A 115,343-nucleotide genomic window follows, 5' to 3' on the forward strand; every position below is an offset into this window, starting at 1 on the left:
TTTTATCAGCAAATTAGCTCAATTGACCCTATTGGCCAGCTCCCCGAGTTTGTTAGCAACGCCTGTGTTCAAAAAAGCCGTTTGGGTAGATAAGCCTCATTTACCTAATTACCTTCAAGAATGTTACCCCTGCCTATTTAACGAGCATTTAGTTATTGCAGGTGCGCTAGAGCAAAGTACTCCCGAAAGTGCCACTATGGGTGCAATGGATGCTTCAAATTCGTGTTATTTATTTGACCTATGCAAACAAGCTTGGCGTTTAGGTCCACAGCTACCCGTTAAGCGTCACCACTTAGGGTTGTTGACAACATCACAAGGTATATTGGCAATAGGCGGTTTTTCAGCAAACAAATCAGACCCATGGCAAGTGAAAAAAGATACTTTCTTGCTGTCTGATTTGGATGATCATTGGCAAGCATCTGTCCCCTTACCCAACCCTCAGGCTGAAGCTGGATATGCAACTATAAATAATGACGCTCATGTGATTTCAGGTAGAGGGATCATATACGGTCGCTTAGCGGATGTTAACGATCACGTGTTTTTTGATGGCAAACAATGGCAACGAGCTGCACCTTTGCCATTAGCGAGAAACTCTGGAGCATGTGTTGCTATGGATAAGGGCTGCCTATTGATCGGCGGTCGGATTCAAGATAAGCGCCATCAAAATCAATCGCAGGTCGACTTTTATGACAAAAATGCTGACAAATGGTTTGAATTGGCACCCACTCCTTTTGCATCTTCAGGTATTGCGGCTGCAAAGCACAACAATAAAGTTTACGTATTTGGCGGTGAGCAATATAACTACAGCATAAATCGCGCAGGTATTACAATGATGCATAGCAAGACTTTCAAACACATTTGGCAGTATGATTTTGCCAGTGATAAATGGCAGACACTACCCATATCGATGACCTCAACTCGCCATGGCCTTGGTGCTATCAGCACTGAAGATGGTATTTACCTCGTCGGTGGAGCTCAGCGAGCTGGCGGCGAGTTGACCACCAATACCGTTGAGCTCTTAACATTCCAGAGCGACTACTGATTGCTGCGGGCCTGTTCTAATTCCGCTTCTAAGCGCTTGCTTTCATCACCCCTTGGCTTAGTAAAACGAGCAAGTCCCAAGTAGATAACTGGGGTAAGGAACAACGTATAAAGCACCGAGATCCCCAAACCTCCAAATACCACCCAGCCAATCGCATTGCGTGCCTCTGCGCCAGCACCAACAGACAAGATCAATGGTAACGACCCCAATAACGTCGAAAACAGCGTCATTGTTATAGGTCTCAATCTCACCATTGCTGCATGTAAAATCGCTTCTTTAACATCATAACCCTTATCACGGAGCTGATCTGCAAACTCCACCAGCAAAATAGCATTTTTCGCTAGCAAGCCAATCAACATAACCAGACCAATTTGCGAATAAATATTTAAGCTGGTTCCTGTGATTTTTAATGCAACAAAGGCTGAAGCAATACCAAAAGGCACTGTGATCATAACAACCATTGCACTATTTACGCTCTCAAACTGAGCTGCCAACACCAGCAAAACAATTAAAAAGGCAAGAATGTATGTCAACATCACCTCATAAGCAGTTTCTTGATAAGTTAAGGCCTCTCCTTTAAACGCTAAATCAATGCCTGCGGGAAGCGTCTCATGGGAAAATGCCCTGATGATTTCTACTGCCTCACTCATTGCCATGCCATTTGGTAGTTCCAAGTCGAGCTCTATGGCTCTGCGCTGCGCATACCGTTCTAATTCTGCGGCGACACCTTCTTCAGCTAAATTTGCTAAACTTGACAGCGGAACCAATTGACCATATTGACTTTTAACATACAAATTAGCGAGATCGGCTGGCGTTTTTATTTCGTAATTTTGCGCTTGCAATATAATGGGTATCGACTGGTCACCCACATTTAAATCTGCGACATCATCACCATTAATTGCCGCACGTAAAGTGATCGCAATATCGCTCAACTGCACACCCAAATCTTCAGCTCGACGACGATCAATATTAACACGCAACTGAGGCTGTGATGGCTGATAGGATATATCTGCTTTGCCAAATTGTGGATAAGCGCGTTCAAGCTGTGCACTAAACTCTTGAGCAGCATTAAAAATATTCAAATAATTATCACCAAGCAGCGCAAGCTCTATTCCCCCGCCTTGTCCTCTAAGATTTAAACTGTTTGCACCAAAGGCACGTGCAGGCGCACCCGGTATTTGACCTAACGGTTCCCTAATCTTGTTTATTATCTGCTGCTGTGAAAGCTCGCGTTCAGACCAATCCACTAGCGGGGCCGTAATAAAAACAATATTCGGGTCCCACTGGCCAACAACAGTGTATACCGACAAAATTTGTTGTTGGTCAACGTAAGGTGCAAGCACGCTCTCCATTGCCATTGCTTGCCTATCCATGAAATTTAATCCCACACCATCGGGACCTCGCGCAAAAATGCGAATATTTCCTCTGTCCTCTTGCGGTAACAATTCACTTTTTAACTGACCATACATAAGCCCTGATAAACCTGCGCACAACAAGCATATGAGTAACGTTAACCATGCATGTTTCAATACCCAAGCTATCATAACCCCATAGTAGGCAGCGCATTTGCGACCTATGTATCCAAATAATAACTTGTTGTTTGACTTTTTAGGCAGTCGTGAAGTTAATGCAGGCACCAGCGATAAAGCCACAAATGAGGAGATGATCACAGCCCCCGCTAGTACACCTCCAAACTCTCGAAATAGCCGCCCTGCGGTTGAGGGTAAAAAAGCAATAGGCACAAATACTGCAACCAGTACAGCAGTCGTTGCTACGACCGCAAAAAAAACTTCTCTTGTGCCCAGCACTGAGGCTGCGCGATTCGCTAGGCCTTGAGACTTCCTTCTTTGAATGTTTTCGCTAACAACAATGGCATCATCAACAATCAAACCGGTTGCTAATACAAGTGCAAGTAATGTCAGGATATTAATCGAAAAGCCAAGTAGCCAAATGATTGCAACCGACCCCATTAATGACATTGGAATTGCGATGGCAGGGACTATGGTTGCACGCCATGAACCTATGAATACCCATAGTGTGATGACGACCAGAACTATGGTGATCAACAACGATTGCAACACTTCATCAACCGAGCCTCGGATAAACTGGGCATCATCTTGTGTGACATGAATTGCTAACTCTGGAAAGCGCAGTTTTTGGCTTTCTACCAGTTTTAGTACTTCATCAGAAATTGCGATGGTGTTTGAACGTGCTTGCCTGATCACTTCCAGACTTATAACAGGTTGGCCATCTAAACGCACCATATTGCGCGCATCTGCGGGGCCAAAATATACCGCCGCCACATCACCAATTCGCGTTTGCCCGTCAATCGTGATGTCGCGAACTTGCGCTGCAGTTATCGATGTAGCATCAGCTCTTACAATGAGCTGCTGATCGGAAGATTTTAAACTTCCCGCAGGTACATCGAATGGCGCTTGCTCTAACACTTTTGCGACTTCAGCAACTGACAGACCAAAACTTGATAACTTCAACGGGTCAAACGCCACCCGTAGGACCCGCTCTCGATCGCCATTGAGTCGAACATCCGCCACACCAGGAATAGTTAAAAATTGCGGGGCCAAGTCTCTCTCAACTCTTGCAGTGAGGGATTCCATGTCTAATGAGTCACTGCTGACGGTTAGGCTAACCACGCCTTGGGCGTCATTATCTGCTTTTATAATGGACACCCGCTCAACTTCTTTTGGCAACTCCCTTTGTACTCGACTTACCGACTCTCGAGTTTCGTTTGCCGCATCTTCAATATCAGTACCGGGTCTAAACTCAACCACAATGCGACTGTTGTTCTCTTCACTTTGTGCACGTATTGATTTTACGCCTGATACGCGTGCAACAGCTCCTTCGAGCTTGCTTGTTACCTCAGTATCAACTGTCTCTGGCGATCCACCAGGAAATGACGCACTTACCGTAAGACGCGGTCTATCTACGTCAGGTAGCTCTCTCACTTCAACGCCGCCAAGCGCGGCAATACCAGCAATAATAATCAGTAAGTTTAAAACCACTATAAGCACAGGTCTGCGAATGGCCAACGACGGCAAGTCAGATAATGAGTTATTCAAAAATGGTTTGGACATTATTGGGCCTGCGCAAATTGTGACGTTATTTTCTGACCTTCACGTAATCGTTGAACGCCTTCAACCACAAGAATTTCTTGAGATTGAATATCACCTCTGACTAGCACGTTATTCTCTTGTCGCTGCACAACTTGAACTTCAACTTTTTTTGCTGCTCCTTGCTGTGATAGCCAAACATACGGACCGTTTGGCCCCCACATAAGCGCCGCTTCAGGTATGCTCGCGTAGCGTTTGCCAAGCTTGGTCAATATAACCTTAAAACTCATTCCGGGTAAGAACTGATCATTTTCATTGTTCAATAATGCGCGTACACGAATTGTGCGGGTTTTATCGTCAATTCGCGAGTCTATATCTGCAATACTAGCCAGCAAGGAAGAGTATTCATCATGCCAAGGTACTACATTAATTTTTCTTTGATTTTTTAGCATTGAGAGTGCATGCTCTGGCGCTTTAAAATCAACATAGAGCAATGAGCGGTCATCCAATGACACTAGTTTTATTTGATTTGTAACCCAATCTCCCACTTCAATGTCAGTGATCCCAACAACCCCTGAGAATGGCGCCACAACTCGATGGTCCTGAATATCATTGGTTGCTTGAGTCACCGCTACTTGAGCCAGCTCTACCAAAGTTTGCGCATCATCAAGCGCACTTTGTGTAGCAGCCCCTTTTTTAATGCTATCTTGTAATCTTGCTAACGCACGTTTTGCATTGTCTAACTGAATTTTTGCTTGCAATGCTTTTGCTTGTTCTTGTCTGTCGTCGAGCTGAAAGAGCAAATCTCCTTTGTTAACTCGGTCACCACTTTTAAACCCTATATGGGTTACACGGTCCGCGACAGCGGGATATAAAACAACTGAGCGCCAAGCGTCTGCAGTACCAACTGCTGTTACCTGCTCCTTGGAAGCGAGAAATTGAATTGGCTGAGTGATAACAATGGTCGCAGGTCGCTCTTCTTTACCAAATAGTGACGCCGACCAAACAAGCAAGATGAAAAACAAAATCAAATTAAGTAACTGCATGTGCTTCCCAAAAGTAGTAATGCCAAATGATTAATACGTATAACCATGCTAGGTTAGATCTATCAGTGCTTTATAGCTTAGTAAGCTATTAAAAACCAATCAGTTTTACATTACTTTACGAACACATTAACAGAGTAAATTTTCACAATGCAGGATTTAAGGTAGGCAATGAGGCGGCAAAAAACCCAATGACAAATGGGCCATTGGGTTTGGGTTATCTCTAAAAGAGTCGTTTAGGGAGTTGTTTCGAAAGCAACAGTCGTGTTTTGTGACACACTCTGACTTTTTAGTTGGTAGAGTGAAAAATCCACATCCTGCACTTCAACATCATCCAAGTGGCCCAAGCAACTGTACGCGATTTGATACGTTGCAGGTTCGATAAAGGCGATAGCAAATTCATTATTCTCTTCCAACGTTGCAGTTGCAATAGGTGAGTTGCTATCCACCGGGTCTGTTTCAAAAATATCACTCGGCTGTGCGGCTTGCTCATCGTACAAGTAAATCACATGTTTGAACTGACCCTGCTCAGGCGCAAGTTCACTGTTATCAGCAATACATGCCGATTTTAATTCCTCAGAGACTGAACCTGACACGGTGAAAGTCTGCGCTGTATTCTCCAAACGAATCGCCGTCGGTTTCAAGAACACAGTATTGCCACTTTGCGGTGCCACCAAAGAGCGATTAAGGTCAAACTCTAATACAAACGAGTTAGCCCCTTCATTAACAACAACATTGTTAATTTGGATTTCACCGACCCCATCACTCCCCTTACGCTTTACATCAAGCGGTACCTGCGAATCATCGTTATAGACAAGGTGTGACCCTAAAGAAAGGTTATCTACGCTGCTACCATTAACAATGTTTGCTCTTAGCCACTGATATTCGCCAGATTCAAGCTCCACAGAATCTAGCAATGGAAATATCTTATCTCCACTGTAGTCAAGTAGGTTAATGATGATCGGGTTACCATTTTCATCTTTTGTTTCATAGCTTGTCCGCGCATCATCTTTTTGTAGCACAACACCGTCGACCATAACATTGACAGCTTTAACGTTGCTCACTGGCGCATCTGATACTCCTAAAGACATTGTAGTTGTAACAACTGTTGGCGTTGTTTGTGCTGCTGAACTACTTGAATCAGATGAACCGCCACAACCGCCTAAAATGATTGCTGCTGTTATGGATAGTAAATTAGTTAACTTATTCATAAGTTACCCTTTCGATTATTGAGTTAATCACAATGCAATATACAATAATAAAGGACCAATATGAATGCGACTTGAATACGCCTTTAGTATCAACTTTGGCGACAATTGTATCTTTAAAGAATCTAACTCACGTACAAAAGACAGGGATTGGAAAACATCTATTATGATAGAAGCTGGATAAGTAACAAATATATTACATAAATGTTTAAAGCAAATTAATCTAACTGTTTAAAGTTTTGCGATATCTGGTACATTAAAGCAAAACTAACATTGCAAGTTTTTGTTAATGTTTTACATTTATATGATGTCGAGTGTTGGAGATGTGCCGTGAAGTTCAAACACAAAATTGTTATTGTATCCTCGTTAGTCTTGTTTCTTGCGCTCAGCGTTTTATCAATCAAACAATACTTTTCAATTAAACAAAATCTAGAATTACAAGTTAGTCATAGCGTTAATGAAATAATCCAAGGGATCAGTAATACCGTTACAGCACAAATGCAAGGCAGTATCGATTTAGCCACATTGGCGACTTCTTTGGTGTCGCAAACCGACTCTCTACAAAGCGCATATCCAATTTTATCGCAGCCAAAACTAACAGAACAATTTTTGTTAATTGGCTATGGCGAAGAAAGCACAGGCAAATATATAGCCAGCAACCCTTCTTGGAACCCTGGCCCTACTTGGGATCCTCGTAAAAGGCCATGGTACACTGACGCCAAGGATGCGGGAAAGCTAATAGTCACTGCACCTTATGCCGACTCTGTGAGTAAAGAAATTGTCGTATCTGTTGGTACACCTGTAACAAAGCAAGGTCGTTTTCACGGTGCGTTGTTTTATGATGTGAGTTTAGCCAAGCTTGGCGATATGATTAACTCTTTCAACTTGTTTGATGCTGGTTTTGCGTTCATGGTTAGTACTGATGGCACTATTATTTCTCACCCTAATGTCAGTCTTAACGGCGATAAAGCAAGTAAATTTTTGGGTAACACCGCATTTAGCCAAAACCTACAATACATCACGTTGAACAACACCGAGTATCTCATTGATTTCCAAAAAGTAGAAGGTTTTGACTGGTTAGTCGGTGTGGCATTGGAAAAAGACAAAGTATTTGAGGCTGTTACAGAAGTCACTCAGGACTCTATCTTATTTACTACGTTATTTGTGATCATCAGTATCGTGGTTTTATCTTTTGTTATTAACCTCTTACTCAAGCCGCTATCAGATATTAATGATGCAATGGCGAACATTGCTAAAGGGAATGCCGATTTAACGGTAAGACTTAATACTAATAGTGACCCTGAGTTTGCTTCGCTGGCTGAAAATTTCAACCTGTTTACTGCACGTTTGCAACAGCTTATCGCAGATATTCAAGTACTCGGACATGAAATTCTTGAAGACGCCAAACAAACGTCTTCTGGAGCAAACCAATCAAGCAATGCTATTTCAAGGCAGTTAGAATCTCTAACGTCTCTAACTGCAGCGACAGAGCATATGTCTGAAACAGAACAACGTGTCGCCAACTCTGCGCAGGAAGCTGCAGAGGCGATTCAAAATACAGATACAGCTGCAGTTGAAGGGCAAAAGATTGTTGCGCAAACCACTGATACGATAGCTCATTTGTCAGAGCAAATATCTACTGCTGTAGACGTTGTTAATGATTTAGAAGTATCAACCAGTGGTATTGAGCAAATATTGTCAGTTATTAACGGTATTGCGGAGCAAACAAACTTGCTGGCGCTAAATGCTGCGATAGAAGCTGCGCGCGCTGGTGAGTCAGGTCGTGGATTTGCTGTTGTTGCGGATGAAGTACGTACCCTTGCCCAGCGCACACAAGAAGCCACAACTGAAATTAAAAACATGATTGACCAATTGCAAGCTGGCGCGGTAAATGCTGTGCAAGTGATGAAGCAAAGCCAGAGTGTGGTTGAGAAAACAGTAGGCAAAGCAGATGAAACCAGTGATTCTTTGCAAGCGATTCGTACTGCAATTGAACACATCGTAAAGCTGAACCTGCAAATTGCAGATATGCTTAACGAGCAAAGACAAGTGGTCAGTGAAGTAAATACCAATGCAATGGAGATCAGAAATATCTCTGATATGGTCTTTAACGAAGCAAAAACCGTTGACCACACCATGAAGAGCCAAGTAGAAAAGATAGCAGAGCAAGAAAGCATGCTTGAGCAGTTTAAAGTTTAAGCAAGTTTGTTTGAGGTTTAGCTGCATCACAGTGGCTCAAAGTGCATGAACCCTGAGATATACCAATTCAGAGAAAATATTGAACAAGTTAATGGAATGTGAAGTAAGTTTTTAACAATACTATTTGATGAAAGAGCTTATGACTAAATTTTTTATATACGCAATGCTATTGTTTGCGATCTTGTATCTCAAAAGCTCTTTCGCCCAATCTCCTTTTTTAGTCAATGAGTATTCAGTAAAAAGGCTTACAGCAGAAGATGGTTTTGTTTCTTCTGAAATATATTCTATTATCCAGGATCATCAAGGGTTGCTTTGGTTTGGTACTGCTGAAAATGGGGTTATGCGTTTTGACGGACGCAAAGTCACTCTGTTTGAATTTGATAGTATGAGCAAAAATACGCTCTCTCATAATGATGCTGGCAACCTCATGCTAGATAATTATGGCAATATATGGATTGGTACCTGGGGAGGAGGCGCTAATCGATACGACCCCAAAACAGGAAAATTTGCAAACTTTCTTCATGACCCTAAACGAACAGATTCGATTTCCGCAAACAGGATCCAATCACTACATCATGATCAAGAGGGCATTATTTGGCTTGGCTCCTACGATCAAGGATTAAATCGTTATTTAGGTGACGGTAGATTCGGCCATCTTAAGCAAGATAATTCTGCTCTTACTCACAATCGAATTTGGGACATAGAAGATAATGATAAACACTCAATTTGGGTCGCGACTAGTTATGGTTTAAACCTCTACAATAAGCTGTCAAACACCTTCCTATACTATTTACCAGACCCTACAAACAATACACCTACAGGTGCCAACGAAATTAGGCATATTTTAAAAAGTAGTGATGGAACAATATATGTGGGCACCCAAAAAGGCTCATTTGTTTTTGATACCGACTCAACGAACTTTACACCTATTAGCGCACCTAATGGTGAGAGCTTAGGCCAAGTAAATTCGATGATAGAAGATAGCGAAGGTTTTATTTGGTTCGTAACCAGCAATGGTGTATTCAGGTACTCCAGTGCTGTTGATAAAATTGAACAGTTAGACCTTGCTCATAATAACGGCTTAAGAATTATTTTTGAAGACAGTGCCAAAACACTTTGGATCACAAACGAAGTACATGGTATATACAAACTTGTACGGCATAGAAAATTCAAGTCACTAAAACATCCTGAGCTAAGCGCTCCCAACGGAATTTTACCCGATAAAGACGGTGATATATTAATTGCGAACTCAAAGTCTGAAATTTTTAAGTGGCACTCGGGGGAGCAAAGACTAAGCAAATTATCAGGTGCTGTTTTTAATGAAAAAAATGGCTTCAACAATAACCGCCTATTAGAACGACCAGTTCTATTTTTAGCCGATAACAACCTATTATGGGTCGCTCAAGACGAAGGCTTAGCCAAGTTTGATCTTATTAAAAATAGCGTTCAGTTAGTGACATATCCCAAAGATGATCCGAAGCACCAAGAGTTTAGGGAAATTAAGGCATTGAGCCAAGACACAAATGGTCATATTTGGATAGGCACATATAAAAACGGGGTGTATTTATACAATCCACACCGTAACTCGTTCACCCACTTAAGTACTGCAGCTGGTTTGTCTCACCCTGAAGTTCTCGAAATATTTAAAGATCAAGACGGCAATATGTGGGTTGGCACTGGAGATGGCATTAATATTTGGCTACAAAATGAACAGCGCTTTTTACCTCTAAAAAGTAATCAATATCAATCTGACAGTCTTTTGGGCAGTATTGTGCAAGACATCCATCAAGTAAGTGATGGCAAAATATGGATTGCGACCCAAAAGGGACTCAACTTGTATCAACCCGAGTCACATAGCTTTCAACACTTTAACGAACAACATGGGTTACCTACCAATTTAATCAGAGCTATTTCGGATGACGATGAGGGCCACTTATGGCTAACCACAAATAAAGGCATTTCTAGATTTAATCCTTTCAATCAAACGGTTAAAAACTTTGATAGTCAAGATGGTTTATTGGGCATCAATTACTACCCTAGTAGCTTAGTAAAAGGTGCAAATACAACTTTATTTACAAGTAGTCCTAGAGGTGTAGAATACTTTAGCACCAACTCACTACGATCCGATGTTATTGACCCAAATATTGTTTTGACTGGCTTTAATATAATGGGCCAAGCTGTTTCCCTTGATCTCCCCTATTCCTATATCACTGACATTGAGATATCTCATTTAGACTATGTATTCTCTCTTGAGTTTTCAGTTCTTGACTTTATCTCCCCTCAAAAAAATCAATATGCTTATAAACTGGAGGGATACGATAAGCACTGGATAGAGATCGGTAATCGTAATATGGCTACTTTTACAAACCTTGATGGCGGAGATTATCGGTTTTTAGTTAAGGCTACTAATAGTAACGGCGAGTGGGGAAATAAATTACTCACCATAAACCTGCACGTTGCACCTCCATTTTGGCAAACTTGGTGGGCCTATATTTTCTATCTATTATTCATTAGCACTATTGTCTTTGTGGTTATTTATCTAAGAACTCGTTTGCAGCGATTGGAGATCAATAGACAAAAACAATTTGTAGCTCAGCTCGAAAAGCAAGTTTCAGAGAAAACAGCATCTTTAGCTGCACAAGCAAAGGATTTAGCTACTGCGTTGGTAAAAGCTGAAGAAGCAACCCAACTCAAGTCAGATTTTCTCGCAAACATGAGTCATGAAATTAGAACTCCGATGAATGGCGTCATTGGAATGTTAGAACTTCTAAAATCAGATTCACTTCGCCCTGAACAAAAACATGCGATAGATATTGCAAGTACGAGTGCAGGCTCTCTTCTAACGCTAATCAACGATATTTTAGACTTTTCTAAAATCGAAGCTGATAAGCTAGAACTAGAGTGCATTGAGTTTGATTTTGTGAAACTTTTAGAAACACTTACCGAATCAATGGCATTAACAGCGCAAAGTAAAGGCATTGAAATTGTGCTTAACTTGGTCGACATACACACTCCTATTTTGCGTTCAGATCCAAACCGCATAAGACAGATTCTAAGCAACATTATTAGTAACGCTATCAAATTTACCGAGCGAGGCGAAGTTACCATCGTAGCTAAGCTTATTCCGATAGTTCGTAATAACCGTTATATTTTGAGCTGCGAGATCTCTGATACAGGTATTGGAATCCCAAAAAACAAACTCGCTTCATTATTTGACTCTTTTAGCCAAGTAGATGCATCAACCACACGTAAATATGGCGGTACAGGACTTGGTTTAAGCATCACTAAACGGTTATGCCAGATGCTAAATGGCGATGTATCAGTGGTAAGCGATGAAGGGATCGGCAGCCGCTTTACGGTGACTTGCGAAGTTACTCTAGCAGGACCTAAAAGAATATATCAGTTTGATGAAGTGAAGCTACACGTACTCATTGCAACCTGTAACACAGCATCGCGTAAAGCAATTAAAAATCAACTTGAATGCTGGGGTGTGACTGTAACAGAGGCTGATCAGCTCGCCTCCCTTCTAAACATACTTGAACAACACAATCTCAGCCACCTAGAAAACTGCCAGCCTTTTGATATCGTTTTTTATGATAAGGGGTTATTAAATATCCAAAATAGATCTTTTGCGGATAAACTACAAAAAGATGTACGCTTTACACCTGTAAAATTTGTTGCGATGACCGAGTTTGAAGATTACTACCAACATAGTCAAGAACATAACTCTGACACTGAACAATATTTGTGTAAGCCGGTTACCCAAACATCTCTTTTGCATGTGTTATCAGCCTCGAATCGCAAAGCTAGGTCAATCGTTGAACAACAGAATAATTTGAATCAATTGATTAAGGATTCCTCCACTAATGTATGCGAATTTAATTGGGCTGACAATACTCGCGTATTGCTTGTGGAAGATAACAAAATAAACCAGCTTGTTGCACTAAAGGTGTTACAAAACATTGGCCTTGAAGTTCAAATTGCAGCAAACGGTATACAAGCGCTTGAAAAAATTCGTACCCAAGCTGATACAGAACCATTTAGTATAATTCTAATGGACTGCCAGATGCCACAAATGGATGGATATCAAGCAACGGAAAATATTCGAAATGGTAGCTGTGGCGAAGCGATGGTATCTATTCCTATTATTGCCATGACCGCAAATGCTATGCAGGGGGATAGACAAAAGTGCCTCGATGCTGGAATGGATGACTACCTCACTAAACCCATCGTCGCTCAAAAAGTAATTGAAAAACTCGCTCTGTGGCTTTCAAAGCCAGCGACTAAAAACTAGCAGGCACAAAATAATTGCTTGTTGAGAAACTCAGCAAAACGCCTGTGATGAGCAATACTTTGCTAATCAAGCCAACTTCTGGTTTTTAATGCCAATCGGCTTAACTAAGCAGCCTATTTTAAGGCAAGAAAATCTTGTCGCTAGCTAGGCAAAAATTTGTGCTTTAGTTGTGCAAAATGAGACTTTTTTAACGAGTGTTACTCCCTCTTAAAATAGTTACGGCCCGTTTTTGCACAATCGAGATTATTTCAACAGTGCTTGTTTGCTTTTCATCCTTTAATTTGCAAATTTAACTATTCTTTGTTGCAATCGCTTGCACCACAGCACCTAACCCTGTGTGAAAATCACCCTCAATAACTTCTCTTTCTAGCTCTACAAGATGGTTAAATTTTAGATTCGGTAGTTCTTGCGTTAATGTTGCCTTGGTTTGCATCGTATCGATACAGCTTCCACCTCCCGTTCCATATCTAGGCTGATCAGGGGTATAAGATTCGGTTAAAAACACACCACCATTCACCAACCCTTGCTCTACCTTTTGATAAACTAACTTTCGTATTGTCGACGGCAACGGGCAAAATATTGAAATAATGCCATGCCATTGATTTTCGCCAAACTCAAACTCGGCTAAATCTGTATGAATGCACTCAATATAGACATTATGACGCCTTGCAAGCTTTTGTGCCTTTGTCAAACCAACAGCGGAGCTATCAACAGCGATAACTTTATAGCCTAGTTTTGCAAGAAATACGGCATTACGCCCTTCGCCTTCCGCAATACTCAGTACTTTTCCTTTTGGTAAAAGTTGTACCATGTCTCTTAAGAAGTCGTTGGGTTGCTCACCGTACACGTACCGTTCTGAACTGTATCTTTGATCCCACATTGGTAATTCCTCTTGGTTACTCATTGTTATTTGTGCGACCATGCTACTACTTCAAGTCAACTTTAAGTCAAGGCCATTAGTTATGGATATTGGGGAAGCAGCAAAACGCTCAAACCTACCCGCATCTACGCTGCGTTACTACGAAGAAAAAGGATTAATAAAATCGATTGGTCGCAATGGTTTAAAAAGAGTATTTGCCAATGATATCGTTGAAAAACTCGCGTTTATTTCATTAGGGCGTATAGCAGGGTTATCCCTTGATGAGATTAAACAGATGCTATTGCATGGCAATATGAAGGTTAATAGAAGTTTGTTGCTTTCAAAAGCAGATGAGATAGAGGCTCAAATCAATCAACTTACGTTGATGCAAGATAGTCTTCGCCATGCAGCTAATTGCCCTTCTACCGACCATTTTGAGTGTCCGAAATTCATAAAGTTACTAAAACTAGCGACTGGGAGATGGAATAAATCTAGGCGCTAATACAGTTCTTTTTAAAAACTTGTACAGCTGCAAAGCTCGCCAGTCCGCAAATTTAATTCAAACGCGTCAAAATAAAATCAATACTCAATACAGAGCACGCAAGCAGCAAGGATAATCCGCTGAGCACCATCATGGGTTGATTAAATAAGCCCTGATACATCACAAAGCCCAAAACAGCACACCCAAGCTGCGATATAACAATATGTAATAAAGAGATATTTGGATATTTCAGTGCACTAACCGACATGACTAACAAAGACAACAGACCTAAAATAGCGAAAACAAGACTTAAAATAGCGCCCATACTTAAGTCTAAATCACGAATAAACACCCATACGCTCACTAAGCTTATCCCAAACCAAATAAAGGCTGCAGGCCAAATTAACACTCGTAATACAACCTTAATCACATTCGCTCTCATACTAACTAGACTGCTGTCATTCGGGAACAAAAGAACCCACTTTGGTAACGTATCCACTGACAATCACGTCCGTGATCTCACCTCGTTCGTGAACAAGCTCAACGTCGATTTCACTTGGTCTGTCAACAAAACGACCTTGCTTAATCGTTACCTTTTTATTGGTTGTTAAGCCATGTTCAAACAAATACACCGCAACAGGCCCTGCTGCACTGCCCGTGGCGATGTCCTCAACGGAGCCTCGGTTATCCCACGTTCGACCTTCAAAATTATTAATATCAACTAGATATAAAAATTTGGCTTGATACTTCTCGAGCATGGTTTCAAGCTCTGTGGTTTTAAATGCCACTTTACTCAAACCATGTTCAATGGGCACTACCAGATAAGGCAGCCCCGTTGTTATCACTTGAGCCGGATAATCATGGGGTTGTAAATGACCAATACCAAGCGCTTCGTAAAACGGCTCTGCTTGCGCTGAACTGAGGGTCGCAATAAACTCAGGGGCTCCTTGATGCATTGACGCTTTGAAGTGCTTGCCTTCCCATAAACTCGAAAGTTCGACCACAGTGTGATTTAGCGCAATAGACCAATTGCATTGCTGCTGTGGCGTAGCAATACTTTCATGCAGATGATAAGTCAGGCCTAATAGTGGATGCCCAGCAAAATCTAGTTCTTCTTCCATGGTAAAGATCCAAGCGCGGTAAGGATGTGCATTTGTGTTAATAAAAATCGACTCAAATTGGCGCATTTCCCGCGTCCAAGCCTGCATCTTGCGCTTGTCTAGTGGCTCATCAAAGTCATAGAAGATAGTTAAACCATTACCTTGCAGTTTGTGCTTACTAAACACATCGACGAGTTTGCAGTGCATACTTGCTAATTCCTAACGAAGTTATGTCCTAATCTACACAGTACCAAAGATCTTATCACCCGCATCACCAAGGCCAGGTACAATATAGCCGTGCTCATTTAAGTGGCTATCCAAGGCTGCTGTATAAATTTCAATATCAGGGTGCGCCTCTAATGTCGCTTTTACACCTTCAGGTGCTGCGACTAAAACAATGGCTTTAATATGCGTACACCCAGCGCTTTTGAGCATATCAATGGTAGCAATCATCGAGCCCCCCGTTGCGAGCATAGGGTCTATGACCAGACTTAAGCGCTGTTCAATTTTGCCAACCAGTTTTTCAAAATATGGCACCGGTTCAAGCGTTTCTTCGTTTCTTTGGAGCCCTACTACGCTCACTTTAGCTGACGGTATTAATTCCATTACACCGTCCATCATGCCCAGCCCTGCGCGTAAAATAGGCACAACCGTGATCTTTTTACCTTGCAGTTTATTTACCTCAATACTATCACCTTGCCAGCCTTTAATGAGGTTAGCTTGCAAAGGCAGGTCTTTGGTGGCTTCGTAGGTAAGTAACGTGCCAATTTCACTTACTAATTCCCGAAAGCTTTTGGTGCTGATCCCATATTCTCGTAGTAGCGCTAGTTTATGTTGTACTAATGGATGGTCAATAACATGCAGTGACATAGCAAAAACCCTTTAAAGCTCAGTAAAAAATGTGTCTGGAGTGTGTCGTACTGGTTTCGTACAATCCACAGTAGGCGTTCCCAAATATAGATAGCCAACTATTTCATCTTGCTCATTTAACCCTAGCAGAGATTTTACCGTTGGGCTTTGTGCAAAATAACCTGTTCTCCAAACACCAGACAAACGCTGTGCAAATGCCGCCTGCTGCATAGCAAATACACTGCAAGCCGCACTTTCAATTTGTTCAATACGGGGGACTTTTGGGTGCTCTTGATAAGGAGAAACTGCAATAATAATCATAGGCGCACGCTGAGGTAATGCTTTTGCACGACTAATTGTTCTTTCATCTTGCTCTTCTGCGACAGCTGCTTGGTAGTAAATTTCACCTAATTTATCGCGTGCATCATCTGCCACAATAATAAACCGCCAAGGCGTTAAACCACCATGATCTGGCACTTTGAGAGCCGCTTTTTTTATCACTTCAAGTTGCGCGGCAGATGGGCCAGGAAAAGACAAATTGCTATCTGATTGACGGGTCGTAAGGAGTTCGATGGCATCCATTTTTTTATTACCTTAAAATCTATTTTTATTGCCAAGAGGATACCATCGTACGCATTCGTCAGCTATCTATGACACGTTTTTTCTTTTATTTTCAAACCTATTGTCAAAGTGTCGCTTTAACCAATAGTCAATACTGAGAAAACGACCACCACTGCTAAACAATAAGCTGAGCAACATAGCAAAATAAATAGCCGAAAATTCTATTCCGTTGTTTAATATAACAACATTGCCTTTTTCATATAGGTAATCAGGATAACCATGGGTTTTAACTAAGGACTTGATCTTATCTAGTCGTTCAGCCACTTGCTCACTGTTATTCAAGCTCTCTTGGGCTGCAGAAAATCCAAGCCAGTTAAACACCTGTGCGGCACTCGTTTGTGGGTTGCTTGGCGCTACCGAAAACCAACCATTCTCCCAATGCACACTAGTCGCAGCAATAAACATAGTGAACAACAAAGGAATACTAACAAGCCGAGTCAATAAGCCAATAAGCAGTAACCAGCCCCCCAAAAACTCACTCCATCCAGCTAAAAAGGCTAAAACATCAGGAAAAGGCAACCCCAACCCCCACTGTTCATTACCAAACCATGAGATAACATTTTGATCGGCCAGTAAGTTATTAGGAAAACCGATGTTATCATTGGCAATGTTCAGTTTGTTATAACCTGCAATTATCATCACGGGTGCGACGATAAGCCTCATTATTAAAGCGGGTAAGCCGTCAAAAATACGTATTTTTGAAAAAAGTAAGTGGTAGGTTTTATAAAGGGTGTGGTGCATAAGCGGCCTATCTAATAATTGATGATATTAACTATTAGTCTAGACCGCTCTTTACGTTTGTTTATTACAAACTAAATGCAGTTAGCATATTTTAAATTAAACGAGCCGCTTGCAACGCCTCATAAATAGCACGTTTTGCATCAATTGCACTGGCTAGTTTAGCCCCACCGATAACATGGTGATTCGAAGGCAAACTTTCCTTATCGAATAGCTTATCGTTAGATACTTGGCCAATACAAGCAATGACGGTATCTACGTCTAGCCATTTTTCCTCGCCAGCCTGTTTAATTAACAAGCCTTTGTTTGAAAAAGCCAAGTATTCACACTCAGCCAATTGCTCTACTTCATGCTGCTTTGCAACTTGGCGGTGGATCCAACCTGTCGTTTTGCCAAGCTCACTGCCAAAGCGACCTGCACTGCGTTTAAGCATGTAAAGCTTTCGTGGGTCTTTAATTAGCTGTGGCTCACATTCGATGCCCCAGTGATGCTTAAACTCTTCGATAGATTGTTCTGGTTTTTCAGCTAAAAAGGCAACCATATCAAAGCCAATGCCACCAGCACCTAAAATTGCTATTTTGTCACCCAACTCGACGTCTTTGCGGATCACTTCATCATAAGCAAACACCCGTTTACCATCACTACATTCAATATTTGATAATCGAGGGCTCACGCCAGTGGCAAATACCACATCGTCATAGTCATTAGACATAGAGTCTTCATACGATGTATTAAGATCGATTTTAACCTCAAGGCGCGACAATTCTGATAGATAATAAGCCAATGTCTTTTTAAAGTCTTCTTTACCTGGGATCCGCATCGCTAAGTTAAACTGTCCACCTGGTTCAGCGTTTTTATCGATAATTCTGACCTTATGACCTTTGCTTGCTAAATAGTAACCTGCCGATAAACCTGCTGGGCCCGCACCAACCACTAGCACACGCTTCTTATTATCCGTTTTCTCAAGAGGGTAATCCAATTCATAACCCGCTTGTGGGTTGACCAAACACGTCGCACGCTTGTTTTTAAACACGTGGTCCAAGCACCCCTGATTACAACCAATGCAAATGTTGATTTGTTCACTGTGGTTAGCGGCATATTTATTAAAAAACTCAGGATCGGCCAATAACGGTCGGGCCATAGAGATCAGATCAGCTTCTTGGTTATTTAAAATATCATTCGCTATATCTGGTGTATTAATGCGGTTAACCGCTATAACGGGGATGTCGACCACATCTTTCAAGCGTTTTGATGCTTCTTTAAACGCCCCCGGAGGTACCATACTAGCAATTGTCGGTACTCTCGCTTCATGCCAGCCTATACCAGTATTTAAAATATCTACTCCAGCAGCTTCTAACGCTTTAGCTTGCAATGTCACTTCTTGTGGCGTTGAGCCATTTGGGATCAGGTCCATGACAGATAATCTAAAAATGATGAGAAACTTATCAGATACAACGGCACGTACCGCCCTAACTATCTCAATAGCTAAACGCATGCGATTTTCCAGCGTACCTCCGTACTCATCATTACGTTTATTGGTATGGTTAGCCATAAACTCGTTAATTAAATAGCCTTCTGAGCCCATAATTTCCACGCCGTCATAACCCGCCTTTTGCGCCAGCTTAGCTGAATGAGCAAAGTCTTGGATGGTACTTTTAATCATACCTTTTGACATTGCTTTGGGTTTATAAGGGTTGATAGGCGCTTTAATAGCACTAGGTGCTACGTTAAACGGATGATATGCATAGCGGCCTGCGTGCAATAATTGCAAACAAATTTTTGCGCCGTGCTTGTGAACAGCATTGGTATAAGCTTTATGCTTTATCACATCGTAAAAAGAGTTAAACGAAGACGAAATAGGTGTTAACTTACCACGTAGGTTTGGACTGTAACCGCCTGTGATTAATAACCCTGTACCGCCTTTGGCTCGGGCCTCATAAAACGCACTTAGCCTCTTGCGATTATGCCATCCTTCTTCTAATCCTGTATGCATCGAACCCATTACTAAACGGTTTCTAAGCGCTGTGTGTTTTAATTCTAATTGTTTTTCTAACATTATCTGCCCCAACTAACTGGTCTAACCTGTGCAACATTAACAATTTTTTTCAAATTAGCAAGCTCAACAGTCAGTAAATTAATTGTTTACAAAGACTACTCCCCTTTTAACCTTTTACTTTACAAGCTTTTTTGCTTGCTTTTTAGTCAAACAGGAAAGTTTAAATACTTCGTTACGTTTTTGTCCTAACACAGCAATACAAACTGAGTTATGATAATTCCATATAATAGTAGGCAGTTCTTTTATGAGGATATGTTTTGAATCTAATTGGTAAATTTTTTAAAGCCTTGTGGCACGGCCTGAACTTTTCACGCCGCCTAATATTGAACTTGATTTTTTTCGTGATAATAGTCGCTGCGTTAGTCGCTGCATTTAGTAGTGGTGAAAAGATCACTGTGTCAGACAACAGTGTATTGCGGCTCAATCTTAATGGTTTTTTAGTTGAAGAGCTTACCTATGTTGACCCTCTTGATGCTGCGCTAAACGACTTACGAGATTCTGGTGATCAACCAAACGAAATATTATTAGATGACGTTTTAAAAGTTATTCATAAAGCAACTGTCGACAACCGTATTCAAGTTTTATTACTAGATTTAGAAAACTTACATGGTGGACACCTAGATAAACTTGAAGTTATTAGCCAAGCAATAGACCAATTCAAAGCTGCTAACAAAAAAGTAATCGCACATGGCTCCTACTACTCTCAAGCACAATATTATTTGGCATCACATGCCGATAATATTTCACTGCACCCATACGGCGGCGTCAAAATAAAAGGTTTTTCATCTTACCCAATGTACTTCAAAGACGCATTAGACAAGTTGAAAGTCACACCACATATTTTCCGCGTTGGTACATACAAATCAGCCATAGAGCCCCTTATTCGTAACGATATGTCTGATGCCGCAAAAGAAGCGAACAGTTTATGGCTTGGGGAACTGTGGCAACAATATAAGAAAGAGATAAGTGAAGCACGTCAGTTTAATCAAGACACCTTTGATGAAACGTTAGATAGCTATCAAGCAAAAATGCAAGCAGTACAAGGCGACTTTGCTCAATATGCGCTTACAAACGGGTGGGTGGATGAGCTTAAGACTGATCAGCAACTACAAACAGAGCTAATTGACTTAGTGGGTGTTGATAAAAACGGTAAAACGTTTAAGCAGATTTCATTCTACAAATACTTAGATATGATTAAACCTCCTGTGAAGTTCGAAAATCCAGTATCTGAGAAAGTCGCTGTTATTGTAGCGCGTGGCTCAATTGAAGATGGTAAGCGAAAAGCAGGTACTATTGGCGGCGATTCAACCGCAGCACTTCTTAAAAAAGCGCGTTTAAATGACAAAGTTAAAGCCGTTGTTCTGCGTATAGACTCTGGTGGCGGAAGTATGTTCGCTTCAGAAACAATCCGTAATGAAATTATTGCAATCAAAGCTGCAGGTAAGCCTGTTGTAGCGTCAATGGGTTCTGTTGCTGCCTCTGGTGGCTATTGGATTGCAGCGTCAGCTAACGAAATTTGGGCTGCACCTAGCACCATCACAGGCTCTATTGGCGTGTTTGGCGCAATCTTGACCTTTGAAAATTCTTTAAAAGAGCTTGGCATTCACTCAGATGGCGTCTCTACTACTGAGCTTAATTCAATCTCTATTGCTCGCGGCGTTGACCCTCAAATTAAAGATATCTACCAACTAAGCGTAGAAAACTCGTATGACAAATTTATCTCCTTAGTTGCAAAAGAGCGCAATATGGACAAAGCCGCTGTGGATAAAATTGCGCAAGGTCGCGTTTGGACGGCAACACAAGCAAAAGAGTTCGGCTTAATTGATAACTTAGGTTATAAGGAAGATGCGATTAAAGCTGCCGCTAAACTAGCTAACTTAGATTTTTATGATGTGATCACGATTGAGCAAGAGCTATCAGAGAAAGAGCAGCTACTTCGTGAGATTTTCGGTTCAGCAACCGTGCAAGCTGCGCTTGCTGGGGTATCAACAAACTCTGCTATAAATGTTTTAACAAATGGATATTTAGCGCCAATTACGTCACAAGTGAAGCAAAACTTGTCGTTACTTAATGAGTTTAATGATCCAAACGGCACCTATGTTCGCTGCCTAGTCTGCGAAGTGACTTTCTAACTGCCAATGTGATGCTGCAGTTGGTATACTTAGCCCAGAATATATTCTGGGCTTTTTTATGAAAAGAAAAAAAATATACATCGCTTATACTGGCGGTACTATTGGTATGAAGCAGTCAAGTCGTGGCTATATCCCCGCTGAAGGCTACCTGACTGAAACAGTAAAAAATAATGCTGAGTTCACTCGTGAAGAAATGCCTTTATTCGATATTCATGAATATTGTCCCCTAATTGACTCATCCGATATGTCTCCTTTGCATTGGCAAATGATTGCCGATGACATTCAAAAAAAGTATGACCAATACGATGGCTTTGTAGTGCTACACGGTACCGACACCATGGCGTATACCGCATCTGCGCTGTCGTTTATGTTTGAAAACTTAACTAAGCCTGTGATTGTTACTGGCTCTCAAATCCCACTGTCTCAATTGCGCTCTGACGGTCAGGTTAACTTACTCAACGCCATGTATTTAGCAGCTAACTACCCTATTGCGGAAGTAAGCTTATTCTTCAATAACAAACTGTTTAGAGGCAACCGTGCCACTAAAGCCCACGCTGATGGTTTTGATGCTTTCGCTTCACCCAATCTGCAACCTCTTGCCCAATCCGGTATCAATATACAGTTGAAAGAAGGTAAGCTCAGTCCATATGTAGAACAAGCACTGCAAGTGACAAACATTGTGCACCAATCCATAGGGATTTTGTATTTGTATCCAGGGATCAGTGACGAAATCATCAACAGCGTTATCAACAGTGACATCAAGGCTTTAATTTTACTGAGTTTTGGTGTTGGTAATGCCCCTCAGCAGCCTAACTTTCTAGCCGCATTGAAAGCCGCCAGTGAGCGCGGAGTGGTGGTTATTAATTTAACTCAATGTATTCAAGGTCAAGTCAATATGGGTGGCTATGCAACTGGTAATGCACTGCTCAATAGCGGTGTATTGAGTGGCTTTGATATGACCATAGAGGCCTGTATTGCAAAATTACATTATTTATTTAGCCAAAAACTAGAGCTAGAAACAGTTAGACATCTTATGCAAGATAATCTGCGTGGCGAGCTGACAAGGTAAAATTGGTATTATCTTGTAGCAAAAAAATAGCCGACAATAAGTCGGCTGTTTTTTTGACCCATATTGTCGTTATGCAGATTAACGTACCTTAGCGTCTATCTCTACCAAGTCAGTCAAATGACAAGTCTCACCGCTGTGGGTTTTAATACCATGTTCACCAAAATAATCTCGCTGAGCTTGCACCAAATGTCCATTGCTTGGTGTACTCAATGTTGCTATATAGGTTTGCGTTGACGAAAGCACTGGGAATGCCAAACCGCTGGCAATCGCAAGCCCTGTCACTTTACGAAGTGACGACGCTTCTTTTTCCAGTGTATCGATAAACTCAACACCCTGTGCAATATCGTCAAGGTAGTCGGCTCTGATGATACAGCCAGCACGCCAAGTTTGTAGCGTTTTAGCTAAATCAACTTTCCATTGATGTGCACGAGATGCCCCTTTTATCAAAGCAAGACCTTGTCGATAGCAAAGTAAACTTGCCAAATAAAACGCTTCTTTGAGTTCATCTAAGTCAACATCAATGGCAACAGTATCTTTACTTGCATACGTCATTTCTTTAGCAGCATGAGTATCAATGGTATTCGTTAAATGCCTTGCTTGCACAGCAGCAACCAACGAAGGTACAGCTATACCAAGCTCCAGCGCATTTTGCGCCGTCCAAAGACCAGTCCCTTTTGCGCCAACTTTATTATCGATTAAATCGACCAATGGTTCAGTTCCTGTCGTCTCAAGACTAAGAATATGACTAGAAATAGATAGCAAATAGCTATTTAAAGTGCCCTGTGACCACTGTTCAAAAATTGCTGCAACTTCCTTCGGAGAGCGTCCAGTACCATGGCGCAATAGCTGATATGTTTCAGCGATCAATTGCATCAGCGCATATTCAATACCATTGTGCACCATTTTCACAAAGTGACCACTGGCTGATTGACCAACACGCGCGAAACACGAGTCACCATTATAACTGGCGGCAACTTTTTCAAACCATGGCTCGACACGCTCCCAGCCACCTTCTGAACCACTTGCCATCATTGCAGGACCATGACGAGCCCCTTCAGCACCGCCTGAAATGCCCATAGTGGCAAATTCGAATTTATTCTGATACTTCAATTTACGAGCGATACCGTCTTTGTAATTACTGTTACCACAGTCAACAATGATATCCTCTTTTGACACGCCCGCTTCAATTAAGTCAACACACACTCTATCAACTAATTCGCCAGCTGGAACCAATAGTAAAATTGAGCGTGGCGACTCTAGGCGTCGAACCATATCACCGAGATCTGAAACTATGTGTAAACGCTCGGCTAAGCCCAAAGATTGAGCACAGCTTAATAGCTCAGCGCCTGCGTCGGGGTTCGTGTCATAGGCAACTAGTGTTAACCCCTTTTCAATAAGATTCAGCGCGAGGTTTTTACCCATCACACCTAAACCAACTAATGCAACTTGCATTTAGTTTCCTCCTCGGTAACTACAATATTGTGAGTATATGTATTTCTCGGTCATTATACCCCAGCTAGGCTAAGATGCTAAATTATGCGCTTTGGCATGTATTAGTGACTTACAGATATAAACGTATAATTCATTATATTTTGTATTGAGCCCATTGCTGAGGCTTTGATAAAGAACAAAAAACACTCACAGGTAAACTTTTTTGCAACGGTTTCAGTGATTGACCTATACTGACACCGGTGTCATAATGACGTCATACAGATCATATAATTTAATCTAGTCGTTAAAAAGCCTTTTGAGTTAATTCTTTGCGAACTAGAGTAATTTGCAGCAAAAATGACTTAAAATTGTTTTATTTGCTACCAAATGATGTTGTAAAAGATTTAGTATAAATAACATAACCCTATGGATATAGGCCTACTGGAGATCCTGATGCTTAGACGCACGAAAATCGTAGCCACACTTGGTCCGGCAACTGATAGAGATAATAATTTAGAAAAAATCATCCAAGCTGGCGCTAATGTGGTCAGACTTAATTTCTCCCATGGTGTAGCTGAAGACCACAAAAACCGCGCACAAGCTGTACGTGATATTGCTCAAAAGCTAGGTAAGCATGTGGCCATCTTAGCTGATTTACAGGGTCCAAAGATCCGTGTTTCTACGTTTTTAGAGGGCAAAGTAACTTTGGAAGTTGGCGCTAAATTTACATTAGATGCCAAGATGGAAAAAGGCCAAGGTACAATCGAAGCCGTAGGCATTGATTACAAAGAATTGCCACAAGATGTCAGCAAGGGAGACCTTTTATTACTCAATGACGGTCTTATTCAGCTAACTGTTGACAGTGTTGAAGGTCACTTAGTTCACACAACAGTCACTGTGGGTGGTGTATTATCAAACAATAAAGGTATCAACCGCTTAGGGGGTGGGTTAACCGCGCCTGCATTCACCGAAAAAGACAAAGAAGATTTAATCACTGCATCAGAAATTGGCGTTGATTATATTGCAGTCTCATTTCCGCGCAGTGGTGATGACATGCGCTATGTTCGCTCATTAGCTGAAAAAGCAGGTTCTAATGCGCAACTACTCGCTAAAATTGAACGTGCAGAAGCCGTAGAAACGCAAGAAGCAGTTGATGATATTATTCTAGCTTCAGATGCGGTCATGGTTGCACGTGGTGATTTAGGTGTTGAAATTGGCGATGCTGCACTGGTTGGCAAGCAAAAGTTGATCATCAGACGCGCTCGTTCACTTAATCGTACCGTGGTGACTGCTACGCAGATGATGGAGTCGATGATAGATAATCCAATGCCAACTCGTGCTGAAGTAATGGACGTTGCAAACGCAGTATTAGATGGTACCGACGCTGTTATGCTATCTGCAGAAACTGCAGCTGGCGACTACCCAGAAGAAACTGTAGCAACGATGGCAAGAGTTTGCTTAGGTGCAGAGTCACAACCAGAGATACACGTATCAAAGCACCGTTTAGACAGTATGTTTTCTGATACCTCAGAAACATTGGCTTTATCTGCCATGTATGCAGCCAACCATTTAGATAGCGTAAAGGCAATTGTAGCGTTAACGGAGTCTGGTAAAACCGCAAAACTTATGTCACGTATTAGTTCTGGTTTACCAATCTACTCTCTATCTAGACATCAAAGTACGCTTGGACAAACTGCACTTTATCGCGGTGTTTATCCAGTCTATTTTGATTCAACACAATGTTCTGACAAAACAATGGTACGTGACGCGCTCAATACACTTGTTGAAGCAGGCTCACTCAAAGCTGGTGACACTGTAATATTGACTCATGGTGACGCCATGGAAACAATCGGTGCAACTAACACAATGAAAATTGTGACAATTTAAGCTAACTTGCTAGGCAGTTAATTGGCTGCCTAGCTTGCCAACGCCGCTTTTACTTTATCACGGTAGCTGCGACTAACCTTCAACTCTTGTCCGTTATCTAATACCAATAGATACTCACCACTACTTTGCGTAACCAATTTGCTGATTTGTTTAGTATTCACAATTGCAGAACGGTGAACACGTACAAATAAAGCGGGATCGAGTTCTTGCTCTAGCTCCTTCATCGTTTTACGCAAAATATGAGTTTGACCATCACTACAATGCAAGCACATGTAATCACCAGCAGCATCTACCCACTGAATGGTCGCTGTCGCAACACGAATGATCTCCCCCTGCTCTTTGACAGCTAATGACTCTGGGTATTTTTTATCTACCAACGTGTCGCCTGTAGCCAGCTTTTTCAGAATTTCTTCACAATTATTGCCTGTGATCCCAGCAACAAAGCTGGCTAGCTTTTTCTTGTGAATGTTATCTTGTTGTGTTTTTAAATAACTTTGCACTTTTTCCACCGCCTTTTCTAGTCTGTTGTCATCAACGGGTTTTAAAATGTAGTCCAATGCATGGATCTCAAACGCTTGCACTGCATACTGATCAAAAGCAGTTACGAATACGATTGCTGGTAGTGGCTTTACACTCTCACTCAATGCTCTTGCCACTTCAAAGCCGTTCATCCCTGGCATTTGGATATCTAAGAAAACTAAATCAATATCTTGGTTTTGACAGGCATCAATTGCTTGTTCTCCACCGGCGCATAACTCTACGACGTCTATTTGCGAAAACGATTTTAAACGCACAGCCAAGCCTTTTCTGGCCAGTGGCTCATCATCAACAATTAATGCTTTAATCTTGCTCATTACTTCTTAGCCTTCTCAAATGGAACGCGAATATTCACTTTTAAACCACTTGGTTCATTATGCGATAGCACAAGTGAATAATTATTTTCATATAGCGTTTTAAGTCTATCTATGGTGTTTGCAATACCAACGCCTTGGGCGTTTTGTAGCTGCCCATTTTTTAACTCTGCACCGGGCCCGTTGTCACCTACTTCCAACAACAACTCATTGGCGAAAACTTGTGCTTTTATTTCTAGCTTACCGCCTTCTGATAAATGGGCAATGGCATATTTAATAGAATTTTCAATCAGAGGCTGTAATATCAAACTGGGTACTAACGCTTGCTTCGCTTCATCACTCACATCTATATCAATTGATAGACGCTCATCAAAGCGCACCTTTTCAATTTCTAAGTAGAGCAACAGCGCATGTAACTCTTGTTCTAGAGCCACTTTTTTAATTGGATCTGTATTAAGGGTGTAACGTAAAAAGTCACTCAGCCTTGCCACCATTTGATTAGCATCTTTGTTTTCTTCAACCAAAATGAGTGTTGAAATGGCATTCAAAGTATTAAATAAAAAGTGTGGATTAAGTTGATACCGAAGCATCTTGAGTTGTGCTTCATGTGCCATTGTATTTGCTTTGAGTGCTTTTTGCCGTTCGCTCTGTAGTAGCTGATAGTACTTAATACCGAAATACAAACCACTCCAGCAGAGCACGATATACACGGAGTCAAGCCCTTGCTGGAGGTAGTAAAACCACTCCTCAGGGCGGTAACCATGGCGGTAGATTTCCCAGAGATTAAATTTCTGAACAACCGCCCACACAGTCCCCGTGACATAAGACGCACCAAATACCACCAAAATGAGGACCCAAGGCGAGGCGTTCCATATCTTTCTATACAAATATCTCAGGGGCACCGTCATCAAGCAGCCAGCATACGCATTAAGCACGATAACAAACACGTATATATCGCGCATCTCAAATACTTTCGAGCCAATATAGTTGACGAGTGCGTAGCCAAGCCACCCAGCTATCTGTAAAACCCAAAAAAATCGTTGTCGATTATCGACCAGTGCTTGCCATTTCAAAAGCTTATTAAACTCCTCGTAGTACACTTCGATTATATCCCAGTGCTCATGAATGAATCACTGTAAATGGTCCTAGTTTTTTTTCATTCCAGCGCAAATAAAAAAAGGCACCGAAGTGCCTTTTTTAACGCTTAATACTTTACGCGAGTTTATCCGACGCCACTTTATATTTAGGGTCTTCTATCACGTTAACTTCTACAAGATCTTTGGCCTTTTCCAAAAGGTCACGACAATCTTGGCTAAGGTGACGTAAGTGCAGTTTTTTTCCTGCTTTTGTGTATCGCTCAGCTAAGTTGTCAATAGCCTCTATCGCACTGTGATCCGCCACTCTGCTGTGCTTAAACTCGATAATGACATCACTAGGGTCGTTGTTTACATCAAACAAGTCAGCAAAGTTTTTCACTGAGCCAAAAAATAGTGGTCCATGAAGCTCATACACTTTTGAACCTTCATCATCGATATAGTTGTTTGTATAAATATGCTTAGCATGCTCCCATGCAAATACTAGTGCAGACACAATCACACCAACACATACAGCAATCGCAAGGTCACTGATAACCGTAACCCCTGATACTAATACAATTACAAATGCATCTGTTTTGGGTACACGCTTCATTAGTCTAAAGCTTGACCACTCAAATGTGCCTAATACAACCATAAACATAACACCAACCAAAGCTGCCAGCGGGATCATTTCAATTAAGCTTGCGGCAAATAAGATAAAACCGAGCAGCAATACCGCAGCAGTAATACCTGACAATCGGCTACGACCTCCAGAGTTTATGTTGATCATTGACTGGCCTATCATTGCACACCCACCCATAGCGCCAAATACGCCACAGGTCACGTTTGCAGCACCTTGACCGATACACTCACGATTACTATTACCACGAGTTTCGGTGATCTCATCAATTAAAGTTAGGGTAAGTAGAGACTCAATCAGTCCTATTGCAGCAAGCACAAGCGCATAAGGAAAAATGATAGTGAAGGTTTCCCAATTAAATGGTACAACCGGGATATGGAATTGTGGGAAACCACCAGCAATTGTTGCATTCGCGTCGCCCGACATATCTTTTAGATAATCCAATACCGTACGCGTATCTAAATCTAATCCTATAACTAAACCTGTAACCACTAAAATAGCCGCCAATGACGATGGTATCGCGGTAGTCACTTTGGGGAGGAAATGAATGATAAACATGGTCAGCGCAACTAAAGCTAACATGATATACATAGGAGTGCCTTGCATCCACTCAAGAGAGCCTTGACCATCTGATACTTTAAACTGGCCTAATTGCGCAAGAAAAATAACAATAGCTAAACCGTTCACAAAGCCTAGCATTACGGGGTGCGGAACCATGCGGATAAACTTACCAAGCTTAAACACCCCCGCTAAAACTTGCAGTATCCCCATCAACAGCACAGTCGCAAACAGGTACTCTACTCCGTGCTCAATAACTAAGCTAACCATCACCACGGCAAGTGCACCGGTAGCACCAGATATCATGCCTGGTCGTCCGCCGAAAATTGACGTAATTAAACCAACAATAAACGCAGCATATAAGCCGACTAAAGGATCTACTTGCGCTACAAACGCAAATGCAACCGCTTCTGGTACCAAGGCAAGAGCCACGGTCAAACCAGATAAGATGTCATTCTTAGCAGAGCTTGGCGCCTTGCTGATTAAATTAAACATTCACATCCTCTTGTTTTTACAACATACAGAAAAGCGCTGGATTTTAACAAAACACAGCGCTTTAAACAAATTAGATGTCAATATTATAGACTAAGGTGACTAGGGTCTGTTTATCTTTGCTGTTCACTTTTGCAGCTGCGAGTTGGGTGTTTATACAAGGCAGAGCCTGCGTAGCGTAGTTATTCTACGTGAGTCCGGCGATAACGCCGTAGAAATGACCAACTCGCGCTGCCCTGCGGGTTCATTTGAGCGCGCTTTGCTCTTTGTTGCTCTCCTTTCACTTAGATTACTAAGCTTCAAGTCGAGCGCCGCGATCAAAACACGCTCAAAGTGAACAAATTTCGAACTCGAAAGATAAACAGACCCTAGTACGGTCGTATTGTTTTTACAAAGGTAGTGCCGTCGTTCTTTTCACGCAGGTCATAGTCACGTTAGAGTGTACCTCTTGAACATACTCTAGGTTGAGTAAGTTGTCTCTGACAAACAGCTCATAACCTTCGATACCTCTAGAGATAATGCGTAACATAAAGTCCATTGTTCCAGCCATCGTGTAACATTCAGTGACTTCGTCATAACTCATTATCAGCTTCTCAAATTCTGCCAAGTTATTTCGACCGTGGTTTGACAAACGAACATGCGCATAGACCAACATATCAAAACCCAGTTGCTTTTCATCTAACAAAGCAACTTTGCCTTTAATATAACCGTCTTGTTCTAGTTTAGCGATACGACGCCAGCACGGTGATTGAGATAGCCCAACTTTGTCAGCTATTTCCGCAGTAGAAAGGCTTGCGTCTTGTTGTAATAGTGCCAATATTTGGCGATCAACCTGATTTAATGACATTGTTTTTTCTTTAAATTTTAGTCAGTGGAAAAAATTATACATGCAGACAACACATTTGTCCGCCCCTTTAGTTAACCAAATCGTCCACTCACAAATGGGTTATTTTGTTTTTCGTAACCAATTGTGGTGTTTTCACCATGCCCTGATAGCACCACCGTATCATCAGGAAGGGAAAATAGTTGCTCAAGTATAGACTGCTTCAGTTGCGACGCATCCCCTTTTGGAAAGTCTGTACGCCCAACCGAGCCTCTAAATAAGACATCACCCACTAAGACTTGCGATGATGCCTTATGGTAAAACACCACATGTCCAGGAGTGTGTCCAGGACAATGCAAAATATCTAACACCATATCCCCAAGATTAATTTGCTCTTTATCATCAAGCCAACGGTCTGGATAAAATGGCATTTTTGGTGCAAAGCCAAACATTTGTGACTGCATTGGCAAAGCATCAAACCAAAATTTTTCATCTTTATGTGGCCCAATGATATCTATGCCTAAGGCGCTTTTCAGCTCATCCGCAGCGCCCACATGGTCTAGGTGGCCATGTGTCAATAAGATAAATTCAATATTTAAATCTCGTTGCTTGATTTGCGCCAGTAACTTATCCGTATCACCACCTGGGTCGATAATTGCACTTTTTCCGCTGCTCTGACAGGTTATAAACCGCGCATTTTGCATAAACGGTGTTACTGGAACGGTAATGACTTGCACTCTACTTCTCCTTAAACAACATGAGGATCGGATATTTTAAATATGCCTGATCATAATATGGTGTTTGCGCATACAGCCATTCCATACGAGCACTTGGGTTATTTGCAAACGCTTTATCTTCGCGTATTTTACGATCAAACTCTAAGGCCATTGCCGGATTATCTTTTAACATAGAACGAGCAAATGGCTCCAGTGCATAATTTTCAACATACTCAGTTCGCTGAAAAATAGTGTTAAATTCCCCCCAGCTAAACAAAGAATCAGGGGCCTTCGGGTGTAATAAGTGAGTTGCTAATTCGCCATGTGCTTGCTGAGTTGACACAGCGTACCACCCAGTTAAATCTAATTGTCCTATCACATCATAACTAAAGGAGGCATCGACTCTAAAACGCCCTTCAAAAGGCTGCTGTGCAAAGTTGTATTGCTCAACCGAAGCCCTCTTTAAAGTACCTTGAATCTGCGGCTGTACGTTAAGTTGCTGGACCTCTATCCCATGTAATCGTAGTTTTTCGGCTACATCTGGGTAAGCAGGAGGAATGTAAAAAAATTGTGGAACATCAACTTTCAGAGCGACATCTTTTTGCCAGAAGATCGGCAACGCATCATACTGTATTGCTTCACCTAAATATTTTGCTTCAGCTTGTCCAGAAATCGCACTATCAAAGTGTTTATAGGCAACGCCTTTGAAGCTAATAAAGTCTGGTTTTTTAGCGTAATCTCTCTTTAGCACCAGTTGCTGAGGTACTTGTTCTTGCTCATAAGCAACCGCTTCGTCAAGCTCTGTATGATGCTCGGACAGCGCAGATATTAAACCGTCGTATAAAACGTAGGTACCCAAGACACGCTGCTTATAAGGCTTTAACGAGTGATTTTCTACCAAAATAGTCGGCACCCCAGCCAAGTCACCCCACCCGTTAGAAAACCTTGGACTTGCAACCCAGCCCGCTATGCCTTTTTTAAAATCTCTTTTATCCATGGCAAACACTAACGGTCCAGGAATATGGCCCTGACTTAGCAGCTTATCATCTATAACTGGCTTAATTTTAGTCTCTAGCACACGTGCAATTGATGGCGACTCACTGGCAAATTCTGGAGTAAAGCCATACGTAATATCATATTGATAATCTGCACCATCAGTAACGTGTACATCTAAGTAGAGTTGAGGTTCGTACTCATCAATCACTTTTAACACCGCTCTGACTTCTGGTGTATCCAGCTTGGTATAATCTCGATTCAAGTTAAGGTTGTTAGCATTGGTTCTAAAGCCCATCTCTCTGGGGCCACGCTGATTGATCCGATTATATTGACTACGTCTTTCATGACCATCAACATTAAGAATAGGAATAAACAAAATGTTAGCTTTGCTAAGCAAGTCCCGACGTTTACCCAATGCAATATCTCTGAGCATCATAAAAGCCGCATCTTTACCGTCAATTTCTCCTGCATGAATACCAGCTTGAATAAGTAAAGTTGGCTTATTATTATTTTTTAGCATAGAGGCAGAAAACTGACTTTGCTCAGAAGCAACAAGCATTTTAATCGCTCTGCCCGACTTACTGTAGCCAATATCAAATGCCTTAAATTGAGTCGGGTTGGCCGCAACTAAACGCTCTACAAACGCCATTGTTTGCTGATAATCTGGGGAATCTACTCCTTCACTCAACTCAAAATAAGTTGTCAGTGGGCCCTTAGTTTGCATCAACTGTTCACTTTTTCCTTGCCAAGGAATTAACGGAGGTAAATGCCCGTTTAATGACAAGCCTGCAGTTAACATAATCATGCTTGCGATCATTTTTCATTCTCAATTTTCAGCCTAGATAGCACAATTATATCAATATTTTAGTTTACATCTTACAATGTGCGGTGATTCAACAAAAATATGCAGCTAATAACATTAGGCTACTAATAAACAGGACAATACACAGTCAAAGAAGGCTTTTATGACAAAATCAATTCTTATTACAGGATGCTCAACAGGTATTGGATACTATTGTGCCCATGCTCTTAAAAGCGCAGGGTTCAATGTTATAGCATCTTGTCGAAAAGTGTCTGACGTAGGCCGACTCAGAAGTGAAGGCTTACAGTGCATTCAAATCGATTTGAGTGATGAAGTAAGCATTTTACAGGGGTTCAATGAAGCGTTGGCGTTGTGCGATGGAAAACTTGATGCTCTTTTTAACAATGGTGCTTATGGCCAGCCGGGCGCAGTAGAAGACCTCCCAACCGCAGCGTTGCGTCAGCAGTTTGAAGTTAATTTGTTCTCTTGGCATACGCTCACAACCCTTGCCATAAAGCATATGCGTCAACATGGCAGTGGCCGCATCATACATAACTCATCGGTACTTGGACTTGTCGCTCTGCCCTTTCGCGGCGCATACAACGCAAGTAAGTTTGCATTAGAAGGCTTAACTGACACAATGCGTATGGAGCTAAAAGACACCGACATTCAAATTAGTCTAATCGAACCGGGTCCAATCGCCTCTAAGTTTAGAGAAAACGCCAAACGAGCATTTGTTGATAATATTGATATTCAATCAAGTCCCTATGAACAAGATTACATTGCTCAACTAAACAGATTAGAGGCGCAAACAGCACCTCAACCGTTTACGCTCGGGCCAGAAGCTGTATATAAAAAGCTCTACCTTGCTTTAACAGCTAAAAAAGCGAAACCACGTTATTACGTCACTTTCCCGACTTATTTTATGGGATATCTAAAGCGACTTCTAAGTACTCGGTGGTTAGATAAGCTCCTGATAAATAGCCGTTGAATACATAGCTATAGCAATCATGAGATCAAAAAAAGGAGCCTTAGGCTCCTTTTTTGGGGATAAGCTTTAATGCTTATTAAGCAGCTAGACCATCTTTTGCTTTAGCAACTAATGCTGCGAAAGCTACTTGGTCGTATACTGCGATATCAGCTAGGATCTTACGATCGATTTCAACAGATGATTTTTTAAGACCATCGATGAAACGGCTGTAAGAAAGGCCGTTCTGACGTGCTGCAGCATTGATACGTGCAATCCATAATTGACGGAAAGTACGTTTCTTAGCGCGACGGTCACGGTATGCGTATTGACCTGCTTTAGTTACTGCTTGGAAAGCTACGCGGTAAACACGTGAACGTGCTCCATAGTAACCTTTAGCTTGCTTTAATACTTTTTTGTGACGTGCACGTGCGATAACACCGCGTTTAACTCTTGCCATTTCTGATATCCCCTATTAAGCAAATGGTAACATACGGTCGATAAGACCAATGTCGTTTTTGTGAACCATAGACTTAGCACGTAAGTGAAGTTTACGCTTAGAAGACTTTTTAGTCAGAATGTGACGTAAGTGCGACTGTTTACGCTTATAACCGCCTGAAGCAGTCTTTTTGAAACGCTTAGCTGCGCCTCTGTGTGATTTTAGCTTATAAGCCATTGCAATAACTCCAAATGTATTGCTTTAAACAATGTAAGTAGGCGGATGTTTCCATCACTTTGAAGGCCTAACTCACAACCAAATCCGGTGAAGGTACTACCCTTTCTTTAAAACCGGTTAATACAGGTGGCCAGCAAAGACACTTTAAACCTGTATTAAATTCGCGCGCATTATGCCGTGTTTATTACTTTTTAGCAATAGGTGACATCATCATCACCATCTGACGCCCTTCAACACGATTAGGGAAAGACTCAACAACTGCTAATTCTTCTAAGTCAGCTTTTACACGGTTAAGCAATTCAATACCAATTTCTTGGTGAGCCATTTCACGACCACGGAAACGAATAGTGATTTTAGCTTTGTCGCCCGCTTCTAAGAACTTTCTTAGGCTGCGTAGCTTAACTTGGTAGTCACCTTCATCAGTACCAGGACGGAACTTGATCTCTTTAATTTGGATCTGCTTTTGCTTTTTCTTTTGTTCTTTTTGTAATTTTGCTTTTTCAAAAAGGAACTTACCGTAGTCCATCACCTTACAGACAGGTGGTTCAGCGTTAGGACTAATCTCTACTAGATCCACTCCGGCTTCATCAGCAATCGCTTGAGCTTCTTTCAACGACATAATGGCCGCTTCCTGACCTTCTACGCCAGATAAGCGAACTTCTTTCGCAGTTATTTCTTCATTGATACGATTTTTTTGAGCTGTAGTTTGCCCTTTTTTTCCGCCTCTAATGGTACGTTCCTCCAAGAAAATCAAAATTGTTGCGTGTAGCAATCATAATTTTTATGCCACACGCAGGTTTATTATTGTCGATGCTTAATTTCTTCACTGACTTTAGCGATAAAATCTTCGACAGAGAACTTGCCAAGGTCTTCACCTTTGCGCGTTCTCACTGCTACTTCTTGTTGTTCAACTTCTTTATCACCAACAACAAGTAAGTAAGGTATACGTTTTAAAGTATGCTCCCGAATTTTAAAGCCAATCTTCTCATTTCTCAAGTCAGCACAGGCTCTAATTCCAAGTTTATTTAACTTTTGTACAATTTCATGCACGTAATCGGCTTGTTTGTCGGTGATATTCATGATCACCACCTGTTTTGGTGCCAACCAAGTTGGGAATAGACCAGCATATTCTTCGGTAAGTATACCGATAAAACGTTCAATTGAACCTAAAATTGCACGGTGGATCATTACCGGCGTCTTACGCTCGTTATTTTCTGCGACGTAAGTTGCACCTAAACGACCTGGCAATGCAAAATCTAGCTGTACTGTACCACACTGCCAAGCACGCTCTAAGCAATCATATAAAGTAAATTCAATTTTAGGGCCGTAGAAGGCACCTTCACCCGGTAAATATTCAAACTCAATGTTGTTGGCTTTCAGTGCTTCGGCTAGCGCCAGCTCAGCCTTATCCCACATTTCATCTTCACCGATGCGCTTTTCAGGGCGAGTAGAAAGTTTAACAACAATCTTTTCGAAGCCAAATGTCTCGTATGTATCGTAAACCATCTTGATACACGATGAAACCTCGTCCATGATCTGCTCTTCTGTACAGAACACGTGTGCATCATCTTGCGTAAAGCCACGCACACGCATCAAACCATGTAAAGCACCTGAAGGTTCATTTCGATGACAGCAACCAAACTCAGCCATACGCAATGGTAAATCACGGTAAGATTTCAGACCTTGATTAAAGATTTGTACGTGACCTGGGCAGTTCATTGGCTTAATTGCATATTCACGCTTTTCTGACTCAGTGGTGAACATCGCATCGGCATATTTGTCCCAGTGGCCAGACTTTTCCCAAAGTGCACGGTCCATCATCATTGGACCCTTTACTTCTTCGTAGCTATATTCGCGTAATTTTTCACGAACAAAATCTTCTAGTTCTCGGTAGATGCTCCAACCATCGTTGTGCCAAAACACCATGCCCGGCGCTTCTTCTTGCCAATGCCAAAGATCAAGTGCTTTACCAATCTTACGGTGGTCGCGTTTTTCAGCTTCTTCAAGACGTTTTAAGTAAGCCTTAAGCTGTTTCTTATCTGCCCATGCTGTACCATAGATACGCTGTAACATCTTGTTTTCTGAGTTACCACGCCAGTAGGCGCCCGCCACTTTCATAATTTTGAAATGCTGACAGAACTTCATGTTCGGCACATGTGGACCACGACACATATCGATATATTCTTCGTGATGATATAAGCCAGGTTTATCATCTTTAGCGATATTCTCGTCTAGAATCTCGATTTTATAGGTTTCGCCACGTGCTTCGAACGCGTCACGAGCCTCTTGCCAAGAAACGGTTTTCTTAACAACATCGTAGTTCGTCTTTGCAAGTTCTAGCATGCGCTTTTCGATGGCATCTAGGTCTTCTTGCGTTAAAGAATGCTCAAGGTCAACATCATAATAAAAGCCGTTGTCGATAGTTGGACCAATTGCCATTTTAACATCAGGAAACAACTGCTTAATTGCATGACCGATTAAGTGAGCACAAGAGTGGCGGATGATCTCTAAACCATCGTCATCTTTTGCAGTGATGATTTCTAAGTTCGCATCTTCTGTGATGATGTCACATGCATCAACACGTACACCATTTACACGGCCCGCAATGGTTGCTTTTGCAAGACCAGGACCGATATCTTGAGCTACTTGTAAAGTTGAAACTGGGTTTTCAAAGACACGCTGACTACCGTCAGGAAGCGTAATAATTGGCATGATAAATCCTATTTACAGTGGTGACACCTACGACGCATCACATGTACAAAAATAATTAAAATAATAATGAATGCCCAACAACGCTTTTACGAATAAGCATTGGCGCCGGCAGCGATTTAGCATACCGTGTGCTTGGGGACTTCCAAACCGAACAGTATTTTGACTGCGCACGTGACGAAATTCAAGGGAAAGACTAAAATTGATACATAAATTCTTTAATTTATACACCTTAATGCTTTATGTAAGGTTAAAACATGACTAAACACACTCGCTATTGCTTTGCGTCTTTAAATTTACTCAACTTCGCAGCGCCCCCCTTTTCTTTTTATCAACTGAAGGAGCACTATAGCGAGCCACAATGGCAGTCTAAAACGCAATTTATTACCGGTCTAATAGAGCATATCGATCCTACGGTGATTGCCTTTCAGGAAGTATTTAGCATTGATGAGCTAAAGTGCCTGTGCAAGAATTTAGGGCTAGACTATTTTGCAACTGTTGATACCCCACAGGTTGACCCAATTTACCCGAATGTATTGTTCAATCCTGTTGTTGCCATCGCCTCTAAAGTGCCTTTTAAGCAAGTTTCGGCTTTAGTTCCTTGCCCCGAACTACTTGAGTATTTAAACAATCAGCAGCAATTTAGATTTAATCGCACCCCGGTAAAGTGCCAAATCGAGCTTGAAGGTATTGGGGATATTACCTGTTATGCTGTGCATTTAAAGTCGCAAAGAGTACTCTCAATGGCACATATGTTTGCGGAGCAAGCCCCAGATGACCCTTTATTGTCTATGCTTCAGCAAACAGTGGGCATGATGCAATCGCAGATATCTCGTTCATTAGAAGCTTCTATCATCTACTACGATGCCCTTAAAGCCCAGCGAGAGCAAAATAGTGCCACACTCGTTATGGGAGATTTCAACGATAACATTCATAACCCCGCATTATCGTTTATGACTCAGGCCTTTCCTGTTCAAATCAATGAGCACTCTCATTTTGATAGTGTTGGCCTGTTCGATAGCTTTAATTTTTCAGATAATGCGCACACTTTTGAAAGCAAACCGGCAACACATTATTATCAAGGCAGTGGAAACATTCTCGATTACATCCTTACCTCAGAGCATTTTAATCCAAACAAAAACGCGCCTTTGGTCAAATCAGTTTTTTATCGCAATTTCGATGCACATTTAGACCCACAAAGGGATGAAGAAGACATTCGTTACTCAGATCACAGTGCAATCGCCATTGAGATTCTGGTGTAAGCTTTTGCTTTGAGTGTCAGGTTGCTATAATTCGCCGATAACACAATAAACTGGAATTAAATAATGAGAACATGTGGTGTTGAGATCACCGGCAGCGACGTGCTGCTGTGCTTGCTTACCAAAGAAGATGACGTTTTTGATATAAGAGATGTACGTCAAACCCGCTTCACACTAGCAAATGTAGGTCAAGATACTGAACAAATGCGCAAGTTTCAGTTCGACTTTGCAAAATTAATGGCTGATTATCAAGTTGACTCTGTAGCTATTCGCCAGCGTGCTCCAAAGGGAAAGTTTGCCGGTAGCGCAACAGGTTTTAAAATGGAAGCTGCCATTCAGTTAATTGAAGGCTTGGATGTTCGACTTCTTTCTAGCACTGAAGTAAAAGAGCAGTTAAAACGCAATCCACTGCCGATTGACTTTGAAGACACAGGCTTAAAGAAGTATCAAGAGAATGCCTTTGTTAACGCTTACGTCTACATCATGAAAAAAACTTACCGACCAGACGAGTAAAATAAGCCAACAAGCAATCCGACTTAGGTCGGATTTTTTGTGTAGTAATGATCAACCGCAAATGAATAGCACACTTTAACCAAAAATAGCCCAGCAACAAATTGATACCACCATGGTAAGCCTAAACTTGCAATCATAATTACCCCACCCAAAACCACCAGCAAAGCGATCGCCTTCTGCCAAGGATTACGAAACAACAAGTTCAAAAAACAGGCACAGATAATCACATAGGCCCATATATACAAGGCTTGTAACAGGGGTTGCTCAAATAATACCGCCACAGCAAGCAAATGAATATGAATCGCTATAAATACCCAACGTGATTTCGCACTTTTAGCATAATAGTGATTTGTACCTCGGGTAAAATTGGCTGCAGCCCCTGCAACAATATCTATGATGATCAACTCGCCCAAGGCGTATTGCCACCAAGCATATGAGTACTCTGGCGCTTGGTAATGCATCAAGGAAAAAATAACGATTGAGCCTAAGAGTGTAAAAGTCGCTATACTATATAGCGCTGATTTACTCTGTTGCTCTCCAAGTACATCATGTAGAGACTTTGGTATTTCCATATACGATTCTCCGTTGGCTTATGAGTGATTAATCAAATACTAGCAGAGCTTAGTATTTTTCCAATTCATATAGCCTATCAGTGAGCATTTCAAAATGTTGCTCTAGATGCGCTTTTGCGTCTTCAAGCGCCTGATTATAAATTTGCTTACCTATTTGCTCGATAAAAAAATCAACCATAAAGGCTGCATCAAACTGTGCTAACTCAAGTCCGAGGTTATCGGCACAATACGCTTGAGCTTGCACAATCAGCTCATCATGCTGCTGTGGAGTTAGCTTAATTTTAAGACTCATGTTTTGCTTCTAGTTGGTACAATTTATCTGACATAGCTTTCAAATCAACATCCTCTATGAAGCTATCACTCAAGCATAAAATGGCATTTAAATTATTGGTAAGCTTATCTTTTTGTAAATCACCTGGTTTAAGCGCAGTTTGCAATAAATGTAATGCCATATCTGCGAGTAACAAACGTTGCTTCTGCGGCCAATCAGCATCACTTTCACTCGCTGGGTGTTTAAGTACCGCTTGCTCCACATCATCATGAATACTCCAACTTAGGGTTAAAATGTCTTGTCTTTGTTGCTTGTCCATTTCCTTGCTCACCTATTGTTCATATGACGAATACTGTGAATAAAAATGTTATTCTGTGCAATAGCAAATAATTCAACTCATTTAAGCAATTAGTTATTTGTGATTAAGCACAATCTCCTTAGGGTTTTTTGGATAATAATGGGCCTTTTGTTGCTCACACAAGTTGAACTCTCGAGTGTTCTTATATGGCAACTTCATAAACCCAGCTACACCAACATCTTCAATGCTCATAGCATATTGCATAATGCGGTTCAGCAACTCTTTAAACTGCGCCTCTTTGCTTGCATCCAGAAGACGGTAGTAGTGGTGTATTTTCAAACGGTTTTCAAGCGACTCAAAAATAATACAGCCAGTATGATGAATTTGGTTGAGCTCAAAAACACACTTAATGATGCTCTTTGGCAACTGTAACTGCTCATCTGGGTCTTTGCCATCCTCAAAATAGCTATGTGGCCGAGTCAATTCGTTGCTCGATACGTCAACAACTGAAAAACATAGTTCAGGTAGTTTCTCAAAAATAAACGCGCCGGTTTCATCTCTTTCTAGTTGAATAGTTTGTCGTGCGTCGAATAAACAGCATTTAAATAGGCCTTTTTGAGAGATCCCCTGGGCCAACATAACAGTCGCATTGATGGCATCAATTAGCGCAGTTTGCAATTGACTGTCATGCAGGATCAAACTCGATTCGATGTACAAAGAGTGTTCTTTCCAATGGAAGCTTAGCCCACCTACAACAGGGTATTTTGCCAGTCGGCTAATCGATGCTAAAAAGGCTTTTTCGACATCACCCGTATCAAATAAAAATTCTTTATAATATCTATCAAGTTGCGCATCGTTTACGTCATGAAGTTGCTGATTGTGATCCGCTCTGCGCAAAAACTCTTTTCGAGAACTGTATACAACAGTATCTGGCTGCTCGTCGGTGTTGCTCACCCAAAAAGGAATGTTTGCCTTGCTCTCTTTACGTGGCAGACGAGGTATATATGCACGCGCTATCGCTGGCATATTACGCATAAAGTAATCGCCCGCTTGGTCTCGTGTTTGTTTGTCTTTACTCAACATGGCGTCGATCACAGAGGCAAATTCTTTCGGTAAACCTAGACTCTTCGCAGGAATAACATGTGAGCCAAAGCGGCAAGACTGGGCACTCGCCAGCGCGTAAATAGTTGACGCAACGCCTTGCTCATCAAATCGAGGCGACGATTGCGCACCAGACATTTGTTCATCACCAATAAAATACACATCACCCATTCTGGCGTTGGTACTGGATATGTCAGAAGACATAAGATCCATGATATTACTTGCTACAGGCTCGCCATGCTCATCAATTTGAGCATAAACTGAACTTCCCCAGTCTACCAGCGAAAAATTCTTGGTTTTTTCATCCCAGACAATATTCGATGGTTTAATATCACCATGTACAATGGGTTGAGGAGACATACCATTTCTGTGCGCCCGTAAGTCTCGCAATACGTTACGAAGCTTAAGTGCTAAAGCAACTAACTCATCAGGATAAAAGCGACCTCGCTTTAGAGAGATTTTTTCTAAATCTTCCCCAGGCGCTCGCGCCATCATTAAGATCCCTTGCTTTTTAACTCGTTCAAAAGCAAAAAATTTAGGCACCATTGGGTTGCGGATCTGCGATAGCATATAAGCTTCGTCTTCTAACCTATCACGAATGGCTTGAGACAAAGTAATACGAGAAAATTTAAATACCCATTGCTGTGCATCTGGGCTGACTCCCGCAAAAACGAAACCAAACGCCCCCGAGCCAATAATCTCTACATCGGTATAGCCAAGCATTGAAAGCTGCTTTTTACAAATATTAAGCCACTGGCGATGTTTTTTAGCGTCATGATGCGACAACAAATAAATTGATTGTTGCTCATTAATGTAGAAATTATGGATGGATTTAGCGCTTTGCTTAATGGAAGCCTGGTTTTTCATTCTTTTTGTCGCTAACGAAAAAGGCCGAATAATTCGGCCTTTTTATAGTTTTGTGCTTAAGCGTTCTCTATTTTTGCCCAAGAATCTCTCAAACCTACCGTTTGGTTAAATACCAACTCGCTAGCTTTGTTATCTCTACAATAATAGCCCATACGCTCAAACTGGAAGCCCTGCTCAGCACCCGCTTGTGCAAGTGATGGCTCTAGTTTTGCCGATTCAATGACCACTAGAGACTCTGAGTTGAGCGTTTGCGTAAAATCTTCAGCAGCAGCTGGATTTGGTACGTTAAACAGACGGTCGTACTGGCGAACTTGTGCTTCAACACAGTGTGTCGCGCTCACCCAATGAATAACGCCTTTCACTTTACGGCCATCGCTTGGATTTTTACCTAGTGTCTCTTCATCATACGAGCAGTAGATAGTTGTGATATTTCCATCTGCATCTTCATCAAAACGTTCAGCTTTAATAACATAGGCATTACGCAAGCGCACTTCTTTACCTAATACTAACCGTTTGAACTTCTTGTTTGCTTCAACGCGGAAGTCTTCACGCTCAATGTATAGCTCTTTAGTAAATGGCAGCTCGCGCGTACCCATCGATTCATCCGTTGGGTGATTTGGTGCGACAAGCTTCTCTACTTTCCCTTCATCAAAGTTTTCAATCACAACTTTTAGTGGGTCAAGTACTGCCATTGCGCGTGGTGCGCTTTCATTTAAATCATCACGGATACACGCTTCTAACATGCCCATTTCAACCATGTTATCTTGCTTTGTAATACCGATACGCTTACAGAATTCTCGAATTGACGCTGGCGTATAACCACGACGACGTAAACCAGCAATCGTAGGCATACGTGGGTCATCCCACCCTTCTACGTAACCATTAACAACCAAATCGTTAAGCTTACGCTTCGACATCACCGTATATTCTAAGTTAAGACGCGAAAACTCAATCTGTTGTGGATGACACTCGATACTAATATTATCTAACACCCAATCATATAAACGACGGTTGTCTTGGAACTCAAGCGTACACAGTGAGTGTGTGATACCTTCAAGCGCATCTGAAATACAGTGGGTAAAATCGTACATTGGATAAATACACCACTTGTCACCCGTTTGGTGATGATGCGCAAAACGAATACGATAAATGATCGGATCACGCAACACCATAAATGAACTAGCCATATCTATCTTGGCACGTAATACGCACTCACCTTCTTTAAACTCACCATTTCGCATTTTTGCAAATAGCGCTAAGTTCTCTTGCGCGGGTGTGTCTCTGTAAGGGCTATTTTTACCAGGTTCAGTCAATGTACCACGGTATTCGCGAGCCTGCTCTGGTGATAAGAAACAAACGTAGGCTAAACCCTTTTCAATTAACTCAACCGCATAATCGTGCAATTTATCAAAGTAGTTTGACGAGTAACAAATTTCACCGTCCCATTTGAAACCTAGCCAATTTACGTCTTCTTGGATTGATTTAACGTAATTGATATCTTCTTTTTCTGGGTTTGTATCATCAAAACGTAAATTACAAAGACCTTGGTAATCTTGTGCAATACCAAAATTTAGGCAGATTGATTTAGCATGGCCGATGTGTAAAAAACCATTTGGCTCAGGTGGAAAACGTGTATGCGTTTGCTGGTGCTTACCGCTAGCCAAATCAGCATCGATAATTGTTCTAATAAAATTTGTTGGGCGATTTTCTGTTTCCGCCATGGGCATGCATTCCTCTGAAATTAGCACTGAATAACTTCGGCATTATTACAAAATCCAGCTAGAACTTACAGCAAATCCTGCTCTACGAAGAATAATTCTTTAATTGCGACCAATATAAGGTGACTCACTTTAAAATTTCATGACACTTTTTGTTCTATCGCAATAAAAAAGCAACAAAACCGTTGTATAGTTGCGCACATAAAGTGATGTAATCCAAGGACAACAATATATGGCTTCTATGACACTCAATCGCGTGTACATTCCAACTAACGCGCGAAACAATCAGTATATCCTCGCAGAATTTAAACCAACTGAGCAGTTTTATGCTTGCTTTGATAACCTGCAAAGCTGTTACGAGCGCTTGTCTCGTCAGTTATTTGCACTATGTGACGAGTATGAACTTCACAATGTTCATATGATAGCTAATGATAAGCTGCCTATCGTACGTTTTCATGAGGAATCATACTGCTTACAAACCCCCAAGCAAATGCTGTTCTTTTACAATCCTAAATATCATGAAGCCCACAAATCATACTGGGATGAAGATGTTAAGGCACGTAAGATCTCATTACTATTTTTAGCCACAGGTAGTGATATTCGCGCTAACGCGGCAAACTTTCACTCTAAAGTTAAGCGCACGCTAGACGCACTACTTGAAACCAATAAAAATATTGCTGCCGATGACTTAAGAGTCAGAGATCATCAACACCTCACTTACGATATTTTTGCTAAAGCAAAAGGTAACAAAGAAAGCTACGGCTACAAATTAAGAAGTTTGTACCCTCGATATCAAGCTAGAAATTGCCAACTACCTGAAACACACTCGGAAATGACTTACGCTACCTTCAGTTTACCTGTGACTCGCGCTCTTAAAACAGAGTATCAGCACCTCATAAAACAAGGTGACTACAGCCTATTTTATCGAGCAATTGAAGATGCTTTTTTGTCTAGCTGTGCAGACAAACAGCTGTCGCTATGTGCGTTTGTTGCCGATGGTCGCTTGCCATTGGTCAGAAACAGCCAAATTGACAAAAACAGTGCCAATAGCGAACTGCAAAAACTAAGCTTCGATACTGAGAGTGATAAAGTGCAAACAGCGTCGATTTGGGAAAGTAACAAACTAGTGGATACCATGAATTTTGTTATCGTTGCACATGCATCAAACAAAAAAGACATGGGTTACGGACGTTTTATGAATAGCGTAGAGAGCGCTATTTATGCTTTTACTGATAAGTTACATATTAATCCGGAGAAACAAGACGTTAATGTTAGGTTTTTCCAACATATAAGTTACCAGTACTAACTTCAATAAGGTGTCAATCTTCTATTTCAGCAATCTGGATTGGCACCTTAATGTTAACTTCCATTCCCTCGCCAGGCTTAGAAAAGCAACGGATCTCGCCTTTTAAAAGCTGCGTCACTAAGTTGTAAACAATGTGCATCCCTAATCCACACCCCCCTTGGCTGCGCTTTGATGTAACAAATGGGTCGAAAATAGTCTTCAGCATTTCACCAGACATACCCACACCGTTATCTTGATAGTTGACGTACCAAAACTGCTCATCGTGCCGCAACGCAACAATCACAATACCCGAAGCTTGATTTTCAAAGCCATGGATAACAGAGTTATTAAGTAGGTTAGTTAATATTTGATAAATTGCGCCAGCATAGGTGGTCAGTTCAAAATCTTCACCACCCACAATTTGTAGGTCAATATTCTTGCCTTTAATTAACGGCTCCAGCGATGTGAAGATGTCTTTCACGTATGATTTCAAGTTGATTTTGCGGCAAACTTCACTGGATTGGTCAACGGCTACTTGTTTGAAATTGCCAATTAAGTTTTGCGCCCTGTCGAGATTTCTGAATATGAGCTGATAGCCCTGCGCTTGCTCTTCAAGTGACTTGTTTAAATCTTTTTGGCTTAGAGTTTTACTTTTTAATTTTTTCGCTACTTTTTGCATACTTTCTTCATTGTATGTCAAAGCGGTCAGTGCAACACCTAAAGGTGTATTGATCTCGTGTGCAATCCCTGCAACCAAACTGCCTAATGACGCCATTTTCTCGCTTTCTATCAATTCATCTTGAGTATGCTTGAGTTCCATCATGGCTTGCTCAAGCTTTTGATTTTTTTTATACAGTTCGTCAGTACGCATAGCGACCTTTATTTCAAGCTGCTCATTGAGCGTTTGTAATGCATTTTCATGTTCTTTGAGTTGCGCAATGTCTTTTAGCGCGCCCGCTATGCGTATTGCTTGCCCACCCTCATCTCTTTTTACCACTTTTCCTCTATCTAACACCCACGCCCAATTACCATCTAAGTCTTTTACACGAATGGCAATTTCATAACTTTGTGCATCTCCACTAATACATGTCTGAACTTTTTCTTTTAGATACATGCAGTCATTAGGGTGAACAAATCGTCCAATATCATCCAAAGTCATCCGGGTTTGTGTCATACCATAGTCGACACGTGGCGATACACTGTGGCGATAAATAGTACTTTGAGTGATGTGCCAATCCCACAGTTCGTCGCCACTGGCCCATAACGATAATTCGAGTCGCTGCTGTAAGTCTTGCATCTTTTTATTGGCACGAATGACCTGTTGATAGCGTTTTTGTCTAGCCCGCATAACCAACATTGCTATCAACAGAATAGTCAAAGCATAGAGTGCTTTTGAGTATAAATTCCACCACCACGGCGCACCAACACTAATAACAAACCGGTGGATTGGTGAACGAATATTAAAGCGATTTAGCGTGTACGCCTCAACTACATATTCGCCAGGTTCTAATCGCAACAAATTCACTTGCCTGACGCCAGAGGCAAGCTTTAACCACTTTTTACTCAAGCCAAGTACTCGATAATAAAACTGTTGTTGCTCTGAGCCATAGTCAAGGCTTGAATATTGCAACGACACGATATTTTCATCATGTGCGAGGTGCAGCTCGTGAGCCAGTTCAGGGGAAGTACGCAGGTGACCATCTGGGCTAGGCAATAAAGGTTTGCCTAACAACTCAATATGGCTGATAAGTAAAGCTTTTTCAGTTTTGTCTATATTCACTTTTTGTGGATAAAACTGATTAAACCCTTTAGCTCCTCCAACAAACACACGCCCATCAGGCGCTAACCATGCAGCATTATAATTAAACTCATTGTCTTGAATACCGTCAATTGGTGAGAAGTTATGGATTGTATAATTAGCAGTACTTACTTGGCTTAATCCACCACTGCTGCCCACCCACATATGGTCAAAGCCATCGTAAACGAGTGCCCAGATTGCAGTATTCGCCAAGCCGCTATCTTGGTTTATGGTACGCTCAACTTCAAATTCGCTGTTTACAATAGAGATACCTAGTTCGCTGGCAATCCATACTTTCTCATATTGATCTTGCTCGATCATAAACACGATATCTGAAATCAAGCCGTCTTGAGTGGTTATGTTACGAAGCCTGCCATCTTTAAACTGATATAAACCATTGCCAATAGAGCCAAACCACAATGAACCAGCTATACTCCTCATCGAAGAAACATGGCTAGGTGCTTGTATTGATGGATGAAAATATGGCTCCAAAGACTTCTTGTCAGCAACATACTTTAATAGCCCTGAGGTACGTGAGCTAATTAAAAGCTCTCCTTTAAACTTAAGCATGCTGTTAAACGTCAGCTCCGGGCCATTACCAAAATCAGGCCTAAGGTGATCTAACCGTGTGCTGACAAAATCATATTTTACGATACCGTTACCTCTTGTGGTTACCCATAGTTGCTCGTCTATAATCGCCACTTGAGTAATAAAGCTATTATCTAACAATTCTAATGATGGATATAGCTTGTACGCTGCCTCAAAGCCTTGACCGTCAAATATAAATAAGCCACTTGATGTACCAAACCAAAGGCGACTTTGTTTATCTATCGTAAAACTACGCACATCAGAACTAGATAATGGTGATTGGGGGTAATTATATTGACTAACGTGACCGAATGATTCGCTGAGTTGACTTAAAAAATGTAACCCTCGAGTCTCTGTACCAAGCCAAAGATCTTGGTTGGTATCCCGCATCACTGTAATTACGTTATTATCTAATAAACCATTGGCTTGCATGCTCCGCTTGTACCAGTGATTTATCAACTGCCCTTGCCTATCTAAAAGATACAAACCGTTGTTGGTTGCGACTAATACTTCATCAGCATTGACCACAGCATTATGTAACGTAATATTGGTATCACTGGTGAAGTTTCTAGACCACAGTACACGCTCATATAGGGTGTCATAATTAACTAATTGCTGCATTTTGCTAATAAGCACGATGCGTTGTACAGAGAAGCTCATTTTTTCATATTCGCCGCCAAGTAATAACACGGCTTCATCAGACTGCTTGACATACTTCATCAAACCTTGTTCGCTTATGTAGTAATAAGCATCACTACGCTCAATTACATTACGAATAAATCGGCCGGGCAATTTTATTTTGCTCGGTTGTAAAGATGTCTGATTCACTTGATAAACATGATTGTCTTCCAAAGACACAATGACATTCGGACCATTACAATCCAAAGAAATAACTCGGTCTGATTCAACCTCAGGGTATTGTTCAGATAAAAATGAAGTGAAGTGTCCATGCGTACTATGATAAACACTCAGGCCCGTACGTGTGCCTATCCAAACTTTATCAGCACTGATACATAAATCAGTCACAAAACCACCAGCAAGACTTTTATTATCTTGTTGTTTTGGCTTAAATTGCATGAATTCATGCCCGTCAAATCTATTCAAGCCAGCTTGAGTACCCACCCAAATATATCCATGTTGGTCTTGCGCCAATGCAGTTACGGTTACTTGGCTCAAGCCGCTGTTGTAATCATAGTGCCGCATTATTTGTGCAGTATCAGAAAACTGTGGAACCGCATAAGCTAGATTGACTACTAATGCAAAGTATAAACACCATTTAAATTGCATAGGCTACATAAGGCTGAGGACTTTAAATAAATATAGCAAAGAGTGCCAATGACAGTTTGTATTTTGAGCGAATTTTTGCTGTTATCAGTATAATTTAAAAATGAATACACTAGGGCGTGTTGATCTTTGAGGTATGATTTTTTCACATCAAAGGCTTTCAATACCAGAAATACGCTATGACACATAGTGATCTATGTTAGTAGCACATGACGCCGTAGTGGAAGCCTTTGGGCAACGTCATCCGGGTATTTTTCTACGTTATCGCCTGACTTACATAGAATAACTATGCAGCGCAGGCTCTGCCTTGCCAAAATCCCCGTATGACAGCTGCAAAAACACACAGCAAAGATCAACTCCCCTAATCAGTTTCTAGAGAGAACTCTTGTACCCTACCGTCATGGTGCAATAACTGATAACGTGAAAGCTTTGCATTTTCTAAGGTAATTAAACTAATCGCACTATCGGAGACCAAATATGGCTGTTTGTTGGCGTTACACTGCACAGGGTGTTTGTTCACTTCCATATGCCAGCGCTTAGTAAAGTAATTGAGGGGGCTCCACGGCGCATAAAATATTGAGTCTAATTTATCCAAGAAGCTTATTAGCTTTTTCGGAAACTCATTTTTGATACCTGAGGCAGTTAGCTGCCAGATCCGATTGTGATGTTTACCAAATCGGCTTTGCACTGAAAAACAAAATGAATAGTGTACATCCCCGGATAATATAATTGTTTCTTTTGGTGTATCTGGGCGTCTAAATATCTCCAGCAACTTACGTGCAGAGCCCTCATGTGCCATCCAGTTCTCAACATCCACCAGCAAAGGTTGACCACAAAAGTTAAAAATTGATTGAATAGCTTCTATTGACTTAACACCAAACACTGGCGCGGGAGACACTAAAATCACTTCTTTGTGATCCAACAAAGTGTCCTCTAACTCCATCAGCATTTCCCAATCTAATAAGCCGCTGGGCTCATTAAAGTTTTGCTCATTCCGCCAACGATGAGTACGGGTGTCCATCACCACCACTTTGGGTGTTGTTTCAAGACAATAATGCCAATTTGAAAAACGATTGAGTGCTTTATCCAGTGCCTTAAATTGCCAAACATCCACTTGCAAACTACGTTCAAACTCAGCACATAAACTACCGCTATGGTGCATAGCATCATTACCAAGCCCCTGAAACAACCAATAGCTGAGTAATCCGCTATTTATGATCCTACGACTACTATTATGGGCAGCAATAGCTTGCTCCCAACGAGCGGTAAGATTCCAGTCATCGGTCACGTCATGATCGTCAAACATCATCAACGTAGGAATATTCGCAAATAGCCGCTGCGCGTGAGGTAAATCCTTAACAAAATTATCAATTGCGTTTGATTGAGTTTCAAATGATTTAATAAATTTAGGATTTGTACCCTGATACACCATTTGCTCGCGATCAATTACCTGCCAGCACACTGCACTAAAATTAAGCAAGTAACAGGCTATAAACTCTTGAAAATAAATTAAGTGATTGCCGGCACTTAAGCTTGTAAAGTGCGCTTCGCCTCGTTTAAACCAATAGCTAAAACTGTATTTGGAACACTCTTGCCAAGGTGTTTTTGGCAAAAATTGGTGGCGATTAAACAATTGCAGTTGAATATCTTCTGGCAGCTGCGCAATATGAGCTTGCTCTTTATATAACCCCAATACCTCAATCAATTGTTCTATCGCTAACAACATAGGACCCGCCACATCATCTGCGTAGATTTGGTCCCCAGACATCAGCAATAAACTTGGCTCTAGCTCCCCTTCACTTTTACATTTTTCTAGCAATGCATCCGCGGCTACTAAGCTGTCACGACTAGCGTGATGCGGGTTTCGGCAAGAACCATGTAAAACCTGTTGTAATTGTTGCGGTATTACGCATTGAGCACTTGATTGTGATGGATATTTATAGTCTTTCAAATCAATCTCTTGACTGTCTGACAATAGATGATAGTTCAGTGCGGTATCGGCTGAAAATAGCCCTGAGACTGGTCGAACGAGCAAAAGATGAAAAAAGCAATGTGTTCCCAAACGGAAGGTTTTTTGCTCTGTTTTACAGTGATAGCCTTCTATCTCAATACAAAGACGACTGTGATAACTGGTAACCAGCTGCACACAAACTTGGCCCTGCTCCGCTCTGCGAAGCATTGGGCCAAGCAACAATTGAGGTAATGCGCTAGTTTGCTGCATCCGAGCGAGGGGCCAAGCTAAATAAGTTATAAAAATTATCAGTGGTCGCTGTTGCAAGCGCTTTGTAGCTTATGCCTTTTAAGTCAGCAATATAATAGGCTACGTCCTGAACGTAAGCAGGTTGATTTGTTTTTCCCCGATGAGGCACGGGCGCCAAATATGGTGAATCTGTTTCAATGAGTAACCTATCTAGAGGGATTTGTTTAACCACCTCTTTTAGTTCAACTGCGTTTTTGAACGTCACAATGCCAGAAATCGAAATGTAAAAGCCAAGGTCTAACGCTTGTTTTGCCATTGCCCAGTCTTCGGTGAAGCAATGCAATACGCCACCACAGTTTTGCGCATTATGTGATTTCATCAAATTAATGGTATCGGCCTTGGCATCACGAGTGTGAATAATGAGCGGTTTTTTTAATTCATTCGCTACGTCAATATGGCCCACAAAGCTGTCTTGCTGAACTTGATGCGTATCTTGTGAATAATAGTAATCCAATCCTGTTTCACCGATTGCAACGACCTTAGGATGGTTGGCCAGCTTGATCAGCCTCTCTTTGTCTAACACATCTTTTTGGTCCAGAGGATGTACGCCACACGATGCAGATACATCATCATACTGGCTAATCGCATCAAGCATACCTGGAAACTGGTCCAGCGTAACGCTGACACATAAAAAGTGCTCTACTTGTTTGGCTCGGGCTGCGGCTAATACTTCTGGTAACTGCTGGCCAAGCTTATCAAAATCAAGTCTATCTAAATGACAATGTGAATCTACAATCATAACTGCTCTTACATGGTGTAGGTGGGTTTATCAGAATTTAGGGCGGTACCTAATTGCTTAATAATTCGGTCGTTAACTTGATCTGGGTCTTCAACAAAACTCACCCCGGCCCCCGGTGGATTTGAGTTTTGCGCACCTTGTGGCGTTATCCAGACAACTTTACCAATAATTTGATGATCTTCAATCTCATCTGGCAAAGTGACGCGCAAAGTAACATTTTGCCCGAGTTCAAAACGCGCATTGCTTTTAACAAATAAACCGCCTTGCTTTAAGGTTGCCATGTAACAGCGATACAATTCATCTAAATCTTGTAGGTCTATTAGCAATTCTTGCACTGGATATCCTATTTGCTTGAACGTTTTAGAGTGTTAACCAACTTACTAAGCGCTAATGACTGATTCAAACCTAAAATTTGCTTACTGTCTGCCATAAACTGATTAAGTGCGTTTTGGGCCTCATTATATACTTGCAACGCAAGCCCATCTAACAAGCTAGCCTTGAGATATTGTTGAATAAACAGGCACAACACATCAACTAACTCTGGAGAATCATTAAGTATTCTCTGTACCGATTCGAAATTATGACTTGCTTTTACATCACATGCAAATTTATACAACATATCAATCTGTTCTAATTGATTATCTAAATACCACTGTTGAACTTTTAACGGTTGATCGATAAAACCAATGAGCCAAGGATAATTGATGTCGCTAGGTAACTGCTTTTTTATCCACTCGTTTGCTAAATTTCTATCGTTCACCACAACTTGTATCTTATTGCACCGACTCAAGATGGTTGCCGGCAACTGGCTAATGTCATCGCACGTCAACAATAAGTAGCGCCCGACATTCGGCTCTTCAAGCGTTTTCAGTAGAGCATTGGCAGCCGAGTGAGTCATTTTGTGTGCATTTACAATGATGGCAACCTTATTACCATTTTGCTGCGCAGAGTGATGAACAAAACTGGCTAACTCCCTTATTTCATCAACCGATATACTCTGGCCTTGTGGTGCTATCTTTATCAAATCAGGGTGGGTATTAGCTTTAAACAATGCACAGCTTTTACACTGACCACACGAAGTTAATAGTTCATGCTGCTCACACAACAAAGCTTCTGCCAGTTCAGTGGCAAGTACCTGTTTGCCAACGCCCACTAAGCCATGTAATAGCAGTGCATGATGAAATCGATGTTGCCGTTGACTCTGTGTCAGCTGTTGCCAAATAGCGTCATGCCAAGCAAACATTAGCTGCTAACCCGAAAATAAAACTGCTCAAGCGCAACTAAAATGTCTGCGTGAACTTTTTCTATCGGCTGATCTGCATTGATCACTACACAACATTCATCTTGTTGTGCCAACTGTAAATATCTTGCTCTAGTTCGCTCAAAAAAGCTTAATGTTTCTAACTCTATTCGGTCTAATTCACCACGCCCCTTCGCTCGTTCTAACCCTATTGCAGGAGGGATATCTAAGTAAAGAGTCAGATCAGGTCTAAGTCCATGCAGCACTATTTTCGATAACGCATTAAGTGTATCAGGTGCCAAACCTCTGCCACCACCTTGATATGCTTGTGAAGACATGTCGTGTCTATCACCGAGCACCCATTTACCCTGTTTTAGCGCTGGTCGAATAACGTTATGTAATAATTGTGCTCTTGCTGCATACATTAGCAATAGTTCAGTTTCACTAGCGACACGCTCTTCATGTTGCTGTTTGATTAAATTGCGTAACTGCTCGGCCAATGGCGTACCACCTGGCTCTCTGGTTTGTACAAAGTCAATGTGGTGCTGTTGCAAAAACTGCTTGCATATCGCCATCGCAGTCGACTTTCCGGCACCTTCTAAGCCTTCAATTACAATAAATTTAGCTGTCATTGTTTCTCTTTAAAATATACTTTTGAACCGCTTGATTATGTTCTCGCAAGCTCTTTGAAAAGTGATGCTGACCGTCACCTTTTGATACAAAATAATAATAAGGTGTTTGCGCAGGCTGCGTTGCCGCATAAATTGCATCTGCGGAGGGCATAGCAATCGGAGTTGGCGGTAAACCTTTAATTCTATATGTATTATAAGGCGTATATTGCCTTAAATCGCGACGCTTTATATCACCATCAAATTCTTGCCCTAGCCCATAAATAACCGTCGGATCAGTTTGCAGGCGCATATTCTTATTCAAGCGATTCACAAAAACTGACGCTATGGTCGCGCGCTCAGGCGCGTAGCCCGTTTCTTTTTCGATGATCGAGGCTAATATTAAGGCTTGATATGGTGTTTCTAAAGGTAAAGGAGCAGCTCGTTGCTGCCATGCTTGCTCTAATACCTGCTGCATTTTAATGTTGGCCCGCTTAAGCAATGCAGAAGCCTTGGTATACGCTTCGTAGTGATAAGTCTCTGGCAGCAACCACCCTTCAGGTTCGCTGTCTATTTGCAACTGTGCCAGTAATTGTTGTTTATCATTTGAAAAAACAATATAAGGACTGCTTTTAAGCTTGCTCAAAACATCGTTAAATGTCTCCCCGGCAATAATCGTGAAACTAAACTGCTTTTGCTCACCACGATGAATTTTTGATATCGCATCTAAAACACGCAAATTGCGTAGTTCATAAACACCTGCCTTTAAATGGAAAAGCTGCGGGACAAACTTAGCATAAACTTGATACTTAAAACATGAATGGATAAACCCTTGGCGCTGCCAATCGTTGCAAAGCCGGTTAAAACCGACTCCAGATTTTACTTCGTATAAATCAGAGTTTATTTTCAGAGTTTCTTTTTGTATGGCTGCAAACTGATAATATACCAAAGCACTTGTCACCATTAGCAACAAAACTAAAATCAGTGAAATTTTTTTAATCATAACATCCCTGACTCTAATTGAGTTTTGAGCCGTTGTGCAAGAGTTAGATTAAATTTGTGATCACCAATGCTATGGACAAACGCACATTCAAGTAAACTGTTGCAGACAAGCAAGGCATCAAAATCAGTGAGCATTTGTTTTGGAAAGGATATTTTTTCAATGCGGTTTAATGTCGACAAATGCTGTAAATAAACCCCTTCGATACCACAGCGGTCTAATTTGGGCGTAAATGCCTTACCATCTTTAATGGCAATAAGGTTTCCGACAGACGTTTCTATCACATGGTCATCTATATCACAGACTAACACATCGTCACAGTCGTATTTGCTCGCATCTTGCTTTATAAGCACCTGCTCTAAACGATTAAGGGTTTTTAAGCCAGCAAGCAAAGGCTGATGTCCAAGTTTTATAACACTGAACTGTAACTTTAACCCACGTTGTTGTAGTGCTTTATAGTGAGCAGGAAACTCAGATGTTTGAATGATAACACTTGGTTGCGCATCATTTGGCGGTAGGTAGCCTCTGCCACCTGTGCCACGCGTTACCATAATTTTTAAAACGCAGTGCGACATTGTATGACATGTTTTCTTACAGGTACTTTCCAGGCGCGACCAATTTAGCTCAGGAAAATGTAACCGCTGTTGGCAGTTTTTAAGGCGCTCTTTATGCAATTGCCAAAGCAAAATTTGCCCATCTTTAACCTGTGCTGTGGTAAAAAAGCCATCACCGTAGAGCAAACCTCGGTCTAAAATGGATATCGAATCCGCTTGAATAATTTCCATATGTCACCCACAAAAAAGCCCGGCAATGCCAGGCTCTTCATTTTATGCCTAAACAGCATTATACCTTTTTAAACAGCAACGAGCCATTAGTTCCACCAAACCCGAACGAATTACACAAGGCATATTCAAGTTTTGCGTCCCTTGCTGTATGAGGCACATAATCTAGATCACACCCTTCATCTGGATTATCTAGGTTTATGGTTGGTGTTACCTGCTGGTTTACCAACGAAAGCGCAGTGATAATAGATTCAACGGAACCTGCTGCTCCCAGTAAGTGTCCCATCATAGATTTAGACGAACTCACCATAACCTTGCCAGCTGCATCGCTAAAAATTGACTTTACTGCTTGCGTTTCCGCTTTATCACCTGCGTGAGTAGACGTTCCGTGCGCGTTAATGTAGCCGACCTGCTCTGCATTTATTCCCGCATCGTTCAATGCGTTCTTCATTGCTAACGCGGCACCGGCACCATTTTCTGGGGGAGATGTCATGTGATAAGCATCACCGCTCATACCAAAACCGACTAATTCAGCATAAATCTTAGCCCCGCGAGCTTTCGCATGTTCGTACTCTTCGAGTACCATCACACCTGCACCGTCAGCCAAAACAAAACCATCACGGTCTTTATCCCAAGGACGAGATGCAGCTTGCGGGTCATCATTACGCGACGACAAAGCACGAGCTGCGCAAAAACCGCCCATACCTATCGGTGTAGATGCTTTCTCAGCACCACCAGCAACCATAGCATCAGCATCGCCATAGGCAATCATACGCGCTGCATGACCAATATTATGCAAACCTGTTGTACAAGCCGTTACGATTGAAATGTTTGGACCACGTAGATTGTGCATAATCGACAAATGACCTGAGATCATATTGATGATCGTCGATGGCACATAAAAAGGAGATAGTTTTCGAGGTCCACTGTTTAATAGTTTGATGTGGTTTTCTTCAATCAAAGTTAAACCACCAATCCCAGAGCCAACAGCTACGCCAACTCGATGGGCATTTTCATCAGTCACTTCGAGACCTGAATCTTTAATTGCCTGTACACCAGCGGCGATACCATACTGGATAAATAAATCCATTTTTTTGGTTTCTTTTTTTTCCATGTACTGGGTGGCATCAAAGTCGTTGACTAGGCCTGCAAACTTGGTTGAAAAAGAAGATGTATCAAAGTGAGTGATGTTTTCGATGCCACTACGGCCATCTAATAAGCCCTGCCAGGTTGATGCTACATCATTACCCAGCGGCGTCAACATACCCAAGCCAGTTACTACGACTCGACGTTTAGCCACGGTTTCCTCCAAAAAGGGATTATTATTTTATGAGGGGATAAAAAAACTAAGGGCAGCGAGCGCTGCCCCGAGTGTCCGCTAATTACTCAGCGTGAGCAGTAACGTAATCGATCGCTGCTTGAACAGTAGTGATTTTCTCTGCTTCTTCGTCAGGGATCTCAGTATCGAACTCTTCTTCAAGAGCCATTACAAGTTCAACAGTATCAAGAGAGTCAGCACCTAAATCGTCTACGAAAGACGCTTCAGATTTTACTTCTTCTTCTTTAACACCTAGTTGCTCGATAATGATTTTTTTTACGCGTTCTTGAATATCGCTCATTCTTCTTTCCTTTATTAAAACGCATTTGCGTTATTTTCAGATTGCGGCGTAGTTTACGGCGCATAATACTGTGATTCAAGGATTTGCTCAGAAATTTTTATCTGGTCAAACCTCTTAGCTAATATTTTCTACTTTTATCGCTTATTTTCATAGCAATTTCAAGTAAGTTTGCAGCAAGATCACAAAAAATTAAAATGCTTGATTGTGATCTTTGCAACTTTATACCATGTACATCGCGCCATTTACGTGCAATGTCTCACCAGATACGTACGCAGCAGCGTCAGAAGCTAGATAACATACTGCCGCAGCAATCTCTTCAGGCTGCCCTAAACGTCCTGCAGGTACATTGGCTAGCGTAGCCGCTTTTTGCTCGTCTGTTAACTCATCGGTCATATCTGTTTGAATAAAACCAGGAGCTACAACATTAACTGTAATACCACGAGAGGCTACTTCACGTGCTAAAGACTTAGAAAAACCTATAACACCTGCTTTGGCAGCTGCATAATTAGCTTGACCCGCATTACCCATGGTACCTACAACTGAGCCAATATTAATAATGCGGCCACACTTTTTCTTCATCATAGGACGTAACACAGCCTTTGAAAGTCGATATATTGAACTCAAATTAGTATCAATAATATCGTCCCACTCACTGTCTTTCATGCGCATGAGTAAATTATCGCGGGTGATACCTGCATTGTTTACGAGTACATCGATATCACCTAGATCAGCCTTAATCGCGGCCAATGTATCTGTAATCGAGTCAACATCGGTAACATTTAAAGCGTAACCTTTACCCTTGCTTCCTAAGTATTCACTAATTTTTCCTGCACCAGATTCACTCGTAGCAGTACCAGCTACTTTTGCACCTTGTGCCACTAATGCATTTGCAACCGCTTTACCAATACCACGACTGGCGCCTGTTACTAAAACTACTTTACCTTCTAAAGAAAATAATTTACTCATCGTCCTAATTCTTCTCTTGTTATTTTGCTGTCGCTATAGATGCTGTGTCGTTGACCGCACTACAGGCAACAGATTTGTCAATACGCTTAACTAAACCAGTGATCACTTTCCCTGGTCCAAATTCATATGCTTGCTCAATACCTTGTTTCGCTAATGATTGCACTGTCTCAGTCCATCGCACTGGGCTATACAACTGACGAATTAGTGCATCTTTAATTTCTTGTTCTGAGTTAGCTACCGTAACATCGACATTATTAATAACATCACATGCTGCGGCATTAAAATTCAGATTTGCCAAATCCGCTGCAAGCTTGTCTGCTGCAGGTTTCATAAGAGCGCAATGCGAAGGAACACTTACTGCCAATGGTAATGCACGCTTTGCGCCTGCTGCTTTGCAAGCCTCAGAAGCACGCTCAACAGCTTCCTTATGACCAGCTATCACCACTTGACCTGGTGAATTATAGTTTACCGGAGAAACAACTTGGTCTCCCGCAGATTCTACGCATGCTTGTTCAATAGCTTGATCTTCAAGACCAATGATTGCAGCCATTGAGCCCACACCTGCAGGTACTGCTTCTTGCATATATAGACCACGTTTTTCAACCAAGATGACAGCATCGCTCAAAGACATAACACCAGCACAAACCAACGCTGAATATTCACCTAAACTGTGACCTGCCATGATAACGTCTTTACCTTGGTTGTTTTGCAACCAGTCTCTGTAAATAGCAACACTTGAAGTCAATAGCGCAGGCTGTGTACGGTGGGTTTGATTAAGCTCTTCTTCCGGTCCTGTCAAAACCAACGCAGCAAGATCGTACCCTAGTGCTGCTGATGCCTCCGAAAATGTTTGCTTTGCAACTTCGGATGTTTCTAATAGCTCTGACAACATGCCAACGGTTTGAGACCCTTGGCCTGGAAATAAAAGTGCAATTTTTTGTGACATATAGTGCTCTTCTAGTAATAGTTACGCCACGTATATTCTATACAACAAATTAACTATTTGCTGATTGACGATGGCGGATGTTCTGATTTTGATGCAATCTGCTCAAAAGTAGCTTGAATTTTCTCGGGAATGCGGCGTTCAACTTCTCGGGCGGCTTCCTCAATCGCTGCAAGAAATGCTTTACTTGAAGCATTTCCATGGCTCTTCACAACAATGCCCCGCAATCCTACCAAACTTGCGCCGTTATACTGGTCGGGGTTCACCCTTTTATATAGTTTTTTTATTATTGGCCGTAATACAAAGGCTATCAAACGGTAAAAAGCATGTTTTTTCAGCGCCTTTGTAAATTTATACATTATAAGTTTAGCTATTCCTTCACAGGTTTTGAGTGCAACATTACCAACGAACCCTTCACACACTATAACGTCAGCTTTGCCGGTAAACATGTCACTCCCCTCACAATACCCTTGATAATTGATATGCGGTGACGCTTTCATCATAACAGCCGCTTGTTTAATACCTTCATGTCCCTTGATATCTTCAGAGCCAATATTAAGCAAGCACACTTTGGGTTTTGCGATATCCAATGCTTGACCTGCAACGATTGAGCCCATAATGCCAAACTCAAACAGCGTTTGTGCATCACAGTGTACATTTGCGCCTAAGTCTAGTAGGTAAACGGGTTGTTTTTTTTCTGTCGGAACCGAAGAAATTAGCGCAGGTCTTTTTATACCCGGCAACATTTTTAATACATAATGTGCCATGAAGAATAATGCCCCTGTGTTTCCTGCACTAACACAAGCTTGGGCTTCACCTGATTTCACTAAATCCAATGCCACACGCATAGAAGATGCTTTTTTATTTCTTAAAGCAAGCGCAGGTTCACAGCTGTTAGTGACAACTTCTGTGCAATGTTTAATGATTAATCTAGGATGATTGAGAGAGTCTAATTTGCTTAACCCTTCGTTGATAACGGCTTCATTACCACAAAGGAGTAGCATTAAATTGGGATGCTTATTTACAGCAGCGATTGCTGCGGGGATAGATGAACGGGGGCCGTAATCGCCCCCCATCATATCTAACGCTATGGTTAGATGAGTCAGCATAAAGCAATCTCTTAGTTAGAAATTACTTTAACGCCTTTGTAGTAACCATCTGCAGTCACGTGGTGACGACGGTGAGTCTCACCTGAAACTTGATCTACAGTTAAAGCTGGTCCACTGATTGCATCGTGTGAACGACGCATGCCACGACGTGCGCGAGACTTTTTGCTTTTTTGTACTGCCATTAGCCTTCTCCTAAGAATCTTTCTTAAGTTGTTTTAAAATTTCAAATGGATTTGGTTTGTTCTCTTGCGACTCTATCTCTCCGAAGCTGGCAGGCTTCTCAGAATAAGTGCATGATGCTTCGTTGTGCGTTGGAACTATAGGAACCGCTAAAATCAGCTCGTCTTCAATAAGTTGACGAAGATTGATTTCACCTTCTTCATTTAGTTCTACCACATCGTAGCAATCGGGGAGATCATCTGACTCTGAACCTAATCCAACTGGAGAATAAGCAAAGTCTTGTACCAAATCCAACCCTAATTCATCATTACATCGCTGACAAATAACAGTAAGGTGTGCGCGAATAGTTCCGCTAACAACAACTAACCCTTGCTCATCATTTTTGCAATGAATGTTTACCGCTATTTCACCTGATTGATCTTGTACAACTTGCTCTAAACGAGAAAGCTCTTCAAGCTGAACAACACCGTCATAAGTTAGACAACGCTGAGCTGCTCTACAAGGATCAAGGGTGATGGGAATTTTCACCTTTTGCATAGGGGCTGCATCATATAGATAGTTAGTGGCTTAGTCAAAATAAAAATCAAACTTTCCTTTGTTTTTCGCGTTATTGCGCCCTATCCTTGCAACATATTTAATTCGACCTGCGAGTATCAATGGAAATCCCTCTTATTCTAGCCTCAAGTTCACCATATAGGCAGTCAATTTTAAAAAAATTTAACTTACCTTTTGAGAGTTTCTCTCCAGATATAGATGAAACCCCATTTACCAATGAATCAGCCGAGCAACTTGTTATGAGGTTGAGCGAAGCAAAAGCCAAAAGTGCAAAACAGCATTTTTCTAAAGGACTAGCGATAGGGTCTGATCAAGTGGCTTTGCACAACGGTAAAATACTGGGAAAGCCACATACTCGAGAGAATGCAATCAAACAATTAACCGCATTTAGTTCTGATAAAGTAACCTTTTTAACTGGGCTATGCGTATTCGATATTGAAAACAACACCGCAAACACAATTATTGAGCCATTCTCCGTATATTTTAAAACTCTGTCATTGCAACAAATTGAAGCCTATTGTGATAGTGAACAGCCTTATCAATGTGCAGGTAGCTTTAAAAGTGAAGGACTGGGAATTTGTTTGTTCGACAAGCTCGTAGGAGACGACCCTAACAGCTTGGTCGGCCTCCCTTTGATCAGACTTAACCAATTACTCGCAGAGCGCGGCTTCGACGTGCTGAGTTTGCAGCGTACGCTCTAGTTGTAGGTAGTTTTGACAAACGGCCAGTGCACAACTTTGTGTTAGTTGTTCAGCACTGGCAGCACCACAACTCATTGCAATTGCATCTATACCTGCATTTTCAGCCATTTTCATATCCAGCAATGAATCACCTATCATCACCGCATCATCAACAGCGATATTTAACTCGTCTAAAATTTGATGGATCATGTCTGGACTAGGTTTTGATTGCGCTTCATCGGCTGTGCGCGTCGTTATAAAGCAATCACCTAATTTAGTTTGCTCTAACATACGCGTAAGCCCAGCTCTTCCTTTTCCTGTCGCAACAGCAAGTAACACGCCTTTAGCCTTTAAATGGCGGATGTATTGCTCGGCATAATTAAACAACGGAGTTGCTGTGTTGTCACCGTGTATATATTGATGCTGATATGCGTCGATAAGTTCTGGCCAGTATTTTTTATCATTGGGGAATAAAGTTGCCACTGCAGTATCTAGAGATAACCCTATTATCGCCGCCGCCTTTTCGTCACAAGGAATAGCAACCCCAACACTTTCCGCCGCCAACTTTAATGTGTTTACTATTTTTGGCACTGAGTCCATCACCGTGCCGTCCCAATCAAAAATTACCAGCTTATAACGCATTCACTCTGCCCTTAATGTTTTTAAGCAATTTTCCAATGCTTTATCCAAAGGCGCTTCAACATGTAATGTGGTTTCGGTTTTTGGATGCAAAAAGCGTAAATCATGTGCATGTAAAAATAAACGGCCTAAACCTCGACTGCGCATTTTTGCGTCAAACACTTGATCTCCATACTTATCATCGCATGCTATGGGATGACCTTTACACTGAGTATGAACACGAATTTGATGCGTACGTCCTGTCACAGGTGATGCTTGTACTAAAGTACAATCGCTAAAACGCTCTAAAACTCTGAAACGTGTGTGAGAGGGTTTGCCTTGCTGTTCATCCACGCGCACCACTCGCTCACCCGATTGCAGTGTATTTTTTCGTAGTGGCTCGGTAACATTCTTTATTTTTGCAGCCCACTGTCCTGTAACCAACGCCCAGTAGTTCTTTTCCATAGTCTTTTCACGTAGTTGTTCATGAAGACCTTTTAGGATTGAGCGGCGCTTGGAAATAAGTAAACACCCTGATGTATCTCTATCTAGACGGTGCACTAACTCCAAGTTTTTCTCATCTGGTCTTAATACTCGCAACGCTTCAATAAGCCCATAACTTAAACCACTTCCGCCGTGCACCGCCATACCTGACGGCTTATTTATAACTATCAAGTAGTTATCTTCAAATATAATGGCATCTTCTAGGGCTGAAATTTTATCTAAATTGCGCGGAACAAACTCGTCTCTTTCAGCTACTTTGATGGGCGGAATACGAACAAGATCATTTGGCTGAAGGCGATAAACCGGTTTGACACGTTTTTTGTTTACGCGAACTTCTCCCTTTCGCAAAATTTTATATACCGCACTCTTTGGTACGCCTTTTAGATAGGTTACCAAGAAGTTATCTATACGTTGACCTTCTTGGTCTTCGGTAATAGTAACAAAGCTAACTTTTAAACCGGACTTTTCTGACATTGCCTAATCACTGATTTGAGTAATAATTTAGTTGCTATCACGAGGGTATTAATGGGATAATCGGCTCGAAATTTTGCGAAACCGCTTTTTAATCGCAAAATACTAATCGTGAAGCACATCTGGGTGTTAGATCATACAGATTGAAGCTAGGATTTCCAAAGCTTTTGTCACACCCGAACAAACACGTGCATTTAACACCTTACGATGAGCGTAATAGATCGTAAGTGATGTTAAGCACGATTAAACCTAAAAAAAGCAAGAAATAAAGATATTTGTCTGATAGTTAACAGTATCGTGCTATTTAGCCCGTGCGAAAAACCAAATGCAAAATGCATTGCCGACAAGAGTACTGTAGACGCAAGTTATGCGCTGTAAAACACTGCTCGCTAGGCAAGGTTAATGTGAATTGTTCCCGCTTTCCCCAGTCGTGAGACTGCATTAAAACCTATGGAACACTAAATCTGCCGATACTGCAGGCGGTCAGACTCGACTAAATTTGAAAGTAGAGTAACAATATGAAACGTATGCTAATCAATGCGACGCAGCAAGAAGAAATGCGCGTAGCACTGGTTGACGGCCAAAGATTATATGATTTAGATATCGAAAGTCCTGGTCACGAACAGAAAAAAGCCAATATATACAAGGGTAAAATTACCCGTATCGAACCCTCTTTAGAAGCCGCGTTTGTAGATTATGGTGCTGAGCGCCACGGTTTCCTTCCTCTTAAAGAAATTGCAAAAACATACTTCCCAAGTGGTTATACCTTCAACGGTCGTCCTAACATCAAAGACGTGATCAAAGAAGGTCAAGAAGTAATCGTGCAAGTTGATAAGGAAGAGCGTGGACAAAAAGGCGCTGCACTTACAACCTTTATCAGTGTTGCTGGTAGTTATTTGGTATTGATGCCGAATAACCCAAGAGCTGGTGGTATATCTCGTCGCATCGAGGGCGATGAACGTATCGAATTAAAAGAAGCCCTGAGTCGTTTAGATTTGCCTAAGGGTATGGGGTTAATCGTACGTACAGCTGGCGTCGGCAAATCTTACGAAGAACTTGAATATGACCTTAAAGCCCTGCTAGTACACTGGCAAGCAATCCAAGAAGCTGCTGATAGTGGTAAGGCACCTTTCTTAATCCACCAAGAAAGTAATGTTATTTTCCGCGCGATTCGCGATTATTTACGTCGTGATATCGGTGAAATCCTGATTGATAAAGCACGTGTGTTCGAAGAAGCAAAAGCCCATATCGAACGCTTCAGACCTGATTTTATGAGTCGCGTTAAACTTTATCAAAACGACGTACCATTATTCACGCATTATCAAATTGAAAGCCAGATTGAATCTGCTTTTCAACGTGAGGTCCGTTTACCATCAGGCGGTTCAATCGTTATTGACCCAACAGAAGCATTGACGTCTATCGACATCAACTCGTCAAAAGCAACTAAAGGCGGTGATATCGAAGAGACAGCATTAAACACAAACTTAGAAGCTGCAGACGAAATTGCTCGCCAATTGCGTTTACGTGACTTAGGTGGATTGATTGTTATCGACTTTATCGATATGACTCCTCCTCGTCACCAGCGAGAAGTTGAAAACCGTTTAAAAGATGCTGTCCGCCCTGACCGTGCACGCGTACAAATCGGCAAGATTTCACGATTTGGCCTATTAGAAATGTCTCGTCAGCGCTTACGTCCAAGCCTAGGTGAAGCAAGTCAGCACTCTTGCCCACGTTGTAGCGGCCAAGGAACGATTCGTTCTAATGAGTCTATTGCACTATCTATCCTTCGCTTAATTGAAGAAGAAGCGATTAAGGATAATACCGCACAAGTCAATGCACAGGTACCTGTTACCGTTGGCGCCTTCTTACTGAATGAGAAGCGTAAGTCAGTGCATAGAATTGAAAAACGTCACAACTGTGATGTGGTGATCATTCCAAACCAACATATGGAAACACCGCATTATGAGGTGCTTCGTTTACGCAAAGATGAAACTTCTCAAGCAGCAAGCTATGAGCAAATGACCGTGCCAGAGCCAGAGGTGCTTGAAGTATCTCGCGCTACGATTGTTACTAAAGAAGAGCCAGTGTTGAAAGGTGTGGTTATGCCTACAGCACCTGCTCCAGCACCTAGCGTTACTCCGAAAAAACCTACCAAGCCTGAAGTCGCGAAGAATGAGCCTAGCTTACTGACTCGCATTGGTAACTGGCTAAAAGGTTTGTTTGGCACGCAAAGCGAAAACAAAGAAACAGAGCAGAAAAAGCAGCCAGAGCACAAGCCTCGTAGAAATAATGACAATAGACGGAAAAACCAAAACCGTCGCCGTAATAATCCTAAAAAGCGTGATGAGCAGCCGCAAACAGCTAACACTGAGCAAGAAGCTAAAGCCGTTGACAACCGCAACAACAGTGAGAGTCGTGCTAAACCTGAAGGTAGAAACAAACGTCGCCGTCAGAACCCACGTAAACGCAACGATGAAGTGAAACCAGACGCAGTAAAAGAAGAGCAGTTAAACACTGAAGTCGAAGCAAACGACGTTAAGGTTAAGCCTCGTCGTCAACGCCGTAATCTACGCAAAAAAGTACGTGTTAGCGATCAAACTGAAGCAAATAATGATGTTGTTACAACTGAACAAGCTGTTGATGTAACTGAGCAATCAACAAAAGCTCAAAACTCTGAGCCAAAAAATGTTGAAATTAAGCAAGATGTAGAGCAACAAAAAGCAAAGTTAGATACAACAACTAAGTCTGACTCTAACACTTCACCTACACCAGAGAAATCACAAGCTTCTGAGCTTCCTCAAGAAACATCAGAGGGTTCAGTAAAAGATGAAGATGATGCGCCTAAAACACGCTCTCGCCGCTCTCCTCGACACTTACGAGCAGCAGGACAACGTCGACGTAAGCCTGAGGGAGATAAAGATGCTGTGCCTGCATTTATACCCGTTGCAGATCAAGCAGCAGCTGAGTATGAAGCGCAACTGAAAGCACAAAGTACTTCCGAGTCTGGTGCTGAAGCTGAAGTGAAAACTCAACTACCAGCAACTGAAGAAGTAGCAGAAGTTCAAGGCCAAACTCAGCCTGTAGCTGCACCTGAAGAAGCGACAGAAGCACAAACTGACGCTCAGCCAGAAGAAGCGGCAGAAGCGCAAGCTGAAATTCAGCCAGAAGCTACAACTGAAGAAGTAGTAGAAGCTCAAGCGGACGCCCAGCCAGAAGCTGCAACTGAAGTAGCAGAAGAAGTTCAAGCGGACGCTCAGCCAGAATCTGCAACTGAAGAAGTAGTAGAAGCTCAAGCGGACGCTCAGCCAGAAGCTGCAACTGAAGAAGTGGCAGAAGCTCAAGCGGACGCTCAGTCAGAAGCTGCAACTGAAGAAGTGGCAGAAGCTCAAGCGGACGCTCAGCCAGAAGCTACAACTGAAGAAGTGGCAGAAGTTCAAGCGGACGCTCAGCCAGAAGCTGCAACTGAAGAAGTGGCAGAAGTTCAAGCGGACGCTCAGCCAGAAGCTGCAACTGAAGAAGTGGCAGAAGTTCAAGCGGACGCTCAGCCAGAAGCTGCAACTGAAGAAGTGGCAGAAGCGCAAGCTCAACCAGAACCTACAACTGAAAAAACGGTTGAAGTTCAAAGCGCTGCTGGTTTAAATGGCACCCAGAGCAAGCCTCGCGTTCGTTGTACTAACAATGCTAGCTCGCCGATGACTAAAGCTAGCAGTGTAGATGAGCCTGATAACATGATCACACCATCTGCAATGCCTCATGAAGCAAGAGAAGTAGTTGCTAACTCGGGTTTATCTGCTGGTTCAAAAGCACCAACAGGTAAAGCGAGTGCAGCAATGGCATCAACGATGTCAACCACCTCTAGCGCTCAGTCAACTACGGAACCGAGCCATGCAGAGTAATTACTGCTGCTAAGTACTTTAAAAGGCCGCATTTGCGGCCTTTTTTATTCTCACTTATTTTCATTTAATATAACCAAAATAATTAAGGCTGAATTAAATTACTACTAGGTGAAAAAGTGAAGTTATCAAACACGGCATTGTAGCTAGAAGATTGCGTAGTCCCCCAAGTTTGTAACTCAAAGACATCTCCTGCGTTCACCTGAATATTTTCCGCGACGCCTGAAGCACTTCCAGCTGTTGATAATGGATAACTCACACCATTAATAACGTATCTAATATAGTCTCCATATTGACCCGCAGAGTTAACAGCGATATTCCAGTTAAAACTGATCACACCACTTTTTACTAACGTTGTCGATGCTGTTACACCTCCACCACCACTGACCACATTGGCGGTCAGTGCTGACGCGCTCATATTAGAAGCAGCAACACCAGATACAGTCCATTTATTTGGTGAAAAATCTCCCGTAAAACCAAGAGTGTCTGGTATAAAAATAAAATTATCAAACGTTGCGTTATAGCTAGAAGACTGCGTAGTCCCCCAAGTTACCAACTCAAAAACATCACCCGCCTTTACTTTAATGCCTTGCGCCAATCCTGAAGCACTGCCCGAAGTAGATAAGCTATGTACAACGCCATTAAGCACGTATTGAATATAATCCCCATATTGGCCAGATGAGTAAATTTGTATATTCCAATTAAAGCTGATTGTGCCATCAGCTGGTACTGATATCGCAGCGGTTACACCTCCCCCACCATTGGTTACATGTGCACTCAGTGCTGAGGAAGTCATTGTAGATGCGGCAACACCTGAAATATTCCAGTTTGCTGGGTCAAAGCTATTTACAAAGCCGTATATGGCGTTCTCATAATAACTACCACACTTATAGTGATAACGAATTGTATTGCTTGTAGGTCTTTCTAATCGAAGATAACTTAGTACACTCTCATTTGGGCAACTTACGTTTTGTCTATCTAAATAAACAGCATTACCACCACCATCTTCATCAGCATTTGTAAAATAGTCTTTTACATCAAACAACACCTTGTTGCCACACGTGTAGTGATATCGGATAGTGTTACTTGTAGGTCTTTCTAAGTGAAGATACTGAATACCTTTGCCTTCGCAGTTAACTGTGTGACGGTCTAAAAAAACCACATTACCACCACCATCGTCATTTGCTTGAGTGTACATCGTGTTACTTGATGAGTTAGCCATGTTTGTACAGCCATATTCATAAGCAATTTGTGTTGGCGTAGGCCTATAAAGGTGCATAGAATTTAATGCATCACTGCCACAGTTCAAATGATGCCTATCTAAAAATACCATATTACCTTGGCCATCATCGTTTGCTTGTGTTGTCATCGGGTAAGTTGATGCAGAAGCTAGCTGAGAAAATGATGCCACTAGTGTAATCAAAGCTATGCTGCATGTATTATTTATTGATTTGAGTCCGCGTTGCTTTCTTGGCAACAAGTGGAGCTGCTTTTGAGATTGAGTTTTCATGTGTTTGTCCTTTGGTATTGATTTTCAATATCAAAGTTAAGCAGGAGTAGCTATCATGTAAATTACGCGGCATTACGCGTAATTAGAATTACCACGCAGCTATTAACTATATTTTTTAATATAAACTTTCTTTTTCTAACACACGCTTTAAATAATGTTTAGTCTCATCATAAGGTAAACCACGCTCAAGGGCCTCTAGCACTCGCTCAGGTGTCATTGAGTTTATAATACGGCTGGCCCTTTTAATATTACGAGAATCATCACTATTAAACACCCTTGCCACATTACCAGCTCCAGTATTATATGCTGCGATCATGCAATATTTTCGGCTTAATGGGTCTGCAATGTGCTTTAAGTAACGCTTATCAAGTATATGTAAGTAGGCAGTGCCCGCTTCAATATTATTATCAGCATTAAATAGATATGGACCCGCCATCGGCTTATCTCGGTTATATAAAAAGCGATTTACATCTACGCCAGCGCTCGTCGGGACAACCTGCATTAGACCAAAAGCAGGAATTGCAGACTTTGCGAGTGGGTTAAAGTGGCTTTCAGTATGTATTACTGAAAAAACTAAACTCCCCTCGATGCCAAACCGCTCGCTATTGGCAGATACCAATGGCTCATATTCTTTTGCTCGTTTTGGCAATTTGATGTTTTTTGGTAACGTGATAGCAAACTCTGTGACTTTTGCAGCAGACTTGGGAGCTTGTGCTAGCGATTTAATACTATTTCTTAAGCGCTCCAAACGCTGCGTTTGTAATATTTCGAGCTTGCGCTGCTTGTCTTCTAGCAATTTTTTAGCCTTGAGCGCATCCACAGATTCAGTCAACTGGTCATCCATCTGATGTTCAGCGAGTTGCTGCTGCTGCAAAGTTTGATCTTTTATCTGTTTTTTTGCTCGAAGTAATGATTGCGCCTTGATGACATTACTTACCTCATATGTTGAGCTGGAAAGCTGCGTAACTGGCGGGAACTGTGGCTTTGAGTCTAAGTAAAAGCTTTCGAGCAATTTTGTATGTTCAGATAAAAACCGTTTAAAGATTGCGTGTGCTTCCTTGGCAGTGATCTCTGCTTGCTTTGAATGGTGCACGGCAATTGACAAAGTATTAGTTTCAAAATCAACAATTAAACGTGCATCGTTTTCATCATTATATGCCACATACTTTGCTTTATCGGATATTTCTGCCTCCCCCCACTGTGCAATTAGTGCATCCCTGTAAGCATCAAACTCTGCGAAGTGTTGCGCCACATAATCGTCAAATTCCTTAATCCGTTGCTGTTTAAATAGCTCAAACTCTTCCAATTCCTTATTGTGTTGGCTTTTGAGATCGCTATTTTCACTAAAGTTAGACCGCCATTGTTGCATCGCCTCATCAAGCTCACTGAACATAATGTCTTGCGATGCTTCGGTTGAAGTCCAAAAAAACGGCGAGATAAAAGCGAACATTATTACCTTTTTTTTCATTGCCGCTCTCCTAGCAGAACAATTTAAAGCTATTTTTTCGACGTATTTAGTGGATGACCCATCAGCTGATGACGTTCAGATGAATCATCAACACTGTCTAGTTAGTCAACTTAGCGATTTCTTTTTCTAAGTCTTGCTCAGCTTTAAATGCTTTAAACTCTTGATATAGAAACTGTTCATCTCTTGGATCAATTTTTGGTTTAGCTGACTTAATCAAATCTTTAAATAAGGTTTTTGTAAGCTCTGGAGATAATGTAGTTAACGCACAGAAATAATCTTTACCCGAAATATCAACCACATCAGCTTTCACAACTCGTGAACCATTCAGCGTTTGTTTAGTAAGTTGCTTTGATACTGAACTAAAGGTACTTCCTACTGACATCTCGTCATTTGCATCGGTTCTGTTAGCAAACGTTTTATCGAGCCCTTCTATGCGCACTTCAATTTGTTGTGCAAGCGCTAAACGCGCATTAGCGACAGCCATTTTTTGATCCACAGAAATATTGCCTGAATACTTAATACAATCTGCAGCGGCAATACCGTCTTCAATAACCGGGTTAAGTACCCAATCAGGAATATTTACCCGAGGACTTGAAGCATCGTCGTCTTTCGTTGAACTACAGGCTGTTAGCATCCCAGCAATTACAAGCGTAGTGATTAGTGGTTTAATTTTCATAGTCTTTCCTTTTGGCCCGAAGTAATTTATAACTCCCAATCTAGCAAACTATTTCGCCAGAGGAAGTAATAAATTGTAAAAACCATTTTTAACAATTTATTGCTTTAATAATATTTATAGTTTTATTACTTTGACCACATTGATAAGATAAATTTCGTCACCTCACGATTAAGCAAAGGACGCATCATTGAGTGCTAGTATAAAAAAATCTATTTCGTTATTAGTTGTTTTAATTAAACTTTGCTTACTCAGTGCCTGCAATATCACACCATTACAACAGCTTTCACCTGCTCAATTAGCACAACAAGGTCATTTTGCGAAAGCCAAACAAAACATTACACAAAATTACAGTAAAACAGGCAATGAGAGATTACTCTACCATTTAGAAATGGCAAGTCTATTGCAACTTGAGAAAAACTTTGAACAGAGTAATACGCATTTGAGTGAAGCGCTAAACCTAATAGAATCGTTCTATACGCAAAGCATTTCCGAACTTGCTATGGTTCAATTTAGTGGACCAACGTATACAACCTATAAAGGAAAGGCCTATTACGTGCCGCAAATTCATACTATGAAGGCTATTAATTACAATGCGTTAGCAAAGGAAAACCCTACGCAAGCACAAGCTTTCTGGGACGCAGCGCTCGTTGAAATGCGCCAACTCGATGTATTTTTAAGCGAACTTAAAGAAAAAACAGGTGGCTATTCTAGTGCGCAAACAAATGACTCAACTGCCAGTAAAATCAATAAAGTGCTAACACCCATTTTTGCACCAAAAGGGCTACTTGAAAACATAGACTACAAAGATGATGCATATGCACACTTTCTCAGCGGTGTTCTATTTGAACAAAGTGGTGAGTTAGACTCTGCTCGACTCCAATACGAGCGTGCGATGCAGATGTACGACAATGGTTTTGAGCAACAATATAAATTACCTGAACTTATTTCCCAACAAGTCTCTGCTGCGCTTATCCGTGTTATGCAAAAATCTGGAGGCTATCAAAATAAACTCCGCGAACTAAAAAACCGGTTAAAGGGCAAGCTAGAAAGTAGTGACAACAATGCCAATGTAACCATAGTGCAAGATATCGGTATCGCACCAAAAAGAAAGCAACTGAATTTATTGCTAAAAGCAGATGCTAAAGCTAAAGCGCTTGTTATGACCCCCATTGTATTTGGGACAACTAAAGAGCGAAAAGCACAAGTAAGATGGTTCCAAATGCTCCATGCAGACACCAGTTTATTCGACATGGTTCAAAATTACATGTTAGGTGATTTAGGTGATGTGGCTATGGGTACGGTTACAAAACGCCTCCCTCTGGGACCGCTTTGGGATGATGCCGTTAAGCTCGGTATTGTTGATGCACTCGAATTCGGAGCACGGATTTCTGTTACCTATTTAGAACCAATCGATACGCCAGTTAAAAGGAGCGAAGTTTGGCTTGCAGGTAAGCGCTATACACAACTACTTCCCTACCACTCAATTGGGCTTCTGACGCTTCAAGATGCACTTGCGCAATCAACCAATGAGATAAGAGCCGCGCTGACCAGAGAAATTACCAAAGCGCTTTCTGCAAAGAAGGTATTAAAAGAAGTTGGCGTCAAGCAAGATAATTTACTCGGCAGCTTGGCCAAGCTTTCTACATCGTTAGTCAATGCAATTACCGCGTCAGCAGATACACGACAGTGGCAAACACTCCCCTTAGAAATTCGTGTTGCGCAGTTTGCGCTTCCTGCCGGCGAGCAACAAATTACAATTAAAACCTATTTGAACTCTGGACATATCATTGAACAAAGTGAAACGCTTAATATCAATCGCAATATGGGCCTTTGGCACACACGCACTTTTTTGAATACTAAACGTGACCAGAGTTCTCACGCTCTCTCAACCTTAAATATGGAATAATGGCATGAAAAACAATCGCAAATTAATTAAGCTCATTCCTTTTGCGGTGCTCTCTACACTCGCATTAACTGCTTGTCAAAGCACTAAAGTACAGCGTATTGATGCGAATCAAGAAGTGGCTTTGTCAGATAAATGGAATGGTAAGGATTCACAACTGGTGGCTGAAGCGATGATAAGCGACATGCTCAGCTTTGCGTGGGTAAACGAGCACCTAAAAAAAGAGGGCAGTCGCCCAGCAATAATCATTCAAACTGTGCGTAATAAATCTCATCAACATATAGCGGTAGATACCTTCTTGAACGACCTGAAACGTGCAATTTTGCGTTCTGGACAAGCCGATTTTGTTGCAAATAAAGATGTTAGAAATGAAATTAGGGAAGAGCGTAAAGACCAAGAGCTGAATGCTACGTTGGAGTCGCAAAATGAAATGGGTCAAGAATATGGTGCCGATTATGCGCTATCAGGAACCATTAACTCTTTTGTTGACCAACAAGGTGGCACTCGCGTCACCTTTTATCAAGTAGACCTACGTCTGATCGATATGACGAGCAACAGAGAGGTATGGAATGGTCAGAAGAAAATTCAAAAACTACAAGAGCGCTCCGGTTATGGTTTCTAAACTCTCGGTGGCTCTATGCTTAAGCGTAATGCTAGCAACAGGCTGCCAAACAACTGAGCAAAAATCACCGTCTCCTACGACACCTGCGTGGATTACCTCCACGCCGCATTCTGACTATATGATTTATGGTGTGGGTGTTGCAGATAGTGTAGGCGATATGCAAACGGCTAGGCTTGCAGCTCAAGAGTCGGCACGGTTGGCACTCGCTAAGCAGTTAAATGTCACTATTTCTGCTACAACCAGCATAGCACAAAGTGCAAGCGAAAAATCTATGCAATACTATGTGGATGAAGTGATTAATTCACAAGTTCCCAGCATTTTGCTGCAAGGCGTTAAAATTGAAGAAGAGTTTCAAAAAGAGAACACAGCTTATGCGCTCGCTTCATTTAACCGTACAGAAGCGATTATGCAAACGGAGTTATCTATAAGTGGTATTGATGACACTATCCGCCAAGTTTCCTTAAACGCAGCTACTAAATCTCAAAAATTAAAACAAGCAATTAAAGTTCGCAGGCTAGTTATTGAGCGCAGCAAATTAAATGACTATTTGCAAATGCTACAATCAGCAAAACAGCCCTTACCTACTGAGGTGCGTGCTCAGTTATCCAGCAGTGAAGCAGTACTGAATAGCTTAAGTTTTAGTATCACAGCCGACTCCTATAAGCATAGCAATATAAAAGATGTCGTTGCGAGTGCTCTCACCGGAAATGGTATTCAAATCGTATCAAACAACGCTGATTTTGAGTTATCTTTTCGTGTAGATTGGCAGCATATTAAAAAGGCCGATACTTTTTATAGCATTGGCGAGAGCTTTTTAGTCGTTAAGGAAAACGGGCGCGAAAAAGCACATTTTAATGGCAAAGTTAAAGCCGCATCTTCATACTCACAAACAGCCAAAAGTAATGCAATGCAAAAGCTTGCCGGTAAGTTGTCTAAGCAGTTGGCCGAGTTTATCGCCTCTGGTGCCTGGTAGGAGCGTTGCCAACAAAAATGCCGCTTCAGCGGCATTTTTTAGAGAATTATAAAGTACTAGATTACGGCACTATTCGCCTTGTTCATAGAATCTTTGTAGTTGATCTTTCAAGTTTGGTGGAATCCCTTTTATAGTGAGTGTATCGCTTTGCGCATCGTAAATAACACGCTCACCCAAATGCTTACGTTCAAACCCAACGCTCACTCCACCACCGAGACCAGAAAACTTAACCATCGCACTCACCGTTTTCTTATCAACAGGAAAAGAGTCTGCCAAGTCGTAACCTTGCTCTTTATAAAAAGCGTCAAATGGCGCATCAGATGACTTTGATAATGTATCCGATAGAGCCTCCACATTAGCATCTTCGCCTGAAGCAACACAGTCATTACAATAGTCGAAAACTTCTTTACGCAAGGTGTCTTTTTCTTGTTTATCAAACTGCTGCTCGCTCAGATAATCTTCCACAGCATTGAGCATTACTTGTGACTGCTGTTTTGGGTCTATCCCCTCTTCACAGCCTAAAAAATCTAGGAAAAAGTCAGCAACTTTTCTGCCCGCCCGACCTTTTATGAATGAGATATATCGCGCATCCTCAGCTTGCGTATCCCACGCAGTCAGATCAACACGTGCGGCTAATTGCATACGTGAAATATCTAAATGTCGCGACGCGGATAAGTCAAGTTCAGAAGTGATAGAATAATGCTCTTTAATATTTATCAGCGCGATAAGAATGTAATCTGTTGCGACATATTGATAGTGACAAAAAATCAAATAGCCTGTTTCGTTAAAGGCATATTTGTTTAACTCTTCTTTTAACACTTCGGTCGCTTGCTGTGTCAAATGCCAAAAGCCCAATTCATTATTTCGATAGCTTTGCATTGCAGCAGATACTTGGCTGTTTTTTTCGCCACTGAAGGCACAGTATCCTTTACCTGGTTTTCCATTGTAAGCATGATGTAACTGTTCGATGAACACCTTAACTTTATCGTTAACTTGCATCTCATCTTCACGTAAGTGGATCTGTGTATCTTCGTCTTGCTTGTCGACATAATGTACAACTAGCTTATTCACCTCTATGCTCATCTTTGTTTTTCACGCCTCTGGTGTTAAAATGTAAAAATTATAACTCTTTAAAATTGAACCAACTGATGCCTATCCAATCTAAATATTCCAACAAACAAGTTGAACAAATTGTTGACCAACTAATTGATGTTCTGACCTCGCAGAAGGCACCAGTGGATTTGAGCCTCATGTGTTTGGGAAATTCTATCACGCATATTTTAAAAGAACATGTGCCAGAAGCGAAAAGACAATCAGTAGCTGAAAACTTTGCTAAAGCGCTCGTACAGTCGGTAAAATAACTGGATGAATCTAACCCCTCAAAGCCCGTTTTCTTCTAAAGCTAGCCAACTTTTAAGTTGGGGGCACTGGTTTACGTTTGCAAATATTGGCTTAGTACTGTTAATTAGCAGTAGCTACTTATTTGCAGATAAAGCGCCGTCAAGTGCTCTTGGCGGCTTTTATATGCTTATTACTTGGTTAAGTCATACGAGCTTTATCACCTTTTGTGCTTTTGTGCTCACCGTATTTCCATTGAGTCTCGTATTTCCATACCCTAGGCATATTAGAGGTATGGCCGCACTGCTCGCAACCTTTGGAATATCTGTTTTAAGTCTAGATGCATTTATATATTTTCAACTCGGCTATCACTTAAACCTCCAGTCAGGTCCTGAAATAATTTCATTACTTTGGAGTAAATTCAGTGGTTCGCCTATTATAGCTTGCATCTTGGTTATAAGCTTTGTAGTAATCGTGCTTGTTTTTGAATTACTTGCGGGAAATCGTGCGTGGCGTCACCTTGCTGAACTTAAAAGTTATAAATTCCCTAAATATGCATCTGCTATACTGGTGAGTTGTTTTGCAGCCAGCCATAGTATCCACATTTGGGCCGACGCAAATGCCTATTTTGATATTACCAAGCAAGACAACGTACTTCCGCTGTCTTATCCTACGACTGCCAAAACACTGCTAGCTAGGCATGACTTATTGGACATTAAACAGTACGAACAAGCGCATGATATCAGCTTGGCACAAACTCAAAACCTCTTCACATTGAGTAAACCAGTTCCATCGTGTGATGTACCAAATGATAAGTCGGTATCAATTGTGGTGTTTGAGCACGTAAACGCCTTGGATGTTTTCGTCAATCAGCAACAACTGACCCCGATAAGACAACTACTGCAACCGACAAACCATTCTGATGCGTTGTTTAATTTGGTTTATGGCCTGCCCGCTTTTTATAAAAACACAGTTTTAGAGCACTCGACACCTGCATGGAGTTCGCTTCAACCGCTATTAAATGTGGTTGGCTTTGATCGCTTTCACAATATTGAAAATGACAGTGCCCCTATCAACATCATCAGTGGCAACGCGCTTGAATCGGATAAAAAAATTGAAGGTACTATTATTGCATTTTCTTTAGCGCCTCAAAGCAGTGATGCGATTCATACTGGTATGCTTTATAGCAAGGGCTTTGATGTATCTGAAACGCTCATATTTAAGCAATTACAAGACATTACTTACACACTCGTTGCCTCTCATTTAAACTGTACAGAGCTTGCGAGCCACACTATGTTAGGTAGGGATCTTAAGCATGTCAGCAGCGTTGAGGGCGTTAACTATACCCAAGGTGTGCTGGTCGCTTTTAAAAAAGATAGGATTACGTTAGTTAGCCAAGATGGTAGTTATAAAAATCTATCTGGCACCGAAGGATTTACTATCGAACAAAAGCTGGATATTCCATTTTTAATCAACAGTATCAAGGTATTGAAAAAGTTTTCACCGGAACAAAACCCTCACTGATTTGCCATTTAGCCATGTTTGTCTATCTTTGAATGAGCAATATTTCAAAAGGAAGCTTTATGATACGGAGTTTTATATTCTTACTGTTTTTTAGTTCACTCTCTTGCCAAGCAAAAACCATAGTAAATTACTATAAATGCGTTACACAGCGTGGCACGGTATACAGCCAATTTCCGTGTGGTGGTAATGGTACACAGCATACACTGACCAATACCGACCCTAAAGCTGATACACCCAGCGAACAACACTTTAAAACGTTAAATAGATTAGAAAAAAAACAACTTGTTAGAAACTTAAAAAACCAACTGAGAGCCAAAAAGCATCAAGCGGCAATTTTAACAAGAGAAAGAGACAGGGAAACACGCGACCAGCAACAGCGTGTAAACCGCATTATGAGTGACAAAGAACGCTCAGACACACTAAAAGATATTAAGCAAAAACTAAAAGCAATTAACAAAACTTATCATCGGCAGTACCGTTCGCTAAATAAGCAAATAGTGCAGCTAGAAAAGCGTCTTAAACGTTATGAATAAGTGACAGGCCAGATAAAAACCGTTAACCTACAAACAGGTCATACCACTTAAGGTGATACGGTGCAGGCATTTTCAATTGCTAAGCTGATATTGGCGGGCTTTACACGGCACTATCAGCTTTTTCAAAAAATAACACAACAAGCTGGTCAAGCCTTTGCAGAGCAAGATTGGTCTTTGATACAAAAACTAAGCAAATCAAGAATTAGTCACTACGACTTACGTGTTGATGAAACCATAAACCGACTCAAAACCACTCTCCCTTGCACTAAGCTTAATGAGCCCCTTTGGTATCAAATAAAACAAGACTACATGGAGCTGCTTAGCTTTCATCCCCAAGCTGAGTTAGCAGAAACATTCTACAACAGTGTTTTTTGTCGCCTTTTCCACCGGCGTTACTTTAACAATGATTTTATTTTTGTTGAAACGACACTGAAAGACGCTCCAGCATTACCAGTTGAAGCCGAGTATAGAAGTTATTTTCCAGCTGTGAATGGTCTAAAACCTACCATTAAAGAAATCATAAACCATGTCGATTTTAAGATTTCGTTTCATAACTTAGATAGAGATATCAAACTACTTTTAAAGGCATTCATTCGCCAAGCACCTGATACGCATCACAAAAGCCATATGATGCGCTTTGATATATTACAAGCGCCTTTTTATCGTAATAAAGGCGCATACATTATTGGCCGCGTGGTTTCAAAAAGTGGTGTGCAACCTTTTATAATATCCGTGTTACACCACCAAAAAGGAGGCCTATATATTGATGCATTACTGACTAACTCATCGCAAATGCGAGTTATTTTTGGTTTTGCCAGAGCCTACTTCATGGTAGAAACGCATGCACCATCAGCTTTGATGCGCTTTTTAAATCAATTGATGCCTAACAAAACGCCTGCAGAGCTATACAATGCCATAGGCTTTCATAAGCAGGGAAAAACAGAATTCTACCGAGAGTTTCTCACTCATCTAAATAATGGTGATGATAAATTTACAATAGCTCCTGGGACACCCGGTATGGTGATGATGGTATTTACTTTGCCAAGTTTTCCTTATGTTTTTAAAGTCATAAAAGACAACTTTTCCGAAAGTAAACCATTTGGGCGAGATACGGTTTTAGCGCGCTACCAATTAGTCAAGAACCATGACAGAGTTGGACGAATGGCTGACACCATTGAATATTCTGACGTGGTTATTCCAAAAGACCGTATTGAACCTGCTTTGCTACAGCAGCTTTATAAGACTATAGCCGGTAGTATGCAAGACGAGGGAGATATGATAGTCATCAAGCACCTTTACATTGAGCGGCGTATGACGCCTTTAAATCTCTATTTGCAAAATGCCGACATTGAACAGACAAACTATGTGATGAACGATTACGGCCTTGCTATCAAAGAGATGTTACAAGCCAATATTTTCCCGGGTGATATGCTGCTGAAAAACTTTGGTGTGAGCAAACATTTAAGGGTGATTTTTTATGATTATGATGAAGTGCAGTATCTTACAGATATGAATTTTAGAGACATGCCAAAAATGGATCTATCAGATTTATACAGTGGAGTAGATGAACTTTCAGCTGCACCTCAAGATGTATTTCCACAGCAACTGTGTACTTTTGTCCTCACAAACCCTACACTCAGAAGCCTATTTGAAAAAGCTCATCCGGAGCTGCTAACAGCAAAGTTTTGGCAACAAGCACAGCGAGATATAAAAAATAAGGTTGTAAAACATATATATCCTTACCCACAAACGCAGCGCTTCGTCCACCTAGATAAAATAAAAAAGGAACGCCGTGAACATTAGTAAAATTGATTTAAACCTGCTTGTTTACTTGGACACTTTACTTCGCGAATGTAATGTTACTCGAGCTGCGAATCAGCTGAGTATTACACAACCGGCTATGAGCAACGGATTGAAAAGGTTAAGAAACCTTTTTAATGACCCAATTTTAGTGCGTACCAGTGAAGGAATGGTCCCAACTGAGCGTGCGCTCGAGTTACAGCCCGTTATCAGAGGGATATTGATGACCCTCGAGGAGACGTTAGCACCTAACCGAGAGTTCGTTGCAAGCCAAAGTAATCGAGTGTTTAGAATCATGGCCAGTGACTACGCGGCAAGCACCTTAGCACCAAAGCTGCTCAATAAATTACATGAAGAGGCGCCAGATACAACACTCGATATCCTCACCCCAAGTGATGTCACCTTCCATGATGTAGAAAACGGTAAGGTTGATATGGCCATCAACCGCTTTGAAAACTTACCGCAATCTTTTCACCATAAACAAATTTGGAAAGATAGTTTTTGCTGCTTGATTAAATCGGATAACCCAATCATCAATAATTTCAACTTAGATGCCTATTTAAAAGCCAGGCACATCTGGGTCAGTAAGACAGGTTTTGGTGTGGGTGTGGGGATGGACCCCGCCGATGTGCAAAAACTAGGCTGGGTTGACGAAGCATTAGCTAATTTTGGTAAGCATAGAAATATCGCTACTTTCACACGTAACTACCATGTGGCAATACATTTAGCTAAAGAGCAACATTTAGTCGCAACATTACCTTCAAAAGCAGCTAATATCTACAAAGATGACCCAGGGCTTGCTATTCTAGAGCCGCCATTCCCTATCCCTCCGTTTGAGTTGGATATGATTTGGAGCCCATTATTGCACCGAGATGCAAGCCACATTTGGTTAAGACAAAAAATTGCAGAAGTAGCACAAGAATTGAAGTGATTATTGTGGAAGGAGGCCAGAGCCTACGCAAAGCATAGGGTGGCCTTAGTTGGAGAAAGGAATCGTTGGTAGGATTAAAGAAGATGGAAAGCCACGCCAGCTCTGTGCTGGAATGGCATTAATTAACCTCAGTTTCGGATAAGTAAACTTGTCCAAACCTGAGGTTAATTATTTGAAAAAAGGACTTATATTTTTAGGTGTACAGGGCTTAAAGCTAAGCCAACTGCTCGCAAAGCAAATGAGAGCGAAAACCTTGATAGTTGATCTGGTGCTCTACTTCAGACACAAACCACTTACCTAGTATCTGCTCTACTTTGTTTTTTTCTGTGCTGGATTTATCAACCACATTGATCACTGCACCCGCTACAATTTGCGCATCGCCAATCATAGACAGTGCCAGTGTTTTGGTCGCTCGCTTTTGTCGGTTGTGTTTCGCTTTGGCAGCCCGCTTAGCAGTTGCTTCATCAGCATACACATAAGGTAATACCATTGCAGGGCTACCCTTGCCTTCCTTAACAGGTGTGCGTGTAGCCGTCTCTAAATCATAATAAAAAGCGGTTACTTCACCAATTTGGCGATAAGCGCCTTGCTCATACTGCCAATTAAGTATTTTAAAATTGCTCACTTCAACTTCAGTTAACGACTTACCAGAGAGTGACTTGCCCGTACCTCGCGCCATAAAAATAAGCTTGTCGTAGGCTATTTTTACAATGGCATCAAACTGCTCAGCCAGCATACTCAGCAATTGCGCATCACTCTCATTTTGCTCAATATGGGGCAGCTCTATGTTTTTAAAAGCATCACCTACTTTTGGATCTAAGCCATGCTCACCAGCAATATCAGACACCAGCTCACCTAGCTTTTTTGGCTTTTTGGGATCTTCAGGCCAAGAGCGTTGTTTCGGCGTTTTTAGCGTGGTATGCCAAAATAGCTTGTTACCAAATAACTCCATTGAGCGATGGGGACCTCGTAAACTGGTTTCCCCAACCTCAAAAATACCTAACGGTTGCAAAGTAGCCGTTTTATCCTCATTACCTTCCTTGTAACCCATGGCTATTTCAACGGTATCCGTTGGTTTTGATACTTGAATGGGCGCAGGCTCTAAGTTGTCAAAACGAACATAACAACTATCGCTCATCAATCCCGTTTTTAAGCACACTCGTACGTCAACAATACGGTCAACTAATCGCTTTGCGACTTCCTTACCGTTGGTTTTGATTGAAAACTGAGGTTGAATATTAGTCGTGCTACTGTCCATCGTTTATACCTCAATCCCAAATATTGATTACGTTTTGCGCAATTGGTTTTTCAATCACTTCGGGCAAGAATATTTCAATATTTTCTTTATAAATCGCGCCAAGTTCTGCCAAACCATGGTTGGCTTCTAATACCATTTCTACCATGTCGCTGCTGCGTCCATAATGACGCCAGCAGATATTGTCTAAACAGTCACCATCGCGGGTAATATAGGTAACACCATTCATCGTATTCACCTCGTTACTTTGTATTGCCGTCATAGCTCTCTAAAGTCATTTGAAATTGGATTTCTCTTGGAATACCGTCGTTTAAAAAAAGCTTACGTTCTTCGTTAATCGACTTGATGATCCATTTACCCATCACACGTCCTACCGATGGGCTCGATTTACCACTTTCTTCAACGTACCCTAAAGTCAAAGGCTTGCCTTTGGCAGCCTCCGCACGCATTTTGTCAACCTGCACAAGGCCACCTTCAACCAATTGTGGATAGATGGTCCCATCAAGATTTATACTTTGCCTGCCGACACCAATGAACTGCTGTACCGGGCTATTTTTTTCGGTTTGCGAGTCTTGGGCTTTCCAACGATATTCCGTTTCGTAACTTAATTTACTAAAAGCGGCACTGCTGACTGAGAATTTGTAATCACCCAGTTGCATCATGTGCGATGCGCTACTTACTTTTGCCATTAGGCTACCTCGTCAATATATCTTAGGCGCATATCGCGCTGTGCTTGTTGCTGCTTTTGCTCAAGCACTTGTTTGATTTGTTCAGCAATATCGACTGCCGACATCTCAGGCGTAGCATTAACCGTAATGTTGGCATTAACGGCTACACTGCTGTTTACATTCGGTTGCGAAGAAGATGATGTTTGATCCTTTTTGGTTATCTCATGCAATGCATTAGGGTCATTCTCAAGTTTGGGTGACAATAATGCTGCACCTTGAGACGCTGTGGCCAGCTGAGTATCCGCTTTAGCATTGGCTTGCTCTTTACCCAATACCTTCTCGCTAAACCACCCGCTAACCCCACCGGTCATCTTGCCTGCAACAGTACTACCAAAAAAGCTCAGTAACGGTGCTACAGCTGCAACTCTTGGGTTTTTAGATTTACCTAAAGAGCGTGAGATCAGTTCACCTGTTAACCAACTACCTCCCGTTTCACCAATCGACTGCGCTTTTTCTTTGGCAGATAAAGCATCATTGTTAGCCGTATTAAGGATACTAAGACCATTTACAACATGACCAAGGATCCCCGTTGCATTCGCCATTTTACTAACCACACTACCCGGCTTGTTAGCTTTTGGCTGCGTAGCCATAATAGTGCCTGTGATTGCCCCCACAGGACCGAGCACATTACCCGCTAAACTTAAAATATTGCCAAATATGCTTGAAGCATTCGTCGGTTGTGTTTGTTGCGAATTATTCGCTGTACTTTGAACTGAAGCACTTTGACTGGATGTGTTTTGCAGCTGCGAGCTACGTAAGTTATTGCTAGTCTCACTTGTTTTCTGTGTGTTGCTAGCAACTGACTTAACAAGAGCGTCATTCGCAGCAGGCCGGCCCAACGTTTGATCTACTTTGCCAATACTCAAAGGTTGTGCATTAGCTAATAATGCAGGCTGGCTCTGTGTGCTTGTTGATGTATTATCCGCAGTGTTACTTGCCTGTGATGATGTTGGTTTGTCATCTTCAAGTTTGCTACCAAACCAGTCACCTAAAAACCCACCTAGTGATTCACCACCAAACGAACCAATAGCACCGCCTATCGCACCACCGATCAGGGTACCAACACCCGGAATGATAGAGCCTATAGCTGCACCCGCTGCTGCGCCCGCCATGGCACCACCTATGCCACCCGCAGCAGTACCAATTTGCTGCGACTTTTCACGTTTGCTTAAACTATCATCGGCAAGCGTAGAAGCCATATCTGCTGCGCCCATAATGCTGCGCAATGGCCCAGTAAATCTACCGAGTGTTTTTGCTATTGGGCTACGCGCAAGGCCTTTAAATAAACCACCCGCTTTAAATTTTGGCTTATTCATTTTGCCAAAAATGGGGTCGTTCGCGGCCATACCCTTACCCAACTTCAGTTTACTGACTTGCTTAACCGACTGCTTAGGTGAAGACTTAGTTGGTTTGTTGGCTGTTTGCTTTTTAGGTTGCTCATTCAAGCCACCATCCAATACTTTTAACGCAGGCTTTGCTGATTTTGCCTTTGCTTTTGGTTTGGCTTGGGTAACATCACGACCTTCTTTAGCCCAAGGTTTGTTATTACTACGATATTGAGTGTGCTTACGTTGAGCACCACCGCGTTTACCTTTACGGTTTCGAGTACGTTTTTTACGCTGTTTTTTCTTAGGCGCTTGCTCCTCATCTCCCCCTAAACTAGAGAGAAACTCAGTGGCAGCATCTCCTACCGACGATAAATCGCCGTTTAAAATGCCTTTAAAGTCGAGCTTACCAATTGCAGCGCCATGTTTTTTAAGCACAGAGGCTGCATCGCCAAAACCAAAAGAGTTCAGTAAATCAGGTGCAGCCTTAAGCAAAGACTGCAAGTCGCCATCCATGATCCCTTTTATATCCAACTGCTTTAATGCTGGTAACGCGGTTTTTAAAGCCTTGGCAGGACCTTTAAAGTCGGCTGCTTCCATTAAACCCGGTGCGGCATCCAGTATTGAGGAGATATCGCCACTGGCGATACCTTGCATATCCAACTGCTTCAGCGCTGGTAACGCGGTTTTTAAAGCCTTGGCTGGACCTTTAAAGTTCGCCGCTTCCATTAAACCCGGTGCGGCATCCAGTATTGATGAAATATCGCCACTGGCGATACCTTGCATATCCAACTGCTTCAGCGCTGGTAACGCTGTTTTTAACGCCTTTGCAGGGCCTTTTAGGTTAGCCGCTTCCATTAAACCCGGTGCGGCATCCAGTATTGAGGAAATATCGCCGCTGGCAATACCTTGCATATCCAACTGCTTCAGCGCTGGTAACGCGGTTTTTAATGCCTTTGCAGGACCTTTTAGGTTTGCCGCTGCCATTAAATCTGGTGCGGTATCCAGTATTGAGGAAATATCGCCACTGGCGATACCTTGCATATCCAACTGCTTCAGCGCTGGTAACGCGGTTTTTAATGCTTTAGCTGGGCCTTTTAGGTTGGCCGCTTCTAAAACCTCAGGAGCTAAGTCAATTATGGATGATAGGTCCCCTTCAGTAAGGCTTTGTATATCCAGCTGATTAAGTGCATTGACTGGTGTTGCCGCTGGTTGCTTATATTTACTGACAGCGGTATTTTTAGTTTTGTTATGCTTTAACTTGGTTACCTTTAATGGCACTGGCTGCTTGTTGCGCCTTGCGCCCTTGCCATTTGTGCTCTGACGTTTCGCTTGCGGTTTTACCCGCTTTTTTGAAGTGTTTTTTGGCGCGAGCGCGCTGACCGATGGTGCAGCGTCTTGCAAAGTATCAGACAAGCCTATTTTATCTTTACTTGGCTGCGTCTGTTTGCCTTTTGGCTTGAGCGCCAATTGGTTATTTACCGTGATCTGCTGCTGTACAGACTTAACATTAACAACTTTTAAGCTCGCTACCGTATTAAGCAAGCCACGAATAGCATTACCAACGCCTTGCTCAAAACGCTTGGGTAAGTCTTTACCCAGTCCAAGTATGGCGTTTTCAACCGCACCAATCGACCAATTTAGTTGCGTAAAACTCTCATCCAATGATGAAACATCAATGGCATTAAGTAAGTTGGCTGTGCTGAACTGCACCGATGACAAGCTATCGCGCATCACACTTTGTGTAGCAAGTTGTCGTACAGCTGACTCTTGCGTATTGAGCAAACTACTCTCAATTTTTGCGCTGCTACCAGTTGCCCCCCCGGCGGATGTCGAAGTTGCCAATGCAAGATTATCACCTTTTGGTATAACACTCGTTTGCTCTACAAGCGTTGCATTAAGGTCAAGCAAGTAATTACGCAGCTGCGACACATGTTCGGCCAACAGTTCATCCACATTAAACTGCGATAACAAGCCTAGTAATGATTCAAGCGGCTTGCTATCAAACGCAAGTGCTTCATTTTGAAGCTGTGCTATTACCTGTCCAAGCAATGCAGCACTGGCGCTAATGTCTTCATATGGCTGAACGTTTGGCAGCTTATTTTTCACCTTATTTTGGGCAGTTCCCTGCGCAGTTGAAGCGCCCACAGCTTGAGGGCGAATTTGATCAGAAGCGTCCTGATTTTTCATAGCAATACCTAGGAAATACAAAGAAATGAGCGACGTGCCTGTGTTGGAAATGCATGTGTTGTTAAAAGCGTTTTAACTGGAGCAAACAGGCGTGATGTTGTTTAACCTTCGTAGAGGTCATTGAAGTTGGTTTTGTACTGCAAATAGCACTTCATTAATATTATTTGCAGTACAAAAAAAGGCAGGTTAAAGCTCAATACCGAATAGCTCCTGACCTTCGTCAGGATGACGGAAATCAGGGTCAGGATTGCGGAGTCATAGTTCGTCATCCTGAATTTGTTTCAGGATCATTTCAGAACCTAAACATGATCGGTACTAAGATAAAAACCTGCCTTTATAAACTGAGACAAACCTTAGTTTGACTCAGTTGATTGTTTATAATCTACGGCTGCCTCAAACCATTCACATAGTTCAGGTTCAGTCAGCGCGTTGAGCTCGCTTAAGCCCCACCCAGTATATTTAGCCAGGGCAATAACCATGGCTTTTAAACGCTTGGGCGGGATACGAGAAAAGCCTGTAGCTTCTCGCGTAATTTGACAAAGTCACTCCAGTCTAATTCTTCGATTACGTCTGGAGAAACTTCACACAGATTTGCAAAGTAGCGAATCTCACTCTCTGACTCACTCAAATCTGTTTTGTCCACCATTAAACGGTCACGTACTTTTGGTCGTCTCATTGTCAGTTGGGCATACTCATGCGCGTCGACCGTTACTGGGAAGTTTAGTTTAATGATATCTGTCATAATTTATTACGCTCCAATTGCAGCACGTAGTAGTGCCATTTGATCTTTACCGTTAATGATACGCGTGTCGTTGTATAGGTCGATGTCGTAGATAACATCTTGACCAATTTCAAGTTTGTACTTTTGAACCGCGTATTGAAGCGTTAGTTTTGCTTCTTCGCCATCTTTCCAGTTACCCATCTCAACTTCTTTGAAGAAGCCTTCAAGTGTTACTTTAACTGGTACAGGCTCTTCACCTTGTGCTTGAATTGCACCACGCGCTGTAAGTGGTGTTGTTTTACCACTCCAGTCACCTAGTAGCTTCATCATGTCAGCGTTGTACTCAAGTAAAGTTACTGAACCTTCAAGCTTTTCAAGCTGACCCACATCAAGCTCAATAGGTGCTTGGAAACCCGATGTTACTTCACGAGTTTTAACCGTTACTTTTGGTAAAGTGATTTCGTCAGCAATACCTAAGTAGCCCTTACCATCAACGAATAACTTGAATTTTTTTAAGATTTTAGGAGACATTGCCATTATACGATTTCCTCTAGGTAGTTGTTGGTTAGAATGCTCTTGAAGGTGATGTGCTCAGCCGGTGTTGGTGGTGTAAAATCAAAACTAAAGAACACTTTACCTGCTTGAATGTTTTCAGGGGTATTTAGGTCTTCATCCGCCCAAATTTGACCACCTAAAATCGCACCTTGTGCTTTTAATGAATCAAGGTAAGACTGCACGCTTTGCGTTACATCTTCGATGTAGGTTTTCGTGATGTTACGGTCAACCGCCCACATATGAGCACGTAGTAGTGAGTCGTTGATCATGTCCGCAGTACGAACGACTGATAGGAACGCCCATTTAGGGTCATCAGAACAGGTACGGTTACCCCACAGTTTAAAGCCGTTTTGACGGATAATCGTCGCCACTTCTTTTTCGTTTAGTAGGTTAGCGCGAGCGCTAGCATCGCCTAACTGGAAGTCAATTGGACGTGCTGTGCCAATAACACCATTCATGTTAGTGTTGCTTGGGCTCCACCAAAAACCACGGTCGTTGTCAGATTTTGCAATCATACCCGCTACACGCGCACTGGCAGGCTCAACAACTGAATTACCGTCTTTGAATACCTTAACGCCAGGGTCAACTACAAATACACGACGAGAGCCAAAGTCAGCACGGTACGCTTTAGCGTCATCATCATTTGTGTTAGGGCCGTCTGCGATAATTACGGCACGTAGACGTTCAGCAACGCCAATCATTTCTTTAACAACTGGATTTGCATTGCCCTCAGGACGTTGATGTGCATAACCTGGCGCTACTAAAATACGCGGTGTAACACCCAGTACTGACTCTGCACCTAAGAATGCCTGTACACCTTCGTAAGTACCATCTGCAGCAACGCCACCAACCATGTTAGACATAATTGCAGCTTCATCAGCACCTTCAACACGTACAACTACAACCACTGCACCAGCTTGGTCAAAAATACCATCCATTGCTGCTGGTAGTGTACCTTCTGTACCTAAAGGTGCGGCTTCAGCTCGTTTACCTGCAATTAATACAGGTGTATTAAGTGGAAATTTATCTGCATCTGCAGCTGGTGCTGTACCAATAACACCAATTACTGAGCTTTTTACTGTTTTGATTGGACGAGTGCCTGATTGCGCCTCGATCACCTCTACACCATGTAGAAATTGTGACATATGATTCTCCTTTAAGGGTATGTCAGTTAGAAACAAAAAAACCACGCAAAGCGTGGTTTAAGATTTAAAAAATAATTGGGAGGTTAAGCCCAGTTTGTTGTGTTTAAACTTGAATGCCTTCAATTAACACGGGCTCGCCGTTAATTAAGTAAAGACCATTAATATCAATTGATAATTTTCCGCTACCAGCAGGTTGTACTGCTACCGACTCTAGGCGAAAACGTGGCTCCCACTTTTCTAATCCTTCAGAAATGGCGAGTGTAATGTCCCCAACCAAAGAGGTAGAAAAGGGTCTGTCGAGCAAGTCGAATAAACCACAGCCATAGTCACGGCGCATTACTCGACTACCGAGCGGCGTGGTGACTATATCGCGTATACTTTGTTTTAAATGCTCAACCCCAGAAAGAGGTCGGCCTGTTTGTGCATTCATGCCAATCATGCTTGGCCCTCCTTACTAACCGCCAACGGTAAAGCTGCCCTCGCCTAACATCATTTTTCCACCGCAATTTGTTGGGTCGCCTATTCTTGCGACGGCTTTACCCGCGATTGAAAAACTGCCAGCACCTTGAGATATTTTTTTACCAATGTGCTTTTGTTTAGGGTCAGCTATCATGCTGTGTGTACTTATTGAGTCGCCTTCACGTAAAGCAGACTTGCCTGCTACTGTAAACTTACTTTGCGTGGCGCTGGCACTGCCAGGTAAAAAACCAACGTGCACATTAGTAATATGTCCATCCAATGAAATTGCTGGCATAAGTTACTCCTGCGCACTAATGTGGCTACCATTAAGCTTAAGTGTTGCCGCTGCTTTAACAGCCACGTTGCCACCTGTAGATTCAATATTGACCACATCACCTTTGAGGTTAAGTGCATCCGTTGCCGTCACAGAAATGCTCCCCGTATTAGTGGTTAAACTGGCGTCCCCGTTTTCAACAGTAATGGTGGCGTTTTCCGTTACCGTGACATTGGCGTTGTTTTTCACAATCACGTTTAGGTCGTTGTCTGCTTCTAAAATAATGTCTTTGGCTGACTTGAGTTTAATTACCGCGGTATCTTGCTTAACATCAATTAAGTATTGGTGCTTGTTGCGGTCATACTCGAGCATTGAACCATCTTGGTACTTGGTGCGCTGTACATTAATACGCTCTTCCTTGGCAACATCACTCACCACTTTGTCGATGTTATGCGCTTTTTGATACACACTGCCGAGTACCACACCTTGGGCTAAGTCGCCACAGGGAGCTAATACCATCACTTGTTCGCCCACTTCGGGCGCTTGCCAAGTCATATCGTTAAACGCTTGATTGGTTAGCCATGGCAACCAAGTGGTGAGCCAATCACCAATTTTGACCCGTACCTTGGCTGTTTCGTAATCCACCTCATTCACAGTGCCAAGCGATATCAGCTTTGCCAAACGGCTTTGCATATCAGCCTGTGCTAGATTACTTTGCAGCGAATTAGCCAACATTATCCACCTCCGCAATCACCACTTCACCTTCAGCATTGACGGTTGCCACATGATGATGCTCGCCCCCTTGTGGGCCTAAATACACGTCGGTAATGGTTGGCCCCGGCAACTCTTCTGGCGGCTCCACCTGATAGTAAAACTCCCAAACTAGCTTGGCTTTGCCTATCATTGAGTCGCTTTGCTTGGTAAAAGCAAATTCGCTGTCTTTGGCAACAAAATGCTGCCAAGGAACGGGCACACCGTCTGCCTGCATCAAGGCTTCACCCGTATCAATCACAGTGTCCAAACGCTTAAGTAGCGCGATGCTATCGGCATCTTCCGCTTCTATGTCTAGTTGCAGCTTTAGCACTCTTCTATCGAGTGGGTTTGGGCTGAGGTTCTTGTTAGACGTAGGCCCATAGGTAACGCCTGAAGCGCTACCGGTACTTTGCAACTCACTGGCTTGACGTTCTGATATCAGCGTGACACAAAGCTGCGCCACTTGCGTTAAATCTGGATACGGCAAGGTGTGTTTAATATGGCCAACTTGAGCCATACCTTGTAATCCAGACGTCAGGTACTCAAGCACCTTTTCAACTAGGGTACTGCGATGATTCATAGTGATTCTCTGATAAAATGCTCAGCGCTCAAAAAAGAGAGGCTGTAGGATTAACGGCGGACGATGTGCCCGAAGAGGGTTAAATAGCTGGCTTTTGTGGCCACACTACTTCGTCTGGGTTATCGAATGTTTGTGGTATATCGCGAAGTGCTTGGCGGTAAGCTACAAACTCTTCAGGTAAAGCCTCTCCCACTTCTTGATGTTTTACCACAACCCAGTCTGTTGCTTTTAAATGTGCATCGCGAATAGCTTTGACCGTTGCCCACTTACTTTCTGCTAACAATTGCTCTGCGGGCATTTGGTTTTCAAAATCGGATACTTGTGATTCCATGATTAGCTCTCCCAATGAGGTTTTTCTTGTGTAATGCGATTCGCTGACGGTTGTCCATTTAGAGATGTGTAATGTGTATCTACCGAGATTGCCCTAGTAGAGCCACAGTGTTGCCGCGTATCAACTTTAAGAGATACCCTTGCTATGCCATTATCATAACCTTGATTAATTGCTCTAAATAAAACTGGAATGGTCGTTCCTTCTAACTCATTTGTCAGTAGAATTTCCTTTTCAGGATTCTCTGGCTCAGAAATAAAAATTGACACAGACTTATCATTAGCAACCTTCTTAACTTCTAGCTGACCAGCCACAGAGTCATTAAAAGAGGTTCCTGTAAATATTAAATGGTCTGTATACCCATCAGAAGCAAACATTCCTCGGTGAGTCATCAAAAACTCAATTTTGAAAAAGTCGCCACCAGTCCCATATCCCGAATGAACAACCGAAGGTAGAAACTCCAACATGTTGATATAATAAGGTGGTTGTGGATTATTGCAGTATGGATAATCCGAGTCTGGACCATCCGCATCACCAGTCCAACCACCATTACCCAGTGTTGTTGCAAATGTAAAACGCTTTACATTTCCTTGTTTATAGACATTTATTCCATTAATGTTTTCGACTAGTGATTCTTTCCACGTATCGAAAGCATTTTCAGCCGAAGTAACTTTTGTATCTACTTCAACCATTTTCGCCGACACTGTACTATTAATCTCGCCGATTTTATCTTGTACTGTTTGGGTTAAGCCGTTGGCGGCGGTGACCACATCGGTCAACCGCTGCGTCATGGTTTTATCTTGTTCTGACATGGGTATTCCTTATGTAAAATAAGTATTTTGTTTGCCGGTTTGCAATGCAAAAACGTGTAATTAGGCTTAGAGATCCTGACCTGCGTCAGGATGACGACGGGTGCGCCATATTCGTCATCCTAAACAACGTCACCCTGAACTTGTTTCAGGGTCATTTTCAGCTTACTTCAAAGCTTTGGGTTAATCGTTCAGTGTATGTGTATCTTACTGAATTTTATGATTTAAAACAGGTCAACTCTGACCTCTAAAAAAGATTTAAAATCGGCCCTTTAAGCTTGCTCAAGCGCTACGATACGAAACTCTTGCTCAACTTGGCGCTGCATGGTGTTCAATTGCACCATTGCCATATCGGCCAATTCTCTGTCGACAATAATATTGAGGTTATCAACCCCCACTTTCACTTCAACACTGTTAGACGGTATTTGTGCCAGTGATAAGGTCAACCACTGCAATACTTTTACATCGGGTGTGCGGTAGCCAAGGGTGGTATCTGGTTGTGAATACACGCCCAGTAAAATAAGCTCTCCTGTGTCATCTGGTGACTCGATATAAACACCGATTTCACGAATCGCATATTCTAACGGCGCATCAAACTTAGCAGCAATTTTTAGCTCGCTGGTTTCACCATCACTGTAGTCAGTATCAACAATGGCAACACGCTCTTTTTCGCCTTTTAATGCGGTTTGTGTTTTGCTTGGTGTATAGGCTGCATCACCAAAAGCCATATGACTAATTTTGCCTTTAAAGCCTCGGTGAGTTGCGCTAAGTAGCGCATTTAAACCTGCTTGGGTAAATTGCAAGGTAAGTGCTGACATTAAGTCGCTCCTTGTAAAGTTAAATGATTAAATTGAATACGTGTAAGCAAAGCCGCAATACCTTGTGAGATTGCTGCAGGTTCTGGCTTTACCCCTAACCACGCAGCCTGATATTCGCAGTTTGCTATTGCGCTTTTACCTGCCAACGCACAGCCCAATGCAGCTGTTGAGCTTGCAGGCTTTATACCTTTAAACTGCGCATCGTTATCAATCGCTGCAATGCCTGCCTTAGCGCCAAAACCTGCCACTAAAAACCCGTTTGAACCGTTGGGTCTAACGCCCTCAAACTGAGCCTGTTTATCGCTTGCCCCAACGCCTTGTTTGGCCCCCAAAAAAGCCCCCGAGAATAACGCTCCATCATCGGGGTGTACGCCGTTAAATGCCCCATCCTTGCTGGCAAGTCCAATCCCTGCACCACTAAACAACCCGGTTCCAAATTGTTCTTTTAAAGAAATGCCCAGTTGCACTTCAACATGCACTGATGCGCGTTTGGCTGTCTCTACAATGCGTTTAACCTGCTGCAACATCGCTTTGGTAAGCAGGCCCTGCGCGTTGGTGTCTAGGTTTTGATTCACGAGCGCCTGTACCACCACCGTGCCACGCTGTGCGTCTTCGCTTTGCCACCACTCTTGAATGTCAGTTTCAATGCCCAAACTATCAAGGGCTTTTTCAAGTGCGTATGGCGTGGCTTTATAACGATGTACTTCAAATGCATCAGCAATCACTTGGCGTTTATTTTTTTCGCTCCATGCATCATGCCAATCATCCACCGACAGCGACCACGCCAGCCATGGTAATAACTGTGCCGGGCACTTTTGTGGATGCCAAATATCATGTAAAAGCTGAGTCTGATCTGGATAGGTTAATAACTGCGTGAGTGCTTGTTGTAATTTGCTGGCATTGCTGGGCAGTAACTTGGGTAAGTTAGCAAAGTTATCCATTTACTCCTCCACAGCCACTTGCGTATTGACTTTGATGCTGTTGCAAACAGCCACCTCATTCGCGGCCACCACAATATCCTCTGATGGGCTGATAATTTGGCCACTTTCAATACCCGGTTGATTAAGCGCTGCAAACAGTCCCATTTGGTTGATATCTCGACCTAACATGCTTTGCTGAGCCAAATACTGCGCAAGCGCGGCTCTGACGGTTTGCTCTACTACTGATGCAGCAGGTCCAGGTGCAATATTTATCGACACCTCTAAATCAAAGCTTTTTAGCTGTGGACCAGAAATCGTAACCCTATCACCCAGTGGGCGTACCTTTGACGCATCTTTTGCTAGGCTGCCATCACTTTTTAATCCAAAGTGTTTATACAAGGTATTGAGCAAATCATCTGACGGCACACCATCTTGCTCATGACTTAAAATGGTGAGGTGGATATCACAAGGCTCAGGGCTGGTTACATAAACGTCTTTTACCCGAGAGTCTGCCGATAAAGCATGAAATTGATAGGCTTGTTTACTACCTGCGGTATTGAGCCCTTCAAACACCATTTGAACACGGCGGCGAAAGCGCTCATCTGATTCATCTGCTTGTCTATCTAAATTGTACCTTGCAGCAATCGCTTCTAAATCATTACCAGTAGCGCTTGCTAACATATTGCCTTTAATGGCGTTATTTAATTTGCTATCGAACAGCGTTTGTTGATACGCCATCATTTCAAGCAACACCAGTATAGGCTCCGACTCTAAAGTAAGGGCATCTTTATACTGTGGGTATTGCTCAACTAACTTTTGTTTAAGCTGTGATAGCTTTTGCTCAAAATCCAGCTCAGTAATGGTGTCAGGTAATGGCACCTTAGACATATCTAATAAATTAAAAACGCGCATATGCACCTCTGACGGCCAATAAAAAAGCCCACTTGAATCAAGCGGGCTAATTGGTTGGATAATGGAACTGTTATAGTAAATGCTCGTGTTTAAGCATTTAGTTAATCATTCAGTATATGTGTATCTTACTGAATTTTATGATTTAAAACAGGTCAATGCTGACCTGAGAAAAAGAATTAAAACTCACTATCATCATTCTGACGCAGGTCAGAATCTCATTAGTTTTAACAACCAGTGCTGGGTGCTAGAAGATCCTGAAACCAGTTCAGGAAGACAAAACAACCAAGTACAGGGTAACAAACACCCCGTCATTCTGACGCAGGTCAGAATCTCATTAGTTTTAGCAACCAGTGCTGGGTGCTAGAAGATCCTGAAACCAATTCTGGATGACAAACAACCAAGTTCAGGAAGACAAAACAACCAAGTACAGGGTAACAAACACCCCGTCATTCTGACGCAGGTCAGAATCTCGTTAGTTTTAGCAACCAGTGCTGGGGGCTAGAAGATCCTGAAACCAGTTCAGGATGACAAACCACCAAGTTCAGGATGACAAAACAACCAAATTCAGGGTTACAAACCCCCGTCATTCTGACGCAGGTCAGAATCTCGTTAGTTTTAACAACCAGTGCTGGGTGCTAGAAGATCCTGAAACCAATTCGGGATGACAAACAACCAAGTTCAGGAAGACAAAACAACCAAGTTCAGGGTAACAAACACCCCATCATTCTGACTCAGGTCAGAATCTCGTTAGTTTTTACAACCAGTGCTGAGTGCTAGAAGATCCTGAAACCAGTTCAGGATGACAAACAACCAAGTTCAGGAAGGCTATAGTCGTTTTGAAACTCGATACCCCAAATAAAAAAGGCCTACCCAAGTAGGTAGGCCAAGAACTCAAAGATGGGAATACAACTGTGTTAACTCGGTTGAGAAACTCGGTTGAGAAACTCGGTTGAGAAACTCGGTTGAGAAACTCGGTTGAGAAACTCGGTTGAGAAGCTCGGTTGAGAAGCTCAACTGAGTTAATTAATCAGCTTATGTGTATCTTACTGATTTATAGCGTTTAAAACAGGTCAATACTGACCTGAAGTTAATATTTAAAACACACCTCCGTCATTCTGACGTAGGTCAGAATCTAACATCAGGCAACTGTTTGCGCCTGCCTTATTACATAAAAGGTAATATTGCTGGCACTAAAGCGTGGCTGTGTAAACTCTTCATTGAGCAGTGTTGAAGACACTTCGAAACGACCCGATGTCGGGAAATTAAACGTCGCACTAAACTGACCATTTTGTACTTCAATAGGAAAATACACACGGCGGCCATCATCACGAAGTACAGGCACCAAGAATGACTCATCGGCAATATCCAACAGCCCTGTTAAAGTGACATTCTGCCCTTCAGCCACAGTCACTTTAATCGCATCCAACGACTCGAAATTGCTTGGTATTTTTAACGCACCTTCAACAGCTTGCAACGTAACCGTTTTAAGCTCAGGCGTGGCTCGTTGCGCAAGCTCTTCTTCGCGCGCTTGTTCTTGAGCCTCATATTCCATATACCAAAGCTGCGCTTGTTGTTTTGATTCCCAACGTTCACCCGATTCAGGGTGCGTCAGTAAATACGTGCCATGCAAATAGATGGCGTGTTTTGTGTTGCTCCAATTAAACATAAAGGCTCCTTAAGCAAAGTAAACGCGGCAAGCTTGTTGTGTAAACGCACTACCTGTCGGAGTGAGAAATCTAAAATATTGACTAACTAACAAAGCATTATGAATAGGTGAATACCCAACAATATAAGGATTACCATGACCATGATATACCGAATTATTAGAGTTATAATCATTGGATGGTGCCACAGACTCTAAAGTAGCCTTTATTGGTAAATTCATGGCAGGCAACAGAACTCTACTTTTAAAGCTCTTCGTATATGGGTAACTATTCGTGGCATGAGTAAGTATCGATTGATTATACTTTACTAACTTTTGCTCACCAACCAATGGGATTTGTGAGTAACGTCCTTGGTGCAATGCTACTTCCAATTGAATCTGAGGACGTTTTACAAGCAAACAGTCATGAGCGTGGCCGAAACCTCGTAAATCATTACTGATTTGTTCCGAACTCGCCTTTGGTAATATTGTTTGCTCATGCAGTGGTAATAACTGATGAGTAATCGCCCAGCTTTCGAACTGACTTTCGTTACTAAAAACATGCTCTGTTTTTTGTACCCAACGAGTCCCATCAAATTCATGTAAAATACCAGCATCAACAGTAAATAACGATTTAGATGCTTTGTCTTGATAAATTTTGAAATAATCAGTTTCTTGCACTGATTCCACAGTAAAGCTATTTGCCTTATATATAGTTAACTCTTTAGTGCTAGGAGCAAACGTAAATAACGCCGTATGATTACTTGGCAAGACCAGTATACCAAGTCTGTCTGCACCATTTAAAGAACTAATAGAAGAGGGTTGAACAGCTTTCGAAACCGTTCCATCGGCTTCAATTAACACTATCGTTGCAGGATTTGCTGCTTTTGTTTGACTTCCGGCGTCATAGTAACCACAGAAAGTACTCTCATCATAGTTGACCAAGTTAATCGAGTTATATACCCCGTAGCCGTCACTCGATTTAAAAATACTTGAGGTAGTATTATCATAATAATCCAATCTAAACTCGGGCTCACCCAACTTATAAGTTGGATCAATGAGCTGTTTAGGCAGATCAGCTAAGGTGTTAGCAACATTGGTCACTAAGCTTGATGTGATTTCATTAAACTTAGTCTCAAGCTCCGGTAGCAACCCTAAGTTATCACTTTGCTCAAGTAATTTAGCTTGTAACTCTTTAACAATATCACTGGCGCTGGTTAGGTGACCTGTCGCCTCATCCAAATGCTCTTCTGCCACAGCGACTAATGCGGCTTCTAAATTGGCGCTACTTGAGAGCTTTTGAATGGCGTTGCTAACTAGGGTTTGCTCTTCTGCCGTTAGCTTTTCATTGCTACGCATTTTGTCGACCAGATGGTCGACCATTTCCTGAATGGCGTTATTTATCGTTGCCATAATGTCCTCTTAAAGTGGGTAGATGGTTTCACCTAAAAGGTGATTGAGTTTTTGCTTGCGGTGGTGCTCGTGGTGAGCAGCTTGTTGCTGATTTAAAAGGGCTTTAAGCTCGGCCAAATTGGCATCGCCACTTTTTCCTTGTTGCTCAAGCATGGTTTGTAACTGGGTTAACCCTTGTTGCTGATTATCAACATCCACATCAATTTGCGTAAGCGCTTGAATTAGCCTTAGTACATCTTGTTCAAGTAAATTGCTTTGATGAGGAAGAGGGTAGTCACGATGGGGGGTGTTTATTTCAACACTCATGCTGACTCCTTAGGTTGAGAATGCCCGTAAGTTTTTCACTCTTGGGCGGTTGGCTTCAGTGCCACGTAATACCAATTTCAGTCGTACTCGCTTTAACAAGCTTTCATCTGGCGTATTGGTGCCTTCGCTAAAAGTGTGCACATAGTCAAATTGCTGCCAACCTCCTTCGCTGACCGAAGATTTACTCAGGGGGAGCAAAATAGGCTCGGGCTGTTCATCATCTAACAAGTACACTTCAACCGCTGCGGCACCTTCAAGTACTGCATCAAAACTCACGGTAAATTGTCCGCCACTGTGACAACTTATCTCCCGGGTGATGTAGTCAGCGCTTTGCTCAACATCACCCAATGCACACTGGCTGCCTGCAAATAATACCGGGCTGAGTAACTCGCTGCCCGATAGGTTAGCCGTTACATTCAATTGCTTGTTAATAAGCTTTTGCTTAAGCTGACGTGGTGACCACTCTTGCACTTTTGCCAAAATCTCATTGCTACCAGCCACTTTAAAGGTAAAGTCCACATCCGTTTGCGAACTTGGTCGCTGCACTACCGCTAATGCCATTAGGTCGCTAACGCTTTGAGCATTAACGCTACCTAGGTTCACGCTGTGTGTTTGCTCGGTAAACTTGGCAGCTTTTAATCTAAAGGTTAGGTCTTTGCTTTGATGCGGTGTCCAGGTGCTGGCATTGCTTGATGACAATAAAACCCCAACTTGATACGGCTGGCTGGTTACCCAACCATATTGCTGGTCAAATTGACCAAGCTCAGCAATTGCAACCTCATGCTCGGCACCATCGGTCAGCACCACGATGGCGTATTCCTGTCCCGCTTGTAAAAATACAGGGGTAAAGGCAAATAACGTGGCTGCGTCTAAAGAAATGTCATCACTGCCAACTCGGCTTTGCGCCAGTACAGTTTGTGTGGGTATACCTTGTACTACCTCACGTATTTGTACTTGCACCGACTGCTCACCCTTGGCTGTAAAATACAATTCAACTGCCGCAATAAAGCGGCTTTGTTGCAAAGTAAATGTTTGTGCTAGCGGGTCAAAACGTTGCGTGGTAATGGTTGTTACTTGTGCCAAAGTTTCGGTACGAATTTGCCCACTGCCGGTATACGTTGCAAACCCTTGTGAACCATTTTCACCCTTGCCTTGAAACACCACGGTTTTTTCACCAGCAGGGATCGTTTGTGCGGGAATAGTAAATCGACCCGATAACTCCCCTCTTTCATTTGCTTTAATCATCAAGCTTCCTCCGGCGTTAATTCAATGCCATCAAACAACACCCTGTCTAGTTCCTCATATTTTCCAAACCCTGTGATCGTAAAATGCACGGTTCTTTGGCGTAAAAACTCTGCTTGTTGGGTTTGTACTCCCACGCGCTGTGTATCCACCCGTGTCACAATGCGCCGAACCAAACCGCCACCCCGTATAAAGCGGCGTGTGATAGGGCTACTCCAACGTTGGCGGGTCACTGTCCAGTGATCAACATTCGGTGTTAATGTCACTTGTGCAGGAACAGGTTCAAATGCTTGATAAGGATTGACCTTCATTGAGCCCGTGCGTTTAGGCTGAGTAAGTACATCCTCTAGTTCATAAGGCAGTAATTGCGTTTGCTGCGCATCAAGCGCCTCAACTTTAGGCGTAATTGGCAACGTAAGCTCACCATCAATAATGGCCGCATTTTGCTCAAGCCCTTGGTCACGTAAGTCGTCGTCTAAAAATGGGTCAACAAACACACCATATTTGCTTGCTGATTCTTGCGAATTGGCATCGTTTCGCAAACGCTCAATAGCAAGCAGTTGATATAAATCGCGAATTTGATGCTGCATATTTTGCAAGTCCAGCATGCTAAGCGCTTGAATAGCCACCGACTCAATCCGCGGAGCCGTGCCATCCCATACTTGATACACATATGCCAAAGGTAAGTGCTGCTCTGGCGCTGCTGGCGGCTGGGGGTATTCAAGTGAAGATGCACCTTTAATTCGCTCAACAACGCCTTGCTTGGTCATTACAAATAAATCAATCCGAGGGTTAAACCTCTGATAATCCATTTCAATTTCTTCAGTAAGAATCGTTTCGTCAGCGCCTATATCCGATGTATCAATTCTAAAGCTATTTAAGGTTTGCTCTTTGGTATTAACAACTCGAGAATACACATAGGTCACTTGATAGCTACTGCCCGCTGGCGGTCGCTCTTTTGGACCATCTAGCAACCAAACAATGTGATTGTCTTCTTGCTTGAAGTCTTGGCCTTCAATATATTCAATCTCGTTATACTCAACTTTTTCAATATGAGTGACGCCTGTATTGTGAAAGCTTTTATCACGAAGTTGCCCTGCCTCTCTGGTTAAGCTACTTGTGGTGCGAATATCTATACTTGCGCGGTTGACTTGTTTTAGAGGCGGAAAATCAACTTTAGCCCAAAGCTCTTCGCGGCCTTCTACAACAACTGGTACAAGGCTTGTTTTTTCAGCACCAATCACCTGCACATCAGGGTTTGCTGGTAGCGTCACTGGCAAAGCCATTGCGTAACTTAGTTCAAACCCAGCAATATGCGCTTTGCCTGATTGTAAGCTGAAGTGTTGTTGGCCATTATCGGTTTTAATGTAGTGTAGGCCCAAACCTTCTACGACGTAGTTACCACCATTAGACTCTCTATCATAACGCGCTAATGCGCTCGAAATAGAATCTACCTGTGGAGGCGCTTCTTTTATTTCCAACACCCCCTGATTGATTTGATACACAGGGTAAAACTCTGTGCTGACAGTGTGTGCACCTTCTAACAGGCTCCAGCGGCCAGTTACTTGTAAACGCGCCGCGCCTGCTTCGTTGAAGTTATGATGCACTGTTGGCGAGCCTTCGCCTGCCGGGTCTCGCAAGTCAACATCGTGTTCTTCAGTGATAACGGTACTTTCTAACAATACGCCTATCACTGCATCTTTACTGATATCTAACTCAAGCGTCTTCTCAGGGATTGGCCTTACCGCACCGCGAATATATACTGAAGCGGCAGCAAGTTTGGCGCGTGCGCCATTATTATCTTGCTCAACTTTAACACCACCACCTGAGACAATATTGCCATCTTTAAGCAAGGCATCTGCAACACCTTTAACTTGGTGGTTCAATTGCTGTTGTACATCGTTGAGTTCTCTGCTTTGCAAGCCTTTCCCGGCACGAAACAAAATTTGTTCGTACTGCTTGTTGGCATCAAACTTTTGGTAATAATCAGGATGCTCTGCCCTGATTTGATCATAAATATGTGGTTGCATAATGCTCCCTTAGAAGCTTATTACAAATTCAAAAGATTCACGTACCCCTTGGTCGCGATAAATCGCGGGCCGATGCTCAAGTAGCATCAAGGTGCCAATTTGCGACACTTCACTGGGGAGTAAATACGGTTTGCCATTTGGCACATCGGCATTAGGCTTTGTGCCTACCATTAAACCCAACTCTCGAACGGTTTTTGATAAGCCATCTTCAAAGTCGTAGTTAAATTGGCAATACAAGTGCGGGGTTGGATAGTCGACAATTTTATAACGCCCATTGGGGACTTGAATTTCGCCGTTTTCTTGATCTACCTCGCAATACAACACCCGAGTTGCTTTGCGATAACCTAAAGTTGAGGTCAGCTGTGTGCTAGCACTTTGCTCTGGCGGAAGTTGGTTATCCCACTCAATTGCACCTTGCCCCCACGCCAGATAAATATCTTCTTGCTTAATGGACTTAGCCAGTGCAATGCGCCCTGCACGAGTCAATATGGCCACTGTGTACTCCTTAAAATAAATAATGTTGGCAAATAACGCGCACAAAAAAGCCCGCCTCTGCGTTGTGCGAGTCGTTAAAAGGTCTTGAGATCCTGAAACAAGTTCAGGATAACGAACAATCCGTCATTCTGACGAAGGTCTGAATCTCGCTGACGTTCAGCATTGGACGCTGAGAGAAAGAAGATCCTGAAACAAGTTCAGGATGACAAACAATCCGTCATTCTGACGAAGGTCAGAATCTCGCTTACATTCAGCATTGGGCGCTGAGAGCAAGAAGATCCTGAAACAAGTTCAGGATGACGAACGACTCTAGTTGCGCAGTAGCGGGCTTAAATCTGCATTAATAGTGAATTATTGGCTAACCCACAATGCGGTTTGTTGCGCTGATGCAAATTTACAGGCCTCAAACAACTGCGCTTTACTCACTTGCGCCACGTCATTGTTTGCCAATACCCATGATGTACTCTCATCGTTTTGCATGACCACCAGCGCGCGCGCCATACGTTGTTGGCTTAACTCATCTGCATCAAACTCCATCCCGTCAACTTCTACGGTCAGTTTGGCAAGCTCTTGCATACGTGTTTGCTTAAAACGTTCACGCTTAACTTGTGCGATTTGCGCTTCACTGTGTGCGTGCGTTGCTGGGTAGATATAAGCGACCAAAGCTTCGTCGTCATATTCAGTACGCGCGGGGGTTGCTTCGGTGGTTAATGCAAGGTCAACCTCAACATACTCTGTGCGATAACACTGGCGACGTAGCGATAAATCTAGTTGTGGTTGAGCTGGTAATTCAGGGACTTCCATCAACTCATCGCTATCAGCATCTAGGTTGGCATTGTGAGCCAGCGCAGCTTGACGCTCCGCCTCCACTTCGACCACTTCAAGTTCCCACGCTTGATATGCAGCAACATGGGCGGCTTGCTCTTGCTCAATAGCCGTTTTTAACGCTTGCTCGATTTGCTCTTGTGGGTGACGGAGTGCCATTTTTGTTAGCACATCGTCATAACTGATGCTTGGCTGCTCAAACAATTGCTGCGCACTGTCAGTGCTTGCTTGTTCATTAATCGCTTGTGTTTCAGGCACAGTTGAGTCGACCGCTGACGCAGTCTCATTATTTGTTTGTTCCATAATTTGTCCTTAGTGGCTGGCAATACCCAGCGGCAGTTGTGTGTGGTGGCAAAACACTTTCACCGTGTTGCCGTTTAAATCTGTTTTGGTGTTTTCACCGTTAATGATTGGGATGGTTTGGTCGTCGCCCCATGATGCAGGGTCGATAGGAATTAAATATTCAAGTCTGTCTGGTGCATGATGAACACCCACAGTCCCATTGGCTAAAATCACCCAGTTTGATGCGTTCCAGTTAACATTAGACGATGTTTTACAATACCAATATCGCCCATCCATTGCGGTTGTACCTGCGTCGGGGTGCACATAGTAAAGAGTTCCCGCAATCATATTTGCGCCTAAGTTCGTATCTCTTATCTGTGTAAACTCAGGTGTACTGTACATCAACTCCGCTCCGTTAAACTGCAGATACAAAAGACCATTTTTTTCTATTACCGTGCTCAATGTTTTAACCGCACTAGATGGCTCGGTTTGGCTATCTAAATTCAGCGGCGCGTGTTTGGGTTCATCCCCTAGAGATTGTGTCCACGTCAATTGACCCGTTGGTGCATATCTACTGAGTTTATTAACCGCCACTTCTTCATGTATCAACGCTCCATTTGAACGTGTACCCACCTTACCTATTAAGCTTGGCTGTAAACGGTTGCCATAGGCAGTTTGGTTTGCTTGCGTAACGTAAATGTTACTTACATCGCCTAGTATGCCGAGTTGGCTGGATGCTTCAGTAAACTGTGCAGGCGTTTTATAACTTAACAACGCGACGATATCCGGGTTCCAGCTGCCTGAACTGGTGTTTTTGATTTGATCAAAACCTACGTTAGAGTTTGTCCATGTTTGACCTAAGTCTCTCGTATAACTTGCATTTAACACACCATCAGCCATTTTACGGTTTAACGGATAACCAGAAGAGTTATCTGGTAGCTTTGGCAACCATTGACCAATCACACCATCAGGGAATGTTGCTGCGATACGTTCAGGGTGGCCGATAATATCAGTCCAAGGAAGCGAGTCGAATTCGCTGGATAATGGAACCCCTTTAATTACATAAATATCATCTCCAACTTGCCAATCTAAAAGCGTGCTTGAAGTAATTTTCTGAAAACTATTGTCAAGCAGTGTTCCATGCTTGTCAGAGGTGTAAATATTGCCACTGGGCTCTACATATGCAGCGTAAAGAAGGGTGCCGCGAGTGCTGTTATACAAATAGCTGAACTTCCTACATTCAGGCTCTATTTCATAGCCGTTTTGTTGGTCAACGGTACCAAATAGATTGATATAGTATTTACCTGCATAAGTATTTGCTATTGCTAACTTTTTAGCTTTTACATTAGTAAACACTAGCTTGTTTTTACCACGCAACGTCCCTGCCACGGCTTTACGTATGGTGTCTTCGCGTAGTTGATTTACATCTAGCTTATTGGCGTTTAAGCGCAAGTCTTCTACTTGGCCTGCGTAGATGGCATCGTGATATTTATATTGGTCAGGGCGGCCTGAGTTATTGCCAATTGTCCCTAGACCATTGGGGGCCGAAGTTCTTTTCACAAATGCATCCAACGTAGATGTAGCATACATCCCCCAAGATTCATGCGTTCCAGCCGCAGACCATGGGTAACGATATGCAAGCTCATCACCGCCTTCAGAATTTCTCCCTCCCCACTGAGCAGTACCCATCGGATTGTAAACAGGATGATATGCCCCTTGGTTTAAGCGTTGAACTAATGCGATTGGGATCGCAAAACACTGACTTTTGTATGCGCATGTTCTATTTTGATTGTTTCTTGGCTGCCAGTGTGAACTATCTTTATCTGGAAAAAGGTCATAAGGTGATTTGCATACATACCCATTTACATAATCCCCCGATGTAACATTAGATACATCTAAGTTGGTGTCTAGTTGTCCTCTTGTTATTATACGGCTATTCGCTGCATTATCTGAGCCAAGATAGTGAAAATAACTTACCGTTTGCGGCGCAAGGAACCTATTGTTGTTCCAATTATCACCCAACCCTTCAACCACTCTCACACGATACCGCACTTGAATATACGCTTTGGCTTCTGGGTCGTAGTAAATATTATGTTCGGGATTTTTTAAAAACTTAACGCGGTTAGCGGCGGAAAGTGTTGACCATTTAACCCCGTACCCTTTGGTATTGGTGTCCCATTCACCGAAGGCAGAATACCCTTGTGCCACTAGGTTATTGGCAAGACCGATACCCTCGTAATTGCTCGCGCCAAATTGCACATTGCCCAGTGGGTACACCACATCTTTATCGGCAATTTTTTCATGCCATGATTCAAGAAATACTAGATCTTTACGAGAGGTGATCACTTGTTCTGTAGCTGGTCGCAAGCATATTGAACTTATAGATACCTTTTGTTGCGCATTGTTGTTTTGCACAATGATCCGTGCTTCACCTGAGGCTGGTGCTTTAAATTTAATTTTATGCGTACCCACAGAGTCGATATCTAAGCGCCCCCATGGGTTGGTGAATGATGCTTCGTTATTGACAGCGACTGAGATATTGCCCGAGTCAATACTGCTAACTGTAACCTCTAAAACATATTCATTATCGTTAACTAAAGGTTCGTTACTTAGACTTACTGGCTTGTAATACTGCCCCCCCGTGCCATCATAAGACAACAGGTTATTGCCAATCTTCCAACCTTCAGGCAATACCCACCCTTCGCCAGAGTCAAAACTGCCACTTTTAATCAACCCAGTAAACGCCTCGACAGCACTGGCATATTGGGTTACTTTTCCCGTTGCAGAATCATAAGTTTTAGTGCCATCAGGAGCGGAGGGAAATTTTAAGGTTGTTTGTGTTGAACCATGAGCTACACCAAATACATGCTGCAAAGTGCCATCAATAACTACCTTTGGGTAAATGGATTTAGAAGCCCCATCTATGATATTTGTGGACACTTCCCCCATTATTAAGCCATTTTTAAAGCTCGGACTGAGCCACTGCCACATACCTTCATTGACTTTTTGGTTTGAAGAGGCTCGATTATGCTTCCCCCACTCCACAAACCCTGACCCTGCATATTGCTGCTTGCGCATCTCACGCAGCGCATCGAACTGGGCTTTGGTCATGACATCTGGGTGTGGGTTGATTTTTTGTGTGTCGTTAATTAAATCCGACAGGCTGTCTACTTGATAACTTTGACCGTTTAAATCTTTAAGCGACACTTTGCCGGTTTTGGTTTGCCAATCGTTAATGGCTTGGTGGTTTGCTTTGATCAAATCATGAGTGCCGTGCATATCGGCTTTTACTTGATCAATTTCATTAATACTATCGGTTACATCGGTTGCCAGTTTAACACTGGCATCGGTTTGCTCTGTCACCGCTTTTTGTAACAGAGCCAATTGTGCTTCTATGGTCATTTTCCTTTCCTTTACCTGCATTTAGGGCGCACTTTATTACCCAAGATACGGGTAACGTGCATGTATAAATGAAGGTCCAACGAGTAAATAGAAGGCTGAGTTTGGCTTCCAACAGACCAAACTCAGCCCTTGAACAACACGCGAGCGCGTGCCGTGTATTTTTGTGGTGATTGCACACTTGGGTGCTTTTTCCACAATACGCATACTGTAACCAGATTAAGGGCAAAATATCGGTCAACTTTGCCCTATTAGCGCTCGGTTTACCCCAACGCCTGAATTACAGTCTTGTTTACTCGTTGTTTTAAAAGAAAGTACTTAGAAGCAATGGTTACCCGTTATTGACTGGCAATACCCAATGGCAACTGAGTGTGATGGCAAAAGACTTTCACCGTATTGCCGTTGAGGTCGGTTTTTATGTCTTCGCCATTCACGATTGGGATAGTCTGGTCGTCACCCCAGTCTGTTCTATTGTGTTTTAGTTCTGCACCGTGGAATTGTAGGTAATACAAACCATTTTTCACTGTGAGAGTAGGTAACACTTTGACAGCAGGGGAATTGTTTACCGCATTAAGTTCTATAGGCGCATGGCGCCAGTTTTGGTAAATGGCACCAAATGATTCATCACGAGGCTCTGATGATTCATTAAAGGAGTATGAAGTCGTTACAAGGTTATGTACCGCGTTATTTGTATTATTAATACCAATTTGTGACGTTAAACTTGGCTGTAAACGGTTACCCAAATGTGTTTCTGAGCTGTTTGTAATGTAACAGTTACCCACATTCCCTATAACCTTCACCAGAGCATTCGCTTCTGTACATATTGAAGGTGATTCGTAGTGCATTAACTGAACGCGATTAACTTCACAACCATTTGTAAAGTCGTTACTGACACTATGAAATGTCGATAACGTAACTCCCCATGATGCACCGTTATCTAACGTGAATACGCCAAACTGCCTGCCAGCGGCCTTTCGATTCGCCGTAAACCGTTCTATTTCTCCAGTTGGTAATTTTGGTATCCACTGCCCAACCACACCATCAGGGAACGTGGCCGCAATACGCTCTGGGTGGCCGATGATATCAACCCAAGGGAGTGAGTCGAATCCAGCAGATAACTTTTTAACTTCTGCAAAGTAGCACACATCACTCATGTTAATGCCCAACGTTGTGGGGATAACATGACCACCTTTTCCTAAATTACTGGGGTTACCTGTTAACATCATATGGCTGTTTGCTGTTGAAACTTGACCGTATAACGTCGTATTGGTCGACGGTTGCCACATCATAATGGGCGTGCCGCTTGGGAAGCCATTCGCGTACAAATCAAGAGATGTACCGTTATTTGGGGAATCTTTAAAAATCGCATTCTGCAAGTTTGAACCAGTGAGATAACCTTTATGTAGCGCCTTAAATTGTGTAAATAACGGGCCCTCTTTACCCCGCAACGTCCCCGCCACTGCTTTACGCATGGTGTCTTCACGTAGCTGGTTTACATCTAGCTTATTGGCGTTTAAGCGTAAGTCTTCCACTTGCCCTGCGTAGATGGCGTCGTAATATTTGTATTGATCAGAACGACCACAATACACCGAACCATTCTCAATATATGAAAAACCATGTTCTCCTTTATTCCCTCCACCATTATTCGCCTGACTATCGAAACAATCATACACCGAACGGATCTCAGTAAGCTGGTCGTGAGTTTGATACCACGTATAATAGTACCCGCCGCTGATCCTTCTTCTACCAGTACCCATCGGGTTATAACTTGGATGATAAGCCCCTTGATTTAAGCGTTGGACTAAAGCTATCGGGATTGCAAAGCATTGGCCTTGGTGAGCAAAATCAGTGCGACTTCCTACCGAACCATCTTTTGAAGCCGCATATAAACCTAACTGAGGCTCGATGTTCATCTGAGCATGATATCTATATGGTAAATAGTTTCCTTGTTCAGAGTAATTCATATAGTTTTTAGGACTAATTAAACTAGCACCTTGGGGCGGAACTTGGAAACGAGTATTTACATTGTCATATCTACCTCCAAGACCTCTTGTATCTGCATTATTAGATACAAAACTCCCATGTCCGTCACCCAACCCTTCAACCACTCTCACTCGATACCGCACTTGGATATACGCTTTGGCTTCTGGGTCGTAGTAAATATTATGCTCGGGATTTTTTAAAAATTTCACGCGGTTGGCGGCTGATAGCGTGGACCATTTAACCCCGTACCCTTTAGTATTGGTGTCCCATTCACCGAAGGCTGAGTAACCTTGGCCGACTAAGTTATTAGCAAGGCCAATGCCCTCGTAAGTGCTTGCACCGAATTGCACATTCCCTAAGGGGTACACCACATCTTTATCGGCAATTTTTTCATGCCACGACTCTAGAAATACTAGATCTTTACGAGAGGTGATCACCTGCTCAGTCGACTTCTGAATCGACACCTGATTATATCGCGCCAAGCCATTATCACCCGCATATAAAATTATGTAATACGCGCCACCCTCAGGCCCAGTTGTAAACTCAAGTTCAAAGTAACCTGAATCACCGTTGGTGTGTGCAACAAAGCTAAACCTCTCAGTGCCCGCATTATTTACGATAAAGTTAATACCGTCGACGCCACCTGAGCGTTGATACTCAGCTAAATAATATGTCGCTTTGTATGTTGTGTTTGGCTCTAAAGTAAAGTTTTGTTTTGCATAATTAACTCGCTCTTCTCCCCCTGTTCCATCATCAATTATCGTCAATTGTTTATTCAAGATAGAAGCGCTACCTCGTGATGGGTTTGCAAACATATGCCAAGGTTTTTCAGGCTCTGGGTAAACCGGCAAATCATAATCTACACTGAAGGCAGCCTGTTTGATTACGCCGCCAAAAGCAGGCTCAGCATTGCCATGCTCGGTTACCTTGCCCGTTGCAGAGTCATAAGTTTTAGTGCCATCGGGGGCTGGGGGGAATTTACAGCTTACGATACCGTATGGATAATCCACCGACTGAAGCTCATGAGATACGCCATCAACCACCACTTTTGAAAATGGGCTAGATGACTTATCTTCACCAACCCAACCACTTGTTTTACCTGAACGTCCCAAATTCAATTTGTTCTGATATGCCCACATACCATTATTGACTGCATTATTAGTCAAATCTCCGTAACCCCACTCCACAAACCCACTTCCTGCATATTGTTGCTTACGCATTTGGCGTAGCGCATCAAACTGGGCTTTGGTCATCACCTCTGGATGAGGATTGATTTTTTGTGTTTCATTGATAAGCGTTGCAAGCGTATCAACTTGGTATTCTGCATCGTTTAGGTCTTTAAACGTGACTTTGCCGGTTTTGGTTTGCCAATTGCGGGCGGCTTGGTGGTTTTGCTTGGCAAGCGCGTGTACTTTGTCTATTTCTTGCCAAGAGTCTTCAATGGCGGTTTTTAGGTTTGATACTTCGTTGGTTTGCTCAGTAACAATGGCATTAATTTCAGTTAGTTTTAAATCTATACTCATGGTGATTCCTTACAATCCGGCGTTTCTTAACCGTTTGTTCAGTAAAAAGTTTTGGTGAATTTGCTTGGTCAAGTTTTTACTTTGCAAGACTTGCGCGTAAGTCATGGTGAGCAGTTCTTCGGTTAAAAACACATTGGCGTTGTTAACCCCAACCGTACAGGTAATGTTGTCGTTCGGCAGTGCCGATACGCTGAGGTTAAACACCTCGAGCCACGCGGCATCAGCTGATTTATAGTTCAACTGCTTATTGGGCACACTGTATACAGCCACTAAGGTTTGCTCAGTTGACCAAATACCAATTTCTTTTACTGGGTATTCTTGTGGGCCATCAAATAAGGCACTAAAGCGCAGCTGTTTGCCAAACTGGTCGTCGTCAATAATTTCAGCACCACCAATGGGGACTATTTGTAGCTGGTTGCGAAGTGCGGTTTGTGTGTTGCTAGGAGCATAGGCTTGATCTCCCGCCGACACATGGGTGATCGCCATACTAATGCCCTGCTGAGAGGCGCTAAGCAGTTTGCTCAAGCCTTGCTCAGTCCACACGATAGGCGTAAATGTGCTTGGGTCGCTCATGTTGGTTTCCAATGGATATTACAATGTGAAAAGGTAAGAAGGCGCGAACGCGCCAAAGGTTAATCGCCTGCGAATGTAGCCGAATGGCTTAGCGCTACTCGTTTGGCACTTTAGCTGTTAGGTTTAACGTGCCGTAGTTCATTCGTCCGGTGCTTGCGCCCGAGAAGCTTAATGGTGCCACATTAGTGATGCGCTTATAGTTCATTTGCACGCTACATAATTGCTGTGATTGCCAATTGGCGTTTTGCCAACGGTCATGCCATGGACCTAACCACACCCGTTGTGCAAGGGTACGTTGTTGACTAAATAAACGACTCCGCACAATGATGTTAGGCAGATGCGATGGCTGGTTGGTGGTTAAGCAGTAGCGACCGGTCTCTTGAACATCTAAATGCTCACTTATTTGACTGCGTTTGCGCTGGTGAGCAAAGCTAATTTGCTCAACGCTTGCATCCACAAAGTGTTTTTGAGTTCGGCCAAAACTGGCTTTAACCAAGCCTTTGCCTTGATGCTTAAACATCACACCAGAGTAATCACTAAGCACATGACCAAACGCACACCCTTGGCTTGATAACGTTTGCTTGCGAATATCATAGCCATGATATACCCGCGTCAGTTCGCTGCTCACCGGCGCCGATAGCTGCGCTAAATTAACTACTTTGGTTAAGCGCTCATCACCGGGCACCGTGCCTGCATCAAGTTGATAGGTATAGTAATGCAGCCCCGGCGGGGTATTTTCTATTTGCGCGTTATTGAGTTCGAGCCAACCAAGGGCGGTGGTTAAACTTTTTGGTGTACCACGTATACGTTGCCATGCAAGCCCGTCTTTTAGGGTTTTGCGCACGTCTTGGCTATAAGGCAAAATGCTTTCTAAACCATACTCCCACACCAGCCACATAAGTTGCGCGTCGTGCGGATTGGCTTTCATATTGGTTAGGTTAGCAATTGCGCCATCAAACAATGTTGCTTGATCCTGACTTTGCAAGCCTTTGAGCTGCAGCGGGCTATGATTAGGGGGTAAAAGTTGTTGCATTGTTACCTCACGCACAGTGTGAGTTTAATATCGCCCGGTACGGCACATTGCTCTGGCGTGATGTTAATTAACCCATCCGGCTTTTTAATTTCGACCTGACTTATCCCGCTTTTGTGCAGTTGTGCGCTTATCCAGCTCGGAGCTAAGTCCCAATCAAGCTTTGCCTCATTGCGCCATGCATCACGTAACAGCTGCTCTAGCTCGTTAAACACCTCTGCAGAAGTATTAGGCTGTAAATATATGTCAGCCTCAATATCAACCATTTTCATATCAGCAGGCTGCACAGTAACCGAATCGGTGAGCATTTTAACGCCATCGTCCAATACTTTGTCTTTAACACGTTCAACCGTGGTTTTGCTTGGTGGTGCATCTTGCGGTTGTGGCGTCTCACCAAGGGTTGTATCATCCAGCGCTTGTTTGGCGAGCACAGTAACAATCACTTTACCGCCTTCTTTGCTTATTACCGACACATCGGCAATCTCACTAGGTGCGGCATTAATGGCATGATTACGATAGTGCTCGGCACTGCCTGCGGTGCTTGATGCAATGGTATTGTTGCGAATGCGCTGACGATAGTCATCATCTTGCTCATTGGTTACGCGCTCAACACCATAGAAGGCACCAAGGTGTTCTAAATCAGCCCCTTTAGCAAAGGCCAATAAATTGGATTGCGCCGCTTGGTTTATGCGCTGGCGCAGTAGTAGTTCTTGATAGCTTTCTACCTGAAGCCACACAGTTAACGGGTCGCTCTCAAGTTCAAGCGCCTGCGCATAGTCTGGCGCAAGCTCTATAAAGCGCGCCTTACGCGCTTTATAGATGGCTTCAAATGAGAGTGATTCGATAATGTTGGGATCAGGGAGTTTGCTTAAATCGATATAACTGGTCATCGATTTGACTCCTTGAAAAGGTAATCGAGACTTAAACAACTAAGTCTTAGAGGACGTTTTGATACTTAGATTAACTAAATAACTGAAAAGCGATATTCGCCCATCTCAAAAGGCATATCAGGAAAGTCAGTGTTAAACAGTTCTTGGTTAACTATCCAAATACCGTTTGTTTCAAACTTCAATGGCATGGTTAATTGACCGTTTACCACTTGAGCTGGCATTAACTGAATACGCCCCGTATCGATGCGCTTGAACGGCACCTTAAATTTACGGTCAGGTATAGCCAGTTGCCCCGTTGCTATTACATCGTTTGATTGTTGGGGCACAGTAAATTCATTGTCATGGTTCACATAGCCATCTAACTGACCTGATACATTATCAATAACCACGCATTTCAATGCGTTTTCGTCATTGCGTTGCGTTAAAAATATATCAACATCAAAATCACTAACCAGTTGCTTATTACCTACGTAATCAGCAAATAAATAGGATTGTTCATCGATAGAAACAATTTCTTGCTGCTTAAACTGGACAGGGTCGTCCTGTAATTGCTCTTCAATACTGCCGCTATTAACTTTTATTAATACGCGCATTTAAACTCCTAATCTCGCACCTGAAAACGCATAAATACAATCACTCGCCCAACACTCAAGCGCGCTTCTTGTAAAATAGATTCTGCGATTATCGGTAACACTCCAAATTGAATAACGTTTTTTACTACCAATAGACATAAACAAATCTTTGGATATTTGAACCAGCGGACCTGAAAAAGAGTTAAACGACAGGTTGTGAGTTGTACGAACTATACATTTGCTAGATTCACCATTCGTAGTATTAAAATTACGATTTACTGAGAAAGGGATGCTACAAACATCATATGAGAATCGCGCATCGCCCCCTGAACTTCCTACAAAAGAAGGCCCAAGCGTGACTGAACCGTTAAATAATGACACACCCTCTAAGTATACTGGACTGTTGTTATTTCTGCTGTGCGATAATGGCCCTATATAATTAGTATATAGACGAGACTGAAATTTCATCGTATCAAAATCGATACTATATGTTGCAAATTCATGTGTACAGAACAGCGTATTATTTTCCAATATACCCAATGAAATTTGCACGACTGACAGTGTATCGCTACTCAGCACATACGTTCGATCATTCAAATTTACGCGGAGCAACCTGAAATGACTATTGCCATTTTCATGTAATGCCGTGATCAAATATGATACGCCATTTTTATTGTAAATCAGGTTAGGGAATTTAAAATCATCTAAATCTGTATAATAGAAACGATAGCTAGACAAATAATCTCGCACATTCCATGTCCATTGCGCAATATTATCACTGTTAAAGTACGTTATGTTTGTCGCGCTGATAACTAGATAACCACCATTTAGATCATGCTCGTTCGGTATCGCCATATCTAGCGCTACATCTAGACTACTGAGTGGGTTTCTAAATGTTGATTCAGGCCATGGAAGCAACTGAGAAGCTGCATTTGGAAATTCACCGTTTACAAAATTGTTTGATGCTATTTTATCTGTCAGTACAGTCATAAAATCTCCCATTTCGCATTAGTAAAAATGGCGACGCGCTCAGTGAAAATCGAGGTGTGATATTCTGTTCCCACTTCGCTATCTTTGATTAGCCCATTTGTCGCCAAAATCTGTGCTTTGTTGTTGTCATCTACAGTTGAGCTACTAAGTACGCAAAACTCAATACGCGAACCCTCGGCAGCTGTTGCGGGTAAGTGTAATTTGCACGGAGCTTTGAACGCATATTTACACCCGACAATTGCGTTTGTATCTGTTGTGATAATGTGAGTACGAGCCATTTCAACAGGCACACCACCTAAAGTTTGCCCGTCACCAATAAACAACTGCTCAGCCTCTGGGGACCAACCCGGCTCGCCGTTGGCAAGCACGGTTTGTAGCCGTTCTGCCTCGGGGCCGCGTCTAAATTGAATCTTTCGACCCATTAAAATGTGCCTCCGTCAATGTCGCCGCCTTCAACCGCTAAGCCCAATGAATTAACCCAATCTTTTACCCATGCGGTGTTGGCAATATGAGTGCTATCGTCAGACAACGCGCGAGTGGGTGCTTTTGGGTTGCCTGTAAAGTTTGGTGAGGTAAATAACTGTGCTTTAGATTCATTAGTGACGTTGCTTAGACCAACATCGCTTTTATTAATTGTTACCGCACCCGTTTTGCCATTTACAGCTAAAACGTTATCGGTTGGGGTTCTGAGCAAAATCCAGTTTGAGAGCACGTTGGCAGGTGTGGCTTTTAGCACATATGACTTGTTTTCATCTGTACGAATTGCCAAGTCGCCCGGCTGCGCCGTTAGAGCAAGCATCGCCGCTTGGTTTGCTACTTCAAACGGTTGACCAATGGCTAAGCTTGGCAGCACGCCTTCTGGAATTTTACCGCTGCCATCAAGGGTCAATACCTGATTTACACCTGTGCCAGCATCTTTATAAATGGCGCTGCCAAGGGTGTCAAAAATATCAATACCACCAGGGGTTTGACCATCACCTACAAACAGCTTTTTGCTATCGGTAAGCCAAATGGGTTCACCACTTGCGGGGGTTACATTGGTTCTGTTGGCTGCAGGGCCGCGTCTAAATTGTAATTTGTTTGCCATTATAAAGTGCCTCCATCTAGGCTAGTTGCATTAGGATAAGAATCTGAAAAAGCACCACCATCAAGCGACAATAGGCCCATAAATTTGTTGATTTCGTTGCTAACGTGCTCTTGCGTGGCATACACCATAGATGGGTCAACTTTTAAATTAACCGCATTTGCCTGTACCACATCGATCACCGCTTTTATGCCAAGCTCGGCGCTGGCGTTGTCGGCAATATTGGGTTTGTATGTTTCTGGATATTTAACAATGGCAAATGCCACATCATCTTCAGTATAAAAGGCGGCTTCACGAACATAAAAGCCCCCTTCGGTTGAGGGTACTACCCCCACAATTTCGAGCATCGAAGGGCTTTCATCAAGGGTTTTAGAGCTATTGATTAGCCCCCTAAAGCGTTCATTCGTAAGCCCTTGTGCATCTGGCTGGATTAGGCCGTCGCCTACGGCAAATTTGGTTAAATTGATTTTTTGGCCTGTGCCAATGGCGTTGGCAATTTTAGCTCGACCTGCTGGGGTCAGCATGGTCCAGTATTGAGGCTGAGACATAACTACTCCGAGGATATACTTTGATTTGATTAAAAGATTGGTTAACAAGTGCAATACACAATGACGACTCACTGGTGATTTCACTGGCGTAGTATGGATAAACTGTGGCGGTGATACCTGATGTAGCAGCACTGGCAATCGTCAACTCAGACTCGCTAAGCAAACTCACCGATAAATCAAACTGCACACTTTCACGTTTGGTATTGGTGATGGTGTCATAGATCTGTTCTATCACCTCTTGATCTATGCCTTTGTCGGTCACCGACACATCAACTGAAAAGGTCCCCGCTTCACCCTGCGGTGTTTTTTCAAACCACTCTTTTAGGTCCGTTTTATAACCAAATGGGGTAAGGCCATTGATA

The 115,343-nt window shown here is 42.4% G+C and carries 102 protein-coding genes (2 of these 102 cut by a window edge); 21 read left to right on the forward strand and 81 right to left on the reverse strand.

The annotated features are described in order from the left end of the window. Window positions 1–1,042: the 3' portion of a Kelch repeat-containing protein gene (locus HG263_RS02460; protein WP_171624488.1), read on the forward strand. Its footprint begins 14 nt before the window's first position; the window shows 1,042 of its 1,056 coding nt (coding positions 15–1,056); its start codon lies beyond the left edge, outside the window; its stop codon occupies window positions 1,040–1,042. Here HG263_RS02460 and HG263_RS02465 read toward each other — a convergent pair. From HG263_RS02465 to HG263_RS02475, 3 genes are all read right to left on the reverse strand, one after another. After that, window positions 1,036–4,134, reverse strand: coding sequence for an efflux RND transporter permease subunit (locus HG263_RS02465; protein WP_171624489.1), 3,099 nt, complete (start codon window positions 4,132–4,134; stop codon window positions 1,036–1,038). The two genes, HG263_RS02460 and HG263_RS02465, sit on opposite strands and share 7 nt — an antisense overlap. Beyond that, entirely contained in the window at window positions 4,134–5,156 is a 1,023-nt protein-coding gene (locus tag HG263_RS02470; protein WP_171624490.1) for an efflux RND transporter periplasmic adaptor subunit, read from the reverse strand. Before HG263_RS02470 ends, HG263_RS02465 begins: the two co-directional genes overlap by 1 nt. A gap of 233 nt (window positions 5,157–5,389) precedes the next feature. Beyond that, the gene (locus HG263_RS02475) at window positions 5,390–6,364 is read right to left on the reverse strand and encodes a DUF4382 domain-containing protein (RefSeq protein WP_171624491.1); all 975 of its coding nucleotides are present in this window, start codon (window positions 6,362–6,364) and stop codon (window positions 5,390–5,392) included. Between the two features lie 327 nt (window positions 6,365–6,691). Here HG263_RS02475 and HG263_RS02480 point away from each other — a divergent pair, with 327 nt between their 5' ends. After that, window positions 6,692–8,560 carry a methyl-accepting chemotaxis protein gene (locus HG263_RS02480; protein WP_171624492.1) on the forward strand — a complete coding sequence of 623 codons (1,869 nt, stop codon included), beginning with the start codon at window positions 6,692–6,694 and terminating at the stop codon, window positions 8,558–8,560. A gap of 139 nt (window positions 8,561–8,699) precedes the next feature. Next, on the forward strand, window positions 8,700–12,854 hold the full coding sequence (locus HG263_RS02485; RefSeq protein ID WP_246239853.1) for a hybrid sensor histidine kinase/response regulator: 4,155 nt from the start codon (window positions 8,700–8,702) through the stop codon (window positions 12,852–12,854). A 289-nt stretch (window positions 12,855–13,143) separates the two neighbouring features. Here the strand turns inward: HG263_RS02485 and HG263_RS02490 are convergent, their stop codons facing one another. Beyond that, a complete protein-coding gene (locus HG263_RS02490; protein ID WP_246239854.1) occupies window positions 13,144–13,776 on the reverse strand; it encodes a class I SAM-dependent methyltransferase in 633 nt (210 codons plus the stop codon). Between the two features lie 40 nt (window positions 13,777–13,816). Between HG263_RS02490 and HG263_RS02495 the strand changes: the two genes are divergently transcribed. Then, window positions 13,817–14,215: a helix-turn-helix domain-containing protein gene (locus HG263_RS02495; RefSeq protein WP_171624494.1), complete on the forward strand. Its 399-nt coding sequence runs from the start codon at window positions 13,817–13,819 to the stop codon at window positions 14,213–14,215. A 52-nt stretch (window positions 14,216–14,267) separates the two neighbouring features. Here HG263_RS02495 and HG263_RS02500 read toward each other — a convergent pair whose 3' ends face one another. The 6 genes from HG263_RS02500 to HG263_RS02525 form a co-directional block, all read right to left on the reverse strand. After that, window positions 14,268–14,624 carry a hypothetical protein gene (locus HG263_RS02500; protein WP_171624495.1) on the reverse strand — a complete coding sequence of 119 codons (357 nt, stop codon included), beginning with the start codon at window positions 14,622–14,624 and terminating at the stop codon, window positions 14,268–14,270. A gap of 28 nt (window positions 14,625–14,652) precedes the next feature. After that, a complete protein-coding gene (locus HG263_RS02505; RefSeq protein WP_171624496.1) occupies window positions 14,653–15,501 on the reverse strand; it encodes a PhzF family phenazine biosynthesis protein in 849 nt (282 codons plus the stop codon). Window positions 15,502–15,534: 33 nt separating this feature from the next. Beyond that, window positions 15,535–16,164: a uracil phosphoribosyltransferase gene (upp, locus tag HG263_RS02510; protein ID WP_171624497.1), complete on the reverse strand. Its 630-nt coding sequence runs from the start codon at window positions 16,162–16,164 to the stop codon at window positions 15,535–15,537. Between the two features lie 12 nt (window positions 16,165–16,176). Continuing rightward, window positions 16,177–16,725 (reverse strand): NAD(P)H nitroreductase, encoded by a 549-nt coding sequence (locus HG263_RS02515; RefSeq protein WP_171624498.1) that lies wholly within the window; start codon window positions 16,723–16,725, stop codon window positions 16,177–16,179. A 66-nt stretch (window positions 16,726–16,791) separates the two neighbouring features. After that, window positions 16,792–17,505 carry an HvfX family Cu-binding RiPP maturation protein gene (locus tag HG263_RS02520; RefSeq protein WP_171624499.1) on the reverse strand — a complete coding sequence of 238 codons (714 nt, stop codon included), beginning with the start codon at window positions 17,503–17,505 and terminating at the stop codon, window positions 16,792–16,794. A 91-nt stretch (window positions 17,506–17,596) separates the two neighbouring features. Then, complete coding sequence (locus tag HG263_RS02525; RefSeq protein WP_171624500.1) at window positions 17,597–19,558, reverse strand: FAD-dependent oxidoreductase; 1,962 nt, start codon at window positions 19,556–19,558, stop codon at window positions 17,597–17,599. A gap of 257 nt (window positions 19,559–19,815) precedes the next feature. Between HG263_RS02525 and sppA the strand changes: the two genes are divergently transcribed. Continuing rightward, window positions 19,816–21,690: a signal peptide peptidase SppA gene (sppA, locus tag HG263_RS02530; RefSeq protein ID WP_171624501.1), complete on the forward strand. Its 1,875-nt coding sequence runs from the start codon at window positions 19,816–19,818 to the stop codon at window positions 21,688–21,690. A 58-nt stretch (window positions 21,691–21,748) separates the two neighbouring features. Beyond that, window positions 21,749–22,759 carry an asparaginase gene (ansA, locus tag HG263_RS02535; protein ID WP_171624502.1) on the forward strand — a complete coding sequence of 337 codons (1,011 nt, stop codon included), beginning with the start codon at window positions 21,749–21,751 and terminating at the stop codon, window positions 22,757–22,759. A gap of 78 nt (window positions 22,760–22,837) precedes the next feature. On the opposite strand, the gene gnd is transcribed toward ansA, so the two are convergent. Continuing rightward, window positions 22,838–24,211 (reverse strand): NADP-dependent phosphogluconate dehydrogenase, encoded by a 1,374-nt coding sequence (gnd, locus tag HG263_RS02540; RefSeq protein WP_171624503.1) that lies wholly within the window; start codon window positions 24,209–24,211, stop codon window positions 22,838–22,840. A 432-nt stretch (window positions 24,212–24,643) separates the two neighbouring features. Between gnd and pyk the strand changes: the two genes are divergently transcribed. Continuing rightward, complete coding sequence (gene pyk / locus HG263_RS02545) at window positions 24,644–26,077, forward strand: pyruvate kinase (RefSeq protein WP_171624504.1); 1,434 nt, start codon at window positions 24,644–24,646, stop codon at window positions 26,075–26,077. A gap of 29 nt (window positions 26,078–26,106) precedes the next feature. Here the strand turns inward: pyk and HG263_RS02550 are convergent, their stop codons facing one another. The 6 genes from HG263_RS02550 to HG263_RS02575 all read right to left on the reverse strand — a co-directional run bounded on the left by HG263_RS02550 (window position 26,107) and on the right by HG263_RS02575 (window position 33,046). Further along, on the reverse strand, window positions 26,107–26,931 hold the full coding sequence (locus HG263_RS02550; RefSeq protein ID WP_171624505.1) for a LytR/AlgR family response regulator transcription factor: 825 nt from the start codon (window positions 26,929–26,931) through the stop codon (window positions 26,107–26,109). Then, window positions 26,931–28,001 (reverse strand): sensor histidine kinase, encoded by a 1,071-nt coding sequence (locus HG263_RS02555; protein ID WP_171624506.1) that lies wholly within the window; start codon window positions 27,999–28,001, stop codon window positions 26,931–26,933. Before HG263_RS02555 ends, HG263_RS02550 begins: the two co-directional genes overlap by 1 nt. Window positions 28,002–28,140: 139 nt before the next feature. Continuing rightward, the gene (locus tag HG263_RS02560; protein WP_171624507.1) at window positions 28,141–29,697 is read right to left on the reverse strand and encodes a SulP family inorganic anion transporter; all 1,557 of its coding nucleotides are present in this window, start codon (window positions 29,695–29,697) and stop codon (window positions 28,141–28,143) included. 385 nt (window positions 29,698–30,082) lie between these two features. Continuing rightward, entirely contained in the window at window positions 30,083–30,541 is a 459-nt protein-coding gene (locus HG263_RS02565; RefSeq protein WP_070985187.1) for an Lrp/AsnC family transcriptional regulator, read from the reverse strand. 71 nt (window positions 30,542–30,612) lie between these two features. After that, entirely contained in the window at window positions 30,613–31,254 is a 642-nt protein-coding gene (locus tag HG263_RS02570) for an MBL fold metallo-hydrolase (RefSeq protein WP_171624508.1), read from the reverse strand. Window position 31,255: 1 nt separating this feature from the next. Continuing rightward, window positions 31,256–33,046, reverse strand: a complete 1,791-nt coding sequence (locus HG263_RS02575) for a M14 family metallopeptidase (RefSeq protein WP_171624509.1) — start codon at window positions 33,044–33,046, stop codon at window positions 31,256–31,258. Window positions 33,047–33,194: 148 nt separating this feature from the next. Here HG263_RS02575 and HG263_RS02580 point away from each other — a divergent pair, with 148 nt between their 5' ends. Continuing rightward, complete coding sequence (locus HG263_RS02580) at window positions 33,195–34,022, forward strand: SDR family oxidoreductase (RefSeq protein WP_171624510.1); 828 nt, start codon at window positions 33,195–33,197, stop codon at window positions 34,020–34,022. A 76-nt stretch (window positions 34,023–34,098) separates the two neighbouring features. On the opposite strand, the gene rplT is transcribed toward HG263_RS02580, so the two are convergent. The 4 genes from rplT to thrS all read right to left on the reverse strand — a co-directional run bounded on the left by rplT (window position 34,099) and on the right by thrS (window position 37,386). Next, a complete protein-coding gene (gene rplT / locus HG263_RS02585) occupies window positions 34,099–34,458 on the reverse strand; it encodes a 50S ribosomal protein L20 (protein WP_152086179.1) in 360 nt (119 codons plus the stop codon). 15 nt (window positions 34,459–34,473) lie between these two features. Next, window positions 34,474–34,674, reverse strand: a complete 201-nt coding sequence (rpmI, locus tag HG263_RS02590; RefSeq protein WP_070985175.1) for a 50S ribosomal protein L35 — start codon at window positions 34,672–34,674, stop codon at window positions 34,474–34,476. Between the two features lie 184 nt (window positions 34,675–34,858). Continuing rightward, window positions 34,859–35,419 (reverse strand): translation initiation factor IF-3, encoded by a 561-nt coding sequence (infC, locus tag HG263_RS02595; protein ID WP_171624902.1) that lies wholly within the window; start codon window positions 35,417–35,419, stop codon window positions 34,859–34,861. 56 nt (window positions 35,420–35,475) lie between these two features. After that, window positions 35,476–37,386 (reverse strand): threonine--tRNA ligase, encoded by a 1,911-nt coding sequence (gene thrS / locus HG263_RS02600; protein ID WP_171624511.1) that lies wholly within the window; start codon window positions 37,384–37,386, stop codon window positions 35,476–35,478. A gap of 254 nt (window positions 37,387–37,640) precedes the next feature. Here thrS and HG263_RS02605 point away from each other — a divergent pair, with 254 nt between their 5' ends. Continuing rightward, window positions 37,641–38,645 carry an endonuclease/exonuclease/phosphatase family protein gene (locus HG263_RS02605; protein WP_171624512.1) on the forward strand — a complete coding sequence of 335 codons (1,005 nt, stop codon included), beginning with the start codon at window positions 37,641–37,643 and terminating at the stop codon, window positions 38,643–38,645. A 63-nt stretch (window positions 38,646–38,708) separates the two neighbouring features. After that, the gene (locus HG263_RS02610) at window positions 38,709–39,155 is read left to right on the forward strand and encodes a DUF3010 family protein (RefSeq protein ID WP_171624513.1); all 447 of its coding nucleotides are present in this window, start codon (window positions 38,709–38,711) and stop codon (window positions 39,153–39,155) included. Between the two features lie 23 nt (window positions 39,156–39,178). Here the strand turns inward: HG263_RS02610 and HG263_RS02615 are convergent, their stop codons facing one another. From HG263_RS02615 to glnS, 5 genes are all read right to left on the reverse strand, one after another. Then, window positions 39,179–39,727, reverse strand: a complete 549-nt coding sequence (locus tag HG263_RS02615) for a hypothetical protein (RefSeq protein ID WP_171624514.1) — start codon at window positions 39,725–39,727, stop codon at window positions 39,179–39,181. 49 nt (window positions 39,728–39,776) lie between these two features. Next, window positions 39,777–40,019, reverse strand: a complete 243-nt coding sequence (locus HG263_RS02620) for a DUF2164 domain-containing protein (RefSeq protein WP_171624515.1) — start codon at window positions 40,017–40,019, stop codon at window positions 39,777–39,779. Continuing rightward, a complete protein-coding gene (locus HG263_RS02625) occupies window positions 40,009–40,317 on the reverse strand; it encodes a hypothetical protein (RefSeq protein WP_171624516.1) in 309 nt (102 codons plus the stop codon). The genes HG263_RS02620 and HG263_RS02625 overlap by 11 nt, the downstream gene beginning before the upstream one ends. A gap of 93 nt (window positions 40,318–40,410) precedes the next feature. Next, window positions 40,411–42,264: a protein kinase domain-containing protein gene (locus HG263_RS02630; RefSeq protein ID WP_171624517.1), complete on the reverse strand. Its 1,854-nt coding sequence runs from the start codon at window positions 42,262–42,264 to the stop codon at window positions 40,411–40,413. 56 nt (window positions 42,265–42,320) lie between these two features. Continuing rightward, window positions 42,321–43,985 (reverse strand): glutamine--tRNA ligase, encoded by a 1,665-nt coding sequence (gene glnS / locus HG263_RS02635; protein WP_171624518.1) that lies wholly within the window; start codon window positions 43,983–43,985, stop codon window positions 42,321–42,323. A gap of 229 nt (window positions 43,986–44,214) precedes the next feature. Here glnS and HG263_RS02640 point away from each other — a divergent pair, with 229 nt between their 5' ends. Then, window positions 44,215–45,288, forward strand: coding sequence for a DUF3083 family protein (locus tag HG263_RS02640; RefSeq protein ID WP_171624519.1), 1,074 nt, complete (start codon window positions 44,215–44,217; stop codon window positions 45,286–45,288). 13 nt (window positions 45,289–45,301) lie between these two features. On the opposite strand, the gene HG263_RS02645 is transcribed toward HG263_RS02640, so the two are convergent. The 15 genes from HG263_RS02645 to yceD form a co-directional block, all read right to left on the reverse strand. Continuing rightward, window positions 45,302–48,940, reverse strand: a complete 3,639-nt coding sequence (locus HG263_RS02645; protein WP_171624520.1) for a sensor histidine kinase — start codon at window positions 48,938–48,940, stop codon at window positions 45,302–45,304. 358 nt (window positions 48,941–49,298) lie between these two features. Beyond that, entirely contained in the window at window positions 49,299–51,158 is a 1,860-nt protein-coding gene (locus HG263_RS02650) for a metallophosphoesterase family protein (protein ID WP_171624521.1), read from the reverse strand. Then, window positions 51,145–51,936: a TatD family hydrolase gene (locus HG263_RS02655; protein ID WP_171624522.1), complete on the reverse strand. Its 792-nt coding sequence runs from the start codon at window positions 51,934–51,936 to the stop codon at window positions 51,145–51,147. Before HG263_RS02655 ends, HG263_RS02650 begins: the two co-directional genes overlap by 14 nt. Window positions 51,937–51,944: 8 nt before the next feature. Continuing rightward, complete coding sequence (locus HG263_RS02660; protein ID WP_171624523.1) at window positions 51,945–52,271, reverse strand: PilZ domain-containing protein; 327 nt, start codon at window positions 52,269–52,271, stop codon at window positions 51,945–51,947. 8 nt (window positions 52,272–52,279) lie between these two features. After that, the gene (holB, locus tag HG263_RS02665) at window positions 52,280–53,179 is read right to left on the reverse strand and encodes a DNA polymerase III subunit delta' (RefSeq protein WP_171624524.1); all 900 of its coding nucleotides are present in this window, start codon (window positions 53,177–53,179) and stop codon (window positions 52,280–52,282) included. Beyond that, the gene (gene tmk, locus HG263_RS02670) at window positions 53,179–53,808 is read right to left on the reverse strand and encodes a dTMP kinase (protein WP_171624525.1); all 630 of its coding nucleotides are present in this window, start codon (window positions 53,806–53,808) and stop codon (window positions 53,179–53,181) included. The genes holB and tmk overlap by 1 nt, the downstream gene beginning before the upstream one ends. Continuing rightward, window positions 53,798–54,784, reverse strand: a complete 987-nt coding sequence (mltG, locus tag HG263_RS02675) for an endolytic transglycosylase MltG (protein ID WP_171624903.1) — start codon at window positions 54,782–54,784, stop codon at window positions 53,798–53,800. Before mltG ends, tmk begins: the two co-directional genes overlap by 11 nt. Then, window positions 54,784–55,569 (reverse strand): aminodeoxychorismate lyase, encoded by a 786-nt coding sequence (gene pabC / locus HG263_RS02680; protein WP_171624526.1) that lies wholly within the window; start codon window positions 55,567–55,569, stop codon window positions 54,784–54,786. Before pabC ends, mltG begins: the two co-directional genes overlap by 1 nt. Before the next feature lie 58 nt (window positions 55,570–55,627). Continuing rightward, the gene (fabF, locus tag HG263_RS02685; protein ID WP_171624527.1) at window positions 55,628–56,866 is read right to left on the reverse strand and encodes a beta-ketoacyl-ACP synthase II; all 1,239 of its coding nucleotides are present in this window, start codon (window positions 56,864–56,866) and stop codon (window positions 55,628–55,630) included. An 82-nt stretch (window positions 56,867–56,948) separates the two neighbouring features. Beyond that, the gene (gene acpP, locus HG263_RS02690) at window positions 56,949–57,185 is read right to left on the reverse strand and encodes an acyl carrier protein (protein WP_070985135.1); all 237 of its coding nucleotides are present in this window, start codon (window positions 57,183–57,185) and stop codon (window positions 56,949–56,951) included. Window positions 57,186–57,404: 219 nt separating this feature from the next. Beyond that, on the reverse strand, window positions 57,405–58,151 hold the full coding sequence (gene fabG, locus HG263_RS02695) for a 3-oxoacyl-ACP reductase FabG (protein WP_171624528.1): 747 nt from the start codon (window positions 58,149–58,151) through the stop codon (window positions 57,405–57,407). A gap of 19 nt (window positions 58,152–58,170) precedes the next feature. Beyond that, on the reverse strand, window positions 58,171–59,097 hold the full coding sequence (gene fabD, locus HG263_RS02700; RefSeq protein ID WP_171624529.1) for an ACP S-malonyltransferase: 927 nt from the start codon (window positions 59,095–59,097) through the stop codon (window positions 58,171–58,173). Window positions 59,098–59,150: 53 nt separating this feature from the next. Then, window positions 59,151–60,203 (reverse strand): phosphate acyltransferase PlsX, encoded by a 1,053-nt coding sequence (gene plsX, locus HG263_RS02705; RefSeq protein ID WP_171624530.1) that lies wholly within the window; start codon window positions 60,201–60,203, stop codon window positions 59,151–59,153. An 11-nt stretch (window positions 60,204–60,214) separates the two neighbouring features. Then, a complete protein-coding gene (gene rpmF / locus HG263_RS02710; protein WP_070985127.1) occupies window positions 60,215–60,385 on the reverse strand; it encodes a 50S ribosomal protein L32 in 171 nt (56 codons plus the stop codon). A 10-nt stretch (window positions 60,386–60,395) separates the two neighbouring features. After that, window positions 60,396–60,920, reverse strand: a complete 525-nt coding sequence (yceD, locus tag HG263_RS02715; RefSeq protein ID WP_171624531.1) for a 23S rRNA accumulation protein YceD — start codon at window positions 60,918–60,920, stop codon at window positions 60,396–60,398. A 119-nt stretch (window positions 60,921–61,039) separates the two neighbouring features. Between yceD and HG263_RS02720 the strand changes: the two genes are divergently transcribed. Then, the gene (locus HG263_RS02720; RefSeq protein ID WP_171624532.1) at window positions 61,040–61,639 is read left to right on the forward strand and encodes a Maf family protein; all 600 of its coding nucleotides are present in this window, start codon (window positions 61,040–61,042) and stop codon (window positions 61,637–61,639) included. On the opposite strand, the gene HG263_RS02725 is transcribed toward HG263_RS02720, so the two are convergent. Both HG263_RS02725 and rluC read right to left on the reverse strand, forming a co-directional pair. Beyond that, window positions 61,589–62,260: an HAD-IA family hydrolase gene (locus HG263_RS02725; RefSeq protein WP_171624533.1), complete on the reverse strand. Its 672-nt coding sequence runs from the start codon at window positions 62,258–62,260 to the stop codon at window positions 61,589–61,591. The two genes, HG263_RS02720 and HG263_RS02725, sit on opposite strands and share 51 nt — an antisense overlap. Next, complete coding sequence (gene rluC / locus HG263_RS02730; RefSeq protein WP_171624534.1) at window positions 62,261–63,214, reverse strand: 23S rRNA pseudouridine(955/2504/2580) synthase RluC; 954 nt, start codon at window positions 63,212–63,214, stop codon at window positions 62,261–62,263. It lies immediately after the preceding gene. Window positions 63,215–63,729: 515 nt separating this feature from the next. On the opposite strand from rluC, the gene rne reads away from it, so the two are divergent. Continuing rightward, complete coding sequence (gene rne / locus HG263_RS02735; protein ID WP_171624535.1) at window positions 63,730–67,107, forward strand: ribonuclease E; 3,378 nt, start codon at window positions 63,730–63,732, stop codon at window positions 67,105–67,107. A gap of 82 nt (window positions 67,108–67,189) precedes the next feature. Here rne and HG263_RS02740 read toward each other — a convergent pair whose 3' ends face one another. The 3 genes from HG263_RS02740 to HG263_RS02750 all read right to left on the reverse strand — a co-directional run bounded on the left by HG263_RS02740 (window position 67,190) and on the right by HG263_RS02750 (window position 70,758). Continuing rightward, window positions 67,190–68,614 (reverse strand): hypothetical protein, encoded by a 1,425-nt coding sequence (locus HG263_RS02740; protein ID WP_171624536.1) that lies wholly within the window; start codon window positions 68,612–68,614, stop codon window positions 67,190–67,192. A gap of 115 nt (window positions 68,615–68,729) precedes the next feature. Next, window positions 68,730–70,082: a transglycosylase SLT domain-containing protein gene (locus HG263_RS02745; protein ID WP_171624537.1), complete on the reverse strand. Its 1,353-nt coding sequence runs from the start codon at window positions 70,080–70,082 to the stop codon at window positions 68,730–68,732. Window positions 70,083–70,179: 97 nt separating this feature from the next. Continuing rightward, on the reverse strand, window positions 70,180–70,758 hold the full coding sequence (locus tag HG263_RS02750) for an LPP20 family lipoprotein (RefSeq protein WP_171624538.1): 579 nt from the start codon (window positions 70,756–70,758) through the stop codon (window positions 70,180–70,182). A 187-nt stretch (window positions 70,759–70,945) separates the two neighbouring features. Here HG263_RS02750 and HG263_RS02755 point away from each other — a divergent pair, with 187 nt between their 5' ends. The 3 genes from HG263_RS02755 to HG263_RS02765 are packed head-to-tail and all read left to right on the forward strand — an operon-like array spanning window position 70,946 to window position 74,256. Next, window positions 70,946–72,664, forward strand: coding sequence for a COG3014 family protein (locus HG263_RS02755; protein ID WP_171624539.1), 1,719 nt, complete (start codon window positions 70,946–70,948; stop codon window positions 72,662–72,664). Window positions 72,665–72,668: 4 nt separating this feature from the next. After that, window positions 72,669–73,283 carry a penicillin-binding protein activator LpoB gene (locus HG263_RS02760; RefSeq protein ID WP_171624540.1) on the forward strand — a complete coding sequence of 205 codons (615 nt, stop codon included), beginning with the start codon at window positions 72,669–72,671 and terminating at the stop codon, window positions 73,281–73,283. After that, window positions 73,273–74,256 carry an LPP20 family lipoprotein gene (locus HG263_RS02765; protein WP_171624541.1) on the forward strand — a complete coding sequence of 328 codons (984 nt, stop codon included), beginning with the start codon at window positions 73,273–73,275 and terminating at the stop codon, window positions 74,254–74,256. The genes HG263_RS02760 and HG263_RS02765 overlap by 11 nt, the downstream gene beginning before the upstream one ends. 69 nt (window positions 74,257–74,325) lie before the next feature. Here HG263_RS02765 and yejK read toward each other — a convergent pair whose 3' ends face one another. Next, window positions 74,326–75,339: a nucleoid-associated protein YejK gene (yejK, locus tag HG263_RS02770; RefSeq protein WP_171624542.1), complete on the reverse strand. Its 1,014-nt coding sequence runs from the start codon at window positions 75,337–75,339 to the stop codon at window positions 74,326–74,328. 65 nt (window positions 75,340–75,404) lie between these two features. Between yejK and HG263_RS02775 the strand changes: the two genes are divergently transcribed. From HG263_RS02775 to HG263_RS02795, 5 genes are read left to right on the forward strand one after another with little or no spacing between them, the layout of a single operon-like run. After that, window positions 75,405–75,617, forward strand: coding sequence for a YejL family protein (locus HG263_RS02775; protein ID WP_171624543.1), 213 nt, complete (start codon window positions 75,405–75,407; stop codon window positions 75,615–75,617). A 4-nt stretch (window positions 75,618–75,621) separates the two neighbouring features. Further along, window positions 75,622–77,118: a DUF3413 domain-containing protein gene (locus HG263_RS02780; protein ID WP_171624544.1), complete on the forward strand. Its 1,497-nt coding sequence runs from the start codon at window positions 75,622–75,624 to the stop codon at window positions 77,116–77,118. A gap of 59 nt (window positions 77,119–77,177) precedes the next feature. Beyond that, window positions 77,178–77,651 carry a DUF4124 domain-containing protein gene (locus HG263_RS02785; RefSeq protein ID WP_171624545.1) on the forward strand — a complete coding sequence of 158 codons (474 nt, stop codon included), beginning with the start codon at window positions 77,178–77,180 and terminating at the stop codon, window positions 77,649–77,651. Window positions 77,652–77,711: 60 nt separating this feature from the next. Beyond that, window positions 77,712–79,454, forward strand: a complete 1,743-nt coding sequence (aceK, locus tag HG263_RS02790; protein WP_171624546.1) for a bifunctional isocitrate dehydrogenase kinase/phosphatase — start codon at window positions 77,712–77,714, stop codon at window positions 79,452–79,454. Continuing rightward, on the forward strand, window positions 79,444–80,382 hold the full coding sequence (locus HG263_RS02795) for a LysR substrate-binding domain-containing protein (protein ID WP_171624547.1): 939 nt from the start codon (window positions 79,444–79,446) through the stop codon (window positions 80,380–80,382). The genes aceK and HG263_RS02795 overlap by 11 nt, the downstream gene beginning before the upstream one ends. Window positions 80,383–80,596: 214 nt before the next feature. On the opposite strand, the gene HG263_RS02800 is transcribed toward HG263_RS02795, so the two are convergent. The 34 genes from HG263_RS02800 to HG263_RS02965 form a co-directional block, all read right to left on the reverse strand. After that, window positions 80,597–81,640 carry a phage late control D family protein gene (locus tag HG263_RS02800; RefSeq protein ID WP_171624548.1) on the reverse strand — a complete coding sequence of 348 codons (1,044 nt, stop codon included), beginning with the start codon at window positions 81,638–81,640 and terminating at the stop codon, window positions 80,597–80,599. A gap of 10 nt (window positions 81,641–81,650) precedes the next feature. After that, window positions 81,651–81,899: a tail protein X gene (locus tag HG263_RS02805; protein WP_246239855.1), complete on the reverse strand. Its 249-nt coding sequence runs from the start codon at window positions 81,897–81,899 to the stop codon at window positions 81,651–81,653. Beyond that, on the reverse strand, window positions 81,880–82,326 hold the full coding sequence (locus HG263_RS02810; protein WP_171624549.1) for a phage tail protein: 447 nt from the start codon (window positions 82,324–82,326) through the stop codon (window positions 81,880–81,882). The genes HG263_RS02805 and HG263_RS02810 overlap by 20 nt, the downstream gene beginning before the upstream one ends. Next, the gene (locus HG263_RS02815) at window positions 82,326–85,880 is read right to left on the reverse strand and encodes a hypothetical protein (protein WP_171624550.1); all 3,555 of its coding nucleotides are present in this window, start codon (window positions 85,878–85,880) and stop codon (window positions 82,326–82,328) included. Before HG263_RS02815 ends, HG263_RS02810 begins: the two co-directional genes overlap by 1 nt. 484 nt (window positions 85,881–86,364) lie before the next feature. Next, complete coding sequence (locus HG263_RS02820; RefSeq protein WP_171624551.1) at window positions 86,365–86,622, reverse strand: phage tail assembly protein; 258 nt, start codon at window positions 86,620–86,622, stop codon at window positions 86,365–86,367. Window positions 86,623–86,628: 6 nt separating this feature from the next. Next, on the reverse strand, window positions 86,629–87,138 hold the full coding sequence (locus HG263_RS02825; RefSeq protein WP_152086226.1) for a phage major tail tube protein: 510 nt from the start codon (window positions 87,136–87,138) through the stop codon (window positions 86,629–86,631). Beyond that, window positions 87,138–88,301, reverse strand: coding sequence for a phage tail sheath subtilisin-like domain-containing protein (locus HG263_RS02830; RefSeq protein WP_171624552.1), 1,164 nt, complete (start codon window positions 88,299–88,301; stop codon window positions 87,138–87,140). The genes HG263_RS02825 and HG263_RS02830 overlap by 1 nt, the downstream gene beginning before the upstream one ends. A gap of 103 nt (window positions 88,302–88,404) precedes the next feature. Continuing rightward, on the reverse strand, window positions 88,405–88,740 hold the full coding sequence (locus HG263_RS02835; protein ID WP_171624553.1) for a GPW/gp25 family protein: 336 nt from the start codon (window positions 88,738–88,740) through the stop codon (window positions 88,405–88,407). A 15-nt stretch (window positions 88,741–88,755) separates the two neighbouring features. After that, entirely contained in the window at window positions 88,756–89,055 is a 300-nt protein-coding gene (locus HG263_RS02840; protein ID WP_171624554.1) for a PAAR domain-containing protein, read from the reverse strand. Window positions 89,056–89,058: 3 nt separating this feature from the next. After that, on the reverse strand, window positions 89,059–89,769 hold the full coding sequence (locus HG263_RS02845; RefSeq protein WP_171624555.1) for a phage baseplate assembly protein V: 711 nt from the start codon (window positions 89,767–89,769) through the stop codon (window positions 89,059–89,061). Continuing rightward, window positions 89,759–90,367, reverse strand: a complete 609-nt coding sequence (locus HG263_RS02850; RefSeq protein ID WP_171624556.1) for a hypothetical protein — start codon at window positions 90,365–90,367, stop codon at window positions 89,759–89,761. Before HG263_RS02850 ends, HG263_RS02845 begins: the two co-directional genes overlap by 11 nt. Window positions 90,368–90,446: 79 nt before the next feature. Continuing rightward, window positions 90,447–90,698: a tail fiber assembly protein gene (locus HG263_RS02855; protein WP_171624557.1), complete on the reverse strand. Its 252-nt coding sequence runs from the start codon at window positions 90,696–90,698 to the stop codon at window positions 90,447–90,449. A gap of 2 nt (window positions 90,699–90,700) precedes the next feature. Then, window positions 90,701–91,507, reverse strand: a complete 807-nt coding sequence (locus HG263_RS02860; protein WP_171624558.1) for a hypothetical protein — start codon at window positions 91,505–91,507, stop codon at window positions 90,701–90,703. A 269-nt stretch (window positions 91,508–91,776) separates the two neighbouring features. Then, the gene (locus HG263_RS02865; RefSeq protein WP_171624559.1) at window positions 91,777–92,322 is read right to left on the reverse strand and encodes a phage tail-collar fiber domain-containing protein; all 546 of its coding nucleotides are present in this window, start codon (window positions 92,320–92,322) and stop codon (window positions 91,777–91,779) included. Next, window positions 92,322–93,263 (reverse strand): phage tail protein I, encoded by a 942-nt coding sequence (locus tag HG263_RS02870; RefSeq protein WP_171624560.1) that lies wholly within the window; start codon window positions 93,261–93,263, stop codon window positions 92,322–92,324. Before HG263_RS02870 ends, HG263_RS02865 begins: the two co-directional genes overlap by 1 nt. After that, window positions 93,264–94,154: a baseplate assembly protein gene (locus HG263_RS02875; RefSeq protein ID WP_171624561.1), complete on the reverse strand. Its 891-nt coding sequence runs from the start codon at window positions 94,152–94,154 to the stop codon at window positions 93,264–93,266. Between the two features lie 1,138 nt (window positions 94,155–95,292). Beyond that, window positions 95,293–95,820: a hypothetical protein gene (locus tag HG263_RS02880; protein ID WP_171624562.1), complete on the reverse strand. Its 528-nt coding sequence runs from the start codon at window positions 95,818–95,820 to the stop codon at window positions 95,293–95,295. A gap of 9 nt (window positions 95,821–95,829) precedes the next feature. Next, window positions 95,830–97,209 carry a hypothetical protein gene (locus tag HG263_RS02885; RefSeq protein ID WP_171624563.1) on the reverse strand — a complete coding sequence of 460 codons (1,380 nt, stop codon included), beginning with the start codon at window positions 97,207–97,209 and terminating at the stop codon, window positions 95,830–95,832. A gap of 9 nt (window positions 97,210–97,218) precedes the next feature. After that, the gene (locus HG263_RS02890) at window positions 97,219–97,515 is read right to left on the reverse strand and encodes a hypothetical protein (protein ID WP_171624564.1); all 297 of its coding nucleotides are present in this window, start codon (window positions 97,513–97,515) and stop codon (window positions 97,219–97,221) included. Between the two features lie 9 nt (window positions 97,516–97,524). After that, on the reverse strand, window positions 97,525–98,760 hold the full coding sequence (locus HG263_RS02895; RefSeq protein WP_171624565.1) for a hypothetical protein: 1,236 nt from the start codon (window positions 98,758–98,760) through the stop codon (window positions 97,525–97,527). Next, window positions 98,760–100,787 (reverse strand): DUF4815 domain-containing protein, encoded by a 2,028-nt coding sequence (locus HG263_RS02900; protein ID WP_171624566.1) that lies wholly within the window; start codon window positions 100,785–100,787, stop codon window positions 98,760–98,762. Before HG263_RS02900 ends, HG263_RS02895 begins: the two co-directional genes overlap by 1 nt. 9 nt (window positions 100,788–100,796) lie before the next feature. Then, window positions 100,797–101,282: a BW3TFN family phage tail fiber component gene (locus HG263_RS02905; RefSeq protein ID WP_171624567.1), complete on the reverse strand. Its 486-nt coding sequence runs from the start codon at window positions 101,280–101,282 to the stop codon at window positions 100,797–100,799. Between the two features lie 351 nt (window positions 101,283–101,633). Continuing rightward, window positions 101,634–102,410 (reverse strand): DUF4376 domain-containing protein, encoded by a 777-nt coding sequence (locus tag HG263_RS02910; RefSeq protein ID WP_216628334.1) that lies wholly within the window; start codon window positions 102,408–102,410, stop codon window positions 101,634–101,636. A gap of 9 nt (window positions 102,411–102,419) precedes the next feature. Next, the gene (locus HG263_RS02915) at window positions 102,420–105,791 is read right to left on the reverse strand and encodes a hypothetical protein (RefSeq protein WP_171624568.1); all 3,372 of its coding nucleotides are present in this window, start codon (window positions 105,789–105,791) and stop codon (window positions 102,420–102,422) included. A 335-nt stretch (window positions 105,792–106,126) separates the two neighbouring features. Continuing rightward, window positions 106,127–109,294 (reverse strand): hypothetical protein, encoded by a 3,168-nt coding sequence (locus tag HG263_RS02920; protein ID WP_171624569.1) that lies wholly within the window; start codon window positions 109,292–109,294, stop codon window positions 106,127–106,129. A 9-nt stretch (window positions 109,295–109,303) separates the two neighbouring features. Continuing rightward, on the reverse strand, window positions 109,304–109,867 hold the full coding sequence (locus HG263_RS02925) for a phage tail-collar fiber domain-containing protein (protein WP_171624570.1): 564 nt from the start codon (window positions 109,865–109,867) through the stop codon (window positions 109,304–109,306). Between the two features lie 94 nt (window positions 109,868–109,961). Then, a complete protein-coding gene (locus HG263_RS02930) occupies window positions 109,962–110,900 on the reverse strand; it encodes a phage tail protein (RefSeq protein ID WP_171624571.1) in 939 nt (312 codons plus the stop codon). Between the two features lie 2 nt (window positions 110,901–110,902). Next, window positions 110,903–111,787 (reverse strand): baseplate assembly protein, encoded by an 885-nt coding sequence (locus HG263_RS02935; RefSeq protein ID WP_171624572.1) that lies wholly within the window; start codon window positions 111,785–111,787, stop codon window positions 110,903–110,905. Window positions 111,788–111,861: 74 nt separating this feature from the next. Beyond that, a complete protein-coding gene (locus HG263_RS02940; RefSeq protein WP_171624573.1) occupies window positions 111,862–112,380 on the reverse strand; it encodes a hypothetical protein in 519 nt (172 codons plus the stop codon). Then, on the reverse strand, window positions 112,381–113,349 hold the full coding sequence (locus tag HG263_RS02945; RefSeq protein ID WP_171624574.1) for a hypothetical protein: 969 nt from the start codon (window positions 113,347–113,349) through the stop codon (window positions 112,381–112,383). After that, a complete protein-coding gene (locus HG263_RS02950; RefSeq protein WP_171624575.1) occupies window positions 113,346–113,771 on the reverse strand; it encodes a hyaluronate lyase N-terminal domain-containing protein in 426 nt (141 codons plus the stop codon). Before HG263_RS02950 ends, HG263_RS02945 begins: the two co-directional genes overlap by 4 nt. Next, complete coding sequence (locus tag HG263_RS02955; RefSeq protein WP_171624576.1) at window positions 113,771–114,436, reverse strand: hyaluronate lyase N-terminal domain-containing protein; 666 nt, start codon at window positions 114,434–114,436, stop codon at window positions 113,771–113,773. The genes HG263_RS02950 and HG263_RS02955 overlap by 1 nt, the downstream gene beginning before the upstream one ends. Then, window positions 114,436–114,981: a phage tail protein gene (locus HG263_RS02960; protein WP_171624577.1), complete on the reverse strand. Its 546-nt coding sequence runs from the start codon at window positions 114,979–114,981 to the stop codon at window positions 114,436–114,438. The genes HG263_RS02955 and HG263_RS02960 overlap by 1 nt, the downstream gene beginning before the upstream one ends. Then, window positions 114,932–115,343, reverse strand: the 3' portion of a protein-coding gene (locus HG263_RS02965; RefSeq protein WP_171624578.1) for a phage tail protein I. 260 nt of this gene lie beyond the right edge of the window; the window shows 412 of its 672 coding nt (coding positions 261–672); its start codon lies off the right edge, out of view; its stop codon occupies window positions 114,932–114,934. The genes HG263_RS02960 and HG263_RS02965 overlap by 50 nt, the downstream gene beginning before the upstream one ends.

Source organism: Pseudoalteromonas caenipelagi (assembly GCF_013140855.1).
In the GTDB taxonomy this organism is placed as follows: domain Bacteria; phylum Pseudomonadota; class Gammaproteobacteria; order Enterobacterales; family Alteromonadaceae; genus Pseudoalteromonas; species Pseudoalteromonas caenipelagi.

What these genes read in the sequence shown, in the direction of transcription:
- HG263_RS02465 (WP_171624489.1), bottom strand. Translation starts at nt 4,134, where the DNA reads ATGTCCAAACCATTTTTGAATAACTCATTATCTGACTTGCCGTCGTTG.
- HG263_RS02470 (WP_171624490.1), bottom strand. Translation starts at nt 5,156, where the DNA reads ATGCAGTTACTTAATTTGATTTTGTTTTTCATCTTGCTTGTTTGGTCG.
- HG263_RS02475 (WP_171624491.1), bottom strand. Translation starts at nt 6,364, where the DNA reads ATGAATAAGTTAACTAATTTACTATCCATAACAGCAGCAATCATTTTA.
- HG263_RS02485 (WP_246239853.1), top strand. Translation starts at nt 8,700, where the DNA reads ATGACTAAATTTTTTATATACGCAATGCTATTGTTTGCGATCTTGTAT.
- HG263_RS02490 (WP_246239854.1), bottom strand. Translation starts at nt 13,776, where the DNA reads ATGGTCGCACAAATAACAATGAGTAACCAAGAGGAATTACCAATGTGG.
- HG263_RS02495 (WP_171624494.1), top strand. Translation starts at nt 13,817, where the DNA reads ATGGATATTGGGGAAGCAGCAAAACGCTCAAACCTACCCGCATCTACG.
- HG263_RS02505 (WP_171624496.1), bottom strand. Translation starts at nt 15,501, where the DNA reads ATGCACTGCAAACTCGTCGATGTGTTTAGTAAGCACAAACTGCAAGGT.
- upp (WP_171624497.1), bottom strand. Translation starts at nt 16,164, where the DNA reads ATGTCACTGCATGTTATTGACCATCCATTAGTACAACATAAACTAGCG.
- HG263_RS02515 (WP_171624498.1), bottom strand. Translation starts at nt 16,725, where the DNA reads ATGGATGCCATCGAACTCCTTACGACCCGTCAATCAGATAGCAATTTG.
- HG263_RS02520 (WP_171624499.1), bottom strand. Translation starts at nt 17,505, where the DNA reads ATGCACCACACCCTTTATAAAACCTACCACTTACTTTTTTCAAAAATA.
- HG263_RS02525 (WP_171624500.1), bottom strand. Translation starts at nt 19,558, where the DNA reads ATGTTAGAAAAACAATTAGAATTAAAACACACAGCGCTTAGAAACCGT.
- ansA (WP_171624502.1), top strand. Translation starts at nt 21,749, where the DNA reads ATGAAAAGAAAAAAAATATACATCGCTTATACTGGCGGTACTATTGGT.
- gnd (WP_171624503.1), bottom strand. Translation starts at nt 24,211, where the DNA reads ATGCAAGTTGCATTAGTTGGTTTAGGTGTGATGGGTAAAAACCTCGCG.
- pyk (WP_171624504.1), top strand. Translation starts at nt 24,644, where the DNA reads ATGCTTAGACGCACGAAAATCGTAGCCACACTTGGTCCGGCAACTGAT.
- HG263_RS02550 (WP_171624505.1), bottom strand. Translation starts at nt 26,931, where the DNA reads ATGAGCAAGATTAAAGCATTAATTGTTGATGATGAGCCACTGGCCAGA.
- HG263_RS02560 (WP_171624507.1), bottom strand. Translation starts at nt 29,697, where the DNA reads ATGTTTAATTTAATCAGCAAGGCGCCAAGCTCTGCTAAGAATGACATC.
- HG263_RS02565 (WP_070985187.1), bottom strand. Translation starts at nt 30,541, where the DNA reads ATGTCATTAAATCAGGTTGATCGCCAAATATTGGCACTATTACAACAA.
- HG263_RS02575 (WP_171624509.1), bottom strand. Translation starts at nt 33,046, where the DNA reads ATGATCGCAAGCATGATTATGTTAACTGCAGGCTTGTCATTAAACGGG.
- HG263_RS02580 (WP_171624510.1), top strand. Translation starts at nt 33,195, where the DNA reads ATGACAAAATCAATTCTTATTACAGGATGCTCAACAGGTATTGGATAC.
- rplT (WP_152086179.1), bottom strand. Translation starts at nt 34,458, where the DNA reads ATGGCAAGAGTTAAACGCGGTGTTATCGCACGTGCACGTCACAAAAAA.
- rpmI (WP_070985175.1), bottom strand. Translation starts at nt 34,674, where the DNA reads ATGGCTTATAAGCTAAAATCACACAGAGGCGCAGCTAAGCGTTTCAAA.
- thrS (WP_171624511.1), bottom strand. Translation starts at nt 37,386, where the DNA reads ATGCCAATTATTACGCTTCCTGACGGTAGTCAGCGTGTCTTTGAAAAC.
- HG263_RS02605 (WP_171624512.1), top strand. Translation starts at nt 37,641, where the DNA reads ATGACTAAACACACTCGCTATTGCTTTGCGTCTTTAAATTTACTCAAC.
- HG263_RS02610 (WP_171624513.1), top strand. Translation starts at nt 38,709, where the DNA reads ATGAGAACATGTGGTGTTGAGATCACCGGCAGCGACGTGCTGCTGTGC.
- HG263_RS02615 (WP_171624514.1), bottom strand. Translation starts at nt 39,727, where the DNA reads ATGGAAATACCAAAGTCTCTACATGATGTACTTGGAGAGCAACAGAGT.
- HG263_RS02620 (WP_171624515.1), bottom strand. Translation starts at nt 40,019, where the DNA reads ATGAGTCTTAAAATTAAGCTAACTCCACAGCAGCATGATGAGCTGATT.
- HG263_RS02625 (WP_171624516.1), bottom strand. Translation starts at nt 40,317, where the DNA reads ATGGACAAGCAACAAAGACAAGACATTTTAACCCTAAGTTGGAGTATT.
- HG263_RS02630 (WP_171624517.1), bottom strand. Translation starts at nt 42,264, where the DNA reads ATGAAAAACCAGGCTTCCATTAAGCAAAGCGCTAAATCCATCCATAAT.
- glnS (WP_171624518.1), bottom strand. Translation starts at nt 43,985, where the DNA reads ATGGCGGAAACAGAAAATCGCCCAACAAATTTTATTAGAACAATTATC.
- HG263_RS02640 (WP_171624519.1), top strand. Translation starts at nt 44,215, where the DNA reads ATGGCTTCTATGACACTCAATCGCGTGTACATTCCAACTAACGCGCGA.
- HG263_RS02645 (WP_171624520.1), bottom strand. Translation starts at nt 48,940, where the DNA reads ATGCAATTTAAATGGTGTTTATACTTTGCATTAGTAGTCAATCTAGCT.
- HG263_RS02650 (WP_171624521.1), bottom strand. Translation starts at nt 51,158, where the DNA reads ATGCAGCAAACTAGCGCATTACCTCAATTGTTGCTTGGCCCAATGCTT.
- HG263_RS02655 (WP_171624522.1), bottom strand. Translation starts at nt 51,936, where the DNA reads ATGATTGTAGATTCACATTGTCATTTAGATAGACTTGATTTTGATAAG.
- holB (WP_171624524.1), bottom strand. Translation starts at nt 53,179, where the DNA reads ATGTTTGCTTGGCATGACGCTATTTGGCAACAGCTGACACAGAGTCAA.
- tmk (WP_171624525.1), bottom strand. Translation starts at nt 53,808, where the DNA reads ATGACAGCTAAATTTATTGTAATTGAAGGCTTAGAAGGTGCCGGAAAG.
- pabC (WP_171624526.1), bottom strand. Translation starts at nt 55,569, where the DNA reads ATGGAAATTATTCAAGCGGATTCGATATCCATTTTAGACCGAGGTTTG.
- acpP (WP_070985135.1), bottom strand. Translation starts at nt 57,185, where the DNA reads ATGAGCGATATTCAAGAACGCGTAAAAAAAATCATTATCGAGCAACTA.
- fabG (WP_171624528.1), bottom strand. Translation starts at nt 58,151, where the DNA reads ATGAGTAAATTATTTTCTTTAGAAGGTAAAGTAGTTTTAGTAACAGGC.
- fabD (WP_171624529.1), bottom strand. Translation starts at nt 59,097, where the DNA reads ATGTCACAAAAAATTGCACTTTTATTTCCAGGCCAAGGGTCTCAAACC.
- plsX (WP_171624530.1), bottom strand. Translation starts at nt 60,203, where the DNA reads ATGCTGACTCATCTAACCATAGCGTTAGATATGATGGGGGGCGATTAC.
- rpmF (WP_070985127.1), bottom strand. Translation starts at nt 60,385, where the DNA reads ATGGCAGTACAAAAAAGCAAAAAGTCTCGCGCACGTCGTGGCATGCGT.
- yceD (WP_171624531.1), bottom strand. Translation starts at nt 60,920, where the DNA reads ATGCAAAAGGTGAAAATTCCCATCACCCTTGATCCTTGTAGAGCAGCT.
- HG263_RS02720 (WP_171624532.1), top strand. Translation starts at nt 61,040, where the DNA reads ATGGAAATCCCTCTTATTCTAGCCTCAAGTTCACCATATAGGCAGTCA.
- HG263_RS02725 (WP_171624533.1), bottom strand. Translation starts at nt 62,260, where the DNA reads ATGCGTTATAAGCTGGTAATTTTTGATTGGGACGGCACGGTGATGGAC.
- rluC (WP_171624534.1), bottom strand. Translation starts at nt 63,214, where the DNA reads ATGTCAGAAAAGTCCGGTTTAAAAGTTAGCTTTGTTACTATTACCGAA.
- rne (WP_171624535.1), top strand. Translation starts at nt 63,730, where the DNA reads ATGAAACGTATGCTAATCAATGCGACGCAGCAAGAAGAAATGCGCGTA.
- HG263_RS02740 (WP_171624536.1), bottom strand. Translation starts at nt 68,614, where the DNA reads ATGAAAACTCAATCTCAAAAGCAGCTCCACTTGTTGCCAAGAAAGCAA.
- HG263_RS02745 (WP_171624537.1), bottom strand. Translation starts at nt 70,082, where the DNA reads ATGAAAAAAAAGGTAATAATGTTCGCTTTTATCTCGCCGTTTTTTTGG.
- HG263_RS02750 (WP_171624538.1), bottom strand. Translation starts at nt 70,758, where the DNA reads ATGAAAATTAAACCACTAATCACTACGCTTGTAATTGCTGGGATGCTA.
- HG263_RS02760 (WP_171624540.1), top strand. Translation starts at nt 72,669, where the DNA reads ATGAAAAACAATCGCAAATTAATTAAGCTCATTCCTTTTGCGGTGCTC.
- HG263_RS02765 (WP_171624541.1), top strand. Translation starts at nt 73,273, where the DNA reads ATGGTTTCTAAACTCTCGGTGGCTCTATGCTTAAGCGTAATGCTAGCA.
- yejK (WP_171624542.1), bottom strand. Translation starts at nt 75,339, where the DNA reads ATGAGCATAGAGGTGAATAAGCTAGTTGTACATTATGTCGACAAGCAA.
- HG263_RS02775 (WP_171624543.1), top strand. Translation starts at nt 75,405, where the DNA reads ATGCCTATCCAATCTAAATATTCCAACAAACAAGTTGAACAAATTGTT.
- HG263_RS02780 (WP_171624544.1), top strand. Translation starts at nt 75,622, where the DNA reads ATGAATCTAACCCCTCAAAGCCCGTTTTCTTCTAAAGCTAGCCAACTT.
- HG263_RS02785 (WP_171624545.1), top strand. Translation starts at nt 77,178, where the DNA reads ATGATACGGAGTTTTATATTCTTACTGTTTTTTAGTTCACTCTCTTGC.
- HG263_RS02800 (WP_171624548.1), bottom strand. Translation starts at nt 81,640, where the DNA reads ATGGACAGTAGCACGACTAATATTCAACCTCAGTTTTCAATCAAAACC.
- HG263_RS02805 (WP_246239855.1), bottom strand. Translation starts at nt 81,899, where the DNA reads ATGACGGCAATACAAAGTAACGAGGTGAATACGATGAATGGTGTTACC.
- HG263_RS02810 (WP_171624549.1), bottom strand. Translation starts at nt 82,326, where the DNA reads ATGGCAAAAGTAAGTAGCGCATCGCACATGATGCAACTGGGTGATTAC.
- HG263_RS02815 (WP_171624550.1), bottom strand. Translation starts at nt 85,880, where the DNA reads ATGAAAAATCAGGACGCTTCTGATCAAATTCGCCCTCAAGCTGTGGGC.
- HG263_RS02820 (WP_171624551.1), bottom strand. Translation starts at nt 86,622, where the DNA reads ATGACAGATATCATTAAACTAAACTTCCCAGTAACGGTCGACGCGCAT.
- HG263_RS02825 (WP_152086226.1), bottom strand. Translation starts at nt 87,138, where the DNA reads ATGGCAATGTCTCCTAAAATCTTAAAAAAATTCAAGTTATTCGTTGAT.
- HG263_RS02830 (WP_171624552.1), bottom strand. Translation starts at nt 88,301, where the DNA reads ATGTCACAATTTCTACATGGTGTAGAGGTGATCGAGGCGCAATCAGGC.
- HG263_RS02835 (WP_171624553.1), bottom strand. Translation starts at nt 88,740, where the DNA reads ATGATTGGCATGAATGCACAAACAGGCCGACCTCTTTCTGGGGTTGAG.
- HG263_RS02840 (WP_171624554.1), bottom strand. Translation starts at nt 89,055, where the DNA reads ATGCCAGCAATTTCATTGGATGGACATATTACTAATGTGCACGTTGGT.
- HG263_RS02845 (WP_171624555.1), bottom strand. Translation starts at nt 89,769, where the DNA reads ATGTTGGCTAATTCGCTGCAAAGTAATCTAGCACAGGCTGATATGCAA.
- HG263_RS02850 (WP_171624556.1), bottom strand. Translation starts at nt 90,367, where the DNA reads ATGAATCATCGCAGTACCCTAGTTGAAAAGGTGCTTGAGTACCTGACG.
- HG263_RS02855 (WP_171624557.1), bottom strand. Translation starts at nt 90,698, where the DNA reads ATGGAATCACAAGTATCCGATTTTGAAAACCAAATGCCCGCAGAGCAA.
- HG263_RS02860 (WP_171624558.1), bottom strand. Translation starts at nt 91,507, where the DNA reads ATGTCAGAACAAGATAAAACCATGACGCAGCGGTTGACCGATGTGGTC.
- HG263_RS02865 (WP_171624559.1), bottom strand. Translation starts at nt 92,322, where the DNA reads ATGTCAGCACTTACCTTGCAATTTACCCAAGCAGGTTTAAATGCGCTA.
- HG263_RS02870 (WP_171624560.1), bottom strand. Translation starts at nt 93,263, where the DNA reads ATGGATAACTTTGCTAACTTACCCAAGTTACTGCCCAGCAATGCCAGC.
- HG263_RS02875 (WP_171624561.1), bottom strand. Translation starts at nt 94,154, where the DNA reads ATGCGCGTTTTTAATTTATTAGATATGTCTAAGGTGCCATTACCTGAC.
- HG263_RS02880 (WP_171624562.1), bottom strand. Translation starts at nt 95,820, where the DNA reads ATGTTTAATTGGAGCAACACAAAACACGCCATCTATTTGCATGGCACG.
- HG263_RS02885 (WP_171624563.1), bottom strand. Translation starts at nt 97,209, where the DNA reads ATGGCAACGATAAATAACGCCATTCAGGAAATGGTCGACCATCTGGTC.
- HG263_RS02890 (WP_171624564.1), bottom strand. Translation starts at nt 97,515, where the DNA reads ATGAGTGTTGAAATAAACACCCCCCATCGTGACTACCCTCTTCCTCAT.
- HG263_RS02895 (WP_171624565.1), bottom strand. Translation starts at nt 98,760, where the DNA reads ATGATTAAAGCAAATGAAAGAGGGGAGTTATCGGGTCGATTTACTATT.
- HG263_RS02900 (WP_171624566.1), bottom strand. Translation starts at nt 100,787, where the DNA reads ATGCAACCACATATTTATGATCAAATCAGGGCAGAGCATCCTGATTAT.
- HG263_RS02910 (WP_216628334.1), bottom strand. Translation starts at nt 102,410, where the DNA reads ATGGAACAAACAAATAATGAGACTGCGTCAGCGGTCGACTCAACTGTG.
- HG263_RS02915 (WP_171624568.1), bottom strand. Translation starts at nt 105,791, where the DNA reads ATGACCATAGAAGCACAATTGGCTCTGTTACAAAAAGCGGTGACAGAG.
- HG263_RS02920 (WP_171624569.1), bottom strand. Translation starts at nt 109,294, where the DNA reads ATGAGTATAGATTTAAAACTAACTGAAATTAATGCCATTGTTACTGAG.
- HG263_RS02925 (WP_171624570.1), bottom strand. Translation starts at nt 109,867, where the DNA reads ATGAGCGACCCAAGCACATTTACGCCTATCGTGTGGACTGAGCAAGGC.
- HG263_RS02930 (WP_171624571.1), bottom strand. Translation starts at nt 110,900, where the DNA reads ATGCAACAACTTTTACCCCCTAATCATAGCCCGCTGCAGCTCAAAGGC.
- HG263_RS02935 (WP_171624572.1), bottom strand. Translation starts at nt 111,787, where the DNA reads ATGACCAGTTATATCGATTTAAGCAAACTCCCTGATCCCAACATTATC.
- HG263_RS02940 (WP_171624573.1), bottom strand. Translation starts at nt 112,380, where the DNA reads ATGCGCGTATTAATAAAAGTTAATAGCGGCAGTATTGAAGAGCAATTA.
- HG263_RS02945 (WP_171624574.1), bottom strand. Translation starts at nt 113,349, where the DNA reads ATGACTGTACTGACAGATAAAATAGCATCAAACAATTTTGTAAACGGT.
- HG263_RS02950 (WP_171624575.1), bottom strand. Translation starts at nt 113,771, where the DNA reads ATGGGTCGAAAGATTCAATTTAGACGCGGCCCCGAGGCAGAACGGCTA.
- HG263_RS02955 (WP_171624576.1), bottom strand. Translation starts at nt 114,436, where the DNA reads ATGGCAAACAAATTACAATTTAGACGCGGCCCTGCAGCCAACAGAACC.
- HG263_RS02960 (WP_171624577.1), bottom strand. Translation starts at nt 114,981, where the DNA reads ATGTCTCAGCCTCAATACTGGACCATGCTGACCCCAGCAGGTCGAGCT.